Here is a 114,291-nt window from a genome sequence, read left to right on the forward strand (position 1 = left end):
GATCGGGGGACAGTTTGCCGCGATCGATCAGCTCGAACGCCAGATATAACGTCATGACCTTGGTCACGGAGGCGGGGATGAAGCGATGGCGATCGTTGCGCGCGACCAAGGTTTGTCCGCTGTCCATGTCGACCAGCAGGGCAACGGGCGCGTCGGTAGTGACAGCTTTCAGCGGCGATGGACCGTTAGCAGCAGTCGAACCTGTCGCAAAAGTCAGGCCGAGAACAGCAAAGGCGGTTAGAAATCGAATGGCTGCCTGGCTCCTCCGCCGGGCAACCCGGCGACCTATCCCGTGGGGTAAACGCGAGCGTCGCTATAGCCCGCAGCGCGTGCCTTGGCGAGCGCGGCTTCTGCCTGTCCACGACTTGCAAACGGCCCGATGCGGACGCGATAGAGTGATCCGGATTTCTCGACGAAGCCGCCGACCGCATCGGCCGCGCGTCTTGCGTTGGCTTGCTGCGAGAAGGCGGCTGCCTGCACGACGAATGCTCCATCGCGGGAAGCTGGGTTTACTGCCGCGACGCGCGCTGGTGCCTGAGGCGAAACAGTCTCGGGCGCCGCTGCTCTCACAGAGGCGGGCGATTGCACGCGCGACACACCCGAGAGCGGAGGAAGCGGATAGGCCTTCACCGCGCTGCGGCTCTGACTCATGGTCGCATCGAAGCGCTGGGCTGTCGATGGCGCGACGGCAACGCGCGAGGGTGCCGGTTCAATCGCTGCCGGTTGGGCGATGGCTCCAACCGCGACGGCGCCAGCATTCGTTGCCGGGGGTGCAACCGCCAGACTGGTCGAGCCGTTCCCCGGCAGTTTGCGCTTGAGCACGGCAAGCAGCGATGCCGGAGTTTCCATTCGTTCGGGAGCAGCAGCACCAGCCCGAAGCATGGCACGATCGTCCTCGGGAGGGTTTACCCTGCGCACGCGGATCGGAGCACCTTCGGCGATGCCGAGCTGGGCGCTCGCCGCAGGGGACAGCGCCAGCAGGCGGCTGCCGGTCATCGGTCCGCGCCGCTCGACCCGAACAAGGGTGGTACGTCCAGTATCGAGCGCGGTAACCTCGACATAGCTCGGCAGCGGCAGTGTCTTGTGCGAAGCGGTTATACCGTCTGCGCCATTCGCATCGTACGCTGCGTAGCCGACCTCGTCGTAGTTCATCGTATCGAAGGGAGTGAAGACCTGCCCGTCCACGGTATACGGATCGCCCAGCACTACAGGATAATCCGCCGCCGGCCCGAAGGCCTCGCCTGCGACCGAGGTAGAGGCCGAGCCGAGCTCTGCCAGATCATTTCCCCCGCGCCCGCAGGCTACAAGGGCAAGGCTCAGGCCAATGACGGCAAGGCGGCTATACGGGTCACGGGGCAATCTCATCTGCAAGCAATCCCACACTCATCGCGTAGTAGTTCGAGCAGTTATATTCGAGGATAACCCTATAATTTGCGGTTAAGAGCCACGCAGGCTTGCCCGGACCATCGGGCTGGAACAGCGAAGCCATTGTATTTTCGTCCAGCGCTTTCTGCGGCTGTACCCCCAGCGCGCGCCATTCGCTGACGGTTTTCCATTGGCTGTGGCGCTCGTGTACGCGCGGGCAGACGGGTGATTTCGCCTTCGTTGCGACCGCCTGCCAGTCGAACCCGTCCGGCACGCTGGCGCGGACACCCCATGGCTCGCCCTGCCGCCAACCGGCATCTTGGAAATAGCGTGCGATCGACGCGAGTGTATCGGCGCGGTTGCTGAAGATATCGGCCCGGCCGTCGCCGTCGCCGTCGGTAGCGAGGCGGAGGTAGACACTCGGCAGAAACTGCGGATTGCCGAACGCGCCGGCCCAACTGCCGACCAGTTCGCTTCGATCATACCCGCGATCCGCGACCTTGAGCAGCGCGATGAACTCGCCCTCGAACAATTCGCGCCGCCTGCCCTCCCACGCCAGCGTGGCGAGCGAGCGGGCAAGGTCGAAATCGCCCTTGTAGCTCCCGTAATTGGTTTCATGACCCCAGATCGCCATCACGATCGGCATCGGGACACCGTATTTAGCTTCGATGCGGTCGTGTAAGCCTCGCGTCGCCGCGAACATGTTGCGCCCACCGGCAATCCGGGCCGAATCGACATGGGTATTCAGATACGGTGCGAGCATGGGATAGCCCGAGCTGGTGGCAGTGCCTGGCTGGCTCTGGTCGAGCGCGATCACTCGCGGGTTGGGCGAGAGACCGGAGGTCATCCGCCGGATCGTCGGCTCGCTGACCCCTTCGGCGCGCGCCTTGGCAATTACCAGCTGCAGGTAGGCATCGAAGGATGTATCTTGTGCTGCTATCGGCGATGCGGCCAAGAACGCAGCAGCAGCGAGAAAAGCGAGTTTGATTCTGCCCCGATCCATGCGCCTTTTGTGGCACAGCGGCGATGAACGCGGAATGGCAAAGGGCGGAGTTTTCATCGCTTCATCGCGCATTTGGCGCGGAAGGGCGTGACAATCCGCCAAGCGCTGGCTAGCGCGCGATCAGCGGACAGGTGGCAGAGCGGTTGAATGCACCGGTCTTGAAAACCGGCAAGGGTGCAAGCCCTTCGTGGGTTCGAATCCCACCCTGTCCGCCACCGGCCCTCCCCAACAAAATCCAAATCGTACCAGAAATGGCGGAATTCTGCCATTTTTCGGCGTGATCGTGTTCCATTGCGTGCCATCCGAATGCATGGTAACCCACGCCTTGTGTGGTAATTAGTGTGGGAGCAAAAAATGGGGCGATTGTCGGCATCAGCGGTCAAGGCGGCAAAGCTTCCCGGACGCTATGGCGACGGGGATGGACTTTATCTGCTTGTGGGCCGTTCCGGGTCACGATCCTGGGTCTGCCGAGTCCAGAAAGATGGCAGGCGGCGCGACATCGGGCTTGGCAGCGTGAAGAAAGTTTCGCTCGCTCTGGCACGTGAGCGTGCCGCCAAAGTGCGCAGCCAGATCGAGGCCGGGATCGATCCGATTTCGGAACGGCGCAAGGAAGCTGGCATTCCCACCTTCCGTGAAGCTGCGGACATGGTCTTTGCCGAGAACAAGAAGAACTGGCGCAACCTCAAGCACCGCGACCAGTGGCTGAACACCCTCAAGACCTACGCCTATCCCCATTTCGGGGAAGTCGCGGTCAGCAACATCGACGGGCCGATGGTGCGGGACGCTCTGGTGGCCATCTGGCTCCAGAAGCCCGAAACGGCGCGGCGGCTGCGCCAGCGCATTGTGACCGTGATCGATTGGGCGGTGGCGAAGGGCTATCGCGATGTGTCTCTGCCTCTTGCGGCCATGAACCGCTCACTGCCCAAGATCAAAGCCAAGCCCAATCATCGTACCGCCCTGCCCTATGCCGACGTGCCAGCATTCGTTGCCCGCCTGCGCGAGAAGGAAAGTGCCGCCCGCCTTGCCTTTGAAGCTCTGATCCTAACCGCCGCGCGCTCCGGAGAGATACGGCTCGCAACGTGGGATGAAATTGACCTTGAGAAGAAGCTCTGGACCATTCCGGCCGACCGCATGAAGGCCGGGCGCGAACATATCGTCCCGCTGTCCGATGCCGCCGTCAGGGTCTTAGAGAAGGCCAAGGAGTACCGCGAAAAGCGCAGCAATCTGGTGTTCCCCGGCGCGCGGTCAGCCAAGCCGCTTTCCGACATGACCCTGACCAAGATTTGCCGCGACATGGAAATTCCCGCCGTGCCGCACGGGTTCAGGTCGAGCTTTCGCGACTGGGTGGCCGAGGAAACCGACTTCGACGGCACAATTGCCGAAATGGCGCTGGCTCACACCATCGAAAACAAGGTCGAAGCGGCCTATCGCCGTGGCAACCTGCTGGAGAAGCGGCGCGGAATGATGGAGGCATGGGCGCAGCACTGCATGAAGACCCCGGCTGCGACGGCGTAAGGATAGCAAAGGGAAGACCCCACAGCCTAATTGAAACTTGCGCGAAACATGCTAAGTCTTTGCAGTTGTGAGCGATATGGCATCCACTCGCAGGGAAGCTGCACTGGCGCTTTCGCCAGAGGATGTGGCCACGGGTATAACTCTCCTTGAGGCCCTCATCGCTAAAGCTTCCCGAAAGGCCAAGCAGCTCAACAAGTATTTTGCATCGGGGCTGTTTGTGACGACGTTGATGCTGCCGGTGGGTTTTGGATTCGGGTTTGCGGGCTTGGTGACTGAAGGCACCAGGGGCCTGCTGACTGCTATTTCGATGGCCTGCATAGGCCTCTGGGGCACCGGCACCGCAGCCCTGTGGTGGTCATGGACGGCGATCCAGACAAACTCCAGGATGCACCGCTTTGGCAAAATCCCAGACCTCGAGCTTCCATCACCCCTTCAGAACCTGATCGGGTTGTACGCCAGCGGAGCGCGCGAACTCAGGACCGACGCGGGATCAGTCGTCCCCGCAGCAATGTTTGCCAGCCAATGGGCGATCCTGTTGTTCTCCGAAGATCAGGCGGAACGACAGCTTGTCCGTTCACCGACAGGGGTGAAGGAAGTTCGGCCTGTACTTGTGTTACCCGATGTCGCCGTATTGCCATCCGAAGCCGAAAAGGACGACAGCGATGGCGAACGTGAGGCCTATTCCGGCTACCGTGCGGTCCGGGGCGGTGAGGCACCATTGCGGAACCACAATCCGGAAATGGCATGGCTTGTTGCGGGGACCTCGAAGCAATTCAGGGAAGGTCGTGAGAAGTTTGTCGCCACCCTCGATTCCCATAAGGTCGAGCCCTTTCGCCTCATTCTGGATGTGGCGCGGCATGAGCTGCGTCAGGGCGGCCAACAAGAGGAAGTGATTCGAACCATCAATAAGGAACTCCGAAAAAAGCATCTCGCCATCAGGGGGACGGGGCGAACAAAGATCATGGATTTGCTGCATGGCAATTATTGCGGGAAAGACATTCGCGGATTTTTCTCAACCTAACACGGCGGATTTCCGCGCTTCCGGAAGCCAGTTTAAGACAGTTTCAGTCAGCCGGATTCACAGCCGCCTGTTTCCGCAATAGCCATTGATGCAACGCCATTCGGCAGGAGATTGCATCATGGAACCCGCCAGCCCTGACACATTACTGACCGCGCAGGACGTCCTGGCGATGACCGGCTACAAGAGCCGCACCAGTCTTTACCGCCTTATGCAAAAGGGCCGTTGTCCAAATCCTGTGGTCATCGGCGGAAACCGCATCCGCTGGCGCTCCGGCGACATCGAGGACTGGCTCCAGAGCCTGCCGACGCGCCACTACTAGGCCGCCCAATTCCCCATCTCTGGCATCAACAGCGCGCTTCGCGCCACGGAGTTTCTATGCCCTTTTTGGAAAGCTTCCTCTTCGACCAGAAGGTGACTGTTCGCCTCAAACCGAAATACGCCGAGGACACCCGCGAGCTGATCCGAATGCTCGCCGCCGATGACCGCGACGGCAGGACCCGCCGGGCTTCAATCTATGAATGGCTCGACTGCGAGCGCCCGATTCTGGAGATGTTTCACGGGTTCTATCACCGCTTGCGCGTCGAAGGTCCTGCCACCCGCGTCAGTCCCGAGGTGATCTTTCCGATGGGATCGACGCTCTATTCCAGAGGCGTTTGCGCGCGGCTCGACCCTATCCAAACCAAGCGTCTGGAGGAGCGGCTGCGCAGCGCCATGGACGCTGAGTTCAGCCGATGGATCGATGAACACCACCTCAGGCAGGATGAACCCTGCATCGAAATCGCCCTTGATCGGCCCGCCGCGGACCTCGTTGCCGAGGAGCAGATCGACGCATGGCTGGCCGGGCGCAGCCCTGACCAACCGGTAGACTGGACCAAATCCGATGACTGAATTCTGGCGATTTCAGGAACCCGAAAATGGCTGCGATGCTACGCATCGAGCCGCCTCAGGGGGGATACACCTCACGCACGGCTGCATCCAGCGTTTCTGCGGGTTTGACGAGATGCTGATAGCATCTCGCCTTGCGCGGCGGCAGGCGAATGGCGCATTTGTGCCATCGCGCGCGATGGCGAATAGCATCTCGCCGGGTGCGCCGCGATGAGTGCCCGCGCCCAGACCGTGCGGCTCACGCCAGCACAGCAACGGACCCTCGCGGGCTTCGCCAGGACCTATGGCCTGAGCGAATATGCTATGCTCGCCCGGATCGTCGACGATGGCCTTGCCGCGCTTGTCGAGCGGACAGGCGATGCCATCGATGCCCGCGAAATGATCGACGAACTGGCAACGATGAGCACGCGCCTTGTCGATGTCGAGCGGATGATCGACAGGGCATTGTTCACCGCTTGCGCGGCCTATTGTTACGCGCGCACCGGTGCGATGGGAGCGCGCAAATCCGAAGACGTCATCGCTGCCGAAATCAATGCGGCCTATGACCGGCAACGGCGGCTTTCGCAGGAGGGCCGCACATGACCTGGTCCCCTGACCGCCTCACCCATGCCGACGCCTTGCACCGCCGGAACCGCAGCACCCAGAGCGCGCGCTTCATGCGTCAGGCCGGTATCGTGGCTGCATCGATTGCGACGGGGGCCTTTGCAACGCCCTATGTCTTGCTTGATCAGCCAACCAACGAAGCAGCGGCGCTCTATGCTGTTGCACAGTCGAAGCTGTGGTTTTCTGAGGGGACCGTGGTGGAACCTGTCATGACCGTTCGCGACGGCGCGGGTGCCTTCAATGTCCCGGCCCGCGCGCTTGTCGCCCATCCCTATTACGCCGGGGCGGCGCGGCGCACTTCCAACCGCGCCAAGGGAGGCGGCCTTCTCGGCCTGGCCGGATGGCTTATTGTCACGATGATGATGCGCGAAACCGTGGCGCGGCGGCGCAAGGATGCCCTGCGCGACCGGGTGACTGCCGGAACGCGGGTGACCAGCGAGGCGCAGCTTGCGAGAGTTGTCGCGCCTGAAGCGGGGCCCCTGCCCCTGACAGTCGCGACCGTTCCGATTCCCGCACGGCTCGAAACCCGGCACATGGCGATGATCGGCACCACCGGCAGCGGCAAGACCACCGCCTTGCGCCAATTGCTCGATACCATTGAGGCGCGCGGTGATGCTGCGCTCGTCTATGACACCAGCGGCGAGTTTATCGAGCAGTACTACCGGCCTGAGCGCGGCGACGTCATTCTCAATCCGTTCGATGCGCGCTGCGCCTACTGGTCGCCCTTTGCCGAGATAGCCCATCCCGCCGACGCCGAACGCATCGCCCATCACTTCATCCATGAGACCGGCAATCAGGATAATGATGTCTGGCTTGAGACCAGCAGAATCCTTCTGGCCAACATGATCCGGGCGCTCTGGCGCGATGGCCAACGCACCCTGCCTGCCTTGCTGAGTGCGGTGAAAGACCGCACCAAGGAAGACCTCAAGGTCTGGCTGGCCGACAGCTCTTCATCCCGGACCTTTGCCGAGGATGCCGACCGGGCCTCTGGCAGCGTCCTGTTCATGCTGGCGCTGGCCGCAGACCTGATCCAGTTTCTGCGGATCGACGGCACGGGCGGGACGCCCTTTGCCTTCCGGGACTTCATTCACGGGCTCGATGCCCGCACCGGGCCGAAGCCGTGGATCTTCGTGCCGCGCAAGGAGGACTATTTTGACGCCTCCAAGCCCCTGCTTGCCTGCTGGCTGGAATGTGCGGCCAGCGCCGTTCTCGGGCTGCCACCCTCATCCCAGCGCCGCATCTGGTTCGTGCTCGACGAGCTTGCGGACTTGCCGCGCGTCGATAATCTTGCGCGGCTATTGCCGGAAGGGCGCAAGTTCGGCGCATCGGTGATCCTCACCTTCCAGGCTGTGGGGCAGATGCGCCACCGCTACGGCATGCAGATTGCCGAGGCGATGCTGGGTTGCTGCAACACCAAGTTGTTCCTGCAAAGCATCGACAGCGAAACCCGCGTCTGGGCCAGCCAGACCATCGGGGAGTGCGAGGTCGAGATTCACACCATGACCGACGCGCTGGCAGAGGGGGATGACAAGCCCCGCACCACGCTTGGCCTGATCCGCAAGACCCGCCCGGCGATCATGGAAAGCGAGCTGCGCTTGCCCAAGTTCGAAGGCTATCTGCTGTTTCCCGATGGCTTGCCTGTCGCGCGGATCAGGCTGACCGCCGATCACATTGCCCGGCGCGGCCCGCCCCGCCATCCCGGCTTTGTTCCTGGCGATCCTGAGTACACCCTCTGGGGGCAATCAGGGGGGGCTCCCCCGCCCCCGCCGCCCCCGGCAAAGCCAGCGCCGGATACCGAAGAAGGGCCGGTCTGATGGTCGCCTCAGTCGCCGCGCTTACCAGTTCGGGCCAAGCCGCCAGTTATTATGAGGCCGATGACTATTATGCCGGGGACCGCCTCTCGCCCTCCGAATGGCAGGGCAAGGGCGCGGCAGCGCTTGGATTGTCCGGCGAGGTCAACCGCGAGACGTTCCGCGATGTGCTCGACGGTAAGATTGACGGGCAACAGCTTGGCACCATGCGCGACGGCAAGCTGGAGCACCGCCCCGGATGGGATGTCACCCTGAGCGCGCCCAAGTCGGTTTCGATCATGGCCGAGGTTGCCGGTGACAAGCGGCTGTTCGCTGCCCATGGGCAGGCCGTCAAAGCCGCCCTCGCCCATGTCGAGCAGTATATGGCCGCAACCCGTGTGCGGGACGGCGGCACAGTCACCCGCGAGACGACCGGCAATCTGGTAATTGCCAGCTTCCAGCATGGCACGAGCCGCGCACAGGACCCTCAGCTCCACACCCATAATGTCATTCTGAATGCCACACAGGGCGAGGACGGCACCTGGCGCAGCCTTGAGCCGCGCGCGCTCTATCAGCTCCAGAAGCAGATCGGCGCGATTTACCGGCAGGAGCTCGCCCTCAAGGTGCGCGAGCTTGGCTATCAGATCGAGACCGGCAAGGATTCCATGTTCGAGATCAAGGGCGTCTCGCCCGAGGTCCTCGACGCATTCAGCCTGCGCAGCGCCGACATCGAAGCTGCGCTTGGGGAACGGGGCACAACCCGCGAAGCCGCCAGCGCCGCCGAGAAGCAGGTCGCTGCGCTCGCCACCCGGCAGGCCAAGGTTGCCGCCGATCCTGTCGCGCTGGTGGCCGACTGGCGCGAAACTGCCGACAAGGCTGGATTTGACGCGAAGGCACGGTTGGCTCTGTTAAGGGAGGCCGAGGCGCAGGCCTCCAGCGCCGACCATCGAGCTTCGATGGGCTTGCAGGGCGAAGGAGCGGCGAGCCGCGCTGTGGCCTATGCGGCGGAAAAGCTTGGCGAGCGTCAGTCTGTGTTTTCTGCCGCAGCGCTGCACGAGGAAGCGGGCCGCGCCGGGCTTGGCAAGGTCAGCTATGCGCAGATCACCGCTGCCATTGCATCGGCCAGCAAGCAGGGCGCGCTGATCGATCGCGCCCATATTGACCGACGCGGCGCGGAATTTGCCGGGTTCACGACCCCTGCCAATGTCGAAACCGAGGCCCGGCTGCTGCGCATCGAAGCCGAGGGGCGCGGGATCATGCCGGCGATTGCGTCTCCCCTCGCCGCCGCCAAGGCAGTCGCGAGCGCAGCGGCGCAGGCATGGCGCAGCGGCTTTGCCTGGAATGCCGAACAGCGCGAGGCCACGCAGCAGCTCTTGACGAGCCGCAACCGGATTAGCGCAGTTCAGGGCTACGCGGGGACAGCCAAGACCACCACGGTCCTTGCTAAATTTGCCCGCGAAGCCGAGGCGCGCGGCCTTGCCGTTGTCGCGCTCGCACCGACCGCATCGGCAGCGATGGTTCTGGGTGAAGCTGTCGGGGCGCGCAGCGACACTGTCGCGCGGCATTTGCTGTCTCCGGAGCGATCCGGCGACGGCAAGCCAGCGGCATGGATCGTGGACGAGGCTTCGATGTTGTCGGCGCGCGATACTGCCCGCCTGTTCGAGCAGGCCGAAAGGCAGAATGCCCGCGTCATCCTCGTCGGCGATGTGAAACAGCTTGGTTCGGTTGAAGCGGGCGCGGCCTTTGCGCAATTGCAGGGCGCGGGGATGGAGACCGCCAAGCTCAGTGAAATCCTGCGTCAGACCAATGCCAACGCCAAAGAGGCCGTCTTAGCATCTATCGAAGGAGACGCCCGCAAAGCTCTGTCTGCGTTGGATAAAGGTGGTGGCAAAATCGTCGAAAATGCTGATCGGAGCGAGCGTTTTGCTGCCATTGCCGAGGAATATGCGAAGCTGGGCAAGGCAAGCCGCGCCCGGACCCTTGTGATCGAGCCATCACGCGAAGGGCGCGATGCGCTGACCGCCGATATCCGCACGGCGCTTGCCAGGACCGGTGCCCTTACCGGCCCCGCTGTTACCATGCAGAGCCTCGCCAGCAAGGGCCTGACCCGTGCCGAGGCAGGCAATCCGCAGAGCTACGAGCAGGGCGACGTTGTCCGCTTCACCCGCGACTTTGCCGACAAAGGCGTATCACGCGGCGAGGCTTACCGGGTCGAGCGCATCGATCCGGCCAAAGCGGCGATCACGCTCAAATCTGAAAGCGGGCGCGATGTGGACTGGCGCTTGCGGCAATGGGGTGCGGGGCACAGCCAGACCTTTGTCCCGCAGTCGCTGGAGTTGAAGGCCGGTGACAACATTCGTTTCACCCGGAATGATCGTGATGCAAACCGTATCAATGGGTTGCAAGGTGAAGTTCTTGCCGTTGATGAAGCATCGCGTACCGCGACGGTCCAGGTCGCACGCGGCCAGACCCAGACCTTGAACCTTGATAAGGCGCGCGACCAGCATATTGCCCATGCCTATGTCGAAACGGCCTTCGCCGCCCAGGGGCGCACCGCCGACCATGTCATGATCCATGCCGACAGCCGCGCCACCAACCTGATCGACCAGAAGTCCTTCTATGTCGGAGTATCCCGCGCACGGGAGAGCGTAGCGATCTTTACGAATGACCGCGCAAAGCTTGTTTCGGCCATCGGTGAGCGGGCTGGCCTGGTGCAGACGGCGACCGCGCAGGCCGAGGTTTCCCGGCCAGTCGCTGAGAAACGAATGGGCGCTGGCCTAGGATAACCGGAGGGTTTCACCATCCCGGCAGATTGACCCCCGCGAGCAATGCTATAACCAAGGAATTGATTTGGAAGCAATTCAGGGCGAACGATATGCGGAAGTGGCGGCTTCTTGGTGCGCTGGGTGTAGTGGTCGCTGGAGGGGTTTACGGCGGTTCGCCTTACTTTGCTGCGAGCAATCTCAGAGAGACGGCTGCGAAAGGCGATGCCGATGCCCTTGACGAGCTGGTCGATTTTCCGTCGGTCCGGGAAAGCCTCAAGGCCCAGATGAACGCGGCCATGATGGCGAAGATGCAGAGCGATCCCGAAATGGCCAACAACCCGTTTGCAGGCCTCGGAATGATGCTCGCCCCGGCTATCATTGAGCGTGCCGTGGACGCTTACGTAACCCCGGAAGGCATGGCCGCGATAGTGCGCGGCAAGAAGCCTGCGGAGGCCAGCGAGGCAGAGGTAGCCAACAAGGAGCCTGACTACAAAAGCGAGTGGGTTGATCTTGATACCTTCAGGGTAACGCCGGTTGGACAAGAGACCAACGACCCGATGCCGTCGTTCATTTTCAAGCGGCAGGGCTTTGCATCATGGGAGCTTACGAAGATCGAATTCCCGGAGAATTTCCTCGGATCAGGGTGATCGAGTTTCCCCTGATTATCGTGCGGACCGAGCGTACGTCTATGTGGCAGGGGGTGCCCCGCGCAGCCATAAGTTATTGCCTCTCAGTCAGGTGACGCCGACAACAATCTGGCGGCGGCGAGGTCGATGTTGGCTTCGAAACCATGGCGCTCCAGCATATGAAGCAAGTTTGCACCGTTCATCAGCGTGATGGGCTTCCCGTTTGCGAATTTGTATGCGTCCGGGCCGTAATCTGCCGTGGATACAAGAATTCCGCGCGACGCCCCCTCGTTCATGATCGTGCCATACAGATCGCGAACCGCCGATACGCCAACGGTCCTTGTGTAGCGCTTTGCCTGGATGACGATCTTGCCTCCGGTTATCGGGTCAGGATCAAACGCAATTGCGTCAACGCCACCGTCGCTGCTTGACTGGGTAATCTTCACTTCGCCGCCACGTGAGGCAAACTCCTTTTCGAATACTTCCCGGACGAGGTGTTCGAAGTCCTCCCATGAGATCGCTGCGAGGTTGGTACCCTGATCGAGCGCCGCGCCGATTTCCCGCGCTTCAATGAACCTGCGATCCTCTGTGTCGAGGTCCATGACAGGCGCGATAGGCGCAAGGGATGCAAGCGAAGCAGCCGAAACGCCCTTCAACGATTTGAAGCAAGCCTTGGGATCGACGCGCGCCAGGTCGATTGCGCAGAACGTTTCGCGATCAACCAGCAGCGACATGAGGCAACTGCGCTTTTGCTGCCCGGTTGCCGGATCGACGAATTCAACAAAACCGTTGAACAGGATCGCATCGATGTTCCCCGCCACATCGGCTTCGAAGAACTCGTGGACCGTGCGCAGGCAGACCTGATAGGCCACGAACTCGAAGTTAGCCTTCTTATCGCGTTCGGAAATAAAGCTTTCTTTCAGCTCCCCCGTCGCTTTTACGAATTTCACAGCCTTCGTCGAGGGCAGCACGTCAATGGAAGGCAGATCGTAGGCCAGCTTCATCAGCTTGCGAACGCGATCATACTGAAGGAGGTAGGATTTTTCGAAAAGGCCATCGTAGTCCGAGCGTTCCAGCACAAGCGAGGCATGCTCGATGACGGCTTCCTCTTCGCCGCTCGCCACTTCAGCGGCTAGCTGGTCAACAAGAGCGTGGGATGCTGCCTGCTCGCCTTTGAACGCATCTTCCTTTGCCTTGTGGTCATCCCAGAAAGCTTTGCGCCGTTGCTCCCACTGCGCAACGGCATGTGCGAGCGCGACCTTTCGCCGGTCTTCTGCATCTTTCCATTGCTGCATCGCAGCAGCATGGGCACCTTCAGATTCGGCAAGAATGCCAGCCTTTTTGCCGAGGAGGAGCTGGAAAAAGCCAACCTTTGGTTCGACGTATTCAGGCTGCGATGCAGGACTGCTTGACGGCTTTGGTTCCGGGAAGTCCCTCGGATAATCGTACGCCGTCCGATCCTTTAGACTTTCCCAGTCGATTTTGTCATCGACAAGTGTTGTGCGCACCAGAATACGGGCCAGGGATTCAAGCCTCAGCGTCGCTTCCGTCGTCAGTTCATCGGCGGCAGCCTGCCCGGAAAGCTGAGATTGGCGTTTAAGGTACGCCTCATACTTTTCATCCCAGCTGGCGATCAAAGCATCGAGCTTGCTTTGCAGGATGAAAATTTCCGGCGCGCTGACCTCCTTGTGGAGGTTCAGTTTCTTGTGCCGCACATCAACGTAGTATCGCAGTATGCGATCGCCGCGTGCGCTCCATTTCGTTTCCAGCGAACCCACCGCGATGTTTTCGAGATTGTTCGACTGGATGGTGACCCTCGCCATCGTCGCCCCTTCTTGCTTCCGCCTGAACCGATTCCTCTAAAAAGCCCGATGCTTCGCCCAGATCAAGCGTAATGATCTTATATGTTTAGCATTGAGCTGGCTACATCATGCCGGGGGGACGCTGTCCCCGGTTGGTCGATGAGCTACCCTGCCGGGCAACCTGCTCTATCCGCTGGCGCGGACCGGGCCTGTAGTCCCGGCCCATCCGGGTAACGATCAGGAGCAGGTGCAAGCGGAGCGGGAGTTTCTAGAGGACACGCTCTGTCCCGCATGGCCTGTGGCCATGCTCCTGAGGGCGCGGCGTTTCTGAGCTGACCCGCAGGCGCTCTTGCCTCTCTCATTGCCGGACGCCCGCTGGCCCACTTGGCCCGCGCGCAGGGCGTCCGGCGGCTTCGCGCCGTGCAAGGGCGCCGTTGTTTGTGCGGATCGCTGAGCGATCCTTGCGTGGCCCATGAAAGGGCGACCGGGCGTGATGTCAGAGGTCCAACACTTCATGGGCCTTGTAGAGCAGGAGCAGAACGGCGTGAGCTACCCGGAAAGCGCTGCGCCTCTTGCCATCATACCCTTCAACGACGAAAATGCCGCAATTGTGTCGTTGCTATCGATAAGGCTGAGCGCGCCATCGAGAATAGTCATCTTGCCTGTCCGCACATTAAATCCGGGCATGTTCATGCATCACTCGGCTTCAACTTCGCCATGAAAAGCAGTATTGTAAGCCGATGACAGGATGTGATCAATGCGACGGGTTGTCCGATGCCGAAGCGCTTGTTCGCCTTGGCGAAATGATTGATCGCGCTGCGGACACCACGGACGAAAAGCTGAATGATACTGCAATAACCTGCTCGGAGCACTTGCAGTCTCGGGACACTCTAGCTGGCGAGTCACGTGTTCTTTTGCACTATTTTCGAGCGAATGCCTTCGAAAACAGGCTTGGCCTGTCCGGAGAAGCGCAGAGCTGGGCTTGGGATATCCCGCATTTTGAGCATATCCTGCTTGAGCTACGTAAGGCGGTTGCCCATGAGGCCTTCGGGGACCTTAACCCAATCCGACAGTGCCAAATTTTTACGAACCTTGCCAACAGGCTCAATGCAGTTGGTCGTCCTGTCGAAGCACTCGCGCATTGGGATCGAGCGATCGCAATAAACCCAAGATTCGCCATGGCCCTCGCCAACCGCGGCTATGGGCTGGGGCACTATGGAAACTCTTTATACGACGGAGGGCATTTTGCCCTTTTCATGCTGTCCTCACATGATTCCCTATCCGCTGCGTCCAGCAAGGACGCCGAATTCGAATCTCCTGATAACTATGCGCATAAGCAAATGTTTGAGCTGGAGGCCCGACGTGCTGCTGAGCGGGTGAACATCGACGGAGCTCGGGCTAACCTGACACAAGAGTTTTCTTTGGGGCGGTCAAGGGCCGAGCGACAGTATCGTTCATGGTGTCTGGGAAATCGCCTTTTCCTTAATCCCTTGAACGACTTAGGGGACTTTTCCATCGCTGCTCATGATGTGCTGCACTTACCCTCGTTGACCTTGGGGATAGATGAAAGCGGCGCAGAGCCGCCCGTCGCCTTTGGCTTCTACAATCAGTTGAAGCAGGAATTTGTTGCGGCACGTTGGCTTTTTTTCGAAGGGATGACCGAAAAAGGCGGACACTTTAGCGATAAGGGTAATCATCTCTATGACACGCTAAACATTCCTTCCTATTCATTAGGAACTGAAAAAACCAAGTTGGCCTTTCGGATGGCCTATTCTCTGTTCGACAAAATTGCATTTTTCATAAACGATTATTTTAAAGTAGGCCTCGGAGAGAAGGAAGTCAGCTTCAGGAGCATTTGGTCAGAACGCAAGGGACACCCCAAACCACTACGGACCGTATTCGATGGACGACGAAACTGGTCGCTTCGTGGCCTCTACTGGCTTTCAAAAGATTTATACGAGCCGACCTTTCAGGACGTTGCCGAACCTGAAGCGAGGGGTATGGCTCATCTTCGCAATCATTTGGAACACAAGTACTGCCAAGTTCACGAGGATTTGGGCATCGGTTACAGCATTTTTGCCACTGCTCAGAACGGCCGGGGGCTCGGCTTCCGCATCGGTCGTGAGGAGCTCGACTCTAAGACATTGCATATCCTGAAACTTGCGCGGGCCGCCCTTATCTACCTGTCATTAGCCGTTCACCGTGAGGAGCAAGTCGGGCGGGCGCGAGGGGATGGCGCACTAGTGGTGTCAATGCCTTTAATGACTTGGAACGAAAGAGGCCGTCTGTAAGGGGCTAATGCAGAGCGCACGAAGGGCGAAGTGGTGACAGACAAACTAACCAGAAGTTGCATCTACTGTAATCTGGAAAAGACAGATGACGAATTCTCTGACGAACACATTTGGCCAGATGCGCTTGGTGGTGACCATCTGTCCAGTTTTTGGCGTACAGATGAAGTCTGCCGCGCCTGTAACTCAATGTCGGGCGTTTTCGTCGATGGGGCATTCATTCGGGGCTGGGCTGGAAGCATGGAGCGCGGTTGCGGGTCGCGAGAGTACATGTCGCTTTCCGATCCAATGCAAACGGTACTGCCCCTCAATTATCTCGGCAAATTGCCCGACGAAATGACCGAAAGCGGCGAGGTTGCTGACTGGTGGGTCGGGCCATGTGGAGCAACGATTGTCCACATTCGCCCTAAGGAATCAGAGGAATTTTGGACCCCCTATGTCGGTGGCGATCCGAGAGCGAAAAAAGCAAAAGCAGGTCGCGCCTATATAGCTCTGGCGTCCGCTTCTGATTATTGGATCATCGCTGCACTCGCGTCATTTGCCAAACATTTCAGACGAGCACGGTGCTATGTCGTCAATATGGATATTCCGCCCGAATGGAAGGCCTTCGAAAGGGTGGATCGGGGGCATGTTGACCAAGCGGCTGACTTGGTGGTGATTGACACCATCACGGACGCGGCCAAAGCGGGGCGATCCGTCAAGGCCCAAGTGCAAATGCAGATAGACTGTGGTCATCGCTTTTTGGCCAAAATTGCCCTCGCAATAGGCTGCCAGCTTTTCGGTTCTTCTTTCACAGCACACGGGCAAGGCGCTGATCTGCGGCATGCATTTCGCCAAGCAGACCCCGAACGGAGACGAAAAATCCCGATCCGGGGAACTGGCTATTTTGCAGGAGACAGTAATCGTGACTTGAATGTGCTGTCATGGCGTGGAGCATGGGTTCTCGTGCTTCAAGTCGTAGATGAAAACCTCGCGCTTGTTATCATTACACCATCGGGCCGCACGATGGGGATAAAGATTACGGATGATGTTGATTTGATCGCAAACTTGCCTGCCGATCACAAAGACGGGTTGATGTGGATGACAATTCCCACTCTGGGCAAGGCGGTGGGTCCGTTGCCGCTCCCGGACTACATTGCTCACTTAACTCAAGTAATGCCCAACGCGCAGTTGTCCGCCATAGAATCCGCACAGATTGATCCTGGAACATTACCATCGTGCTGATCCCCTTGCTTGGTTCCCCTTCTCATTGGCGGACGCCCTCTGGCCCACTTGGCCCGCGTGCGGGGCGTGCGATGTCAAAGAGCGACGACCTCGTGAGCCTTGTAGAGCAGGGGCAGATCGGCATGAGCCACCCGGAACTGGCTGCGCCTCTTGATGCCTGGCTTTGCTGAGGAAGCATTTTCCACCTTGATTGCCGGATCATAGTAGATCGAACCGGCAGCGAAGGCCTTCAGGAACAGCAGGAAATCCGTCTGTTCGCACAGCAACACGCTGGGGCCATAGCTGTATTCCGGCGGCGGCGTGCGGAACAGCGATGGCACGTAGGCCGCCTGCGCGTGCTTGCGGTTCCAGTGCGCCATCATTCCCTTGAACGACCAGGAGGCCGCAGGTGTGTCGTTGCCATCGATGAGACTGAGCGCGCCGTCGAGGTCAGTGATCTTGCCTGTCTGCGCGTCAAATCCGGTCATGGTCATGCGCAGGCCGGTCAGGCCATGCAGGCCTCTCAGGCAATCATAGCGCCCGCCGAAATTGATGCGGTCAACTTTTCCGGACTGATCTTCGTAACCGAACCGCCGCATGAATTCCGCAACGCCTTCGTCGCGATACATTCCGCCCGTGGGTTCAGGCGTCATCAGGGTGACGGGCGATTTGGGGGCGAACCTGACGAAGTCGCGCACGCCGTATTGCTTCACCTCCCAGCCCATGAAATCCGGTTCTGAATAACCGTTGGGGGTGATGCCCAGTTCGGCTTCGAGGGTGTAACCGCCGCCGTTGCGCGCGGAATACGGCTGTTTTCTGCCGTCGGCAGCGAGTTTCTGGGAGGCGATCCAGTTCAGTCGCCAGATGCGCCGCAGCTCGTTCAGCAGGCGGTCTTTCGGGCTGTCAGCCTGGCCTGCATGGAGCGGCAGCTCCAGAAAGACGCCGATCATCGGCCACTGGTAAGCGCGGACCTCAACAGCGACGGGATGCGCCGCATCGGCGGCATAGCCCAGAACATCCCCTTCGGCTGTGATGCCAAGGATGAGCAGGCGTCCTTCATCACGCACCCGCATGATCGCAGAGGGCGCTTCCCTACAGCCTTTGAGAAAGCCCGACATCCGGACTTCCGGATATTTCGGGTAAAGAATCAGGCCCGCGTCCGGCGCATGGTGCCGTCCGGCTTCATCGACCCAGAAGAACTTCACCCTCGCCTTGGCGCGGTCGCGGACAGCGCCGGCCACGGCAGTGTCGTCGCTGTAGATTTCGCCATGGGGGATGATGTTCAGCGCCGAGAAGTCGCCGCCAAGATAGACCTGATTTTTGGAATTGTCGTTCGGAGCAAGATTCTTGGCGTAGATGCGGGTCGCACCGTGATGCCGCATCAGATCCAGCATTTGGGCAAGTGACGCGACCAATTATTCGCCCCCGATGGTAATCGCCTGTTCGTCCGACCTTATCCAGGCGATCAGGCGCTGCATAGTGTCCTGAAAATCCCGCTTCTTGCTGCCCTTCAGCGCGCATTCCCAGATCACCGCCTGCCGCCAACCCGCCTTTTCCAACGCTTCCGCCGTTTTCATGTCCCGCGCCGCATTGGCATTGAGTTTATCGCGCCAGAACTCTGTCCGGCTTTCAGGCCAGCGGAACAGGTCGCATTCGTGCCGGTGCCAGAAGCAGCCGTGAACGAAGACGACCGCCCGGTGACGTGGCAACACGATGTCCGGCTTCCCCGGAAGGTTGCGGACGTTGAGACGATAGCGCAGGCCTGATGCATGCAGGGCCTTGCGGATCATCAGTTCGGGCTTTGTGTCGCGCGCCCTAACCGCCGCCATGTTGCGGCTGCGCGTTTGCTGATCGTGGACGTCCGTCACGCCTCAGGCAGCTATGCGCTGCCCCACCGGTTGCACCAGAGCCTGAATGTGCGGCTGCATGACCTTCGCCACCGCCTCGAACACCGGCACCGCGACCGAATTGCCGAACTGCTTGTAGGCCTGGGTATCTGACACCGGAATCCGGAAGTCGTCACCATAGCCCATCAGCCGCGCGCATTCGCGCGGGGTCAAACGGCGCGGATTGGAACGCTTGCCCTGACTGATGAGGATCTCTGAGCCGTCCTTGTAGTAGCGCGCCGACAGTGTTCGGGTGACATCGTCAGGCGTCACCAGTCCGAACCCGAAGCCGTTGCCCGCTGCCTTGTGCTTGTCGGCATAGCCCTGAAGATACTGCCAGAGCTTGTCCGTCAGCGTGTACTTGCCGTTGACCTTCCCATCTTGGCCGAGCGTGTAAGGAGGTTCGGCCCGTTCCGAGCCATCGCCCGGATGCAGGATGCTGCCAAGCCGCACGCTGCCCTTCGGCGGCAGCTTCAGATCGTCCCAGCTGAAGGGCACGTTCTCGCGGAAACCGACGATGACGATCCGCTCGCGGTGCTGCGGCACGAAGTGCTGCGCATCGATCACCTTGTGCCAGATCGTATAGCCGAGCTCTTCGGTCAGCGTCTTGAGGATCACCGCGAAGGTGCGGCCCTTGTCATGGCTGGTCAGGTTCTTGACGTTTTCGAGCAGGAAGGCCGCAGGCCGCTTGGCTTTGATGATCCGGGCGACATCGAAAAAGAGGGTGCCCTGCGTTTCATCGAGGAAGCCATGCTGGCGACCGAGGGAATTCTTCTTCGAGACGCCCGCGATTGAGAAGGGCTGACACGGGAAACCAGCCAGAAGCACGTCATGGTCCGGAATCTCGTCCGTGGGTATCTGCGTGATGTCGCCATGCGGGGGGTGATTGTCGCGGAAATTGGCGGTGTAGGTTTCCTGCGCGAACTTGTTCCATTCGGAAGTGAACACGCAATGCCCGCCAATGGCGTCGAAGCCTTTGCGGATACCGCCGATCCCGGCGAACAGGTCGATAAAGTTGAACCGGGTGCCAGCCATCTCAGACGCCGACCCGGCAACCGGTGAAAATGGCCGCAGCATAAGTTTCCTGACCCGTCAAAAGACTGTTTCCCTGCGATGACATGCGACACAATGTCGGAGCGCCGCCCCGATAGCAAGCGCGAAACAGCAGAATGTTCCATATCCGTTCTTGTTTCGTCTGCGTGATCCACAGCGGAATTTCAGAATGGATGGTTTGACGACAATTCGCCGCTTCAGCGTAATAGAACCGTGGATCACAACATTCGACAGGTATGGTCGCAAGCGCATCAGATTTTCGGTGGCGCTGAATTCTATCAGAAACTCAGGCAGGAGCGGGAATGTTCTGTCCTACAGGCGGCAGGTGCGAGTGGAGCTTGAGACAATGCGGAGCCCTAAAAATAGCGGTGCCACCGAGCTGATTTGAGCCGCAACCTTAAGCTTGCTCGACTTGGCGCTTTTGCGCGAGCCGCCCGGAAATCTGGTTGTCGAGCAACTTCTTCAGTACCGCGCTCTTCGCCCGTTGCCGCTCTCCGCGCAACTCGAACAGACGCTTCAATTGCCTGTTAGGGAGCTTGACCCGATCACCATCGACGATGACCCCTGTTATGTCAGCGGGCCTATCGATCAGACTGAGCTCTTTCTCTGCTTTGATCCGCAGGCCGTGTTTGTGAACCGCCCGTTTGATTGTCCAGATCACTTCCTTCCGGACGATTGGGCCTGAAATCGTGATGTCGTCGGCATAAACGCTGTGAACCAAGCCCGCTTGTGTCACCGCTTCCTCAATCTCTTTCCAAAGATCCAGATTGGCAAAGTAGGCGAGTATGGGACTGCAGGGCGAGCCCTGCGGAAGGCACTGCTGCCACGTGGTTAGATGAACCATAATGGCCGTTACGTCTGGCGAGCATTCGAGCTTGCGACGAAAAAAATGTGCAACGCTGTTGGCGGTACAACTGGGGAAATAATCCGCAATGTCGAGTAACCAGAAAGCTCTGTTGCCCCGGTGCCGTGCAGCATTATCGACGTACGATCGGCCCTTCACCGGGCTGAACAGCCACTCTGGCGGTGACACTCTCGCAAGCAAGTCGGCAATTCTTGATTGAAGCGCTTTGAGACCGGCATCCGGGATGTCGATCGGGCGATAATGGGCGGCAACGTCGGGACCCGGTGGTGTCTGTAACCAGCGATCTTTTTCGCGTTTGTGTTTCCAGCAACGAGCGTAAAGGTCGTCTCGCGCACAGATGTTCTCAAGGGCAGTTTCAGAAACATTGAGCAACGCAGCCAGCTTCTTGCGATTGCGCATCCGGAAAAATGGGCTGTCGCGCAGGGTGTATGGCATAGCCCTATCTCGCGGAGGCATCCGCCTTCCTCTCGATGAAGCTTAGCAAATCGAGCACCGACGAAGCGATTTTCGTCCTTGCCTTCTCACCCCGCTTGGCATTCGGAATTTCCTCTGCGAAAAACATGATCGCCGAAACCGGAATCCGAAACTCAGCCGAGTACTTTTCAATCAGCTCTAGCGAAGGTGTCTTAGTGCCACGCTCGATTTCTGAAATATGAGACTTTGAAATATTGAGCCGATCCGCAAGCTCGAATTGCTTCAAATCGTGGAACACACGAATAAGTCTGAGAGCTTCGCTAAGCATATTTATTCCTATCGGCATTTTGCCAGAGATTTTAGATATTAGGTTGGCGGTCTACTCAAAAAGTTCCAAAACTTTCAGAACCCAACGGTAAGCCCGGTGGATCAGGAGGCCCACCATGACGATGAGCCGCAAGGTATTCGGGGACCGGAGTGTCCTCCAGAACCCGCGACGCTGCTCAAGAGGTTCACCTCGCAGCCCACGTCGCCGCCGTCGTCGGTATGTGATCTTCGAAAAAGCCATTGGCTCTTCCTTTCCTGTTCGCCTTGGCGACCACCCACCGTGGATGCTCTGACCAAGGATTCTCGCCGAACAGGCCGGACCCGACAACTTAACCCTTTACCTAGCGACGATAACAATTCTCGTTATCGTCGCTGCTTCGCCCGCCTCGCCCGCGCCGTCCCCGTCGCCGGGGGGCATCGCGCCCTGAGCGGATGAAGTGACAGAGAGCTTTCGCCCCCCACGCTTCGGCAAAAGCCGAAACTGAGTATGAGAACTTCTTCCGTAATTCACACGCTCCCTATCTAGTTCGGCGCGCATCGTCCCGCAAGAACAAAATTCGCTCACAGCGAATTTAATTTTGAGTATATGCGCCAGTCGAATTCAAAGCCTCCCTCGGCCCCCTTGGGTTGGACTGGATTTGCTGGCGCTACTGAACCGGCGTTGCCGTTTGCGCCCATTCGGGATTCCATCCCTGACGCGAATTGAGGGCGTGCGCTTGCGCCCGCCCGCTGATGCGCGCCGCCAGCGGCGCAGGCTTCGTCTGTTTCGAGGAAGAAAGAGGCGCTGCCTCTCTCTCCCTGCAAGGTGCCGGTTTGGGGCCGTGGCTCACTGCGCTGCGCCCGCACCACCCCCGGCACCGGACCTTGCCCCCACTCTCTCCGCCCCTCGCCGGGTCGGCAGGGGTCATGCGCGGCATGACCCGCTGCGCGGATTTGAAGGGAGTAAGCAGCATGACCAGACAGACCACTAGGCAAGACCCCCATAGCCGGATCACTGACCGCATTCTCGCCGAGCTGGAACAGGGCACCCGCCCCTGGACCAAACCATGGAGCGGCGGCGATATGGCCGCAGGAGGCAGGGCCCGGCCCTTGCGCGCCACCGGCCAGCCCTATCGCGGGATCAATGTTCTCCTCTTGTGGATGGAGGCGCAGACATCGGGCTTTGCCAGCCCGTCATGGATGACATACCGGCAGGCGCAGGTTTTGGGCGGTCAGGTGCGCAAGGGCGAAACCGGCGCGGCGATTGTCTATTATGGCGACAGCCAGAAGACTGTGCACGACGAGGCAAGCGGCGAGGACAAGGCGCAGTCGTTCCGTTTCCTGAAGACCTACACAGTTTTTAATGTGGCGCAGATCGACGGCTTGCCCGAGCGGTTTCAGATTGTGCCGGAGCCAGCGCCCGAGGCCGAACGGATCGAGGCCGCCGAGGCGTTCTTCGCCCGGCTTCCCGCCACCGTGCACCATGGCGGCGACAAGGCCTATTACATGCCGTCAGCCGATCGCATCCAGCTTCCGCCGTTCGCAGCCTTCCACGAGCCCGAGGGGTATTACGCCACGCGAGGCCATGAAACCGTGCACTGGACCAGCCACAAGAGCCGCCTTGACCGCAGCTTTGGCCGCGAGAGGTGGGGCGATGAAGGCTATGCCCGCGAGGAACTGGTGGCCGAACTTGGCGCAGCCTTCCTTGCCGCCGATCTTGGCATTGCCCTTGAACCGCGCCCGGATCATGCCAGCTACATCGCAAGCTGGATCAGGGTTTTGCAGAACGATACGCGCGCCATCGTTCAGGCCGCAGCCCATGCCGAGCGCGCGGTTGCCTATCTCCACCAACTGGCCAAGCCCGAAGAGGTGAAGGCGGCGGCATAGCCGCCGGTGATAGAGGCCGCCCCAAACGGGGCGGCCACTTCTTTTGCCCGCCCTGCCCACCCCGGATTTTGGCCGCTCCCTGCGGTCGCGGCTATGAAGCCAAAAATTCGCTTTGTTATACTTCCAAGCTAATCTATTCTGCGGAGATAAGATCGAAATGGGGTGCGCTATGAAGGCAATTGCTTACTTAACGATGGTCTTATTGCCAACGGCGTCGTTAGCTCAAGACATCGATGTAAAAGATGATCTCGAAGCCAAATTGCGCAACAAGCCATCGCTTACTTACGGTAAATTCGAGACGGTGGTACGGCAAAAGTGCCATTGGGTGAACCTCCCTAGTCAACATGAATTTGGCTCTAATATGACCGAATTCTGCGAACCATATTCAACGACAGTTGATAATTCTTACCAAGCTCCCGCAAAGGTCGTTTCAACAGAAATATTAGAAATTCGCGATTTCAAATTTCACACAGAACGAATGACAGCACTACCCGCTGACATTATAATAAAAAAGAGGAATATATTTCAATGTACTGAAGGTGATTATAGTACAACAATTTCAGAACAACTGCAGTCCAGTGAAGGTTGGCAATTCATAAAGTCGCGTTCGGTCACGACTACAAACTCTATCGATGTTTCCGCAACTGCTTCTTACATGCCATCTGGCATCGGCGCTTCAGCAGCTGTCAACGTTAGGCACCAAACAGCGTTAACGGTAGGCCGGCAGCAGATGGACTCCATGTCTAGGACCATTACCCGCAGCGTCAGCGATACCTATAGCTTCACCGGCCCCAAAGCAGTTACGGTGGATGTTTTTGCTTATCGCACAACTGTCGAAATTCCTTATTCAGGGGTCGTTTACGTCGACGCCGTTCTTGAACCCAACAATTCCGGCATAGTCCGTGCTAGTCAGTTGCTGACTCTTGAAGAGCGTACCTTTCCAATCGAAGGCGTATTGCGTGCAAATGACGTGTCAAACGCCGACTTTAGGGCATTCGAACGGAGGGGTGGCTGTATCAATCCAGAAATCGCTGGGTTCGTGGTCGATAGTTTGGATGATCAATATGAAACGGCTGCAAGCCTTAGGCCTGATTTTCGCTCGTTCGGAAGCAACCGCTCTGCTTTACTTCAGGCAGATGACAACGATAAGCTCTTCGCCGGTTCTTCGATCGACGAAAGTGTAAATGCAGGTGCGGCGCCGTTAGCTAGCGATCAGGTCATCGGACCGGCCGATGGAATTAGCTACCGCGTGGTCTTTACCCGTCAGGAAATCCGCTCCGATCCGACATGCGGATATACCGATTTGGGGCTGCCAAAGACTAGGCAATACTCGATCGAGCAGCGTGAGTACCAGCAAGCTCAGAACGGCCGGATTGTCCGCACCTGGATGGAGTCGTTAACAACAATGGGTCAATGCTTGCCTGGTGTATAGCTAGAGATAGCGAGGGTGCACGCTGCAGATTGACAGCTTTTAAAACTTGCATTGGTCCCTCAGAAGATTGCAATCAGCGCTCAATCCGCGTGATAAAGTTCGAACGGTACATTTCCATCTCAGAGGCGTCTTCCGCGCGGTTAGTATTTAGATTGAGCTCACCTCAGGGAGATATCTGACTTGAAGCAAGGTGGGTCGACATGTGCCACTTATCCTTGCCTCTGCCCTTGAAATGTCCTCTCCAACATGTGGCAAAGCGAGCTGGATTTAACCGGTCGAGGAACACATCTAACGGCTACAGTTTGAATTGCGCTCCGCGGAATGTGGGAGCAGATGTGGGAGCAAATTTCAGAATGCAGCTCTAGAAACTCGGAAAACCTGTATTTTTTGACAATGTTCTGCGGACACCCTGTCCGCCAACAAGGCTCGCCTCAAACGATGCGATATTGCCTGAGCGCTTCGTAGTCGGCACGGCATTGGTCGGCGACACCGGCGTATTCGCCATCCAGCGCGGGCAGCGCACCGGGAGGGTCGCCGAAGCCGGTCGACCGGTTGACCTTGTCGTACCAGTGCGCGCCCCAGATACCGTCGTCCTTGTGTGGTCCCTTTTTCCACGCAAGCATCGCTGGGTCCCATTCGATCCCGAGCGCGAGACACAACTCGAACAGAACGCCCGAGGGATCGGCAAGAATATCGTCCGAATCGACCACAGGCGGGATCTTACCGCTGCGCTCTGCCTCGACCTCGAAATACCGCCGCATCTGCGCGAAACCGAGCATCTCCGCACGCCGCAGTTCGTTCTTATTGCGGTAGCTGGCAACGACGCGTTCGGGCGCGCGGATCAGGAAGGCATGGCGGTGGTCGGGCATGTCGGCGATCGATACCGGGCCGGTCATGTGATGCGGCATATGCTTCTGGTACCACAGCGGCATGCCGCCCGGCGCATCGCCAGACTGGGCCGCGAGCACCGAGTGCCAGTCGCAATCCATATCCGCGATGATTTCCGCCGCCATCGGATGCGGCTCGCCCGTGTCCTTCAGGAATGCGCCATAAAAGGGTTCGTCCGACACCACGCAATCCGCCCGGCTGCCGAAGCTGCGCATCATCGCGGTCGAGATATTGCGCGGCCCGCTCCACATGGCGATGCGTATGGTCATGCGACGTCGCGATCCATCAGCGCCTTGTAGAGACCCTGCAGCCGCTCGACCATCGGCCCCCTGCCCTCCGTCAGCTGCCGGCCGTCGACCTCGGTTACCGGCACCACCCCGGCAAAAGTTCCGGTGACGAAGGCCTCGTCCGCACCATAGACATCGGTCAGCGAGAAGTTCTTCTCGAACACCGGGATACCTTCCTCGCGGCACACGCGGATGACGTTCGCCCGGGTGATCCCGCCGAGGCAATAATCGCCGCTGCTGGTCCATACTTCGCCCTTGCGGACGATGAAGAAATGGGTCGAGTTGCAGGTCGCGACGAAGCCGTGCGGGTCGAGCATCAGCGCCTCATCCGCCCCAGCCTGGGTCGCCTGGATGCATGCGGTGATACAGTTGAGCTTGGAATGCGAATTGAGCTTCTGGTCCTGCACCGCCGGATCGCCGCGCCGGACATGGACGGTGAACAGGCGGATACCCCGTTCGATCGTAGCAGGTAACGGAGTCTTGTACTCCGGAATGATGACGATGGTCGCCGGAGAAATCACCACACGCGGGTCTTGGTACGGAGTCGAGCGGATGCCGCGCGTAACCATCAGCCGGATGTGGACCCCGTGCTGGTCGCGCATGCCGTTGCCATTGATGGTCTCGTATAGCCGCCCGGTCAGCTCGTTGCGTGTCAGACCGATGTCCATCGCGATGGCCTTGGCGCCTTCGTAGAGCCGGTCGAGATGGGCATCGAGGAACGCGATCTTGCCCCGGTGGACCCGCAGGCCCTCCCATACCCCATCGCCCAGCATGAAGCCGCTGTCGAACACCGACACGGTCGCCTCGGCGCGCGGGACCAGCGCGCCGTTGACGTTGATCAGGATCGTCTCGTTGCGCGGATCGGCTGTGAATTCATGTGTGCCCTTGGCCATCGTCAGCGTCCTCTCGCCACAATCTCGTCCATTGCCTCGCGCAGTTTCGGATCCCACTCGGCCTTGAGTTCCCTGATCTTGGCGAGCAATTCCTCGTTCTCGTGCGCCGGGATATCGAGGCGATAGACGTCGGCGATGGCGCGCATCGAGCTGCGATCCATCGTTTCCCAAGCATCGGTCATCGCGACTGCCGCCTGCCGATCCGCACCGAGCGCTTCGTAGGCCGAGCGGCCCATGCGGAGCGCGCTGTCGTAGGTTTCGCGGATAACGTCGCGGCAGCCCATCGCCCACAGGTGATAGACATGATCGCGGTCCTTGGCGCGGGCGATCACGTGGAGATCGGGGAAGTTCGCGACGGCGTAGCGCACCAGTTAGTCGATCTGCTCCCGCTCGTCGAGCGCGACGATCAGCAGCTTGGCGCGTGCGATGCCGGCGCTGGCCAGCAGGTCGGGCCGCGTCGCATCGCCGAAATAGCTCTTGGCCCCGAACTTCTTCAAGTTCTCGATATGCTGGCTGTTGTAGTCGATCACCGTGGCGTGATGGCCCGCGGCGTCGAGCATCCGGTCGACGATCCCGCCGACCCGCCCCCGCCCCGCGATGATGATCGGATTCTCCTCCTCGATCACATCGGGTTCGCGATCCTGCTCTCCTCTGCAATAGGCGCGGGCGATGACCTTGTCGTAGAGGATGAACAGCAGCGGGGTGACGAGCATGGTCAACGCTACGATCATCAGCAGCAGGTCGGCCAGCGACTGGTCGAACACCGCATTGGCCACCGCGAAGGCGATCAGGACGAAGGCGAACTCGCCCGCCTGCGGCAGGCTGAGGCTGAACAGCCACAAGGCTTCGCGGCGCAGGCCATAGAGCCGGCCGACGAGGAACAGCACTGCGAATTTGGCGAAGATCGTCACCGCTGCCCAGAACAGGACTTCGCCCAAGCGCGACTGGGCGAGGTCGAAATAGATCCCCGCCCCCACGGTGATGAAGAACAGGCCGAGCAGCAGCCCCTTGAACGGATCGATGTCGCTTTCGAGCTCGTGCCGGTATTCGCTGGTCGCGAGGACAACGCCGGCGACGAATGCGCCAAGCGCGGGCGACAGTCCGACCAGCGACATGAGCAGGGCGATCCCGATCACCACCACCAGCGCGGCGGCGGTGAACAGTTCGCGCAAATGGGCTGCGGCTATGTAGCGGAACAGCGGGCGGATGGCATAGACGCCGATGCCGATCACCGCCCCGACTGCCGCGATGCGAACCAGCGCCGCCGCCCAGCCGGACAGCTGCTGGGTCAGGTCGATCCCGCCATGTGCGCTATCGCCACCATGACCCCCTGCGGCCCCGGCGAGTTCGGGCAGAGCCAACAGCGGGATGAGCGCGAGAATCGGGATAACCGCGATATCCTGCACCAGCAGCACGGAGAAACTCGCTTCGCCGCCTTCGCTCCGCAGCAGGTTCTTCTCATTCAGAGTCTGCACGATGATCGCGGTCGAGGACAGCGCGAGCACCATGCCGATCGCCAGCGCGGTTTGCCACGCATTGCCGCCCATCAGCGCAATGCCGGTGATCGCCAGCGTCGTCAGCAGCACCTGCCCCCCGCCGAGGCCGAGCAGCTTGCCGCGCATGTCCCATAGCCGCTTCGGCTCGAGCTCCAGCCCAACGATGAACAGCATCATCACCACGCCGAACTCGGCAAAGACCTGCAGCGCCTCGACATCGACCCGCAGCGCGCCGAACAGCGGGCTGATCGCCATGCCGGCGAGCAGATAGCCGAGCACCGAACCGAGCCCGAAGCGGCTCGCAAGCGGCACCGCGACGACGCCTGCGACGAGGATCAGGAAGGCGAGTGTCAGGAAACCGGTCAACTCGCCCTCCCCCAGTCAGCGACGCGTATCAGATATGCAGCGCGCGCCCGTATGCGGCAAGCACGCTCTCGTGCATCGATTCGCTGATCGTCGGATGCGGGAACACCGTCTGCATCAGTTCCGCCTCGGTCGTCTCCAGCGTCTTGCCGACCACGAAACCCTGGATCATCTCGGTCACTTCCGCGCCGACCATATGCGCGCCGAGCAGTTCGCCGGTCTTCGCATCGAACACCGTCTTCACGAAGCCGTCCGCCTCGCCCAGCGCGATGGCCTTGCCGTTGCCGATGAAGGGGAAGGTGCCCGCCTTCACCTCGTGGCCCGCTTCCTTCGCCTTGGCTTCGGTCAGGCCGACGCTGGCGATCTGCGGGTGGCAATAGGTGCAGCCTGGGATGTTGCCCCGGTCGAGCGGGTGCGGGTGGACATCCTTGTTGCCGAGCTCCTTGGCAATCGCTTCAGCGGTGGTGACGCCCTCGTGGCTCGCCTTGTGCGCCAGCCACGGGCCGGGGGTGCAGTCGCCGATCGCCCACAGTCCCTTCGATTTGGTGCGGCCGTAGGGATCGATCTGAATGAAGCCGCGGTCCATTTCGGCCAGCTTTTCGATGCCGATGTTCTCGGTGTTAGGCACGATGCCGATGGCGGTGATGCAGTGGGTAAACTCGGACTCGGAAACCTTGCCGTCCTTGGCTTTGATCTTGGCCTTCACACCGTTGCCCGAGACCTTGATGTCCTCCACCCCCGCGCCGATCATGATCGTCATGCCCTGTTTGGTGAGCGACTTTTCGAGGAAGGCGGAGACGTCGGCATCCTCCACCGGCACGATCCGGTCGAGCATTTCGACCACCGTCACCTCGCAGCCCATATCGTTGTAGAAGCTGGCGAACTCGATCCCGATCGCGCCGCTGCCGATCACCAGCAGCTTCTTCGGCATCTCGGGCGGGGTCATCGCGTGGCGATAGGTCCACACCCGCTTGCCGTCAGCCTTGGCGAACGGCAGGTCGCGCGCACGGGCACCGGTGGCGACGATCACGTGTTTGGCGGTTAGCTTTTCTTCGCCCTTCTCGCCCTTCACGGTCAGGCTGGTCGGGCCGGTCAGAGTGCCCTCGCCCATATGGACCGCGATCTTGTTCTTCTTCATCAGGTGGGTGACGCCTTGGTTGAGCTGCTTCGCCACTCCGCGGCTGCGCTTCACCACTGCTTCGAGATCGGCCTCGATGGTCCCGGCGATCTTGAGGCCATAATCCTTGGCGTGCTGCGCATAGTGCAGAATTTCCGCGCTCCGCAGCAGCGCCTTGGTCGGGATGCAGCCCCAGTTGAGGCAGATGCCGCCAAGCAGCTCGCGCTCGACAATCGCAGTCTTGAGCCCCAGCTGCGCGCAGCGAATCGCCGCGACATAGCCGCCGGGTCCGGAGCCGAGAACGATGACGTCGTATTGGGTATCAGCCATGGTTTGCCTGTCTGTCAGGATGGGATTTGGGTTCTAAACTGCACACCGAAGGTGCCACTTTCCGAAACTCGGATTGTGTACATTTGCCCTCGGCAGGGGGGCTCGGATCGGGGACAAATCTGTCACCTTCCGGGCGCGCGGTGCGAAGATGAGCGGACGCGCGAGATTTTGCGGCGGCAGGATCGGAGAACTGGTGGTTCATCCCGCGTACCATGCCACAAGCGGATATCTGTAGGACAGCGCTCATCGCGTGCGCAGCCCTTCGGACTTCACCGCGCGCGGGCGGCCCTCGTCGTCGAGCAGGACGAACTTGAAGGTGCCCGACGCGACCTTGCGGGTCGCCTCGCCATGCCGTTCGCGCGCGATGCCTTCGGCGAGGATGGTGACCGAGGTCTGCCCGGTCCCGGCGATGCTGCAATAGACCGACAGCTCGTCCCCCACCGCCATCGCGCCGGGAAAGGCGAAATCGGTCGCCGAGACGACCACCGCCTTGCCCTCCCCCTCGCGGCTCGCCAGCGCCCCCGCGCCGAGCGCCATCTGGCTCATCAGCCACCCGCCGAACACCCCGCCGTAAGGGTTGAGGTCGGTCGGCATCGCGGTGACGCGGATTTGGGGGGTGCGGTCAGGCAAAGCCGTTCCTCTTGGCGTAGATCGAGCATGTAAGAAGGATTGCAACGGCCGTAATCATTGCGTGGAGGACAATCGCACCATCAATAAAGACTACGATACCCGAAACGGGGATTGCGACCGCAGTTGCCGCGAGTGGCAGATCGACATTCGACGCGGAATTGTTCTCCGTTGACCATCTAAGCAGAGGCTCAAAGCAAAACCTTAGCAACAAGACGAAGCCTACTCCAAACATTGCCAAGGTCGACGGTAACGCCAAGAGGCCGAAAACGAGCGAAGCAGTCCAATCCGGATCATTTTTGTTCGGGTCAACCAAGATCAGCCCGAAGACTAGTGAAATGGAACCAATCAAAGCGGATCGAAACAGCCAAATCCGTCCAGTGCTTCCCGGCTTGATCAGACCGTGCCGTGTCAAACCACCAGCCCCATCGGGTTCTCCACCAGCTGCTGGAACGCCTGCATCAGCGCCGCGCCGTCCGCGCCATCAATCGCGCGGTGGTCGAACGAACCGGTCGCGCTCATCACGGTGGCGACGCCGAGTGCGCCGTCGATCACCCACGGGCGTTGCTCGCCCGCGCCGACCGCGAGGATCATCGCCTGCGGCGGGTTGATCACTGCGTCGAACTGCTTGGTGCCGAACATGCCAAGATTGGAGAGGCTGGCGGTGCCGCCCTGGAATTCATGCGGCTGCAGCTTGCCGTCCTTGGCCTTGCCCGCCAGTTCCTTCATCTCGGTGCTGATCTGCGCCAGCCCCTTGCGTCCCGCGTCGCGGATGATCGGGGTGATCAGGCCCGACGGCGCGGCGACCGCGACCGAGATATCTTCGCGAGTATACTGGAACAGCTCGTCGCCCTGGAAGCTGACATTGCACTTGGGCACGCGCTGGAGCGCGCGGGCGAGCGCCTTGATCAGCAGATCGTTGACCGACAGCTTTACCCCGTCCGGTTCGAGCGATGCGTTGAGCTGGCTGCGCAGCTTGAGCAGCGCATCGAGCCGGACATCCACGGTGAGGTAGATGTGCGGAATGGTCTGCTTCGCCTCGGTCAGGCGGCGGGCGATGACCTTGCGGACGTTGTTGAGCTTCTGCGCTTCGTAAGGCGCGTCGAAATCGCCGCCGAGGGTGGCGGGCTTGGCGGGTGCGGGTGCGGCGGGAGCGGCCGCTTCAGCCTTCGCCGGCGAAGCGCCAGGCGTTGCGCCTTCGACGTCCGCCTTGACAATCCGGCCGTTGGGGCCGCTGCCGGTGAGGGTCGAAAGGTCGATGCCCTTTTGCTCAGCTATGCGTTTGGCGAGGGGAGAAGCGATGATCCGGTCTCCGCCATCCGTTCGTCCTGAGCTTGTCGAAGGACTGCTTGGAGCGCTTGCTGCAGGCGCTGGTGTCGGCCCTTCGACAGGCTCAGGGCGAACGGGTTTGGAAGTTTCTGCCTCGGCAGGAGGTGCTTCCTTTGCTCCAGGCGCAGCCGCCGCCTCGCCCACATCCTCGCCTTCCTCCGCAAGAATGGCGATCACCGTGCCGACCTTCACATTTTCTGTTCCCTCGGCCACTTCGATCCTGACGATCACACCCTCGTCGACCGCTTCGAACTCCATCGTCGCCTTGTCGGTCTCGATCTCGGCCATGATGTCGCCCGAACTGACGGTGTCGCCTTCCTTGACGAGCCAGCGGGCGAGCGTGCCTTCCTCCATGGTCGGCGACAGGGCGGGCATCTTGATCGGTGTGGGCATGGGAGCTCGTGCTATCCTCTCTGACGTAGCGTCATCCTGTGGCGAATTCGGCGCGCGCGGGCAAGGTTCTTGCGCCGAATACGATTTCAGCGGATATCTGCCAAGCGCCGCAGGTTCTTGCCGCGCTGGAAACGGGGTTTGGAATGCGCGTCTATCTGGTGATCATGGACGAGACCGAAGAAGCGCAAAAGGCGCTCCGCTTCGCCTCGCGCCGCGCCATGAAGAGCGAGGGCGCGGTGCATATTCTGGCGCTGGTCGAGAAGCAGAATTTCACCGCCTTCGGCGCGGTGCAGGAGACGATCGAGCAGGAAGCGCGTGACCGGGCCGAGGTGATGGCGAGCAGCGCGGCCGGGAACCTCTTCTCCGAAAGCGGCCGCATGCCGACGATCACCGTCAAGGTCGGCGATCCGCAGGGGGTAATCCGCGATTACCTGGCCGAACATCCCGAGGTTGCCGCGCTGGTGCTGGGCGCAGCGGCGGAAGGATCGCCCGGCCCTCTGATCACACACTTTGCGGCGCATTCGGGCGCGCTGGCCTGCCCGCTCTATATCGTGCCCGGCAGCTTCACCAACGAGGATATCGACCGCTTGGCTTAGCCGACCGCTCCATTTTCGTCATTGCGAGCGACCGCAGGTCGCGCGGCAATCCAGGGTGCGGGTCTGCCTTGAATGGCTGACTAAGTGAGTGGGCATCGTACTTTGGATTGCCGCGTCGCTTCGCTCCTCGCAATGACGGTTGGGATTACCGCTTCCGCTTGCCCTGATGGCGGATATTGGTCGGCCTGCCGCGTTTGCCATCGACGAATTTGCCCTTGCGGCGCGGTACCGGGCGCTCGCCGCGTGGCTCGATCGGGTTGCCGTCGCTATCGAACGGGACGAACTTGAGCGCGCCGGTTAGCGGGTTCGCCTCGCCCAGCTTGAGCTTCAGCTTATCGCCCGTCTTGTAGCGCGTGCCGCTGTGCTCCCCGACCAGCGCCTGCGCTGTTTCCTCGTAGCGGAACCGCTCCGCGCCGAGTGTCGAGACCGGGATCAATCCGTCCCCGCCCAGCCCCACGATAGTGGCGAAGAAGCCGAAGCTCTGCACCCCGGTGATGCGGGTTTCGAAGGTCTCGCCCACCCGGCCCGCAAGCCACGCGGCAACGTAGCGGTCGATCGTCTCGCGTTCCGCCTCCATCGCCCGCCGCTCGGCCTGGCTGATGGCGTCGGACACGCGCGACAGGTCCTCGCGGTCGCGGTCGGACAGGCCGGTGGAGGGCGGCAGCTCTGCCTTCGGCTTGGGCTGCTCCAGCCCGTAGGCATCGACCAGCGCGCGGTGCACCAGCAGATCCGCATAGCGGCGGATCGGCGAGGTGAAGTGCGCATAGGATCCGAGCGAAAGCCCGAAGTGACCTGCATTTTTCGGCCCGTAATAGGCCTGCGTCTGGGTGCGCAGGACGGCTTCCATCACCTGCGCCTTCTCCGCCTCGTCGGTCACATCCTTGAGCATGCGGTTGAACAGCCCCGGGGTGATGACCTGCCCCAGCGCGAAATTGCGGCCGAAGGTGGCGAGGTATTCCTTGAGCGCGACCAGCTTCTCGCGGCTCGGCGGTTCGTGCACGCGGTAGACGACGGGCGATTTCTTGTTCTCCAGCGCCTTCGCTGCCGCCACATTGGCGGCGATCATGAAATCCTCGACCACGCGGTGCGCGTCGAGCCGCTCGCGGATCGCAATCTCTGCGATCTTGCCCTGTTCATCCAGCATGACCCGCCGCTCGGGCAGGTCGAGTTCGAGCGGGTCGCGCTTGTCGCGCGCTGCGGCGAGCACTTTCCAGCAGTCCCACAGGTTCTGGAGGTGAGGCTCGGCCTTGCCGCCATCGATCCGCGCCTGCGCGTCCTCGTAAGCGATGTTCTCCGCGATCCGCACGATCGCGCGGCGGAATTGCTGTTCGAGCACCTTGCCTTCGGCATCGATATGCAAATGGCACACTATCGCCGCGCGGTCTTCGCCCTGCTTGAGCGAGCAGACATCGGCGCTGAGCACTTCGGGCAGCATCGGGACCACGCGGTCGGGGAAATAGACCGAGTTGCCGCGCTTGCGCGCCTCGCGGTCGAGCGCGCCGCCGGGGCGGACGTAGAACGCAACATCGGCAATCGCGATCACCGCCTTGAACCCGCCCTTCCCGTCGGGATCGGCCCAGATCGCATCGTCGTGATCGCGCGCATCGGCCGGGTCGATCGCGACAATCGGCAGGTGCCGCAGGTCTTCGCGCTTGTCTTCGCTCAGCGGGAGCTTCGCCGCGAGCTCCGCTTCCTCCAATGTGGCTTCCGGGAAAACGTTGGGGATGCCGTGCTTCGAGATCGCGATCAGCGAGAAGGCGCGCGGGGCCAGCGGATCGCCCAGCACCTCCACCACCTTGACGCCCGAGCGGGGCGATTTGCCAACCGGTTCGGCGAGCACCAGCTGGCCTTCTTCCGCCCCACCGAGGTCGCTGATCAAAGTCGACTGGCGGATGCGCTTGTCGACCGGGGCGAGCCAGCCCTTCCCGCTGCCGTCGATCTCGACCACGCCCATCAGCCCCTCGGTCCGCGCCGGGAGCTTTTTCATCACATGGGCTTTCCACCCGCAGCCCGCTTCTTCGGTCCGGGCGAGAATCCGGTCGCCCACCTTCAGCGCCGCGTGGCGCACCTTGCCCCGGGTGTTCTCGATCACCCGCAGGCGGGGCGGCGGGGCGGCATCGTCGGGCTGCCAGCTGTCGGGGATCGCGTAGGGTTCGCCATCGTCTATCTCGAGCACGCGCAGCACGGTGACCTTGGGTACCCCGCCCATCCGGTGGTAGGCGGTCTTCTTGCCGTCGATCAGGCCTTCCTCGGCCATGTCCTTGAGCAGCTTCTTGAGCGCGATCTTCTCCTGCCCCTTGAGGCCAAAGGCCTTGGCGATCTCGCGCTTGCCGACGATCCCTTCGGCAGACTGGAGGAATTCGAGAACCTGTTCTTTACGCGGCATGCCCTGCGGGCGGCGATTGTCGGGGCGTTTGGCCATAGGCGGCCCATATGGGGACGGCGCTACTCGCTGTCACCCTGTTCCTTGGCAATCGGGGCGAATGCGCCCGCCGGAACCGCGCTTGAGACGGGCGAACAATTTTCACCATCGCAGGCCGAAACGCCAAATATCCAATCATCGCCCCGAGTACCACCTAGCTCAACGCCAATTCCCTCAGAGCTTTCGAAAGCAACAACCGGCTCATCTTCTGTCACGGTCGCGCTTACCGAAAATTCGTCCAGCGGCTCATCAGCAGGAGTGTACTCATACACCGGCTCGGTCATCCAATAGGATTCATCGGTACGTCGCAGCCAAACCTTGTACAAGTTTGCACCGGGGACATGAGGCCAATCCAGTTCTGAGAAGGTCTTCACTGCCGCATCTATTGAAACTCTGGGCGGCATCGGCGCCCGCGCCAGCCGGTCCAAGGCCCGGACATTGAGCTGGGTGACCTTGGCGAGATAGGCGAAGTCCATCTCGTCCACCGTGTCGCCATAGGTGACGCCGTCCTCGACCCGCAGGTCCTGGTGCTGGTGATCGTAATCCTCGACCGCGACCGAGAAGCGGATCGCCGGATAGCCCTTGTCGAGGAACGGGATCTGATCTCCGCCCCGCCCCATGCGGTCGGTCCGCCAGATTTGCCGCACATCGATCTCGCCTGGATATTCGTCGGCCAGATTGTCCAGCCAGCGCGAGAGGTTGCGCCCCGGGCTGTCGTTCTCGCCCCCGTTTCGGCGCTGGTCGGCGCGCAAGGCATCGGTCAGGTCGGCGCGTGGCCCTTCGGAGAACACCCGTACCGCCTTGTCATCGCAATAGCCGTCCGAACCGCAGCTGCCACCGACGATATCGTTGTTGAGCACGGCCTTGACCGTCCAGCCTTGCGCCTCTGCGTAGTCGGCCAGCAACTGACCGCCGTAGAGCCCCTGTTCCTCGCCCGATAGAAGCGCATAGACAATGGTGGTCGGATATTGCCGCTGCGAGAGCGCGCGGGCCGCTTCGATCACCAGCGCTGTGCCCGATGCATCGTCATTCGCGCCGGGCGCATCGCTGGTGAAGTCCATCACATCGGTAACACGGCTGTCGATATGGCCCTGCACGATGACGACTTCGTTCGGGCGTTCCGTCCCGAGCTGGATCGCGACCGCATTGCGCAGGAGGACCGGGGTTGTGATCCTCCGGCCTTCGACCATGCGTTCGGGCAGCACCACTTCGAGGCAGCCGCCGCACTCGGCAGAGATTGTGCGGAAAGTCTCCGCGCCCCAGTCCACCGCAGCGCCGATACCACGTTCCGGATTGTCCTGTTCGGACAGCGTATGGCGCGTGCCGAAGGCGACGAGCCGCTCGACGTCGGCCTTTAGGCGTTCGGAAGAAACCGCCGCAGCCGGATCATCGTCTTGTGCGGAGAGTGGGTTTGCAGCGATCAGGGCGACAAGAGGGAGGACATAGCGCATCGCCACCTTTTCGAGACTGCGCGCGCCGATGGCAAGACCGGATGTACGCGCGGCTTCACCCCATTGGCGCGGGCTGCTCGCCATAGGCGTTGGGCCCGTCATCGGATTCAAGCACGCCGAATATGATCGTGACCAAATAGCCCGCCCACCCGATGATGCTGTACATATAAAGGCGCGACTGGTCGCCCAAGGCCTTTTCGGGGTCGGTCTGTGTCATCGCGGATTCGGTCATCGCGATCACCTGGTCGATGTTGATGACGTTCATTACCGTGGTGTAAACAAACGGTGCCAGCGCGAGGACCAGCCACCAGCCCGGCTTCCCCGAATCGTGCAGCCGGCGGACGAAGCTGGCCGAGAACAGACCCACGCTGACGAGCGACAATGCCGCGCCGTAGTAGGCGGCATTGCGCATATGATCGCCGAGACCGGATAGCATCGCGGCGTTTAGATCCTGCGGGTCGACCCCGCTTCGCGCCGCCTCGAACGCCGATGTGAACATTTGCGCATACATCGGGATGGAGATCACGAGACCCAGCACGAACTGGATCAGGACGAGGAACAGCATGTACCACCAGAAGGTGGAGCGCGCGTCGCGCCCATTGAAGTTTCCGAGGTTCGCGAGATTGTAGCGGATGGACTGGATCATGGTTTCCTACCCCGTTGGTGTCAGCGCGGGCTAATAGGCGCGCGCGACGAGAATGCGTTCCACTGCCGGTTCCCCGGTGAAAATGCATGTGCCATCCGCCGCATTACCGCCCCGCGGCACATTGCGGATGGTCAGCTTGTGTTCCTTGAGGAACTCGACGACCTTGTCCAGCGCCGCGCCAGTGGGTCTGGCCCATTGCACTTCGACCCAGCCGGGGAAGCGCTCGCCTGAGTTGTAGAAGTTTGCGAGCTGCTCGGTCGTTTCGACCCCGCGTGTGATATTGGCATCGCGCCGCGCGCGCGCCTCGTCCAGCAGCGCGGTCTGGATTTGCTCGAGCATTGCCCCGATGCCCTCGCCCGCAGCCTCGCGAGTGGGCGTCTCGAAAGCGGACTTGCCGGTCGCGGCATCCCACAGCCGGTCGCGGCGGAGCAGGCTGACGACGCCGTTCTCCATATCGCGGCCACCGACTTCGATGATGATCGGAGCGCCCTTGCGCACCCAGTCCCAGCGCTTCGCCGCAGCCTTCCCGGGCTTTGTATCGAGCAGCACCCGGACCGGTTCATTCAGGGCCGACTGCGCCCCGATTGCCGCCTTGAGTTCGGAGCAATAGCCGATCAGCGCCGCATCCTCCGGCTTGTCGCGCAGCATCGGCAGGATAACCACCTGCCACGGTGCGATCGCCGGGGGGACGCGCAGTCCGTCGTCGTCGCCATGGGTCATGACGACCCCGCCGATCATCCGGGTCGAAACGCCCCAGCTGGTGGTGTGGCAGAGCTGCTGGGTGCCTTCACGGTCCTGGTAGCGGATGCCCGAAGCCTGCGCGAAATTGGTCCCGAGATAATGGCTGGTCCCGGCTTGCAGTGCCTTGCCGTCCTGCATCATCGCCTCGATCGACCAGGTCTCGACCGCGCCGGGGAAGCGCTCGTTCTCCGGCTTCTCGCCCGCGATTACCGGCAGCGCGAGGTCCTCCTCGGCGCAGGCGCGGTAGACTTCGAGCATCCGCATGGTGTGCTCCTTGGCGTCTTCGGCGGTTTCGTGCGCGGTATGGCCTTCCTGCCACAGGAATTCGCTGGTCCGCAGGAACATGCGGGTGCGCATTTCCCACCGCACGACATTGGCCCATTGGTTGAGTTTGAGCGGCAGGTCGCGCCAGCTCTGCACCCAGCGCGCCATGGCGTCACCGATAATCGTTTCCGACGTAGGCCGGACGACGAGCGGTTCCTCCAGCTTCGCTTCGGGATCGGGAATCAGCCCGCCGTCCGGTCCGGCAATCAGCCGGTGGTGGGTGACGACCGCCATTTCCTTGGCGAAGCCCTCGACATGCTCGGCCTCGCGCTCGAAGTTCGACAGCGGAATGAACAGCGGGAAATAGGCGTTGTCATGCCCCGTGTCCTTGATCCGCTGGTCGAGCAATCGCTGGATGCGTTCCCATATGCCGTAGCCCCACGGCTTGATGACCATGCAGCCGCGCACCCCCGAATCCTCGGCGAGATCGGCGGCGGAGATGACCTCCTGGTACCATTGCGCAAAATCGTCGGCGCGCTTCACCGAGAGGGCGTGGCGGATGTTTGACACGTGATGTTCCTGCTTGAATTCGGATGGCCGGCTTCGCGCCGATCCTATTTGCCCAACTGGTCGAGCTTCTTCTGCATTTCCGCCATCTGGCGACGCAGCGCGGCGATCTCTTCGCTGTCGGACGGCTTATCGCCACCTCCGGCGGATTTTGCGCCCGGCAACAGCGCGTCGCCCATCGCCTTCATGACGGCAAGGTTGGTCTCCGCAATCTTGGCCAACGGATTGCCGGTGATGCCCTTTTTGAACGCCTCCTGCAGCTTCGTCTGGTTCTTGCGGAAATTTTCCATGCTCGCTTCGAGATAGCTCGGCATCATCGACTGCATCGAATTGCCGTACATCGCGATCAGGTCGCGCAGGAAACTGACCGGCAGCATCTGCGATCCACCCGATTCTTCTTCCATGATGATCTGGGTCAGGATCGAATGGGTAATGTCGTCGCCGGTCTTGGCATCGACCACTTTGAAATCGACCCCTTCGCGCGTCATCTTCGCCAGATCGTCGAGCGTGATGTAGCTCGACGAACCGGTGTTGTAGAGCCGCCGGTTGGCGTATTTCTTGATGATGGTCGCTTCACCATCCTGCGGATCGCGCTTGGCCATCGCCTGCCCTCTCATGTTGCAATGCATGCTGCATTAGCAGGTGCAGCAAGTGCAGTGCAACAAATCGCTGTCAGATAGCTGTGCGTTCGAACCGATGCCCCAAGGTCGTCAGCAGTTCGTATTGCGAAATGCCCGAGCTGGCAGAGATTTCGGGCAGGCTGAACGGAACTTCGAGCCAGTCACCTTCGCGGATTTCGGGCGCTGCGCCCGCATCGACCACGATCATGTCCATCGAAACCTTGCCGAGGATCGGCAAGCGGATGCCTTCCCATTCGAACCAGCCGCCTGGCCCGCGGGGGCGCAGGAACCCGTCGGCGTAGCCGAGCGACACCACTGCCAATTCGGTTTCCCGAGCGGCTGTAAAGGTCGCATTGTAACCCACGCTGTCCCCCGGCGCGATGGTCCGGCGCTGCAGGACAGCGGCTTGCGGGTAAGCGACCTGACGGATTGCACCGTCGAGCTCGCCGCGCGGTATACCGCCATAGAGCGATAGTCCGGGCCGGGTTGCATCGAAATGGTACTGCGATCCCAGCGCTATGCCGGCGCTGTTTGCTAGGCTGCGTCGGCGATGCGCCACTAGTGCAACCACGCCGCGAAACCGCTCGAGCTGGAGGCGGTTGAGGTCGCTGTCCTCGTCGGCCGACGCGAGGTGCGACATCAGCATGTCGATGTCGAGCGATGCAAGAACAGGATCGCCCAGCTCATGCAGCGATAGCCCGAGTCGGTTGATTCCAGTGTCGACCATGAGGTGACATGGCCCGCCCCCGTTTTCGAGCCATATCCTTGCTTGCGCCAGACTGTTGATGACCGGCATCACGCCCAGTATGCGCGCATAGGCGGCTTCGGCCCCCGATCCCGGTCCGTGAAGCACGCTGATCGAACCGGGGGCTACAAACCGGGCGACGGAAACAACTTCCGACCAGTGCGCGACGAAGAATTCGCGCGCGCCGGCGCCCAGCAACGCAGGCACTGCATGCTCGACGCCGAGCCCATAGGCATCGGCCTTTACCGCGGCACCCGCACTCGCACCGCCCGACATGGTATCGAGCGCGGTCCAGTTGTCAGCAAGTGCCGAACGGTCGAGGCGCAGCCTCAGCGCGGCCGGGGGGATGTCAGCCATGCTCTTCGAAATCTCGCGGCGGGCCGTCGGGCAAGCCCCACCATGCCACCACCAGGCCGAACGCCATGACCGCCCAGCAGTACCACAGCCCGGCATATGCATCGCCCGTGGTGGCGACGATATAGGCCGCGATCAGGGGAAGGAACCCGCCGAGATATCCCGCCCCAATATGGTAGGGGATCGACATCGAACTGTAGCGGATGCGCGCCGGGAACATCTCGGCGAGCAAGGCAGCGACCGAACCGTAGGTCAGCGCCGACAGCATCCCGAGTGCGCACAGCAGCGCAACGATCCCGACCAGATTGAGCAGCGGCGGCTGCTGCCGGGAGAAATCGTAACCCTTGGCCTCGAGCGCAGACTGAAGCGCGGCCTTGCGCCCAGCGTCGTCGGCCAGATCGACATTGAGCTGGCCACCGCCAACGGTCAGCCGTGCCTCGCCGTTCGGCTCGCCGATCGAATATCCCACCCCCAACGAAGTGAGGTCCGCCAGCAAGCGCCCGCATTCGGTGGCCTGCTTGCTGGCGAAAGGATCGAAATCACACCCTTGGCCGGCAACCGCGACCGGCATTTCGCGCGCGCTTTTGGCGAGTCCGGGGTTGCTGAGCGCACCCAGCCCCCAGAAGATCGGGAACAGCAGGGCAAGCGTGGCGATCGCACCGATAATGATCGGCTTCTTGCGCCCCACCCTGTCCGACCAGCGGCCGACCATGATGTAGAAGCTCATCGAGATGAGTCCGGCGATGAGAACCACAATCTCGGTCACGCCTTCGTCGACCCGCATCGGATCGCGCAGGAAGGAAAGACCGTAGAAGAAGGCCGTGTACCAGATGACGGTCAGCACACCCGCCACCCCGAACAGCGCCACGAAGATGCGCTTCAAGTTACCGGGGTAGGTGAAGCTCTCGACGAAGGGATTCTTGGCGGTTTCGCCCGCCTCTTTCATCGCCCGGAAAACGGGGCTCTCGGACAGCTTGAGCCGCATCCACAGCGAGATCCCCAGCAGGATGATCGACAGCAGGAACGGGATGCGCCAGCCCCATGCATTGAACGCCTCCTCGGGGATCAGGGCGCGGCACAGCAACACCACGGCGATACTGAGCACGAACCCTCCGACCACGCTCGCCTGAATGAAGCTGGTGTAGTACCCGCGCTTTTCCGGCGGCGCGTGCTCGGCGACATAGATCGCCGCTCCGCCATACTCACCGCCCAAAGCCAGGCCCTGCAAGATGCGAAGTCCGATCACGATCAGCGGTGCCGCGATACCGATCGATGCCGCGCTGGGCACAAGCCCGACCCCGGCGGTGGCGATGCCCATCAGCGTGACGGTCACGAGGAAGGTGTATTTGCGCCCCAGGCGATCCCCGAGGAAGCCGAACAGAACCGCGCCGAGGGGGCGGAACCCGAAACCGACCGCAAACCCGGCCCACACCAGCAACAGCTTCAGGGTTTCGTTGTCAGACGGGAAAAAGGCATCACCGATCAGCTTGGCCAGCGCGCCGTAGATGAAGAAATCGAACCACTCGAACACCGTGCCGGCCGAACTGGCGGCGATCACGAGGCGGATTTCCTTCTCGCTCGGCTGATGTTCCTGCGCCGCGACCGTGGCATTCATGCACACTACTCCCCCGTATGATCTGCGGGCGGTCTAGCGGGGTGCAGGCGGGTTGGAAAGCGCTTCAACTGCGGCCTTCCACGGCAACAGGATGGCCCCGTGCCGACCGGGAAAGGCACGCGCCGGAGACAGGCGGTCGATCTGCGGCCAGCTCGGTGCCAAGGCGCTCCCCTCCAGCCAGAGTTCGAGTTCCACCAGCGCGCGTTGCATGTCGGTCAATGACTTGTCCGCAGCCTCGGCCGCGAAGATCGCTGCAGCCGCCTGCCCGACTGCGCAGGCGGTCACTTCAAGGCCTAGCCGTTCGATCGTATCGTCGGAGCGGAGACTGCATGCGAGGCGCACCCGGCTCCCGCAACTGCGCGAGCGGGCATCTCCGAACCGAGGCAGGGTCGGCAGGATTGGGTAGTCCGCCAACTCGATCGCAAGCGCTAGCAGATCAGGGGTATACAGCCGCGCGGCGCTTCCCGCTTGCGGCATGGTTATTCCTCTTCGATCGATCTGTCGGCTTCGCGCAGTTGCGATCGACGCTCGTGCACCAGGTCGACCAGAGCATCGGTCGAGGCATTGACCACCGGATAGGTCCGCGCGGTTGTGATCCATGCCGGACGTCCGGCGATCCCCCAGACGGTATCGTAACCGAGAACCAGCAAGGAGAAGGCAATGACCACGATCAGTGCGCCCTTGATCGCTCCGAAACCAAAGCCGAGCACCCGATCGATCGGACCGAGGATCGAATTGCGCGCGGTAAGGCCGGCGCGCCCGGCAATCAGCTTCATTGCCGCATAAGGAATGAGCAGCAGCAGGACGAAAGCGAGAATTGCGGTAGCCGGGCTGGCTCCTGTATGAGGCGTCAATGCATCGTACAGCGGGGTATGCAGATACTTGATCGCGAAGATCGCTAGGAACCACGAGGCGAGCGACAGGACTTCCTGCACCAGCCCGCGCAGGAAACCGCCGACGGCCGCGACGCCGACGATGATAAGAACGATGATGTCGAAGCCTGTCATAAGGGCCGCAGAGTTAGGGTGAAGCCATCACCCGGTCAACGAGATTGGCCAATTGCTTGAGGCCCCGGTAGTTAAGATCGGATGAACCGTCGGCATCCTCCGGCCCGACACCGATGCCGAACCCCAGCTTCGCAGCTTCCTTGGTGCGCAATCCCGCATGAGCCACCGGTCGAACCTCGCCGGCGAGCGAGATCTCGCCGAACCAGACACTGTTGGTCGGCAATGGCTTGTCGGCCAGGGCGGAAACCAGAGCTGCCGCCACTGCAACATCGGCTGCCGGGTCGGACAGCCGGTATCCGCCGGCGACGTTGAGATAGACTTCGGCCGAGCTGAAATTCAGCCCGCAGCGCGATTCGAGCACCGCCAGCAGCATCGCCAGCCGCCCCGAATCCCAGCCGACCACCGCGCGGCGCGGGGTTGCACCCGACTGTAAGCGGACGATCAGTGCCTGCACCTCGACCAGCACCGGACGGGTGCCTTCCAGCGCGGGGAAAACAGCGCTGCCCGCAAGGGGTTCGTCCCGACCGGAGAGGAACAGCATCGAGGGGTTCCTGACCTCCTCCAGCCCCTGCCCCGCCATCGCGAACACGCCGATCTCGTCAACTGCGCCGAAGCGGTTCTTGAGCGCGCGCAAGATACGGTACTGGTGGCTGCGCTCCCCCTCGAAGCTCATGACCACGTCGACCATATGCTCGAGCACGCGCGGCCCGGCGATCGACCCGTCCTTGGTGACATGGCCCACAAGCACCAGTGCGGTGCCGCTTTCCTTGGCGTAACGGATCAGCTCGAACGCGCAGCCGCGGACCTGGCTGACGGTGCCGGGCGCGCCCTCGATCGTGTCCGAATGCATCGTCTGGATCGAATCGATCACCAAAAACGCTGGCGGTGTCATGCTGTGGAGCGTAGTCAGGATGTCGCGCACCGAAGTGGCCGAGGCCAGCTTGATCGGCGCATCGGCGAGGCCCAGCCGCGAGGCGCGCAGCCGGACCTGCCCGGCCGCTTCCTCGCCGCTGACATAGACGGTTTCGCCGCCCGCCTTCGCGATCTTCGCCGCCGCCTGGAGCAACAAGGTCGATTTGCCGATGCCCGGATCGCCGCCCATCAGGATCGCCGAGCCGGGTACGAGGCCGCCGCCCAAGGCACGATCGAACTCGGCCAGCCCGGTCGGCCTTCGCTCGAGCGGCGCGCCGGGCATATCGAGCGGCTCGAACGTTACCGGTCGCCCTCCGGCGGAAAGATCGTGTTTGAGCGAAAACACGGTTGCCGGCGCATCCTCGGCCAGAGTGTTCCATTCCGCGCAATCGGGGCATTGGCCTTGCCAGCGGTGCGACACCGACCCGCAAGCCTGACAGATATATCGCCGCTTTGCTTTCGCCATACCCCGGCATTATCAGAACATTTGGGGAACGCAATTGCGCAAGTGCCAATTTGTCGGCACAGTCCCGCCATGCGCCAGAAGGAACTTCGCATTGCGCTGGTGTGCTACGGGGGTGTCAGCCTCGCGGTGTATATGCACGGCGTGACCAAGGAAGTGTGGAAACTGGCGCGTGCGAGCCGTCATTTCCATTCGGGTGAGAAGCGACGCGACGGCGTGCAAGGCGTCTACCGCGACCTGCTAGACCATATCCAGGCCAACAGCGACCTGCGCCTGCGCGTCTTGCCCGACATTATGTCCGGCGCGAGCGCGGGCGGAATCAACGCGGTGTTCCTCGCGCAGGCGGTGCATTCAGGCCAGTCGCTCGAACCACTGACCGACCTGTGGCTGGACAATGCGGATGTCGATAAGCTGCTCGACCCCGATGCGCGCCCGGTGTGGCGGTTCGCCAAATTCTGGGCGCAACCGATCGCCTGGTGGCTGTTCAAGCGACCCGGCAACGCCGTCTCGGAAAGCGTCGCGCCCGAGACCCGCTCCGAGGTCCGGCGCAAGGTCTCGCGCTTCGTCCGTGGCCGGTGGTTCCAGCCGCCATTTTCCGGCAGCGGCTTTTCGCAGCTACTGTACGATGCTTTCGCTGCAATGGCGGCGGCACCGGTCGAGCAACCCTTGTTGCCCGAAGGGCACCCGATCGACCTGTTCGTGACGGCTACCGACTTTCGCGGCCATCTCGAGTATCTGCGCCTCAACAGCCCGCGGATGGTCGAGGAAACCGAGCATCGCATGCCGATTTCCTTCGCTGCGGCCGTCCCTGGCAAGGGCGGCGAACCGCTGGCAGACCCCCTCGAACTGACGCTGGCCGCGCGATCGACCGCAAGTTTTCCCGGCGCGTTCCCGCCGGTCCGGCTCGCCGAGATCGACCGGTTGGCCGAGCAGGGGCAAGACGGCTGGCCTACGCGCAGCGCTTTCCTTCAGCGCATCATGCCGAGCCATGTACGCGATGGACGCGAAAATGATGTCTCGCTGATCGACGGGTCGGTGCTGGTCAACAAACCATTCGATGGCGCGATCAAGGCGCTGCAAGGTCGCCCGGCCCAGCGCGAAGTCGATCGCCGGTTCGTCTATATCGACCCTCGCCCCGACCGGGTTGGCTCGCTGCGCGACAATCACGGCGAGCCCGTCGGTTTTTTCGGCGCGATCTTCGGTTCGCTTTCGACCATCCCGCGCGAGCAGCCGATCCGCGACAACCTCGAAACTCTCGAACGGCAATCGCGCGAGGCGGATCGCCTGCGCCGGATGATCATCGCACTGCGGCCCGAAGTGGATGCCGAGGTCGAGAAGCTGTTCGGGCGCACATTCTTCCTCGACCAACCCACTCCAAGGCGACTCGTCGCGTGGCGGAACAAGGCACAGGAAGCGGCGGCCAAGGCATCGGGGTTCGCTTACCAATCCTATGCGCAGGCCAAGTTTACGGGTATCGTCGAGGAGCTCGCGCAGCTGGTGCATCACGCAGCGCCGGAAATGGGCATGCCCGATTCCGCGCATGTGGCGGAAACCTTCCATAGCCTGCTCGAAGCGCGGGGCCTGTCCAGCCTCGCCGCACCGAAGGGCGGTTCCAACGATGCGGCGATTACCTTTTTCCGCTCGCACGATCTCGGATTTCGTATCCGCAGGCTGCGTTTGCTCGCCCGGAGGCTTTCGCGCGATTGGGAGTCCGATCCGGAACTCGATGACGAAGCGATCGAGAATGCCAGGGAGGTGATCTACCGCATCCTCGCACTGTACTTCGAGCGCGACAATCTGACCGCATTGGGTGACGATTTTCCGCAGATCGCGGCAGGCGTATTCAAGCGCCCCGGTGAGGTACTCGATACCATCGGCCAGCGCAGGCTACTGGTCGATGTGGACGCACGCGCCGAGGCGATGCTGGCCGATGCCTTCGAGGCCATGCCGAAGAACCTCCGGCGCCGCATGCTGCTGACCTATCTCGGCTTCCCCTATTATGACATCGCCACCTTGCCGCTGATGCGACACGAGGGCCTTACCGAGTTCGACCCGATCAAGGTCGACCGGATCAGCCCCGACGATGCCCGTTCGATCCGAGAGGGTGGAACGCGTGCGACCCTGCGCGGGATCGAGTTCTACAATTTCGGGGCATTCTTCAGCCGTTCCTACCGCGAGAACGACTATCTGTGGGGCCGCCTGCACGGGGCGGAGCGGATGATCGACCTCGTGTGTTCGACCGTGGGGCCGCATTTCGACGGATTGATCTGCCGCGACTTCAAGCGGCGCGCGTTTCTGGCGATCCTCGACGAGGAGCAGGATCGGCTGCGCGCAGACCCCGCGCTGATCGGCCGTATTCGCGGTGAGATCGAGCAACGCCTAAGCTAGGCGCCGAACACATCCTTGAGCCGATCGATGAAGCCCTTGCTCTCCGGGCATTCGTCGCCGGTTTCGGTCTCACGGAATTGTTCGAGGATCTCGCGCTGGGCCTTGGACAGTTTAGTCGGAGTTTCGACCATGATCTCGACCACCATGTCACCCCGTCCGCGCCCCTGCAGCACCGGCATCCCGGCCCCGCGCACGCGCAACTGCTTGCCCGACTGGATCCCGGCCGGAATGTCCACGGTGTTGGTCTCGCCCGAGAGGTCGGGAATTTCCACACAGCCGCCAAGAGCTGCCGTCGTGAAACTGATCGGCACGCGCGACAGCAGCGTGGTGCCTTCACGCTGGAAGACCGCATGGTCCTTCACATGGACGAAGATGTAGAGATCGCCCGGCGGTGCGCCGCGCGGCCCCGCCTCACCCTTGCCGGACAGGCGGATGCGGGTACCGGTGTCGACCCCGGCTGGGATGTTGACGTCGAGTGCCACCGGTTTGTCGAGCCGTCCTTCGCCCCGGCAGTCGGTGCAGGGCTTCTCGATCACTTCCCCGCGGCCGTGGCAATTGGGGCAAGGCCGCTCAACCACGAAGAAACCCTGCTTGGCGCGGACCTTGCCGTACCCGCCGCACAAATTGCATCTGCGGGTACCGGTTCCGGGCGTCGCGCCGGTGCCGCTGCACGTGTCGCAGCTTTGTGAGACTTCGATCTCGATTTCGGTCTGCTTGCCGTGGAACGCTTCTTCGAGCGTCACCTGCATATCGTATCGCAGGTCGGCCCCACGCCGGGGGCGCTGTTGCGCACCGCCGCCCCCGAATGCGCTGCCGAAGATCGTCTCGAAGATATCGCCGATATCGCCGAAGTCCTGCTGGCCGAACCCGCCATGGCCACCTGCCCCGCCATTCTGGAACGCAGCATGACCGAACCGGTCATAGGCGGCCCGCTTCTGCGGGTCTTTCAGACAGTCATAGGCGGCGCTTATCGCCTTGAATTTCGCCTCGGATTCGGTGCAGCCGGGGTTGCGGTCCGGGTGGTATTGCATTGCAAGCCGGCGGTACGCGCTCTTCAGCACCTTGTCGTCCGCATCGCGGCTGACTTCGAGCAGTTCGTAGAAATCGATATCGACGGAAGACATGTTCGGATCCCAATCCTAACCGCCGCCGAGGCTCGGGGCATCGGCGGCGGTCGGGTTGTGCATCGGGCTCAGCCCTTGGTGTCTTCGTCGACTTCGGAGAATTCGGCGTCGACCACGTCTTCGTCGGCAGCCGAGGTCTGGGCATCGCCCTCGCCCGCGTCGCCCGGAGCCGCATTCGCCTGCTCCTTCTCGTAGATCTGCTGGCCCATCTTCATGGCCGCTTCGGTCAGCGCCTGCGCGGAAGAGTTGATCGCATCGACATCGTCGCCTTCGAGCGCGGTCTTGGCGGTTGCCAGGGCCGCTTCAACGGAAGCCTTGGTATCGGCATCGACCTTGTCGCCGTTCTCGTCGAGCTGCTTCTGCGTCGCATGAACCAGGCTGTCGGCCTGGTTGCGCGCTTCGGCGCTTTCACGGCGCTTTTTGTCTTCCTCGGCGAATTTCTCGGCGTCCTGCACCATCTGTTCGATATCTGAATCGGACAGGCCGCCCGAGGCCTGGATGCGGATCTGCTGTTCCTTGCCGGTTCCCTTGTCCTTGGCGCTGACGTTGACGATGCCGTTGGCGTCGATGTCGAAAGTGACTTCGATCTGCGGCACGCCGCGCGGGGCCGACGGAATACCGAGCAGATCGAACTGGCCGAGCATCTTGTTGTCCGCCGCCATCTCACGCTCGCCCTGGAACACGCGGATCGTCACCGCCTGCTGGTTGTCCTCGGCGGTGGAGTAGGTCTGCGTCTTCTTGGTCGGGATCGTCGTGTTGCGGTCGATCATCCGGGTGAACACGCCGCCCAGCGTCTCGATGCCAAGCGACAGCGGGGTCACGTCGAGCAGCAGCACGTCCTTGACATCGCCCTGCAGCACGCCCGCCTGGATAGCGGCACCCATGGCGACGACTTCATCCGGATTGACGCCCGTATGCGGCTTCTTGCCGAAGAATTCCTCGACCACTTCGCGCACCTTGGGCATGCGGGTCATCCCGCCGACGAGGACCACCTCGTCCACCCCGCCCTTGTCGATCCCGGCATCGGCGAGCGCCTTCTTGCACGGTTCGAGCGTGCGCTTGATCAGGTCGCCGACCAGCTGCTCGAGCTTCGAGCGGGTGAGCGTTTCGACCAGGTGCAGCGGAGTGGTCGCGCCGCCTTCCATGCGCGCGGTGATGAAAGGCAGGTTGATCTCGGTCTGCGCGCTGGAGCTCAGCTCGATCTTGGCCTTTTCGGCGGCTTCCTTAAGGCGCTGAAGAGCGAGCTTGTCGGTCTTCAGGTCCATGTTTTCCTTCTTCTTGAACTCGTCGGCGAGATACTCGACGATCGCGCCGTCGAAGTCCTCACCGCCAAGGAAGGTGTCGCCATTGGTCGACTTCACTTCGAACACGCCGTCGCCGATCTCGAGGATCGAGACGTCGAAAGTGCCGCCTCCAAGGTCGTAAACGGCGATGGTCTTGCCGTCTTCCTTGTCCATGCCATAGGCAAGCGCGGCGGCTGTCGGCTCGTTGATGATGCGCAAGACTTCAAGGCCTGCGATCTGGCCAGCGTCCTTGGTCGCCTGGCGCTGCGCGTCGTTGAAGTAAGCGGGAACGGTGATCACCGCCTGCGTCACCGTCTCACCGAGATAGCTTTCGGCGGTTTCCTTCATCTTCTGGAGGATGAAGGCGGAAACCTGGCTGGGCGAGTAATCCTCGCCGCCGGCCTTGACCCATGCGTCGCCGGTCTTGCCCTTGACGATGTTGTAGGGGACCATCTCCATGTCCTTCTTGGTCATGGGGTCGTCGAACCGGCGGCCGATCAGGCGCTTGATGGCGAACAGCGTGTTATCGGGATTCGTAACCGCCTGGCGCTTGGCCGGCTGGCCGATAAGGCGCTCGCCGTCCTTGGTGAAGGCGACGATCGAAGGCGTCGTGCGCGCGCCTTCCGAATTTTCGATAACCTTGGGCTTGCCCCCATCCATCACGGCAACGCAGCTGTTGGTGGTGCCGAGGTCGATACCGATAACTTTGGCCATTAGTTTCCCATTCCGTCTGTCAATGTTGGACGCTGCACGTTTCGCTCCCCTAGGTGGCAAAGCGGCTCGGCAACTCGAAGATGCTGGCGATATAGGTGTGGTTTTTGTTGGCACAAGAGACCTGCGCGGCTAGATTTCGCAACGCAACACGGGAGAATTGAGCATTATGAAATCCGGTTTTACGCGCGCAGCGATCGCGGCTGCGCTCACCTTCGGCTTGGCCGCGTGCGGCGACGCTACGAACTCCGAAGGCGAGACGGCGGAAGCAGCAAAGCCGAAAGAGCGCATCGTGGTCGAGAACGCGCGGCTCGTGCTCCCGGCGGTCGCGGGCAATCCGGCTGCGGGCTATTTCGACCTCACCTATATGAGCGGCGGCGGTCCGGTCATCGAATCGATCACTGTGGAGGGCGCCGGAAGCTCCGAGATCCACGCGGTCGACATGATCGACGGGATGATGAAGATGGACAAGGCCGCACCGATCTCGCTGATGGCGCGCACGCCGGTCAAGTTCGAGCCGGGCGGCTATCACGTCATGGCGATGAAGCCGGCGGACACGTTGAAGGCCGGCGGCAAGACCAATATGACCATCAAGCTGTCCAACGGAGAAGAAGCCACCGTGCCGCTCGACATCAAGGCCGCAGGGGACGAACGCTGAGCGCAGCCGCCGCCGATGCAGCGGGTGCCACATGCCCGGTCGGCGGCGAGCGGCCGCTGACTGCGGGCGAGGTCGCACTCGCGCGCTCTGTGTTCGGCGACGCGATCGACTATCGCAAAGTGCTGATCCGGCGGCGCAAATGGTTTCCGTTCCAGCCCAAGCGGATCACCATGGCGCCGCTCGGGCACCTGCATTTCCATCCGCATGGCGACGTCTATTGCGACGATTTTTCTACCGCGCCCATGCACCGCAAGGCGCTGTTCATCCACGAAATGACGCATGTCTGGCAGGTGCAAAAGCACGGTCGCTGGTGGCTCATTTTCAACCGCCTGCCGGGGGAACGTTACGAATATTCGCTCCGCCCCGGCTGGCCGCTCGAACGATACGGTGTCGAGCAGCAGGCGGAGATCGTCAAACACGCCTTCATGCTGCGCAACGGGGCGAAGGTCGCCGGCATAAGCGACAAAGCGTCGTATGATATGCTGGTGCGCTTCCCCGGCGCGACCGGATAGAAGACCCAACGAGGAGGAACAGCGGTGACCAACGAACAACACGACGAATTCCGCCCCTCTCTGGGGCGCTGGCTTTACGGAACCGCGGTCGGACTGGGCACCATCCTGCTCGGGCTTGCAGGTATCGTTGGTTTCGCGATCAAAGGCGACCAGTGGGGATATTGGCCGCTGATGCTAACCCTTGCAGCCCTGCTGCTCGTGGCGTGGAAATGGATCGGGGTGATGAGCGAATCGTTTCGCGTCACCCGCGAGCGCATTGTCGTTCGTCGGGGCATAATCATGAAGAGCGTCGATGAGATCGAGCTCTACCGCGTGAAGGACGTGCGGATGGATTTCAGCCTGCTCAACCAGTTGGCCGGGATTGGTACGATAACCGTCACCTCGAGCGACGAGACCACCCGCAACACTGCGCTCTCGATGCAGCACGTCGCCCATGCGCAAGAACGCCGCGAGGGTATCCGCAAGCTGGTCGATGCGGCCAGACGCGAACGCGGGGTGCGCGAAATCGACATGGCGCTCGACCAGATCTGAGGACGTTTCCGTAGCGTCGCTTGTGCAATCCGGTTTCACTTGATACCGGATTACCGTCCGGGCGGCCCAACCCGCGCCCGGCCAACGAGTCCAACATGGAGATTCAGGATTACGGCATGTCGCGTGCGCGCGGCTACCTTTCGCATTACGAGATCGATGACATCACCCTCCCCTCGCGTTTCGACGGGGTGAAGCAAGCGGCCGGCAACCTCTCGGGCCTGTTGTCGAGCGGCCGGGTGCGCCACTGGCTCAACGATCTCGCCGACCCGGTGCTCGAAGACTGGGCGCGCGAAGCCCCCGAAGAGGAAGTCCGCACCGCGATGGTGCACTACTCATTCCTCGTGCAGGCCTATGTCTGGGGTGAGCCCGAGGCGCCCCAATACCTCCCCGCGAACCTCGCACGCCCGATGGTCGCCGTCGCGGACCGGCTGGGTCAGGCCGCGCTGCTGCCCTACTCGGGCTATGTGCTCGACAACTGGGCCCGGCTCGACAAGTCGGGGCCGATCACCCTCGAAAATATCTATATGGTCCAGAACTTCCTCGGCGGTGACGACGAGAACTGGTTCGTGATGATCCACGTCGCGATCGAGGCCGAGGCGGGCGTCCTGCTCGACAACGCGGCAAAGCTGGTCACCGTGGCGAAGAATGGCGACGATGCGGAGGCGGAGCGCCTGCTGGTCGAGATGGACGCCGCGTGGGAGCGGATTTACGCTCATTTCGCACGCATGCCCGAGCGGTGCGATCCCTACATCTATTTCCACCGCGTGCGCCCCTATATTCATGGCTGGGCCAACAACCCGGCTCTAGACGGCGGACTCATCTACGATGGCGTGGAGAAGTTCGGCGGAAAGCCGCAGGCCTTCCGCGGCCAGACCGGATCGCAGAGCTCGATCGTCCCGGCAATGGATGCGCTGTTCCAGGTCGGCCACTCGGCGGACCCGCTGAAGAGCTTCCTCGACGAACTGCACCACTATCGCCCGGTACCGCACCGGCGCTTTATCGAAGACCTCGCGGCGCAATCGACACTGCGCGATTTCGTCACCGCTGCTGGCAGCCAGAGCCTCAAGGACGCGTTCAACGCCTGCCTCACCCAATCGGCCCGCTTCCGCACGCGGCACCTCGAGTACGCGGCGAGCTATATCAACAAGCAGGCTGGCAGCATTGCGGGCAACGACCCCGATGTGGGCACGGGTGGCACGCCGTTCATGAAATACCTGAAGAAGCACCGCGACGAAAACGCCGCGCAGTTGGTCTGACTGAATATCCTCCCCATCGTCTTGCGATGGGGAGGTGGCGCGATGCCGCAGGCGTCGTGACGGAGGGTCAATGGTGCGCCGGCCCCTCCACCACCAGCCTTGCAGGCTGGCGGTCCCCCTCCCCAAAGCAAGTCTTTGGGGAGGATAGTTTAGTACGCCGCCCCCTCAAGCCCCTGTCCGCCGTCGGCGATGAAGGCGTCGATCCGTTGCTCCAACGCGGGTAGTGGCACCGAACCAAGCGACAGCACTACGTCGTGGAACTTGCGGATGTCGAACTTCTCGCCCAACTCGGCCTCGGCCTTGGCGCGGACGCGGCGCATGGTCATTTCGCCCAGCTTGTAGGCCAGAGCCTGCCCTGGCCAGCTGATGTAGCGATCGACCTCGGTGCCGACCTCGTGCTGCGACAGTGCGGTGCGCGAGGCGAGATAGTCCACAGCTTGCTCGCGGCTCCAGCCATACTGGTGGATGCCGGTGTCGATCACCAGCCGGACCGCGCGCCACATCTCGTAGCTCAGCCGCCCGAACCGCTCGTAGGGGGTGCGGTAGATACCCATCTCTTCGCCGAGATATTCGGTGTAGAGCCCCCACCCCTCGCCGAAGCCGGAGAAATAGACCCCCTGCCGGAACGGCGCGAAGGCAGGCTGCTCCGAACCGACCGCTGCCTGGAAGCTGTGCCCCGGTGCACACTCGTGCAGCGTAAGCGCCGGGATGTTGTACAGCGGGCGCGACGGCAGGTCGTAAGTGTTCATCTGGCACGCGTCGTACCCGCCCCGCCCGGCGGTGTAGAACGGCGCGATCGCCGGATCGACCGGACGGATGGTAAAGCGGTGGCGCGGCAGGAAGCCGAAATATTCGCCGATCACCCCATCCACCCGCTTGGCGACATAGGCTGAAACGCCCATCAGCTCGTCGGGTGTCCTGGCGACGAACTGCGGATCGGTACGCAGGAAGGTGACGAATTCCGGCAAGGTCCCTTCGAACCCGGCCTCGGCCTTAACCTTCTCCATCTCGGCGGTGATCCGGGCGACTTCGGCGAGGCCGATCTGGTGGATTTCGTCCGCCGTCAGGTCGAGCGTGGTGTATTGGCGGATCTGCTGCTTGTAGTAGGCCGCGCCGTCCGGCATGTCTTTCGCCGCGAGGCTGGCACGGGTCTGCGGGACATATTCTTCGCGCATAAAGCGCAGCAGGTCGCGGTATGCGCCGGTGACATCGCTGGCGATGATCTCTCGCGCAGCTTCCTTCAGCCGCGCTGCGTCGTCTGCCGAAAAGCGCGCAGGCATGTCCGCGAAGGGCCGCCAGAACGGGCTCTTCTCGGGATCGTCAACGACATAGGCGGCGATCGAGGCATCGCGTCCCTCCAGCGTCACGCGCGGAACGCTGAACCCGCGCGCCAGCCCGGCGCGGGCGTTGGTAATATGCTCGCCGAAATAGCGCGGCACATCGCGCATCCGCGCAATGTAAGCCTCGTAGTCCTCGACGGTGGTGAAGCCGCGCCCCCGATCGAGATAGCTCCAGAAGTTGCTGTCGCTATCGAACGGCATTTCCCATTCCCGGAACTGCGCATCGCCGATCTGTTCCTCGAGCAGAGTTCGCAGGACCGCCGCATCGATTCGGGCGGCGGGCGACAGATCGGCTTGAGGGACAGCCTCCAGCTTGCCTAGCAGCTCGCTGTAAAACCGCGCCCGCGCAAGATGCAATTCCGGGGTGACCGTCCACAACCGGGCCTGCGGCTTGCGTGCACCGCTTTCGTCCGTCTCAGCGCCGCTTTCGCGCTGGTTGTAGCGGTGGAACTCGCTGGCAAGCTCCACGACGCGGGCGTCGTCGGCTTCCTCAGCGAGCGCGGGGTTTGCAAGAAAGACAAGAATCGTCCCGGCTACAAGTGCGATCCTTGTCATCCCTGCCCCCTCGCCCGTCCTCAGTCCGGCTTCTTTGCCACCGCGACCATTGCGGGGCGCAACAGGCGGTCGCGGATCATGTAACCAGCCTGCATCTCCTGGATCACGGTGCCCGGCTCATGGTCCTTGCTCGGGATCTCCATCATCGCCTGATGCTGGTTCGGATCGAGCGGCAGGCCCATCGCGGCAATCCGGCTGATGCCATGCTGGCCGAACACCTTGTCGATCTCGCGCTGGGTCGCTTCGATCCCGGCGACGAGGCCTTTGAACTTGTCGTCATCGCGCAGGTCTGCCGGCACCGCATCGATCGCGCGCGCCAAGTTGTCGGCCACCGAAAGGATATCGCGCGCGAAGCCGGTGGCGGCATAGGCGCGGGCATCGGCGATGTCCTTCTCCGCCCGGCGGCGGACGTTCTGCGTCTCGGCCTTGGCGTAAAGCGTTTCCTGCTTCGAGGTCTCGAGGTCGTTGCGCAGCTGCGCAAGCGCCTCTTCCAGACCGCCTTCGGCATCGTCATCGCCGCCATCGTCGAGGAACTCCTCGGGCACACCCTTCAGTTCGTTTTCGACAGCCTCGTCATGCGGCTGCTGCTTGTTGTCGCTCATGATTTTCCGTGTCTATCCGATGAGTTTGCCCAGGGATCGGGCCGTGAAATCCACCATGGGGACGACGCGCGCGTAATTCAACCGCGTCGGGCCGATCACCCCCAGCACGCCGACCACCCTTCCCTCGCGGTCGCGATAGGGCGAGGCGATGACGGAAGAGCCGGACAACGCGAACAGCCGGTTCTCGCTGCCGATGAAAATCCGCGCTGCATCCGCCTCTCGCGCGCTTTCGAGCAGCCCGGCGATCGAGTGCTTGTTCTCGATATCGTCGAGCAATTGGCGCACCCGCTCGAGATCCTCAAGCGCGCCTGCATCGAGCAAATTTGCTTGTCCGCGCACGATCAGGACGGGACGCTTCGCCGCATCCTCGCTCCACACTGCGAGCCCCCGTTCGACAAGGTCGCGGCTGGCCTCGTCGAGCTGGCTGCGATTGGCGGCGAGCTCGGCGCGCATCGCAGCGCTCGCTTCGCGCAATGTTCGCCCCGCAAGCCGTGCGCTGATATAGTTGCTCGCCTGCTCGAGCACCGAGGCTGGGACCGGCCCGGCAGTGTCCATCACCCGGTTCTCGATCACCCCGTCTTCGCCAACCAGCACGGCGAGCACCCGGCTTTGGCCCAAGGCGACGAGGCTGATCTGGGCGAGGCGCGGATCGCGTTGCGGGACCAGCACCATTCCCGCTGCACCGGAAATGTCCGACAGGATCGCGCTGGTCTGCTCGAGCGCCTGCTCGATCGGGCCGGGTTCGGCAAGCCGCGCTTCGATTGCCTTGCGTTCTTCGCGCGTGGGTTCCGCCACCTGCATCATCCCGTCGACGAACAGGCGCAGGCCGGAATCGGTCGGCATCCGCCCCGCACTGGTATGCGGTGCAGCGAGAAGGCCAAGGCTCTCCAGATCGGCCAGCACCGACCGGATGGAGGCAGGGGACAGGTTCACCCCGCCCCCGGCCAGCGTCTTCGATCCGACCGGATTTCCGCTGTCGAGATAGCCTTCGACCACGAGCCGGAAGATCTCGCGGGCGCGCTCGCTCAGTTCGGTCAGGGGCGGAGTGGGCATAGTGACCAATCTAGTCGTTGGACTCGTTCGCTCAAGCGCGTAACGCGGCCCCTACGATTCAGCAAAGGACAATCCCATGCGACCTTCCGGCCGCGCGCCCGACGAGATGCGCGCCATCACCATCGAAACCGGCTTCACCAAGCATGCCGAAGGCTCGTGCCTCGTCAGCTTCGGCGATACGCGGGTGCTGTGCACCGCCAGCGTCGAGCGCAACGTACCGCCATGGATGCGCGGCAAGGGCGAAGGCTGGGTGACTGGTGAATACTCGATGCTCCCGCGCGCTACTCATACCCGCGGCCAGCGCGAGGCGGCCAAGGGCAAGCAATCGGGGCGGACGCAGGAGATCCAGCGGCTGATCGGGCGGTCTTTGCGCGCTGTCGTGGACCTGAGAAAGCTCGGCGAGCGGCAGATTACGCTCGATTGCGATGTGATCCAGGCCGACGGGGGCACCCGCACGGCATCGATCTCGGGCGCGTGGGTTGCGTTGCGGCTTGCGGTCAACGGCATGATCGCGAATGGCGAGATCAAGGACGACCCGATCGCGGCGCAGGTCGCGGCGATCAGCTGCGGCATCTTTCAAGGCAATCCGGTGCTCGATCTCGACTACGACGAGGATTCGAACGCCGATGCCGACGCCAATTTCGTGCTGATCTCGGGCGGGCAGATCGCCGAGGTCCAGGCCACGGCCGAAGGCGCAACCTATGACGAAGAGGGCCTGCTGCGCCTTCTCCGCCTCGGCCGGATCGGCTGCGACCGCATCTTTGCGGCCCAGCTGGACGCGGTGAGGTGACCCGAAAGCTCGGCGGCGGTTCGCTGGTCATTGCCACGCATAATGCGGGCAAGCTGAAAGAAATCGGTGCGCTGCTCGATCCTTATGGGGTGAAATGTCTCAGCGCCGGCTCGCTCGGCCTGCCCGAGCCTGCCGAGACCGGCAAGAGCTTTGCCGAGAATGCGCTGATCAAGGCGCGCGCTGCTGCCGAAGCTTCGGGGCTGGCGGCGCTGGCGGACGACAGCGGGCTGTCGGTCGACGCGCTCGATGGCCGCCCTGGCGTCTACACCGCCGACTGGGCCGAACGGCAATGGTTCGAAGGCAACCCGGGCCGGGACTGGTACATGGCGATGGGCAAGGTCGAGGGGATGCTCCAGCAGATCGGCCCTGACGCCGACCGTAGCGCCGCGTTCCACTGCGTGCTCGCGCTGGCGTGGCCGGATGGCGAATATGCGGTGTACGAAGGCAAATGCGCCGGTTCGCTCACCTGGCCGCCGCGCGGGACGCTGGGCTTCGGCTACGATCCGGTGTTCATCCCCGCAGGGCATGATGAAACCTTCGCGGAGATCGGACCCGAAGCGAAGCACGCGATCAGCCACCGGGCCGATGCCTTCGCAAAATTGGTCGCCGACCAGTTCGGTGGTTGACCGCGCATCGGCTTACTGCGGCGCGATCGTCCCGTCATAGATGTTGCCCGCGGGACGATAGCGACAGACGAGGAACTCGTCGCGCGCATTGCTCGCCACCGCGCAGCCGACTTCCTCGGTCGATGGCCAGACGATCTGCGTGTAATGCCCGACATCGACCCAGTTTCCGGTGGTCGAGACATCGGGGAACCTGCCCGGCTTGAACCAGCGCTTTTCCTCGACGAAGCGCCCGATCATGTCGCTTGCGGTGAAGGAACGATCAGTGCCCTGCCACAGGTTCTCTCCGGCACCCCGCCGCGCTATCGCTGGCGCATGCTCAAGCCGACCTTGCCGTGCGAGCGTCTTGGCATAGGCACGGGCATCGTTTGCCAGTTCTTCGTTCCAGCGCAGCGGCTTTGCACCGAAATCGCTGCGGGCTTCGTTGTGGGTGCGCAGCAATTCGGCATCGAACGGGTGCAGCCCGGCTTCAGCCACGGCATTGCCGCCCAGCAAGGCACATATCGCCGCAGCCAGCACAATGGTTTTGAGCACCCATCCCATGCGATGCGGTTTGGGCTTGTCGCGGTTAACGCGGACTGAAACAATAGGATTACCATGGCCCGCGCGCTCTATATCCATTGGCCCTTCTGCCTGAAGAAATGCCCCTATTGCGATTTCAACAGCCACGTCCGCGATGGGATCGATCATGGACTGTGGGAGCGGTCGCTGCTCGCCGACATGCAGCACGAGCATGCGCTCGCCGACAGTGGCCCGCTGACCTCGATCTTCTTCGGCGGGGGTACGCCTTCGCTAATGCCGCCTGCTCTGGTCGGATCGCTGCTGAAAGAAGCCGAACGACTGTGGGGTTTCGATGCGGCAATCGAAATCACGCTGGAAGCCAATCCGTCATCGGTCGAAGCCGGCAAATTCGCCGCATTGTCTGCGGCCGGCGTAAACCGTGTCTCGCTGGGCCTCCAATCGCTCGACGACGAAGCGCTCGGCTTCCTTGGCCGTTTGCATTCAGTCGATGAGAGCCTTGCCGCACTGGATGTTGCACAGTCGTGTTTTCAGCGGGTGAGTTGCGACCTGATCTACGCGCGCCCCGGGCAGAGTGCGGATCAGTGGGAGGCCGAACTCGAACGCGCGATCGGCTTCGGGACCAGCCATCTGTCGCTCTACCAACTGACCATCGAGCCAGGCACGCGCTTCGCCACCGATGTGCGGCGCGGGGTGTTCGAGCCGTTGGCGGATGATCCTGCGGCCGATCTCTTTGCGTTGACGCAGGACATTACGGCGGCTGCCGGCCTGCCCGCTTGCGAAGTGAGCAACCACGCGGCTCCGGGCGAAGAGAGCCGCCACAACCTGACCTATTGGCGATACGAGGACTACATCGGGATCGGTCCGGGGGCGCACGGCCGACGCGGCGGCTTCGCCACGCAACGGCACAAGAAGCCCGAGAACTGGCTGCACGCCATTGCGGAGCAGGGTAACGGCTTGAGTGAAGAGCGGCCGCTGAACGCGAGCGAGGCAGCCTCCGAAGCGCTGATGATGGGCTTGCGGCTGCGCGAAGGGGTGGACCTCGACGCGCTTTCGCGGCGGTTTGGCCTGTCCGTCGATACGATGATCGATCGCGAGCGCACTGAATTCTACCGCAGCCTTGGTTTCCTGTGGAGCGCCGACGAGCGGCTTGGCGTTGCACGGCAAGGCATGGGTGTGCTCGACGCGCTGCTCGGTGAGGTCGTCTCGGGCGAACTCGTAGCATCGTGACGAAAGCCGACTTCCTCGAAGCCTGGGGCAAGCATCTGACCAACCAGCGCCGCCGATCGCCGCATACGGTGCGCGCGTATAGATCGGCCGCTGCGCGATTGCTCGACATCGGGGACTGGTCGAGCTGGGAGCGGATTGCGAGGTTGCAGGCCACGGACCTGCGTCGATACCTTGCTCAGCGGCGCAGCGACGGCCTCGGCAACGCGTCGGTTGCTCGCGAGCTCTCGGCGGTCAAGGCGTTCATCGCTTTTGCAGCTTCGCAAGCGGGATTGTCCGACGCCAAGCCGCCACGCCTGCGCGGCCCACGCTTGAAGAAGGGACTGCCCCGGCCGATCACTCCCGATGAAGCACGAAACGTCGCCGAGATGGTCGCGGAAAATGCGGAAACCGACTGGATAGGCGCGCGCGATCGGGCGGTTCTCCTGCTGCTCTACGGGGCCGGACTCCGCATCGCCGAGGCTCTGTCGCTGACGGGTCGCGAAGCTAGCCTAGGGGCGACACTTTCGGTCACCGGCAAAGGCGGGAAGCAGCGCGTTGTGCCGATCCTGCCAATCGTTCGCGAGGGCGTGGCAGAATATGTTGCGCAATGCCCCTTTTCGATTGCGCCCAATGGTCCGCTCTTCCTCGGGGCAAAAGGCGGCCCACTCAATCAGGGGATGGTTCAAAAGACTATGTCGCAGGCTCGCAAGGCACTCGGGCTGCCAACCACGGCGACACCCCACGCCTTGCGGCACAGTTTCGCGACCCACTTGCTCGGGGCGGGTGCCGACCTCCGGAGCTTGCAGGAACTGCTCGGCCATGCCAGCCTCGGCTCGACGCAGATATACACCAAGGTGGACGCGGCGACCCTGCTCGACACCTACCGCAACGCACATCCGCGCGAACGCAATCAAGGTGACGAGAGCTAGTCGGGTATTGCCCAAACCACAGGTTGCAGCGTGTAGGCCGTGCCAGCGGGCCGTTCGATGCCTTCGGCGAATTCATAGCGGCCCCTGCGCAGCATTTGCGAACAAGCTTCATTGTCCAGGAAAGCGAACCCGGAGGTTTCCAGTGGGCGGCAGGACACGACATTCCCGTTCGCTCCGACGCCCACGATAATCATGACCCGCCCTTCCCACTCACTACGCAGGGCGCGCGCGGGATAGTCATAACGAACAATGAACTCGCCCTTGCTTTCGCCAAGCACTGAGGTCTCGAAGTCGCGCTTTGGTGGGTAGGCAGGCGGGCGGTACGAAGTGCTTTCGCGAATTGTGACATAGACTTCGCGCATAGGTACCGGGTCGAGAGAGCGGGTCACGAACCGGCAGTAATAGGGTTGCTCATCGCCATATGGGGCTTCCTTACGGCATTTGGCCTGTGTCTCTGCATCTGCGGAAAGGAACGCTGCGCATACCGCTTCGAAGCTATCGTCGGTCAGAAAGGGTTCACCGACAATTGCAAAAGTCTCGCAATCGACGGGCGCGTCGATACCTCGTGATGTGCTCGTCACTACTAAAATCTCGACGCCATCCTGCGCGTCCGTGAACATCACCGGTTGCACAATTTCCGTCTCGACGAGCTCAGAAGCGCCGAACTCGACCGTGAGCCGCCCTTGCCAACCCGCCATGTCGTATCCTGCCGGTATGCTGACCGATCCGGAATTTCGGAGTTGCGCACAGGCGAAGGAAACCAACTCATTCGAAGTTGCGGAACCGCCAACCCGACAGCTCTTGATCACTCCGTCACTGCCGACAGCGAGTTCGACGCTGTGACGCTGGTCGTCGTCGAAGTTGCTGCCAAACTTCGCGAAAGCCGCATCGTCGGGGTCGAAATCGAGGCGCGCAGCGCCATGCAGGTCGATCCAGGGTTTGGACCACCAGTCGGGGGTCTGCGTGATTCCAACCTGCGGTTGCGCATTTGCGCCCGTGACTTGCGTTGCAAGGCAGATCATCAGGCACGCGGCGGCGAATGCGTTTACTGGCCTCATTCAGGTTTCCTCTCGATCGCGTCCCAGATCAAGGCTGGTGTGTCGGTCCCGTTAAACCGATCGATCGCGACGATACCCGTGGGCGATGTCACATTGATCTCGGTCAGGTACTTGCCGCCGATCACGTCGATACCGACGAACACCAGACCACGCCGCTTAAGCTCCGGCCCCATCGCGGCGCAAATCTCTTCCTCGCGAGCGGTCAGAGTGGTTGCCTCCGCATGGCCGCCCTGGGCAAGGTTGGAACGGAACTCGCCCTCGCCCGGAAAACGGTTGATGGCGCCGGCGAATTCGCCATCAATCAGAACGATCCGTTTGTCGCCCTCAGCCACTTCGGGGAGGAAAGGCTGGACCATATGCGGCTCGGGCCACGTCTGGTTGAACACCTCGGACAACGCCGAGAGGTTGGTCCCATCGGCCTCGATGCGGAAGATTGCCTTGCCGCCATTGCCATGCAGCGGCTTCACCACCACCGCACCGTGCTTGCGCTGGAAGGCGCGGATATCCTCCAACTGGCGCGCGACGAGCGTCGGCGGCATGAACTGCGCATAATCGAGCACGAACATTTTTTCCGGCGCGTTGATCACCTCGCGCGGGTCGTTGACCACCAGCGTCTCGCCCTTGAGCCGGTCGAGCAGCATCGCGGCGCTGATATAGCCGAGGTGGAACGGCGGATCCTGCCGCATCAGGACGACATCGATATCCTTGGCAAGGTCGATCTTCGATGCCTCGCCCTGCCATTCGAAATGCGCTCCGGCGACGCGCTGGACTGTCAAAAGCCGCGCCCAGGCGGTGATCCTGCCATCCTCGTAAGCGAGGGTGGAGACATCGTAATGCCACACACGGTGCCCCCTAGCCTGCGCGGAAAGCATCAGCGCGAAGCTCGAATCCCCGTCGATGTTAACCGTCTCGATCGGGTCCATCTGGACAGCTACGCGAAGGGTCATTGCAGTTCCTGTGGCTGGCTTAGGGCTGATAGGCGTTGGCGATGTGGCGCGGGAAACTGCCCGGCGCAAGCAGCATGACGTCGATCCGCAAGTCCTCTCCCTCCAGCGCATACTTGTGAGCGACCGCCTCGGCCGCTGCGGCAACCCGCTGCAGGCGATACTCGTCGATCGCGTAGTCCAGTTCCTCGCGCTTCTTGCGCCATTTGACTTCGACAAAGGCGATGAGAGAACCGCGCTTGGCGACAAGATCGATCTCGCCCGCAGGAGTCTTGACCCGGCTGTCGAGTATCGTCCATCCTTTGAGCCTCAGCCAGGCTGCAGCGCGCTTCTCCCCGTCACGACCGCTGCGCTCGGCGAGCTGCCGCTTCATTTGCCACGCAGTTCCATCGCACGGGCATAGAGCGCCTTGCGGTCGAGCCCGGTCAGACGAGCGACTTCTGCGACCGCCTGCGATGTCTTTTGCGTTGCGAGCGCGGCCACCAACAATGCCTCGGCGTCTGCTGCCGGAACCTTGGCCTCCAACGGAGGCCCTACAAGAAGCACGATCTCGCCCTTCGGCGGATGCGCCTCGTAATGCGCGACCAGCTCGAAAGGATCGCCTCTGCGGCATTCCTCGTGAATCTTGGTCAGTTCGCGTGCAACAGCGACGGTCCGGCCCGGCAAGGTCGTCGCGATGGCGGCGAGCGATTTGGTCAGGCGCGGACCCGTGTCATAGAACACCAGTGTCGCTGGAACGGGACCCAATTCGGCGAGCACATCGCAGCGCGCCTTGTCCTTGGTCGGCAGGAAACCGGCGAACAGGAACCGATCGTTGGGCAGTCCCGACACCGTTAGGCCGGCGATCGCTGCGCACGGACCGGGGACGGCTACTACTGCGATCCCTGCATTGTGGGCTTCCACCACGAGGCGGTAGCCCGGATCGCTGACCAGAGGCGTCCCGGCATCGCTTATCAGAGCAACGGCACCGTTCCGCATGGCGGCGACCAGTTCTTCGCGGGCTCGGCCGGCGCTATGGTCGTCGTAGCGCCGAAGCGGCTTCGATGCGCCGATGTGTTTCAGCAGCTTGCCAGCGACACGCGTATCCTCGCATGCCACCAGGTCGCAGCGCTTCAACACATCGACAGCCCGGAACGTGATGTCGCCAAGATTGCCAATTGGCGTCGCCACGATATAGAGGCCGGGTTCCAGAGATTGGTCTTCGGTGTCGCGGTTCACAGCGGATGCCTATGGACCGGAATGCGAGGGGTCGGCAAGAAATGATGCGGTTTATGAAGGATCGACGCGGCTTTGCAGTGATTGCTGCAACGCTGTTTTTGGCGGGCTGCAAGATCATACCGTCGACTCCGACAGAACCTGTGTCCGGCCCGACCCCCGAACCGACAACTGCGCCGAGCGAAAATGCCTTGCCGAGCGGTGACGATACGCGGCACCGGATCGCTCTGCTTGTCCCGATGAGCGGCGAGAATGGCCCTGTCGGCAACGCCATTGCCAATGCTGCGACCATGGCAATTCTTGACACCAGTGCCACGAACCTTCGCATTACCACTTACGATACCGCTTCCGGTGCTCGCGAGGCGGCGCGCAAGGCGGTGGCCGACGGCAACAAGCTGATCCTTGGTCCGCTGGTGGCCGAGAACGTGCCGCAAGTGCTGGCCGAAGCCCGTCCTGCCGATGTCGCCGTGATTACCTTTTCGAACGATGCGAGCCTCTCGGGAGCGGACGTTTTCGTGATGGGACAGATTCCGGCCCAATCGGTCGAGCGTACGGTGGACTATGCGCGCCTCAATGGATCGAGCAATTTCGCAGCGATCGTGCCCGATGGCGAATATGGCAAACAGGTCGAAGCCGCCTTCTCGACGGCCGTAGTCAACGCTGGTGGCAAGATGGTCGCGACCGAGCGCTACGACCGCGGCAACACCTCCATCGTCAGCGCGTCGCAGCGTCTGCGTCAGCGTGGCGGTTTCGACACCGTGCTGATCGCCGACGGTTCGCGCCTCACCGCCATGGCGGCGAACGAGCTGAAACCGGGCGGCAGGGGTTCGGCGTTGTTGCTGGGCACCGAGTTGCTCAGCGGTGAAGCCGGCGTCACCCGGACTCCGTCGATGCGCGGAATGCTGTTCTCGGCCATCTCCGACACCCGTTTCAGGCGCTTCTCGGACAGCTACAAGGAACGTTTCGGCGAGCAACCGTTCAGGATTGCCACGCTTGGCTACGACGGCATCCTGCTGACCCTGCGGGTGGCGCGCAACTGGACGGTCGGGCGCGATTTCCCCGTCAACCAACTGCGCGAGGACGGCGGCTTTCTCGGCCTCGACGGGCCGTTCCGGTTCAAGCGGAACGGGGTGATCGAGCGGGCGATGGAAGTGCGCGAGATTCGCGACGGGCAGGTGGTCATCGTATCCCCTGCCCCGACTACATTCGGCGACTGACGATAACGCCAACGCCGCGCTTGTAGGCCCGCAAATGCGAAGCCTATAGCCCTGTCATGTCCGATGACCTGTTTGATGGAACGCCCGCGTCGAGCGGCGACTACGATTCCTCCGCGATCGAGGTGCTGGAGGGGCTCGAGCCCGTGCGGCGCCGCCCCGGCATGTATATCGGCGGAACCGATGACCGCGCGCTGCATCACCTCGCGGCCGAAGTGCTCGACAACGCGATGGACGAGGCCGTCGCTGGGCACGCGACGCGGATCGAGGTCAGTCTGGAAGAAGGCAACCGCCTTTCGATCACCGACAACGGGCGCGGCATCCCGGTCGACGAGCACCCCAAGTTTCCGGGCAAGTCGACGCTGGAGGTGATCCTGTCGACGCTCCATTCGGGCGGCAAGTTCTCGGGCAAGGCCTACGCAACTTCCGGCGGCTTGCACGGCGTCGGAGTCAGCGTCGTCAACGCGCTGTCCTCGCACACGAGGGTCGAGGTCGCGCGCGACCGCCAGCTCTACTCGCAGGAGTTTGCAAGAGGGCAAACCCTCGGCCCGATCCAGCAGCTCGGCCCGACGCCCAACCGGCGCGGCACGACCGTCAGCTTCACGCCCGACAGCGAAATTTTCGGCGACCGCCAGTTCACCCCCAAGCGGCTGTTCAAGCTCGCGCGGTCCAAAGCCTATCTCTTTGCCGGGGTGGAAATCCGCTGGAAATGCGCCCCCACTCTCGCATCGGACGATGCGCCGGCCGAAGCGGTGTTCAAGTTCCCCGGCGGACTCGCAGACCATTTGGCGGAGCAGGTCGGCAACCGCGAATGCGTCACCGCGCAGCCCTTCACCGGGCGGCAGGATTTTCCTGACGAGCAGGGGCGGGTTGAATGGGCGGTGGCATGGCCGCTGTGGTCGGACGGGTCGACCAGCTGGTATTGCAATACGGTGCCCACCCCCGATGGCGGAACGCACGAACAAGGCATGCGTGCCACCCTCACCAAGGGACTGCGTGCATTCGGTGAATTGACCGGAGCCAAGAAGGCCAAGGACATCTCCGCCGACGACGTGATGACCGGGTGCGAAGTGATGCTCAGCGTCTTTATCCGCGATCCGCAGTTCCAGAGCCAGACCAAGGACCGGCTGACCTCGCCCGAAGCAGCACGGCTGGTCGAGAACGCGGTGCGCGACCATTTCGACCATTTCCTGACCGACAACATGGAGCGCGGCAAGGCGCTGCTCGGCCAGGTGATGGAGCGGATGGACGAGCGCTTGCGCCGCAAGCAGGAGCGCGAGATCAAGCGCAAGACCGCGACCAACGCCAAGAAGCTGCGCCTGCCCGGCAAGCTGACCGATTGCAGCGGCGACGGCCAGGGCGAGACCGAGCTGTTTATCGTCGAAGGCGATTCCGCAGGTGGCAGCGCCAAGCAGGCGCGCAACCGCAAGACGCAGGCGATCCTGCCGATCCGCGGCAAGATCCTCAACGTCGCCAGCGCCAGCGCCGACAAGATCCGCGCCAACCAGGAAATCGCCGACCTCGCGCTCGCGCTGGGTTGCGGCACGCGAAAGGATTGCGACGCGGAGAACCTGCGCTACGACCGGGTAATCATCATGACCGACGCCGATGTCGACGGCGCGCATATCGCCACCCTGCTGATGACCTTCTTCTTCCAGGAGATGAGCGACATCGTGCGCAAGGGGCACCTGTTCCTCGCCCAGCCCCCGCTCTATCGCCTGACTGCCGGCAAGGAGAGCCGCTACGCCCGCGACGATGCGCATCGCGCCGAGCTGGAAGCGACGGTGTTCAAGGGCAAGAAGGTTGAAGTAGGACGCTTCAAGGGCCTTGGCGAAATGAATCCTTCGCAATTGCGTGAGACAACAATGGACCCCGGGACGCGCAGCCTCGTCCGCATCACCCTCCCCCCCGAGTTCGAGCAGCGCGCGGCGGTGACCCGGCTGGTCGACGAACTGATGGGCCGGAACCCGGAGCACCGGTTCAACTTCATCCAGAACCGCGCGGGCGAGGTCGACCGCGACCTGATCGATGCCTGAGCGGCAGGAGGACGACGACGGCGAAGTGTGGGGCGGCGACCGGCGGCTTTCGCGGCCCGATACGTCGCTCCCTGACTGGGAAATGCCCGACGGTGCCTATCGTCCGGTGCCAATCGTCTGGTTCTCGGGTGCATTGTTCTTGCAAATCCTCGTGCAGCCGCTGATCGCCCTGATCGTGATCGGCATTCTGGGTCTTCCGGGGCGGACGAACCTCGCCATCGCTTTCTTCGCCACCGGGATGATCGCGCAGATGACCTGGAACCGCGGCATGGCGCAGGCGCCGGCGGTGTGGCAGGTACTTACCGGGGCAATGCTGGCAGGATCCCTTGCGCTGATCGCGCTGGCGCACATCCCCGAACTTTGACTGCGGCTTGCATTCGACCGCCTGTGCTGCATGCTGGCCCCAAGGGAGTCCGTCCATGCTTCGCCACATGATTGCAATTTTCCTCGTCATCGCCCTTCCTCCTGCGGCTGCATTCGCACAGGAGACCGCTGCAACTGCCGATGCCGCCTTGGATAGCCGCGCAGCCGATGTCGTCGCCGCGATCAATGGCGAGAAGGACCCCGAAGAGATTTTTGGGCCGGCCTTTCTTGCCGCAGTTCCACCAGCGCAGTTCGAAGCTTTTACCCGGCAGATAACCGGTCAGTTCGGGGCTGCAAAGGCGGTCCAGCTGGTCGACCCTACCGGGCAGAACAGCGCGCAGATAGCAATCCGGTTCGAGAGGGCGATCGCAGGCGGTACCATCACCCTGGACCCAGCCTCCCCGCACCTCATCGTCGGGTTGCTCCTGTCGAAGTTCGATCCAGTCGATGACAGCGCTGACAAGATCGAGGCCGACCTCATGGCTCTGCCCGGCGAGGTTACCGCCTACTTCGGCCCGCTCGATGGCAGCTCGCCGATGCTGTCGATCGGATCCGACCGGAGACTCGCCCTCGGCTCGACTTTCAAGCTCTTCGCTCTTTCGGCTCTGGCCCATTCTGTCGAGCGAGGCGAAATACGCTGGAGCGATGTCCACTCGCTCGAACGCCGGTCCTTCCCCAGCGGCCAGATGCAGAACTGGCCGCAGGGAGCGCCGGTTACGCTCCACACACTGGCATCGATGATGATCTCGATCAGCGACAACACCGCGACCGACCAGCTGATGGCGTTGCTCCCCGAGAGCGCGATAGGGGCCGAGCTCGCGCGTTCCGGGGCAGACAACGATCCGCGCAACACGCCGTGGCTCGACACATTGAGCCTGTTCGCCCTGAAAGGTAACGGAGATCTTGCCTCCGCATTCGAGGCTGGCAGCGAAGCGGAACAGCACGCACTCGTCGCACGGATCCGGGCTCAATCGGGCGGCGATCCGGAAAAGGTCGAGCCGCCCAGGTTCACCTCGCCGACTGCGATCGATACGATCGAGTGGTTCGCCAGCCCTGCCGAACTGCGACGACTGCTCGCACGTCTCGCGGAGCTCTCCGATCCCACTGCTCGCGAGATCATGTCGATCAATCCCTCGCTGCCCGCAGCCGAGCAAGGCAACTGGAACTACATCGGCTTCAAGGGCGGATCGGAGCCTGGGGTCATCAACTTGACCTGGCTGTTGCAAGATTTTGACGGACGTTGGTACATACTTACCATGGGTTGGAATGATCCCGCTTCGCCGGTGGACGAGACCGCGTTCGAACTGTTGGCCCAACGGGTGATCGCGCTGTCTCGCTAGGCACGTTCGTGGTGCGCAATTCCGCCACGCGGCAATTCTCACGACCGCATTTCCATCTTTGCAATAGAAGGGCATAACGCGCTCATCTCTGGCACAGGGGTGACCATGCGCGAACACGTACTCAGGCGACAGGTAGTTGAGGAAATGCACCTGCGGCGCTGGCCGCACCTGCCGCCCGAAGGCGAGATCGTTCAGATCGCGTGGGTTGTCGCCCCTGAAGAGCGCGAGAAGGAACTGCGGCTGCTCAAAACGGGTCTCGCTGACGGTGCTGCGCCACCGAGCCCGAAGGACCGCCACTATTCCGGTCAACTCTACAACGGTACGGCGTTTGCCTGGGAGCGTCATACAGAGGGCACGAGCGTCACGGTCTTTTTCACTGGCGCACACAGCGACAAGGAGTTTGCCAAAGTCCGCGAATGGATGGAGCGGTTCCCCGGTCAGGTCGTGCGCGCAACGCATATCAACATCGTGCCAGATGAAGCGGCGGCAGAGGCGATGCTCGAACGCATGCCGTTCCGGAGCGGAGAAATGGTTTCGTCCCGGCTAGCAGGCGGAAACCGGTTCTGGTCGGACTTCCGGATCCACGAAGGCAATTACGGCCGGGTCTTGATCGCTGCGAACGGCTGCGATCCGGTCGCGCTATCGCGATCGGTCCAGCAGCTGCAAGAGCTGGGCAACTACCGCAACATGGCGTTGTTGGCCTTGCCCGAAGTGCGCGAGCAATGGGTCGAACTGGACGTGGTCGAGCAGCGACTCAGGCAATTCGCGGCCGAGGTTTCCGATCCGAATTCGCGCGACGATATGCTGCTGGAGCAGGTTTCGGGTCTCTCGCTGGAATTGACCAACCTGTCGAACCGGATCGGTTACCGCCTCGATGCGACCAAGGCCTATGCCGAACTGGTCAGCGAAAGGCTCGAAGACCTCCAGCCGGAGCCCATCAGCGGGTTTCATTCGCTGAAGGACTTTGCCCGGCGTCGGTTTCTGCCAGCGGTGCGCACCTGCGCCGCCTACCGCGAGCGGCTCGACAAGCTGACCGCGCGGAGCGCCGACCTGACCGCCCTGCTTCGGGCACGGGTTGAGACACGGATCGAAAACCAGAACGCGAAGCTGCTCGAATCAATGGAACGCAGGGCAGCACAGCAATTGCGCTTGCAACAACTGGTCGAAGGACTGTCGATAGTGGCAATCTCCTACTACGGCGTCAATCTGCTGGCATATGTGCTGAAGGGCGCAGCGCATGCTGTGCCGTTGGGCGACGTCGATCTCGTCCTGGCTCTCTCGGTGCCGGTCACCATGGCGTTGATCTGGCTGTTCATGCGGTTGGCCAAACGCAGGCTGCTTAACGATCCCGATCCCTGAACAACGCCCCTTGCCCAACTTCGCCGCGGCGGTTAACGCTAACGTAAAGTTGCAAGGGAAAACCCATGGCCGAAAACACTTCCGCACCGTCCCGCTTCGAGGGCACCAGCTCGTACATTGCGACCGAAGACCTGAAGGTCGCGGTCAACGCGGCGGTAACCTTGCGCCGCCCGCTGCTGGTCAAGGGTGAGCCGGGTACGGGCAAAACGGTCCTGGCACATGAAATCGCGAAAGCGATCAACGCCCCGCTGATCGAATGGAACGTCAAATCGACCACCAAGGCGCAGCAAGGCCTCTATGAGTACGATGCCGTCGCTCGTCTGCGTGACGGCCAGCTGGGTGACGAGCGGGTCCACGACATTGCGAATTACATCAAGAAGGGCAAGCTGTGGGAGGCCTTCACCTGCCCCGAACTGCCCGTGCTGCTGATCGACGAGATCGACAAGGCCGACATCGAGTTCCCCAACGACCTGCTGCAGGAACTCGATCGCATGAGCTTCGACGTCTACGAGACCCATGAGACGATTACTGCTGCGGAGCGGCCCGTCGTTGTCATCACGTCGAACAATGAGAAGGAATTGCCCGACGCGTTCCTGCGCCGCTGCTTCTTCCACTACATCAAGTTTCCCGATCGCGAGACGATGCAGGACATCATCGATGTCCATTATCCGGGCATTCAAAAGACGCTGGTCAAAAAGGCGATGGATATATTTTACGAGCTGCGCGAAGTTCCCGGCCTGAAGAAAAAGCCGAGCACCAGCGAGCTGCTCGACTGGCTAAAGCTGCTGCTGAACGAGGATATGCCGCTGGAAGTCCTGCAGGATTCGAACCCCAACAACGCGATCCCGCCTTTGCACGGGGCTCTGCTCAAGAACGAGCAGGATGTGATGCTGTTCGAACGGCTGGCCTTCATGGCGCGCAGAAACCCGAATTGACCAAGCGGCGCCGAAATCAATAGTCGCGTCGCATTTCGACAATATTCGCGAGTATCTTTGAAGTCTGATTGTCCTGCCTGATCACAGGAGGGATTTATGGGTTTTCAATTCTCGCTGCCGAAGAATTTCCGCTCGACCGCGGTACTTCTGTCGGCATCCGCGCTTGCACTTGCAGCCTGTGAACAGGTTGGAACCGGTGACAATCCGGCAAACGCGCTCGTCGAGTTCTGCAGTTCGCCCGCCGCAATGCCGACCGGGTTCGACTATCCGCAGAGCGCGGAAATCCTCGCGGACTGGACCGCCGAGCGCAACGAGGCGAAGGCGCGCGAACACGGCTGGAACCTGTTCGCGGGGCTTCAGCAGGATGCGGGCGGGCAATGGACCTGGCGCAGCTGGTGCACAGCGCGCCAGGCGTTCGACGGACAGGTTGCTGCGGCCGATCCGGCAGCAGGTTCCGAACCTGCGAAACTGGCAGCGACAGCGTCGGTCCACGGCAATCTGCCGATGCGGGCGTTCAAGCTCGACAATGGCCCGACCACCGGAGACGAGCCGATCAACTTCGATCCGGCGCCGCAATACGCCATTCCGCAGCCGGTGCTCGACTGGCTGGCGGAAGAAGGCAAGACCGAGGCCTGCGTCATTCCGGCATCGGGCAACAATTCGGCCTCGCTCGCGCATGGACCGCAGTTCCAGAACAATGGTGATGTGATGGTCGCCGGGGTGATCTACAATCAGGATGCCTACGACTGGATCCGCAAGGAACAGCTCTACCAGCCTGCCACCCTCGAATCGCTGCTTCCAGCGAGCGACAAGACGGCACAGATTGCCGCGTTGCCTTCCGGCTCGATCGTGCTGAAACCGATGATGTGGCCTGTGCCGAAGGACGGCGTCAGCGCGCTTCCGTTGTGGGACGATTACTACAAGCCCGACGGCGGGCAGTATGCGGGCTTCGAGATCCAGCGCCAATGGAACCGAGCGGTCGCGGTCTCGCTTGGCGAGGCCGAAGTTCCGGAGCGCCTGACCTTCCTCGAGAAGGCTGGCGTGACCCTTGGTGGTGCGCGGCTTGGCCCGAATGTCTACGACGAGTTCGAGACGGTAGGCATCGACCAGTTCTATCATTTCGAACCCGATGTCGGCAGCATGGATGCTTGCGATCGCGCGATCCTCGACCAGTCGGCCTACTACGCTTACGGACGGACTTTCCAGCAGGGGGATGCTCTGGCGCTGGTGGCGATGCACATCATGACCAAGGAACAGCCGAGCTGGACGTTCCAGAGCGTGTGGTGGAGCGACAGGCCCGACGAGGGTATGCATGCCGCCAACCGCCCCGACCTGCCCGATGCAAAAGGCCCTTGGCGGCATTACCTGATGACCTCGACCTACGGCTGGCCCGAGGAGAAGGGCGGCTCGACATGGCCGATTGCCTACAATCCCTATATCGAGCTCGCCGCAGCGCATCCGGTGGCGACCAATTGCCAGAACTGCCACGCGCGCGCCGCTTGGCCCAACGCCAACAACCAGGGCTATCTTGCTCCGGACGGGCCCGGCGCGCTCGACGTGTTTTCCTACGACGGCAACGCGATATTCAACGGCCTGATCGGGGTCGATTCGCTGTGGTCGTTGTCGGACAGAGTGCCGGTGCCCAAGGATAAGCCGACAGCGGCGCCTTCTCCGGCACCATGAAGCCGATGCCGATGCGTCCTAGAGCGAGTACGCCACCTCGAAATCGCCCCAGCGGCGGCCGTTGATGATCAGCGGGATGTAGACGTTGCGCACGACCACATGGTTTTTGCCGTCGCCTTCCTGGCGATAGACCGCCATCATGTAGGGTGCATTGCTGCGCTTGGCCTTCTGGTCGATCGCATCGAACAGGATGCGGCCGTTGCGGCAATACATGGTGTCGTGCTGGATGTCGCCGGTGGGTTGGCGCGACCGATCGGAGATATGGGTCGGCAGGAAGCCGTTCATGTCGGCCTGCGAGCACATGCGGATCGCGCCGCCATCGGCAACCACCCGGTCGAGTACAGGCCGCCAATTGGCATCGGTCCAGTCGCTTGCCCGGGTTCGGAAGCGCGGCGGGTTCGAACCGGGCACCTGACGGTAATCCTGATCGAACAATGCGTCGGTCGATAGCTCGCCTTTGGCGACTGCCTCTTCCGCGATCCGGGCGATCTCGGCAGCGTAGCTGGTCGCCTTCTCCACCATCATGCTGTCGTTGGGGGAAAGCCCGGCCTTTACGATCCCGTCGAACATCTCGCTCGCGGTCAGTTCCAGCGCCTCCATGTTCGTATGCGCCGCCAGAAGCTTGGCTTCATTGTCGAGCGCCGCTTTGTCGAAGCTTTCGAGGACGTCCTGCACCCGGTGCACGTGGTCGCTGATCGTGCTGGTCGAGCGGGCGATCTGATCGTTCTGCCGGTCGACTTCCTCGACCAGTTCGGCCACCCCGCCGATCGTAGCCTCGATCTGGGCGACCGAACTCTTCGCATTCTTGGAGGCTTCGGCACCGTTCTCGATCTGAACGATGACGGTGTTCGCCTCCTCGTCCAGTGTGTCGATAGTGCGGGCAATCTCCTCGGTCGCACGGCGGGTTTCTCCGGCGAGGATCTTTACCTCGTTGGCAACTACCGCGAACGTCCGCCCTGCATCACCCGCGCGCATCGCTTCGATCGTGGCGTTGAGCGCGAGGATATTGGTGGTCTCGGCGATCTGCTCGATATCCTGCGAGCTTTTGCGCACTTGCTCCATCGCGGCGGCGAAACCGGTCACGTGCTGGGTGAGCGTTTCGACCAGCTCGAGCAGGTCGGAAATCTGGCCGAGCGAGGACTGGATCAGTTCGGTGCCCTGCCCCAACCGCTCGATCGCGCGCTCGGACAAAAGCCGCGCCTCGTCGCTTGCCTCGGCGACCTTGCGCTGGTCTTCCTCCAGTTCAGCAACGGTACCGCGCAGCGCGGAATGCTCGGTGCGAAGACGCTCGGACGTATCGATCACCGCCTTGACGATACCCGCCGCTTCGGAGCAACCGACGGTGACCTTGCCGCAGCTTTCGGGAATGCGATCGATGGCGTCCTGGTTGCCCGCAGCGATGACTTCATGCTTCATGTGTTGTGTTCCGCCCCGAATTTCTCGCGGACCGGGTTACGTCGGCGTGGTTACCATCGCGTTAAGTCGATCCGGGCTGGCGCGGCGGAAAATGTCGTTGTAGGCAGCCGTCATGTTCTTCAATTTCGTCGACGAGCTGCGCGAGGCCGGCATCGGTGCCTCCTTCAAGGAACACCTCACCTTGCTGGAGGCGCTCGACAAGGATGTGATCGAGCAGACGCCCGAGGCATTCTACTACCTCTCGCGCGCCACCTTCGTGAAGGACGAAGGCATGCTCGACCGCTTCGACCAGGTGTTCCACAAGGTCTTCAAGGGAATCATGACCGATTACGGCCAGAACCCGGTCGACATTCCGGAAGACTGGCTGAAAGCGGTGGCGGAGAAGTTCCTGACCGAAGAGGAAATGGCCGCGATCAAGTCGCTGAGCGACTGGGACGAAATCATGGAGACGCTGAAGAAGCGGCTCGAGGAACAGGAAAAGCGCCACCAGGGCGGCAACAAGTGGATCGGAACCGGAGGCACATCGCCGTTCGGCAATTCGGGCTACAACCCCGAAGGCGTGCGGATCGGCGGCGAAAGCAAGCACAAGCGCGCGCTCAAGGTGTGGGAAAAGCGCGAGTTCAAGAACCTCGACAACACCAAGGAACTGGGCACCCGCAACATCAAGATGGCGCTCCGCCGTCTGCGCAAGTTCGCGCGCGAAGGCGCGGCGGACGAGCTCGACATTCCCGGCACCATCGACGGGACGGCGCGGCAGGGCTGGCTCGACATCAGGATGCGGCCCGAACGGCGCAATGCGGTCAAGCTGCTGCTGTTCCTCGATGTCGGCGGATCGATGGACCCGTTCATCAAGCTGTGCGAGGAGCTGTTCAGCGCGGCCACCAGCGAGTTCAAGAACCTCGAATTCTTCTACTTCCACAACTGCCTCTACGAAGGCGTGTGGAAGGACAACAAGCGCCGCTGGCAGGAACGCACCAAGACCTGGGACGTGCTCCACAAATACGGGCACGATTACAAGGTAATCTTCGTCGGCGATGCTGCGATGAGCCCCTACGAGATCACCCACCCCGGCGGCAGCGTCGAGCATATGAACGAGGAAGCCGGCGCGACCTGGATGCAGCGGGTCACCAACACCTACCCCGCGACGGTGTGGCTGAACCCGGTGCCCGAAAAGCAGTGGAGCTATTCGCAGTCGACCAAGGTGATGAAGCACCTGGTGAACGACCGGATGTATGCTCTCACGCTTGACGGGCTGGATGATGCGATGCGGGAGCTGAGCCGGAAGCACGGAGCTTGAGCGACGACGGGATCGAATTGCCCGCGGGGATTGCCCTAGACGACCCTCGCCTGATCGCGGCAGCGGCGCCGTACACTTACGATCTGCCTTGGCCTGATGAGATCGCCGCGCTGGCGCCAGGAGACGGGGTGCAGGCAATCTTTCGCGAAATCGGCGGCGGACGGAAATACTCGGCCGAGCGGATGTGGGTGACCATTGAGCAAATCGCCGACGGCTTTGTCGCAGGTTACCTTGATAACGATCCGTTTGACATGCCATCGATCAAGCACCGCGATCGGGTGCGAATTCCGCTCACTCACGTGATCTCCTGCACCTATGTCGATGGAAAGGAACGCCCCGTCGTACCGGAGCGTCGCAGGTACTGGGACCGCTGCTTCGTTGATGCCTGCGTGGTCGAAGGCCGCAGCCACGCGGACTACCTGTACCGCGAAGAACCGGACATGACCCGGGAAGGCGATGAGAACCCGGACAGCGGCTGGCGAATCCGGGGCACAGACGAAACCATCGCCGAGGACGAGCGACTTGGCGAGAAGCCGATGTACATCGCGCTCGGCAAAGTCCTCAACTCCGACGATCGCTGGCTCCACCTGATCGACCGCGAGATCGGGTGTGCGTTCCAGTGGGACGCTGACCGCGACAAATATATCGAACTGCAATGAATTCACCCCGCCACTCACGTTTCGAGGCCATCCGGCTCCGGTTCGAAGCCTTCGATCCCAGCACCGGCTGGCGGCTCTGGCTCTATGAATTCCTGCTGTTCGGCTTCAAGCAGGGTTGGGCCTGCCTGTTCGGCGGCCTGTTGCTGTTCCTGCTGCTGGCGACGCACTTTCTCTACCCTGAGAACGCGCCGCTGCACCGCTACGATTTCCTCACCCTCGCAGCCGTCGCTATCCAGGCAGGAATGCTGTTGTTCCGGCTTGAAACCTGGGACGAGGCCAAGGTCATCCTGATTTTCCACGTGGTCGGCACGGTGATGGAGCTGTTCAAGACCGCCGCCGGATCGTGGATCTATCCCGAGGAAAGCCTGCTGCACATCGGCGCGGTGCCGCTGTTCTCCGGCTTTATGTACGCGGCCGTCGGCAGCTATATCGCGCGGGTATGGCGGATCTTCGATTTCCGCTTCAGCCATTATCCACCCAAGTGGGCGACCTGGCTGCTGGCGGCGGCGATTTACGTCAACTTCTTCGCCCACCACTGGACGGTCGATATCCGCCTCGGCCTGTTCGCGGTGACCGCACTGCTGTTCTGGCGGACCAGAGTCCATTTCCGCAACTGGCGTGAGCACCGCTGGATGCCGCTGCTGGTCGGCTTCGGCCTTGTCGCGCTGTTTATCTGGTTCGCAGAAAACATCGGCACATTCGCCAATGCATGGAGCTATCCGGGGCAAGAGGATGGGTGGGAGATGGTCCACATCTCCAAGCTAGGCAGCTGGTACCTGCTGATGTTGATCAGCTTTGTGCTGGTGAGCCTGGTGCAGCCGGTGCGGGCGCCGGAGCGCTGACCGCGTTCTTACGGTCAAGTTCCGCGTTCAACCTCAGGCTGGCCCGCCAGAAGAAGAACGCCGGGATGAAGCCGAGCCACGCCGCACCGAACAGCACCCAGCGCACGCTTTCGGTGCCCGCCATCGGCTCCAGCCAGTCCGACAGCGCACCGAACACGAACGGCCCGAGGCCCAGACCGATGAGGTTCTGCCCGAACAACATGACCGACGCTGCAACCGCGCGAAGCTCCTTGCGCACCAGCCCTTGCACACAGGCATAGGCGGGGCCGTAATAGGCGGCGTTGAGGATGGTCGGAACGAGGATCAGCAGCCCCGCAACCCACCATAGCGGCGCGCCGTAGCCGAGGAACTGGATCGGCGCGGCAACCGCCATGCCAACCGCAGGCAGCGTAAGGATATGGCGCCGGTTTATCTGACCGAACCGGTCGGCGGCCCACCCGCCGAGCCAGGTGCCGAACACGCCGGCGATCCCCAGTGTAACCGAACCGATCAGGCCCACCTCGGTGGTGGTCAGTCCGTGGCTGCGGATGAACAACGAAAGCGTCCATAGCCCCTTGCCGTAGGCGAGGAACGCGGCAAACGATGCGGCAACCAGCAGAAGCACATAGGCACGCGAATTGAAGATTTCCGCAATCGCCTTGCCGACCGGAACTTGTGGCGGAGCAACCGGAGCGGCCTCGGTCTTGGCGAGCCCCAGCCTGCGCGGTTCGCGCAGCAGAAAGGGCAGCAGGAGCGCCAGAATGATGCCCGGCGCACCGACCAGCATGAGCGCGGCGCGCCAGCCCCAGATATCGTTGACCGTGCCGCCGATCACCAGCCCCAGCAGGGTTCCGATCGGCACCCCCATCCCGTAAAAAGCAATCGCCGAAGCGCGTTTCTCCGGCGGAACAGCATCGCTGATGAGGCTGTGCGCCGCCGGCGTGCACCCCGCCTCGCCCACCCCGACGCCCACCCGCGCCAGTGCCATTTGCCAGAAGTTCTGCGCAAATCCGCACACCGCCGTCATGCCCGACCAGATGATCAGCGATACCGAAATGAGCGACACGCGGTTGGTACTGCCGCGATCGGCGTAGCGGGCGATCGGGATGCCCAGCACGGCGTAAAACACCGCGAAGGCCGGTCCGGCGAGCAGCCCCAGTTGGGTGTCACTGAGCCCCAGTTCGCCCTTGATCGGCTCGGCAAGGATATTGAGAATCTGGCGATCGAGGAAGTTCAGGATGTAGACGAGCAGGAGGATCCACATCGTCGCGCGTATCGATCGCTGCGAAGCATCGGTACCGGTTACTGCGGTCATTCGGGGGCTCTCCTCACACGCGGGCTTACCCCCTCGCCGGGACCGAACCTTGCCGACAGCGCCAGTCAGGTCAAGCGCCGATCAGTACAAAAGATGTTCGCGCACAGTGGCGATCCAGCTCGCTTCGTCGTTCGCAGCCTCCGCATCCAGATTATGCGGCGATGCCGCCGCGTCATCGACCCATTCGCGCAAACCCGGGCCGCCGTTGATCACGTCGATCGCCACCATGTCTTCAGTGTATTCGTATTTGAAATCCTTGCCGCGCCAGATCGGATAGTCCGGATAGAGCCGCCGGATCGCCTTGAACGCCAATGCCTGGAGCCTCCACGGGCGGAACACATCGTGCGCGTAAAATGGGCCTTCCGCATGGACCATCAGCGCATTGCACAGCTGGCCTTGATGCTTGTGAAAGGTCGGCTCGAACCAGCATTCGCGCAGGCCGCATCCGGCAAGCCATTCGGGAGCCAGCCGATGCATCTCCGCCAGCACCGCCTTGGCATCGACATCGGGCGCACCGAACAAGACCTCGAGCGGGCGGGTCGTCCCCCTACCCTCGCTCAGCGTCGCGCCCTCAATCATCACCGTTCCGGCATAAGCGCGCGCCATGTTGAGATTTGCCGCATTGGGCGACGGGTTGATCCACACGCGATCAGTGGGCCAGCCATATCCGGGGCCGGCTTCGGGCAGCCAGTCGTGCATATCGATGACGCGATAGGCCACGTCGAGCCCGAAGTGGGCGATGAACCAGTGCCCCATCTCGCCCATGGTCAGCCCGTGCCGCATAGGCATCGGCGCGGCGCCGACGAAGCTCTCGTGGCCGGGGACCAGCAGCGTGCCTTCGACCGGGCGGCCCGCGGGATTGGGCCGGTCGAGCACCCACACTTCCTTGCCGTGTTTCGCCGCTTCTTCCAGCAGGTAGAGCAGCGTGGTGACGAAGGTGTAGATCCGGCAGCCGAGGTCCTGCAGGTCAAACAGGAACACATCCGCGCTCGACATCATCTGGCCGGTGGGGCGGCGAACCTCCCCATAAAGGCTGAAGACGGGGATGCCGTAGACCGGATCGGTCTCGTCCGCCGTCTCGACCATATTGTCCTGCTTGTCGCCCTTGAGGCCGTGCTGCGGGCCGAAGGCACTGGTGACGTTGATCCCGGCTGCAATCAGCGCATCGAGGCTGTGGGTCAGATCCCGCGTCACCGAAGCCGGGTGCGCGACGAGCGCCACCCGTTTGCCCTGCAGCGCTTCCTGCAGTGCAGCTTCGGCGAGAAGGCGGTCGATCCCGAACTTCATGCTCACAGGGCGCCCGCCATATGCAGCTTGCGACAGGTCACGCTGTGGAACTCCGCCTTGCCGGGCTGGAAAGCCAGCGCCCAGAACTGGATGTTGCCGTCCCGGTCCTCGACGATGGCGTTGAGCGCGACATCGGCCGGGACCGGAAGTTCGGAGGCGATTTCCGCCTCGAGCACCAACTCGCCCGCATCGTGACGGCAGGCGATTGCGATCGTCTCCACCGGCGCATCGCGGCCGTTCAGGCGAAAATCGTCGAAGTCGTAGCAGGCCCACTGGCTCGACGGGCTGAGATTGAATTCGCGGTAGTAGCTGTCACCGCGCGGTTGCCAGAAGATCTCGAAACAGGTCGTCTTCCACAGGTTGTCGCGACGGATGCTTTCGGCGTCGGCAGGGATTTTGATCGCGGAGATATCACCTTCAAGCCGGAAGCGGGCACGGCAGCCGGCGTGCGTGGGTTCGCAATGCGCGCTGACCGCCGTGATCGGACCGGGAGCGCAATCGGGGTGGAGGATGAGCGTATGCATTGCCGAGCTATTGCCAATCATGCCGCGCCTCGCAAGCCACTTGGAGCCGCTGCCCCCCGCTGCTAGAGGCCGCGCGCTATGAGCCAGTTCGAATCCGATCTCCTGCGCCTGCTCGACGAGCGGGGCTACATCCACCAGCAGACCGACGCGGCGGGGCTCGATGCCCTGGCGCAGAAGCAGGTGATCCCCGGCTATATCGGCTTCGATGCGACCGCGCCCTCGCTCCATATCGGGTCGCTGGTGCAGATCATGATGCTGCGCCGCCTGCAGCAGACGGGGCACAAGCCTATCGTTGTGATGGGCGGCGGAACCACGCGGATCGGCGATCCCACCGGTCGCGACGAAAGCCGCAAGATGCTCACCGACGAGGCAATCGAGGCCAATATCGCCGGCATCCGCACCGTGTTCGAAAAGCTTCTGGTGTTCGGCGACGGCCCGACCGATGCCGTCATGGTCAACAACCACGACTGGCTGGGCCGGCTCGGTTACATCGAGATGCTGCAGAAGGTCGGCACGCATTTCACCGTGAACCGCATGCTTTCATTCGATTCGGTCAAGCTGCGGCTCGAGCGCGAGCAGCCGATGACCTTCCTCGAATTCAATTACATGATCCTGCAAGGGTACGACTTCAGGCATCTGTCGCAGGAAATGGGCGCGCGGCTGCAGATGGGCGGGAGCGACCAGTGGGGCAATATCGTCAACGGGGTCGAGCTCGGCCGCCGGATGGACGGGACCGAATTGTTCGGCCTTACGACGCCGCTGCTCACCACCGCCGACGGGGCCAAGATGGGCAAGACCGCCGCAGGTGCGGTATGGCTCAACGAAGCACAATTGCCGGGCTACGACTTCTGGCAATACTGGCGCAATGTGGACGACCGCGACGTTGGGCGATTCCTCCGCCTGTTCACCGATTTGCCGCTCGATGAAATCACCCGGCTCGAAGCGCTCGAAGGGGCGGAGATCAACGCTGCGAAGATCGTGCTCGCGAACGAAGTGACGGGCCTTGTCAGGAGTGAAGACGCTGCGAAGTCTGCCGAGGCCACTGCGCAGCAGACTTTCTCCGGCGGCGGTGCGGGGGAAGATCTTCCCACGCTGTCGGTGGGCGACCAGGGCATGCGGGTCGGCACGATCCTCACCGATCTCGGCTTCACCGCTTCCAACGGCGAAGCCAAGCGCAAGATCGCCGAGGGTGCAGTCAGGCTCGATGGCGAGACGGTTGACGACGCCGGTTTGCTGATCGAGGTCGAGGCTGGGTGCGAAAGGAAGTTGAGCCTGGGTAAGAAAAAACACGCGGTATTGACCCGATAGGCCCTCAAAACCGCCGTTTTGTCCCGTTCTGAAACAGAAAATTTTACAGAATATCAGGCTTTTTGACGCATTAACGATCCCTGGGTTGAAACAAACAAGGGGTCATGGATAGTGTCAGTCCGTGCACAGCTATCGGTAACCGACCAGCGCCGCGCAGCGCGCCATCCGGTCGATTATCCGGTCATCGCCGAACACCATGATCGCGGCGATGTGAAGCTCCACATCTCCAATATTTCCGCACACGGTTTCATGATCGACGATGCGGGAGACCTCAACCGAGGCGACCGTGTGATCATCCGCCTGCCGGTCGTCGGCCGGATCGAGGCCTATGTGATCTGGGTGCGCGAGGAGCGTGCAGGCTTCCAGTTCGAGCGGATCATCCGGCTCGACGATTTTGATCTGATGATCGACACCATCCAGCCCAACCCGAAACTGCGCCGCCGTCGCTAGCAGCGCGTGCAGAAGGCATGCCTTAGGCATGTGACAATCGAAGTTTCTTTTCTCGCCCCCACACGCCTGCCATGGCCCGCAGGTGAGCGAAGCATTAGAGCCAGCGACGCACCCGTTCCGGGTCCATAACTTCCGCGCCTATTGGCTGGCGCGGATCACGATGACACTTGGCCAATATGCGATGATGCTGGTCATCGGCTGGCAAACCTACGACATGGCGCGCACCGGCGGCATGAGCGTTCAAGGTGCGGCGGGTCAACTGGCGCTGATCGGCCTGCTCCAGTTCGTACCCCTGTTCCTCCTCACCCCATTTTCGGGGCTGGCCGCCGACCGGTTCGACCGCCGCAAACTGGCGCAGGCGACCATCGTGCTTCAGCTGGCCTGCGCGGCGGGGCTGTGCTGGCTGACATGGACCGGCATGTTGTCGATCCCTTGGCTGTTCGGCATCGCGGTGGTCCTCGGTGTCGTCCGTGCTTTCAACGGGCCTGCACTGACCGCGCTGTCGCCCAATCTCGTGCCCAAAGCGATCTTGCCGACCGCCATCGCGCTCAGTTCGATCTCGTGGCAGATCGGCATGATCGCCGGACCGGCCATCGGGGGCTACACCCACGCAATCGAGCCTGCGCTGCCCTATGCGGTCGCGACCGGACTGTTCGCTCTGGCAATCATTTCGCTCTCGACGATCGGCAGAGTGCCTCAGCCCGACATTCGCGGGACCGCCAAACCGATCGCCCAGCTTGTCGACGGGCTGCGCTACGTCTTGCACAACAAGATGGTGCTCGGGTCGATCACGCTCGACCTGTTCGCGGTGTTCCTCGCCGGTGCGACCGCGCTGTTCCCGGTCTACGCCCGCGATATCCTGCAAGTCGGCGAGCAAGGTCTGGCGCAACTGGCCATGGCCCCGGCGATCGGGGCGACGCTGACCGGGATCTTCTTTTCCTTCCGTCCTCTCGCCCGCAATGTCGGCCCGGCGATGCTCATCGCGGTGGCAGTGTTCGGTCTTGCGACGATCCTGTTCGGTGTTTCGACCTCCATGCCGCTCAGCCTCGCCGCGCTGTTCGTGATCGGCGCAGCGGACATGTTCAGCGTCTATATCCGCCAGTCGCTGGTCCAGCTGCACACGCCAGACGACAAGCGCGGGCGCGTCTCGTCGGTCAGCCACCTCACGATCAGCGCATCGAACGAGTTCGGGGACTTCTTTTCGGGGACCATGGCGTATCTGATCGGTCCGGTCGCAGCGGTGGTTGTCGGAGGGGCTGGAGCCATCGTTACCGTCGGTCTATGGGCCCGCATCTTCCCGGTCCTGCGCACCACGCGGACCTTTGACCCGCCCGCGGAGTTGGTGGATAGTCCCACCGAAGCAAAGACTGCCGGAGAGAAAGCATGAAAGCCGATTCCATCCTCGCCACCATCGGCAACACGCCGCATGTGCGGCTTGCCCGCCTGTTCCCCGATCACGAGGTGTGGGTGAAGAACGAGCGTGCGAATCCGGGCGGGTCGATCAAGGACCGGATCGGCCTTGCAATGATCGAGGATGCGGAGAAGTCGGGCGCGCTGAAGCCCGGCGGGACGATCATCGAGCCGACCAGCGGCAACACCGGAATCGGCCTCGCCATGGTCGCCGCCGTGAAGGGCTACAGGTTGGTGCTCGTCATGCCCGAAAGCATGAGCATCGAACGCCGCCGCCTGATGCTTGCCTATGGTGCCACTTTCGACCTGACCCCGAAGGAAAAGGGAATGAAGGGTGCGATCGAACGGGCGACCGAACTGGTCGAGCAGACCGAAGGCGCTTGGATGCCGAGCCAGTTCGACAACGAGGCCAACTGGAAGGTCCATGTCGCCACCACAGCGAAGGAAATCCTCGCCGATTTCGCCGATAGTCCCATCGACCTGATGATCACCGGGGTCGGCACCGGAGGCCATCTGACCGGCTGTGCTGAGGAGCTGAAACGGCACTGGCCCGCGATGAAGGCCTATGCCGTCGAGCCGACCCTCTCGCCGGTCATCAGCGGCGGCCAGCCCGGACCGCATCCGATCCAGGGCATCGGCGCAGGCTTCTTGCCCGGCAACCTCCATACCCAGGCGATCGACGGTGCGATCCAGGTCGATCCGGACGATGCAAAGGAAATGGCCCGCCGCTGCGCGCGCGAAGAGGGCATCCTTGTGGGCATTTCGAGCGGCGCGACGCTGGCGGCGATTGCGAGCAGGCTGCCGCATCTCGATACCGGTACGCGGGTGCTCGGCTTCAATTACGACACGGGTGAACGCTATCTTTCGGTGCCCGACTTCCTGCCGGAGTAACGACGCGCTAGGCCTAAACCATCGGAGGGTGGATGAGACTCGAGCGTCGCGAATTCGTTGTCGGGGGTGCTGCGAGCCTGCTCGCGGCTTGCAGCAACATGGCCCCGGGTTCCGGTGTCCAGCCCCCCGATCGGCTTGCAGCTTCCCCGTCTCCGCTTCGATCCCGCACGGATCATGAAGATATCGGTCTGTTCGCGCCCGTTCCGCCCCGCTGGCCCCCGGCTTGAGCTGGAGCGCTTTGGCGAGAAGACCGTCATCCACAATTACGGTCATGGCGGCTCGGGATGGTCGCTGAGCTGGGGCTGCGCGCAGGAGACGGCCATCCTCGCCCGCCAGACCGGGGCGGCACGCTTCGCAGTGCTGGGTGCGGGTTGCATCGGGATGACCACGGCGCTCGCACTCCTCGATACCGGGGCGGAGGTGACGCTTTACGCCGAAGATTTCCTGCCCGACTCGCGGTCCGCCCGAGCGACCGGGGTGTGGTCGCCCAGCAGCCGGATCGCGATGGAAGATGCCATCGCGCCCGATTTCCTCGCCCGATGGGAAGGCTGGACGCGCCGCTCGCATGCCGTGCACCAGCAGATGATCGGTCTGTCGGGCGATCCGGTAGAGTATGTCCCGCAATACAACCTTGCTGGTGGCGAAGCCCCGAATGTCGAGGAGACCCGCCCGTTTCTGCATGTCCACCGTCTGGTGCGCGATCTCTCGCCGTCATGGGGCGCGGTCGAGGGGGTTGAGAACCCCTTCCCCGGCCGTTTCGTGCGCGGCGGACCGAACCTGATCTTCAACGTCTCCGAATATGCCGACCGGTTGATGCGCCTGTTCCTGCACAAGGGCGGGACGATGGAGAAGCGCACATTCCCCGATCGTGCAGCGGCGCTGGCGCTGGACTAACCAGTGATCGTCAATTGCATGGGCTACGGTGCCAAGGCAATCTGGGGCGATGACAGCCTTGTTCCGGTGCGCGGGCAGATCGCATGGCTCGTGCCGCAGCCGGAGGCGCGCTATGCCCTGTGGTTCGATCAGGTGCAGGCGATCTCGCGCCGCGACGGGCTGATCGTCCAGTATCTCGGGCCGAACGACGACTGGGGCTATGACAATGCCGACGAAAGCCCCGATCGCGCCGAGTCCGAGCGCGCACTCGCCACCTTGCGCGAGTTGTACAGCTGACAAGTATTTCGATTGCGCAGCGCCAAGCCTGTGATATTTCTCCGCTATAAGGTTGCAGGGAGAGACGGGGATGCGCGGGATAGTGACGATTGCGGCACTGGCGATGCCGGCGACGGTGTGGGCGCAAAGCAGCCAGGGCGATGTCTCGGTCACCATCTACAGCGAACAGGCGCTGGTCGACGATACCCGCGTGCTCACCTTGCCCACCGGCGAAGTCCGCCATGAATTCCGCGACGTATCTGCCGCGATCCGTCCCGAAACGGTGACCCTGCAAGGCGACGGGATCGAGATCGCCGAGCAGAATTTCGATTTCGACCTGCTTTCCCCCGCCGCGTTGATGCAGAAGTCCGAAGGGCAGACAATCACCCTCATCCGCCGCAATCCCGCCACCGGTGCGGAAACGACCGAGCAAGCCGAGGTGCTCGCGGTCAACGGCGGGGTGGTGATGCGGGTCAACGGCAAGGTCGAGGTGCTGCGCGACGACGGGCAGCCAGTGCGCGTGGTGTTCGACGACATCCCGCCCAACCTGCGCGCTCGCCCCACCCTCTCGGTTACGTTCGATTCGACCACCAGCGGCACCCGCCCGTTGCGGCTGAGCTATCTCACCACCGGTCTCGGGTGGAATGCGGACTATGTCGGCGTGTTCGACGAGAAGAAGCAGACGATGGACCTGCAAGGCTGGGTCACGCTGACCAACACCACCGGCACCCCCTTCCCCGATGCCGAGATCACGCTGGCGGCGGGCGATGTGGTCAAGCTCAACCAGCAGGCGGCGCAGCGCCGCAACACCAACAATTACAACAACTACAACGCCGGATATGAGCGCAGCGAAGAGGACGAGGCGGTCGGCGACCTCTACCTCTACCCGATCGACGGACGCTCGACGATAGCCACCAACCAGAAGAAGCAGATCGGTTTCCTCGACGCGACCGGGGTCGCGGCCAAGCGGACCTATCGCTTCACCTGCGACTGGCTGTGCAGCAGCGACGAGCCGCAGAGCGCCGAGAGCATCATCGACTTCAACACCGGCAAGAGTGGCGGACTCGGCCGTGCGCTCCCCGCCGGGGTGGTGCGTGTCTATATGCGCGATGCGAACGATAATGCGCGCTTCGTGGGCGAGAGCCGCATCGCCCATACCCCCGCCGGGTCGGACATGAAGATCGTCACCGGCTATGCCTTCGACGTGAAGGTGAAGCGCGTGACCGAAAAGCGCGAGCAGGTGACGGCGGACGAATGGAGCAAGACGGCGGAATACCGCATCGTCTCGGATGCCGGGGTCGAAACGGTCACCGTCAACCAGCAACGCACCTACCAGCGGACCGAGATGCGCTATGTCGTCACCAATGCGCGGGATGTGCCGGTAACGGTGGAGGTGGTGCAGGACGGGCTCAATGGCTATGCCCGGGGCACACGGGTGACGAAGGAAAGCATCGAGGGCAAACAGCGAGGTGCCTGGACCCGCGTGTGGCAGGTGCCCGTCCCCGCCGGCGGAAAAACCGAACTGACCGTGACCTTCCTGACCGACTTCTGAGCCATGGGCCGCAGGCTCCCCTCGCTGGCAGGCGGGCTGTTGCTGGTCACCGCACCGGCTGCGGCGGATACGCCGGTCGTCGTGTCGCCTGCGCCCGACGATGTCGCAGTCACCTTCTATCGCGACGGATCGCGCTATCCCGGCGACGCGATGGCGTTCGATATCGAGGATAGCGAGGAGATCCTCGGCGGCTATGCGATGGTCGCCGAAACGCGAACTATCACCATTCCGCCGGGCGAGGTCACGGTGCGGTTCGAAGGGGTCGCCAGCGGGATCCAGCCGGAGAGCGCTATCCTGCTCGGCGGCGACCTAAAGGAGAAGAACTTCGACAGCCGCCTGCTCTCCCAGCGCGGGTTGATCGATGCGTTTTACGGGCAGGTCGTGACGGTGCGCTACACCGACGAGACGACCGGCGAGGTGGTGACCGAACCCGGCACGATCAAGACCTTCCCCGACAATGCGCTCGTCATCAAAACCGCGCGGGGCTATGTCAGCACGGCATGCGAGGGCACGGCGGATACGCTGCTGTTCCCCGGCGTGCCCAAGGACCTGACCGCGAAGCCCACGCTCTCGATGCTCACCCGGCCGGACAACCCCGGCGGGACGATGACCGTCACCCTCGCCTATCTGGCGATGAATTTCGACTGGCAGGCGAACTATGTCGGCACCTTCTCGCCCGACGGGCAGAAGCTCAGCCTGACCGGGTGGATGACGCTGGCGAGCAAGGACAAAACGAGCTTCGGCGGGGCGGAGGTGAGCGCGGTTGCCGGCCAGGTCTCGCGCGCAACGATGACCGATGAAGAGGAAGAGGCGTTCTTCGAGGCGATCGAGAACGATCCCTATGGCGAGGAAAACATCGAGCTGAGCTATGCGTGCTGGCCGCAGGGCCGCACTGCTTCAGGCCAGTCGTGGCCGGTGCTGTTCGGCCCGGGGGACCTGCCGGTCAAGGAGTCGCCGATCTTCGTGCAGTATGGCGGCGGATACGGGTTGGGCTACCTCCCGTATGATGGCGAATACGACACCATCGTCGTCACCGGCAGCCGCATCGCCAATCGCGACGATCTCGGCGATCTCAAGCTCTACACGCTGCCTTTCCGCGCCAGTGTCCCGGCGCAGAGCCTCAAGCAAGTGCGCTTCCTGCGCGACAGCGAGATCGACGGCGAGACGCTCTATCGCGCCAGCCTGACGGCCGACGATAGCCATGCGAACGATCCGGAACTCGTCTTCCGCTTTCGCAACCGCAAGCGCGACGGCTTGGGCGAACCTTTGCCACAGGGGCAAGTGGCGCTTTTCCAGCACACAAATGCGGGCAGGCACCTGGTCGGCGAAACCTTTATCAAGGACAAGGCGGTCGACGAGGATGTGCTGATCACCATCCCCGATGACGATATCGATGTGGACTTAGACATCGATTACACCGACCGCGCAGGCGACGACTGGGAGGAGAAGGAGCTGACGGTCGAGAATTACTACGAATGGCCGGTAGCGGTCGAGGTCGAGCTGAGTGACGAGCTCGACTACGACACCGAATACCGCCTCTCGCGCTTTTCGGGCAAGGTTACGCGCAAGGATGGCAATTACCTCTGGCGGGTCATCGTCCCCGCCGAAGGCGAAGCGAAGATCCGCTACCGCGTGACCGAGATCGAGCGCGACGTCATCGACCTAGAGGAATAACACCACGACGGGAGACCCGAATGTTCGAGGACATCGCCTATTCGGATGGCGACACCGCACTGCTCGGCAAGCTGGTACGCCCCGCCGGACCTCCACGCGCCGCCGTTGCGGTCTATCCGACGTTCATGAACTCGACCCCCGGTGTCGAAGCCAAGGCGCTGGCTTTGGCTGATGCCGGATATGTCGCGCTGATTGGAGATTTCTACGGCCCCGACACACCGGGCGATTTCCAGCAGGCGTTTGCCGCCATGACCCGCCTCCGCTCCGACCCCGCAGCGTGCCGCGCCCGCCTGCGCGCAACGCTCGCTAGACTTCGCGAACTCGAACCCGAATTGCCGCAACTGGCGATCGGATTCTGCCTCGGCGGGTTTGCGGTGCTCGAGTTGGCGCGCGACGGGCAGGATCTTGCCGCAATCGCGAGCTTCCATGGGTTGCTCGATACCCCCTTGCCCGCAGACAACCCGATAAAGTCACGCATCCTCGTCTGCCACGGCGATGCCGATACGCTTGTTCCGCGCAGCCAGGTGCTGGGCTTCTGGGAAGAGATGGACCGCGCAGGTGCCCACTGGCACTTCCACAGCTATGCCGGGGTCGAGCACGGTTTCACCATGCCACAGACCTTCGATCGCAAGCCCAACCCCGCCTATGATGCAAGCGCCGACCGCCACAGCTGGTCGGCCATGCACGGGTTTTTTGACGAAGTTCTGGGCTGACGCATTATTCCCGATCACCACCGTCGATGAACCGCAGCTCCAACACACGCTGGACCGACCAACGGCTGGTGTAAGTGCCGTCTTCGCTGGCACGAAGTTCATAGAGGCCGAAAGGCGTCACCATGCCTGCGCGGGACAGGCCTCCCGCGGGATCGAGCCCGACGACCCGGATAGTCGGTGCAGTCGGCTGCGGCCCCCGGTCGAAATAGGCATGCAAACTGCCGGCGAGCTCGATCTCTCCTTGGCACAATCCGTCCATCACACGAAATCGGGCCCATCCGGAAACCTGCTCGCCAGCCAGGGTGCCTTCGAAACTGGCCGCGCCAATCGGACACGCTGCAGCTACCAGACCCTCAGGTTCGCTCCGGAAAGGAGCGGCGAGCATTTGGCTTGTCGCATCGATCGAGGATGTCCAGCTAGCATTGGAGAGGATAGCAGCCGCAGTCTTCTCCTCGTGCCATAAGACCAGCGAGGATCGTGCGCCGATCGTAACGCCGTTGTGAAAGACGATTGGGCTTCCGTCTCCGCCCTTTGCCGATCTCCAGCCAAACCCGACACTGTACCCATCCTCCCCGGCCACTTCACCTGAGGAGAGAAAGGCCGGGCGCAGCATGTCGTCGAAGGTAGCTTTGGTGACGACCCGGTGATCCATCATCGCACCTCCGAAACGGACAAGGCTCTCCGCCGTCCCCATCATCCCGCCACCGCCCCACGTATAGCTATAGTCGTGCGGCGCCGCTCGGCGGGCGCTGCCTTCGAGGAATTCATAGGCGATCGATACATGCGGATCGCCGCTATCGGTCGCGTCCGGTCCGAGGTCGAGGCCGGGTGCAATCTCGCGCGCAAGATAGGCCGTGAACGGCTCTCCGGTGACTTCCTCGACCATCGCGCCAAGCAAGGTGTAGCCCCAGGCCGAATAGCTGTACCGGTCACCCGGGGCCGAGAGCAGCGGGCGGCCGGCGAAAACTTCGACCGCTGTCTTTCCGTCCGGATAGTGGACTTTCCCCCGGTCCGCGTCGATCTCCTGATAATGCGGCAATCCCGATGTATGTGCGGCCAGCTGGCGCGCGGAGATCGGCGGCCAGTCGTTGTCCAGCCATGGCAGGATGGAAGCGATCGGTGCGTCGAGGTCGATGCGGCCTTCTTCGGCCAGCCTGGCCACTGCCGTAACGGTCAAGAGCTTGGAAACCGAGGCGAGGCGGAAGCGGGTATCGCGCGTGACCGGCACGCCGCCCTCAACATCCTGCCGCCCGGCTGCCCCCGTCCACACCACCGCGCCATCTTGCCAGACGGCAGCGGACAATCCCGGAACACCGCTGACCTCCTGCAAGGCTTCGAGCAGGGTTTGCGACACCTTCGAGGGCGGAACCGGTCCATCGGTTCGCGCGTGGGCTGTGTTCGCAGCGAGACATCCCAGCAAGCCAACTGTGGTCCATTTTGCCAGCATAAATCTTCTCACCCCAACGAACGAAAGCGTCCCCCCGACTATGCGGGAGGACGCTCTCGATCCAGTATCGCTTGGTACCGGACTGTCGCTGTCGGTGTCAGGCTGCGGTCTGAAAAGCCTCTTCGCCCAGCGCCATCATGCTGTCAGACCCTGCCTCCAGCTTGCGGCGTAGCGCGCCGGCGTCGGGCAGGTAGCGGTCCATGTAATAACGCGCGGTCGCCAGCTTGGCTTGATAGAACGCCGGGTCGTCCGGCGAACCCGCCAGCGCAGTCTTGGCGACCTTTGCCATCCTGAGCCACATGTAGCCGAGCGTCACTATGCCCATGATGTGCATGTAATTATGTGCGCCTGCGCCAAGGTTGTTCGGATTGGCCATCGCGTTCTGCATGAACCACATGGTTGCCGCCTGGTGCTGGGCGAGCGCCTTTTCGAGCGCTTCGGCAAGCGGGGCGAGTGTCTCATCGCCCTTGGCTGCCGCAATCTCCTCGCCCACCAGCTTGAAGAACGCCTGGATCCCCGCGCCGCCATTCTGCGCCAGCTTGCGGCCGCACAGGTCCATCGCCTGCACGCCGTTGGTGCCTTCGTAGATCTGGGTGATGCGGGCGTCGCGCACGAACTGGCTCATGCCCCATTCCTCGACATAGCCGTGGCCGCCGAAGACCTGCTGCATGTTGGTCGCGACTTCGTATCCCTTGTCGGTGCCGTAACCCTTGATGACCGGGGTCAGCAGGCCAAGGATCAGGTCGCTCTCGGCGCGCTCTTCCTCGGTTGGCGCCTTGTGTGTCAGGTCGACCAGTAGCGCTGCCCACAGGCAGAGCGCGCGCTGCCCTTCGGTGAATGCCTTGGCATCCATCAGCATGCGGCGGACGTCGGGGTGGACGAAGATCGGGTCCGCCTTGGCCTCGGGCTCGGCAGGTCCGGTGAGCGCCCTGCCCTGACGGCGATCGAGCGCATAGGCCACCGCGTTCTGATACGCGACCTCGGCCTGCCCCAGCCCTTGAATACCGACGCCGAGCCGCGCGGCGTTCATCATGATGAACATCGCGGCGAGACCCTTGTTCTCCTCGCCGACCATCCAGCCCTTCGCCCCGTCGTAGTTGAGCACGCAGGTCGAGTTGGCGTGGATGCCCATCTTGTGTTCGATCGAGCCGCAGGAAACCGCGTTGCGATCCCCCAGCGAACCATCGTCGTTGACCAGGAACTTGGGCACCACGAACAGCGAGATGCCCTTGGTTGAATCCGGCGCGCCCGGGGTCTTGGCCAGCACCAGGTGGATGATGTTCTCGGTCAGGTCGTGCTCACCGGCCGAGATGAAGATCTTGGTCCCGGTGATCGCATAACTGCCGTCGCCATTCGGCTCGGCCTTGGTCCGGATCATGCCGAGATCGGTGCCGCAATGCGGTTCGGTCAGGTTCATCGTCCCGAGCCACTCGGCGGCGATCATCTTCGGGAGATAGGTCGCCTTCTGCTCATCCGAACCCTTCGCGATCAGCGCGGAAATCGCGCCGGTCGTCAGGCCGGGATACATCGCAAAGGCCTGGTTCGAGGTCGCCATGAACTCCTCGACCACGAAGCCGAGGACATGCGGCATGCCCTGCCCGCCGAATTCCTCGGGGCTGGAGATCGTGCCCCACCCGCTCTCGCGGTATTGCTCGAACGCCTCCTTGAAGCCCTTGGGGGTGGTGACGCTGCCGTCTTCGTGGCGGGTGCAGCCTTCCTCGTCGCCCGACTTGTTGAGCGGCGCGAGCACCTCGGCGCAAAACTTGCCCGCCTCGTTGATCACCGTGTCGATCATGTCGGGCGTCGCATGTTCGAAGCCCGGCAGATTGCCGTAGCTGGCGAGGTCGAGCATTTCGTTGACCACGAAGCGGGTGTCGCGGGTGGGGGCGGTGTAGATGGGCATGTGTCGGTCCTTGGGAGCGCGGAAAAGGGCGGACTATCGGGAGCGGTCGATGGCTTCGACCAGCTTGATGAATTCGGCGAGGTCCTTGATCGACGAATCGATATCGGTGCGCTGGCGCTTGAGCTTCGCGATATGGTCGCGGCATTTCTCGACCGTGACGCGGCGCTGCTCGACCCGGCCGTCCCCCAGATCATAGAGATCGATCATCTCGCGAATCTCGGTCAGGCTGAAGCCGACGTTTTTTGCCCGCATGATCCACGCAAGCCGCGCGCGGTCGCGCTTCGAATAGACGCGGGTCAAACCGATCCGGGCGGGAGCGATAAGGCCCTCGTCTTCGTAAAAGCGAAGCGCGCGCGCCGTGCAGTCGAACTCCTCGGTCAGGTCGGAGATCGTATACTGTTCGCGCTCGTGCTTGTCGGGACGTTCGAGATGCGCCCCGCCGTGTCCGTTCGAGTCCTGCTGTCGTGCCGTTGCCATGCCCGACTGATAGATACCCTTTACGTAAGCGTCAATCTTGCACCCTACGTAATGCGCCGCTTTCAAGCACACGATAGAAGCAGCTGCGCGCACCGGTATGGCAAGCGGGGCCGGTCGGCTCGACCAGCAGGATCAGCGCGTCCTGATCGCAATCCACCCTGACTTCGCACACTGCCAAGGTGTTCCCCGACGTCTCGCCCTTTTTCCAGAGCGACGCGCGCGATCGCGAGTAGAAATGGGCTGTGCCGCTCGCCAGCGTCAGATCGAGCGCCTCTCGGTTCATCCAGGCGACCATCACGATCTCGCCGGTTGCGGCATCCTGCACCACTGCGCAGATCAGACCGGCGGCATCGAACCTGGGTTCGAACACCGTTCCCTGCTCTCGTTCCTCGGCTGTAAGATCGGACCCACTCATGGAATTTGACCCTTGGTTTCAGCGGCATTTTGGCCGCATGGTTTGTTGCACGATAACCACAACCAGAAGCGAAAATCCATGGCAGTTGGGTTTCACACTTTGCGCTTCGCCCGCCAGGTGGAAGAACGCGGTCGTGGCTCGCAAGGGCCAGTCGCCTAAACGAGGCACCGCAAGGGCCAAGTTCAGGGGGTAAAGGGCAGCAGCGCCGGTCACCGGTAGCGCGCCCGAACGATGAGGGATAGGACTTCGGCTGCCAAAAGGGGGTGGTTGCCGAAACCGCAAGGGGTCCGATGTTATTCGTCACGTGGCGCCCGGGTTCGCAAGAACCCGGGCGTTTCGTTTATCCGGTGACCGCTTCGGTCAGCACGCGTGCGAAACAGGCGATGGTCACCGACCGAACGCCCGCACGTTTGAGCACCTTCACGCAGGCATGGCTGGTGGCGCCGCTGGTCAATACGTCATCTACCAGGACCACATGGGCGTCACGAATCGCGTCCCTTCGATCACCTCGGACCCGGATCGCCCCGGCGAGGGTTCGCTCGCGCTCCCTACGCCCCAGCCCGCCGAGCGACGGTGTGCGCCTGACCCTTTCGAGTCCGTCGACCAGCACTTCGCCGCCTGCCAGCTTTGCCAGCTCGCCAGCCAGCAAGGCCGACTGGTTGAAACCGCGCTGCCACAAGCGGGTCCAGTGCAATGGAACAGGGATGAAGATTCGCACATTCTCCGACGGGGGCAAGCGCCCCGCGATCAACCGGGCGAGCATGGGTGCCATAGCGATCTTGCGCCCGTGCTTGAATTTGAGGACCAGTTGCCGCGAGGCCTCGTTGTAGAGCGTGCCGGCCGCGATGCCCGCATGGAGCGGCGGTGCCTGCAGACATGCGGCGCATTGGGCTCCGCCCGATGGCATGCCGCCGGGTAGCGGCCGCTGGCAGCTCGCGCAGAAAGGCTCCCCCGGAATGACGAGCTCGCCCCAGCACGGCGCACAAAGCCCGGTCTGTTCGGCGATCGCTTCGCCGCACAGCGGGCAGCGTGGCGGGAACAGCAGATCGACCAGCGGCGCGAAGCTCTCTGCGATGATCGGTGCGACCGCCATATGAACAGACTGCACCGCTTGCATGCCCGGAGCAAGAGCGGCACAGGCGCGGCATGCAGGATCGCGCGCTTCCGTCGATATTCTCCCGCAGCAGGAAGTTGGCGGGTGCCATCCGGTCACGCAGCCTGCGGGAATCGGCAGGCGAGACCGGATATCTATTCGAGCACATGTCGGACGAACTCGTCGAGCGTTTGTCGTTCGTCCGCCACAACCCTGCGACGGCGCTGCTTCTCGGGCATCCCGCACCACACCTGATCGAGTATCTCAGGGCGCAGCGTGCCGCGGTGACTTCGGGCTCGGGGATCGACGAGGAAGCGCCCTACTCCGTCGGCCCGTTCGACCTCATCGCGAGCGTGGGTTCGCTCGACACGGTCAACGACCTGCCCGGCGCGCTGATCCACATGCACCGTGCGCTCGCGCCGGGCGGGATGGCGATCGCGACGCTGGTCGGCGCGCCGAGCCTGCTGAACCTGCGCCGCGCGATGCTGGCGGCGGACGGCGAGCGACCGGCGGCGCGGATGCATCCGCTGGTCGATGTCCGCGCCGCGGCGGAGCTGATCCAGCGGGCCGGGTGGCACAGCCCGGTGGTGGACAGCCACACGCTGCGGGTCTCCTACCCGTCGCTCGACCGGCTTGTCGTGGACCTGCGGCTGCACGGGATGGCCTCGCGCCTCGCTTCGACTGCACCGCCAGTTACCCGGCAGGGACTCGAGCGGGCGCAGCAAGCTTTTCTCGAGGCAGCGGACAGCGACGGCAAGGTGATCGAGACGTTCGAGATCCTCACCTTGAGTGGCTGGCGCAGGTAACGCCTTCAAGCTTTTACAAAAGCACGATTATCTTAACGCCGCCTGCGCCGCCGCGAGCCGCGCGATCGGCACGCGGTAGGGCGAGGCGCTGACGTAATCGAGCCCGACTTCTTCGCAAAAGGCAATGCTCGCCGGGTCGCCGCCATGCTCGCCGCAAATGCCCAGCTTGATGTCGGGGCGGGTTGCCCGGCCCCGCTCTGCAGCCATCCGCACCAGCTGGCCGACCCCGTCGATATCGAGGCTGACGAAGGGATCGCGCGCGAAGATGCCCTTCTCGACATAGGGCGCAAGGAAGCGCGCGCTGTCGTCGCGGCTTACCCCGAGCGTGGTCTGGGTCAGGTCGTTGGTGCCGAAGCTGAAGAACGCGCCCTCCTCGGCAATCTCGCCCGCCATCAGCGCGGCGCGCGGCAGCTCGATCATCGTCCCGACGAGGTAATCGACCGGGCATCCGCATTCCTCGAACACCTGCTTGGCCACGCGGTCGACCAGCGCCTTGAGCAGCTCCAGCTCGCGCTTCGTCGCAACCAGCGGGATCATGATTTCGGGCACGGGCGTGTCCGCCCCGCCCTGCGCCACCGCGCAGGCGGCTTCGAAGATCGCGCGCGCCTGCATCTCGTAAATCTCGGGATAGGTGATCCCGAGGCGGCACCCGCGATGACCGAGCATCGGGTTGAACTCGTGCAACTCGTTCGCCCGCCGCTTGAGGTGGTCGACCCCGTACCCGGTGGCTTCGGCCAAATCTGCGAATTCGGCGTCGCCATGGGGCAGGAATTCGTGCAGCGGCGGGTCGAGCAGGCGGATGGTGCACGGCAACCCCGCCATGACCTCGAATATCTGCCGGAAGTCGGCGCGCTGTTCGGGCAGCAGCTTGGCCAGCGCCACGCGGCGGCCTTTCTCGTCTTCGGCCAGGATCATCTGGCGCACCGCGCTGATCCGGTCCGCGTCGAAAAACATATGCTCGGTCCGGCACAGGCCGATACCCTCCGCACCGAACTGGCGCGCCATGCGGCAGTCGGCGGGGGTTTCGGCATTGGTCCGCACCTTCATCCGCCGGTGGCGGTCGGCCCATTCCATCAGTATGCCGAAGTCGCCCGCCAGCTCGGGCTCGATGGTGCGGACTTCACCCGCCATCACCTGCCCGTTGGCCCCGTCGAGGGTCAGCGTATCGCCTTCCTTCAGCTCGCGACCGGCGATCCGCAGCGTGCGCGTGGGCAGGTCGATCGACACCGCCGAGGCTCCCGAAACGCAGGGCCGCCCCATGCCGCGCGCCACCACTGCCGCGTGCGACGTCATGCCGCCGCGCGCGGTGAGGATGCCGGTCGCGGCGTGCATCCCGTGAATATCCTCGGGACTGGTTTCCACGCGCACGAGGATCACCTTCTCACCCCGTCCCGACAACTGCTCGGCAGTGTCCGAATCGAGCACGATCTTGCCGGAGGCCGCACCGGGCGACGCGGGCAGGCCGGTGGTCAGCACATCGCGCGGCGCAGCGGGATCGAGCGTCGGGTGAAGCAACTGGTCGAGCGCCATCGGGTCGACCCGCAGGATTGCGGTGGTTTCGTCGATCAATCCCTCGCCGACCATCTCGACCGCCATCTTGAGCGCGGCCTTGGCGGTGCGCTTGCCCGAGCGGGTCTGGAGCATCCACAGCTTCCCGCGCTCGACGGTGAACTCAATGTCCTGCATGTCGCGATAGTGCTTCTCGAGCAGGTCGAACACCTGCGCCAGCTCGGCATAGGCTTCGGGCATCGCCTCCTCCATGCTGAGCGGCCTGGCTCCCGCCGCCTCGCGCGCGGCCCTGGTCAGATACTGCGGGGTACGGATCCCGGCGACCACATCCTCGCCCTGTGCGTTGATCAGATACTCCCCGTAATAGGCCTTATCGCCGGTGGCCGGATCGCGGGTGAAGGCGACTCCGGTGGCGCTGGTGTCACCCATATTGCCGAACACCATCGCCTGCACGTTGACCGCCGTGCCCCAGTCGCCCGGAATGTCGTTCAGACGGCGGTAGACCTTGGCCCGGTCGCTGTCCCAGCTGTCGAACACAGCCGCGATTGCACCCCATAGCTGGAGATGCACATCCTGTGGAAAGGGCTCGCCGCGTTCGGCCTCGACGATTCCCTTGTATTCCCCGACGAGCGCCTGCCAGTCTTCAGACTCCATCTCGGTATCGCTGTAGAAACCCTTGTCTTCCTTGGCGATTTCGAGCGCCTCCTCGAACAATCCGTGGTCCAGCCCGAGGACGACATCGGAATACATCTGGATGAACCGACGATAGCTGTCCCACGCGAACCGCTCGTCCCCCGAAATGGCGGCGAGGCCGACGACCGTCTCGTCGTTGAGGCCAAGGTTGAGCACCGTGTCCATCATCCCCGGCATGGAGACCCGCGCGCCCGAGCGGACCGAGACCAGCAGCGGGTCCGAAGCATCGCCGAACCGCTTGCCGACCGTTTCCTCGATATGGCGCAGCGCCGCTGCGACGTCATTGCGCAATGCGTCCGAGAAGTCCGATCCGCCCGCCAGATAGCTGACGCATTCCTCGGTCGTGATGGTAAAGCCCGGCGGGACCGGCAAGCCGATCTGCGCCATCTCGGCGAGGTTCGCGCCCTTGCCGCCGGTGACGGTCTTGTCCTTCTGGCGCGGGTCCGAATGGTCCGCAGCGCCACCGAAAGTGTAGACCGTCTTGTTCATCAGAAGTCCTGTTTTTCTGTCTAAAGCGACACCAAAACCCTAAGCTACGGCTTTAGCCCTCGATCTTCGAGAAATCGGCCACGTTGTGCACTGCAGCACGGAAGCGTGCAAGCAGGTCGAGCCGGGCGCGCCGCTTGATTTCTTCATCCGCATTAACCGTCACTTCCTCGAAGAAGGCATCGATCGGCATGCGCAGCGAGGCGAGAGCGGACATGGCGGCGGCGAAGTCCTCTGCTTCAATCGCCGAGGCAGCCGTGGGTTCCGCCGCGTCGAGCGCCTCGATCAGCACCTTTTCCGCCGGTTCGGGCGTGTAAGAAAGCCCGTTATGCGCTTCCCGCGCGGAGGCATCCCGCGCCGCAGCGGCATAGACCGCGCGCATATCGGGATCGTCGACGTTTTCGAGCGGGTCCTCGTCGCCGGTGTGCGGCAAGAGCCCCTCCCCTTCAGGGGAGGGGTTGGGGTGGGGACTGTCATCAAGAGTGGCATGGCTTACATCCCCCACACCCTCCGCGACTTCGTCGCTCCTCCCGCTCCCCTGAAGGGGAGAGGGCTGGTTGGCCCAATCTTCCTTCTTGAGGATATTCGCCGCCCGCTTGTACCCGGCGAGGAGGTTGGCCCCGTCCTCGGTCGTGACGAAGGCCTGGAGCGCATGAACGCGGGCGAGCAGGCGGACGAGATCGTCCTCGCCCCCAAGCGCGAACACCGCATCGATCAGGTCGTGGCGGACCCCGGCTTCGCGCTGCTGGACCTTGAGGCGGTCGATCAAGAAATCTGCAAGTGGCACTTGCGCCGCCGAAATGCCTTTGCTGATCCGTTCGGCTTCGAACGACCAATCTAAGATTTGCTCGGGTCCACGACCATATTCTTCATCCTGGTCCGGACGGTCTGGATAACGATAAACTTCTAAACCCGAAAGGATGGGACCATACCGTTCAAGCTTGGCTGCTAAAGCAGTCTCGTAATGGCCCTCAGATGCCTCGGCGTGCATAGCATTCCAGCCTGCTCTCAGTCTGTTTGCTGTCATAATCCGAATTATGCCGAGCTCTGCGCGCCGCAATGCAAATGGATCTTTTGAACCAGACGGCTTGTCTCCAATCACGAAGAATCCAGCCAAAGTATCCAGCTTATCCGCCAGCGACACCGCCACCGTCACCGGCGCGGTGGGCACGTCGTCGCCCTGCCCGACCGGCTTGTAGTGGTCGCGGATCGCGTCGGCGACTTCGTCGGGCCAGCGCCGCAGGCCATTCTCATCGACCTCGGCGCGGGCGTAGTAGCCGCCCATCACGCCCTGCAGTTCGGGGAACTCGCCGACCATCTCGGTAACGAGGTCAGCCTTGCACAGGCGTGCCGCTTGCTCCGCGAGGTCGGCGAGGCGCGCACGATCCTCCCCAAGCCCGCTTGGGGAGGGGGACCACGAAGTGGTGGAGGGGTCTGATTCGGTTGGAGAGGCCACCCCTCCACCAGCTCCGCTGGTCCCCCTCGCCATCGGTGATGGGGAGGATTGCACGATCCTCTCCTCGACCAGCCACCGCGCCAGCTTTGCCACCCGTTCGACCTTGTCGGCCACAGTACCCAGCTTCTCGTGGAAGGTGATCCGCGCCAGCTTTTTGGCGTGTTCGGCGAGCGGGGTCTTGCGGTCCTGTTCCCAGAAGAAGCGCGCATCGGCCAGCCTTGCGGCCAGCACCTTGCGGTTGCCGTCGACGATTGCCGCGCCGCAATCGCTGCTTTCGATATTGGCGGTGCAGACGAAGGCGTTGGCTAACTCCCCCTCCCCTTCAGGGGACGGGGTCGGGGGGTGGGGGCTGTCAGTAACAGGCCCCACACCCTCCGCGCCTGCGGCGCTCCTCCCTCTCCCCTGAAGGGGAGAAGGCTTTTTGCACACAAAATACTTCTGGTTAACCCGCGCAGTCAGCTGGATGACCTCGGGCGGGACGTCGAGGAATTCGCGGTCGAACCGGCCGAGCAGCGGCACCGGCCATTCGGTAAGGCCCGCATTTTCGACCACCAGCCCCTCGTCCTCCACCAGCGCAAACCCGGCGGTGCGCGCCGCTTCGCCGGCAAGCTGGCGGATCATGTCCTGCCGCTCCTCGTGGTCGACGATCACGTGCGCGGCGCGCAGCTTCCCGACATAGTCGGAAGCGCCGCTGATGGTAATCTCGCCCGAGTGGTGGAACCTGTGCCCCAGCGTCACCGCGCCGCTGGTGACACCATGGACCTCGCATTCGACGATCTCGTCACCCAGTAGCGCGACGATGCCCGAGAGCGGGCGCACCCAGCGCAAGGACTCAGTACTGATCGACGCCGCACCCCAGCGCATCGATTTGGGCCAGCTGAAATCGCGGATGATCGCGGGGATGGCGTCGGCGAGGACGTCTTTCACCGCCCTTCCCGGCTTTTCGATCACCGCGAACCAGGTGTTGCGGCCCTTCACGTCGCGCAGCTCGAGCTGGTCGCGCGTCACGCCGCTCTTGCGGCAGAATCCGTCGATGGCGGCATCGGGCGCGCCTTCGGGCGGGCCCTTGGCTTCCTCGCTGACGGCCTCGGTTGCCTGCGGCAAGTCGCGCGCGATCAGCGCGAGGCGGCGCGGCGTGGACCAGACGGTGAGTTCACTGACCGTGAGACCCACTGCCTCCATCTCGCGGCGGAACAGGCGGGCAAGCTCGCCACGCGCCCCGGCCTGCATCCGGGCAGGGATTTCTTCGGAGCGGAGTTCGAGGAGGAAGTCGCTCATGCCGACCACTCCGGAAATTTCTCTGCCCAGCCCGCCGCTTCCTTGGCCATATGCGCTTCGCAACTGCCACGCGCGAGGTCGCGGACGCGGCCCATATAGCTGGCGCGTTCCTGCACGCTGATCACGCCGCGCGCTTGCAGCAGGTTGAAGATGTGGCTCGCCTCGACCGCCTGCTCGTAGGCGGCGATGGGGACATTGGCTTCGAGCGCGTTGCGGCACTCGGCCTCGGCCTTGTTGAACAGGTCGAACAGCGCATCGGTGTCGGCAACCTCGAAGTTCCACTTCGACATCTGGCGCTCGTTTTCGAGGAACACCTGCCCGTAAGTGACTCCTCGCCCGTTGAAATCCAGATCGTAAACATTGTCGACCCCCTGGATATACATCGCCAGCCGCTCCAGCCCATAGGTCAGTTCGCCGGCCACCGGCTTGCAGTCGAACCCGCCCATCTGCTGGAAATAGGTGAACTGGGTAACCTCCATCCCGTCGCACCAGACCTCCCAGCCCAGCCCCCACGCGCCCAGCGTCGGGCTTTCCCAGTCGTCCTCGACGAAGCGGATATCGTGTTTGAGCGGATCGATCCCGATCACCCGCAGGCTCTCGAGATAGAGCTCCTGGATATCGGGCGGACTCGGCTTCAGGATCACTTGGTACTGGTAATAATGCTGCAGCCGGTTGGGATTTTCGCCATAGCGGCCGTCGGTCGGGCGGCGGCACGGCTGCACGAAGGCCGCGTTCCACGGCTCCGGCCCCAGCGCGCGCAGGGTGGTGGCGGTGTGGAACGTCCCCGCCCCCATGCGCATGTCGTAGGGCTGGAGGATCAGGCAGCCCTGCGCGCTCCAGAAATCGTGGAGAGCGAGGATCATGTCCTGAAACGACTTCGATGGGTCGCGCGTCATGCTGCGGGCCAATGGCGGAAGGGCGGAAATGCGTCAATGTCGCAGCGCAGCACGGGTGCGGATTGCGCGCTTGACAAGGACCGGGTGCACCATGCGACAAACCGGGCGATGGTTCGCACATTCATCTCTCGCCTCCCCGATTTCATAGGCGTCGTTTGCGCGTCGTTACTGGCCGCTACCGCCGTACCCGCGCCCGCATCCGAACCGGTGGTTGAGACCCTCGTCGAGGAGGCTTCGCCCGCAGCAGCACTAACCACGCCGCCCGGGGCAGAACAGGATTACGCGCCCAACCCGGCGATCTGGCGGCTGGCCGACGAGGACACGACGATCTACCTGTTCGGCACGATCCACGTCCTCCCGCCCGGCTTCGCATGGCGCAGCGCCGAGTTCGACCGGATCGTCGGCGAGGTCGACCAGCTGGTGCTCGAAACATCGGACGAGGATGGCACCGCCCAGCTCGAGGCGATGCTGCCGCAGATGATCGAGGCCATGCTCTCGCGCGAGCCTACCTCCGACCGGATGGCGCCCGAGAATGGCAAGAAGTTTCTCAAGCTGGGCCGGATGGCCGGAATCGATCCGGTCGAATTCGACACCATGCCGCTGATCCTCGCCCTGATGGGCGTCGGGCTGAACGCCAGTGCGCTCGACGGTTCGATGAGCGAGTTCGGGGTCGAGACCGTCCTGACGGCGGAATTCGCCGAACTTGGCAAGCCGGTCGGTTCGATCGAAAACTCCGCCGACGTGATGGTCGCTTTGCTGGGTATCGACGAGGGGACCATCATAGCCGCCGTCGAACATGACCTCGCGGAATGGGACGGCGGCGACCTCGATTCGCTGATGCTCGAAACCGGCGATGCGGATACCGGTCCGGTCTACGGCGATGCGGATAACCCCCTTGCCCCCTTCGCGATGGAGCACGCCTGGGCCAAGGGTATCATCAGCGAGCAGGCAATGTTCGACGACAGCCCGCTTGGTCTGGCGATGTCGAAAGTCCTGCTGGAAGACCGCAACCGCGCTTGGGCGGAATGGCTCGACCGCCGGCTCGACACGCCCGGAACGATCCTCCTCGCGGTCGGGGCCGGGCACTTCGAAGGCGAGGTGTCGGTCTTGCGAATGCTCGAGGCGCGGGGACTCGAGGTCAGTCGAATCAATTGATTGCGTCGGTCCGCTGGCCGGTCGGGACGGCTGACGGGACGGCTGACGGGACGGCTGCATGTCAGGAACTCATGCCAATATGTCAGGTAGTGTTGACAATGTCGCCGAATCGCGACATATAGTCATGCATACCTTACATATTGGAAGGATGTCATGACCAAACGAGTGCGAAAGGACCCGATGCCCGACCAGCGGTTGGCGGCTCGGTGCGGTTCGGCATGAACAACCGCCTCAAGGTCCTGCGCGCCGAGCGCAACTGGAGCCAGGCCGAACTGGCCGGTCGGCTCGATGTCTCGCGGCAAGCGGTCAATGCGATCGAGACGGGCAAACATGACCCGTCCTTGCCACTCGCATTCCGTATCGCCCGCCTCTTCAACATGCCCATCGAGGAGATTTTCCATGACGGACAGTGATATTCTGTCTTCCGGCGAGGAGCGCCTGCGCAAACGCCGCCGTGCCTGGTGGCGCTATCTCGCCCTCGCCTTCGCCGGTTCGGTCATGGCCGGACTGGTAAGCGGCTATCTGGCCGGAGCCTATGAAAACGGCACGATCCCGGTCTGGCTGCCAGTCGTTGGCTGCATCGTGGTGCTGGTTCTGCTGGGCTGGATGACCCGTGACTACTTCAGCCGGATCGACGAGCTCGACCTGATGGACAATCTCTGGGCGCATCTGTTCGGGCTTTATGGCGGGTGCTTCCTTTTCGGCGGCTGGTTCTTCTTCGCTGACCTGGGACTGACCGGTTATCCCACTGCACCTGCCATCGTGCTCGCCATGCTGCTGTTCACTTTCGCCGCCTACGGCCTGCGCAAGCTTGGCCTGCGCTGATCGCATTCATTCTCCCGCAATCTCTCTCCTGTGAAAGGTCCACCGTGATGAAAAGCCTCAAGACGACGCTTGCTGCTGCCGCCTCTGGCCTCATGCTGCTGCTCGCCGCGCCAGCCTTGGCCAAAACGCCTGCGGCTCCCGCCGGCCCCGCCATGTGGCAAGTGTCGGACGAAGATACGACGATCTACCTGTTCGGTACCGTCCACGCCTTGCCCGAGGGCATCGAGTGGTACACCGGCCCGGTCCGCAGCGCGCTCGAAGGGTCGGACATGCTGGTGACCGAAATCCCGATGGGGGCGGACGCCGATGCGAAGATGCAGCAATACACCCTGTCGGCCGGCCTGCTGCCCGAGGGCACGACTCTGCGTTCGCTGCTCGACGAGCAGCAATTGGGCAAATACGATGCTGCGATGACCGGCCTGGGCCTGCCGGTCGAGAGGTTCGACCAGTTCGAACCATGGATGGCCGGGCTGACGCTGACACTGCTGCCGCTGCTGCAGCAGGGTTACTCGCCGGATGCCGGGGTCGAGAAGCAGCTCCTCGCCCATGCCGGAGCAGACAAAGAGTTGGGCGCGCTGGAGACGATCGAGTTCCAAATCGGCATTTTCGACTCCATGCCGATGGAGGATCAGATCGACTTCCTTATCGCGAGCGCGGATCAGATCGGCGGTGCCAAGGCGATGCTCGACGCAATGGTCGCAGAGTGGGTCGCGGGCGACCCCGATGGCCTCGCCGAAGTGATGAACGAGGGCCTCGAGAGCGATCCCGATCTGGCCGATGCGCTGCTGTACAAGCGTAACGCCAATTGGGCCGAATGGATCGACACCCGTCTCGACACGCCCGGTTCGGTGTTCATCGCGGTCGGCGCCGGTCACCTGGCGGGCGACAAAAGCGTGCAGGACCTGCTCGAAGAACGCGGAATCGAAAGCGTGCGCGTGCAATGACCCGCTTTTTCGCCGCCATCGTTGCTGCCGCATTGCTGGCGGCATGCGACGGTGGCGGCGGCGCAGCTTCCGGCGCGCGCCCTCCCTCCCCCGCATTGTACGAAATTGCAGGGCCGACCGGAGCGACCGAGGGCTGGCTGTTCGGCACGATCCATTCGCTGCCCGACGAGATACAGTGGCGCACCGACGCGCTCGACGGGGTGATACAAGAGGCCCGTGTGCTGGTGGTCGAGGTCGCCAATCTGGGTTCCGGGGACGAGATCGGCGCCAGTTTCAATCGGTTGGCACAGGGTTCGCAAAGCTCGCATCTACGCGAACGGATCGAGCCCGCCGACCGCGCCGCCCTGGCGCGACTGATCGAGCAGTCGGACACGGACGAACGGCAGTTCTATCACCTCGATACATGGGCTGCCGCTCTGGCACTCGCCCGCAGCTACGGCGTCGGCGATCCGGAGAATGGAGTCGATCGGGCGATGCTCGAGGAATTTTCGGACCGCCCGGTGATCGAGCTGGAAGGAGCTGTCCACCAGTTTACCCTGTTCGATCGCCTGCCCGAAGCCGAGCAACGCGATTTGCTGGCGGCAGTGGTCGCAGACAGCCGGACGGGCAAGACGCAGGCGCTCGCGCGCTTGGAGGCGTGGCGCGCAGGAGACATGGCGGCGATGGAGCGCGAAACCCGGCAGGGGCTTCTGGCCGACGAGGAACTGCGCAAGGTGCTGCTGGTCGACCGCAATCTTGCGTGGGCAAACAGGATCGACGAGTTGGTCCCCTCGCAGCCTCCGATGTTGGTTGCGGTCGGCGCAGCGCATCTGCCCGGTGAGGACGGACTTGTCGCACTTCTCGAACGGCGGGGCTACACGGTCACCCGCATCCAGTAACGCCCTGCGCGACACCGCGCTTGCCAAACGCGGTGATTGCCCCTAGAGGCGCGCCCTTCCCGGCCGTGGTCATCCCTGGAGGCGTGGCGGGAAGAACGATCCAACCAAGTATTCGAAAGGTAAGCGATTATGAGCGACGCTCTGACCCTGCCGGCCGAGACGCGCGAACGGGCGGGCAAGGGAGCCTCCCGTGCACTGCGTCGCGAAGGCCGCATCCCCGCCGTGATCTACGGCGGCAAGGAAGAACCTATCACCATCCACGTCGAGGAAAAGGCGCTCGTCAAGCTGTTGATGACCGGCCACTTCATGAATTCGATCGTCCAGATCGAACTCGGCAAGGACTCGGTTCGCACCCTGCCCAAGGACGTTGCGCTCCACCCGGTTACCGACCGCCCGACCCATGTCGATTTCCTGCGCCTGTCGAAGGGCAGCAAGATCGACGTGAGCGTGCCGGTGGTCTTCATCAACGAAGAAGCCTCGCCCGGCCTTAAGCGCGGCGGCGTGCTCAACATCGTTCGTCACGAGCTCGAGCTGGTGTGCGACAACGACAAGATCCCCGGCGAGATCGAGATCGACGTCACCGGCAAGGAAGTCGGCGATTCGATCCATATCAGCGATGTCACCCTGCCCGCAGGTTCCGAAAGCGCGATCACCGACCGCGATTTCACTATCGCGACGCTGGTTGCCCCGTCGGCCCTCAAGAAGGCCGACGGTGACACTTCGAGCGCCGATGCCGATGCTGAAGGAGAAGCGGGCGGCGAGTAACTCGCAACCCCTGCCGAGAAATCACCAAGACGCCGGTCCAGCAATGGGCCGGCGTTTTGGATTCATGGGGTGGGCTGTTTGTCGGAGGTTCGAAATGCAGCGGGTACTGGTGATCGGCTCTCCGGGTGCGGGGAAATCGACCTTCGCCCGCGCGCTGGCAGCGAAGACAGGTCTTCCGCTCGTCCATCTCGATGCCGAATACCACCTGCCCGGCTGGGCCGAGCCGGAACCCGAACTGTGGGACGCAAAGCTGGACCAGATCCTTGCGGGCGAGACGTGGATTATCGATGGCAACTACGGCGGCAGTATGGACCGGCGGCTGGCGCGGGCCGACACCGCGATCCTGCTCGACTATCCCGGCACGCTGTGCCTGTGGCGGGTGCTCAAGCGCGTCACCACCCTTCGCGGAACGGTCCGGCCCGACGCCGCACCCGGCTGCCCGGAGCGGCTCGACCTCGCCTTCCTCGCCTATGTCGCTGCCTTTCGCATGAACAAGACTCCCGCGCTCGAGCGCCGGCTGGCGGCGTTCGGCGGAACCGTGGTTCGGTTCAGGCGCCCCGCGGAAGCACAGGTCTTCCTCGACCGGCTGGCTTAAGCTAGGGGCCGCGCATGCAGATTTGGGCTGGCCTCGGAAATCCCGGACCGCAGTATGCGATGCACCGGCACAACGTCGGCTTCATGGCGTGCGATGTTATCGCCGACATGCACCAATTCGGTCCGGTGCAGAAGAAGTTCAGCGGCTGGGCGCAGGAAGGCCGCATCGGCGGCGAAAAAGTGGTGTTGCTCAAGCCGGCGACCTTCATGAACGAAAGCGGCCGCAGCGTGGGCGAGGCCTTGCGCTTCTACAAGCTGGAGCCCGACGCGCTGACCGTGTTCCACGACGAGCTCGACTTGGCCCCGTTCAAGGTCAAGGTCCGCGTCGGCGGAGGGCTTGCGGGGCACAACGGCCTGCGTTCGATCAACCAGCATCTCGGGCCGGACTTCCGCCGGGTGCGGATCGGGATCGGCCACCCCGGCCACAAGGACCGAGTCACCGGCCATGTGCTGGGCAATTACGCCAAGGCCGAGATGGACGATCTGGCCCATATGCTCGGCGCTGTCGGGGCTGAAGCCGGCTGGCTGGCGGAGGGCAACGACGCCCGTTTCATGAGCGAATACGCGCTTCGCATGCAGGACTGATCTGCTAGGCTCTCGCCAACCGAGGAGAGACGCCATGCCCGCCATCGACCGCCGCACCCTGCTCGCCGGAGCCGCCGCCACCACCGCTCTTGCTGCTACCGCTAGCCGCGCGCAGTCAGACCAGATCGAAGCAGAGCCCGACCTGGCGGGCAAGGCGATCCTGATCACCGGCTGCTCCTCCGGCTTCGGGCGGTTCGGCGCGGAGCATTATGCCCGCCTCGGCGCGAAGGTCTTCGCGACCATGCGCGGCCTCCCCCGTCCCGAGGCAGAGGAATTGCGCCAGCTCGCCAGCGATGCGAAGCTCGACATCCATGTGCTCGAACTCGATGTGCTCGACGAGGCGCAGTGCAATGCCGCCGTGGCGGAGGCGGAGCGGATCAACGGCGGGCCGCTCGATGTGCTGGTCAACAATGCCGGCATCGGGATCACCTCGCCGGTCGAGGTGCAGGACATGGCGGCGACGCAGCTGATCTTCGACACCAATGTCTTCGGCTGCCACCGCATGGCGCGCGCGGTGCTGCCCGGGATGCGGGGGCAGAAATCGGGGATGATCTTCCAGATCTCGAGCCAGCTCGGCCGGGTGATCGTGCCCTATTCGGGGCATTATTCGGCAACCAAGTTCGCGCTGGAGGCGATGGGAGAACAGCTCGCTTATGAACTGGTCCCGCACGGGATCGAGGTGACGATCATCGAGCCCGGCGGCTATCCGACCGAGGTATGGGTCAACCGCAATGCTTACACCGCCGCGCTCAAGGACCGGGCCGACGAGAAGCACACCGACGGCTATCCGCAGCAGATGGCCAGCATGGGCAGCGAGGACGGCTCGGGCCGCACCGCCGACCCGATGGACGTCCCGCGTGCGATCGCCCGGACCATCGCCATGCCCGCCGGTACCCGCCCGCTGCGTCTTCCGGTCAGCGGTGGTCCGGTCCCGCAAATGGCGATCAACAAGGTTACTGCCGAAACGCAGGTCGGGTGGCTGGGCAGCACCGGCTACGGCCCGCTGATCAAGGCGGTGCACAACGTCTGACGGCCCTGTTCATTGGCGCGTTAACGACTCCAGCCCGACTGTCCGACAATGGAACACGCAATTTCCTTCGCTCGACGCAATCCGATGTTCGCGGCAGGGATTGGTCACCAGATCAACAGGGGTGACTAACCGTGTTCAAGAAATCGATCCTTCTCGCCGCCGGGGCTCTCGCCTTCACCGCAGCTTCGCCCGCAAGCGCAACCGACTGGTCGAAATGGGGCAACTGGTTCGGTAGCCACAAGCACTTTCCGGGCTGCGGGCACACCTCGTCCAGCTCGGGCGGAAGCACGACCTCGGGCGGCACCACGACTTCGGGCGGTACGACCACTTCGGGCGGTACGACCACTTCGGGCGGTACGACCACTTCGGGCGGCACCTCCACCTCGGGCGGCACGCAGGTGCCCGAGCCCGGCATGATGGGTCTGTTCGGCCTCGGCCTCGCTGCGGTCGCCCTGCGCAGCCGTCGCCGCAAATCGGCCTGATCAGCCGGCGTCAACCCGGACAATCAATTCGCGCGCTGGCGGGGGAAGCTCCGCCAGTTCGCGCAATGGCGCGATGATCGATCGCGCCTTTTCCTTTTGGCCTGTTGCCAGCAGGAATTCCGCCAGCTGCGCGCGCGCAGCATGGTATTCGGGGTAGCGATCGACCACCCGTTCGAGGATGGCTTCGGCCATCGTGGCGAGACCCAGTTCCTGCAGGGCGGTGGCATACAGCAGCTGCGCTTCCGGCACATCGCGCATCTCGCGCTCGCGCGCCTGCATGACCGAACGCACGTCTTCCCATTTCCCCTTGCGCGCCGCGACCTTCGCTTCGAGCAGGGTGAGTTCGGGCGTGTCGATTCCCGCTTCCCGCAAGCTCTTCACGATGCTCGTGGCATCGTCGATCTTGCCCGCGGCGAGCAACACCCGCCCGCGTGCGAGGGTGACGGTCTTGCTGTCCGGATAGGTTTGCCCGAGTTTTTCCAGCCGTCCCTGCGCAGCGCCAAGATTCCCCATCGCTTCGTCGAGCCGCGCCTTCGCCAGCCCGGCGTCGAGCGACGAAGCATCGCTTTTCAGCGCGCGGTCGACGAGTGCACCTGCGGCGGCAAAATTCCCGTCGGCGGTGAGCCGGAGCGCCTTGTCAGAATTCAGCCGGACATCCGCCGGAAACTGCTCCAGTGCGGCGTCGAGCTCCGCGTCGGCCTCATCGTGCCGGCCCAGTTGGGCCAGGGCAAGCGCCCGCACGCGTGCTGCGTCGGCACCCGCGATGCCTTCGAGCGAGGCGAGCGCGGCGCGCTCCTGCTCGCGCAGCATGTCCGCTTCGGCGGCGAAGACGATCCATTCGGGCGAGCGGGACAAGTCGGGTTGCACTTCGAGCATGCGGTCGATCGCCGCCGCCGCTCCCTCGCCGTCGCCCAGCAGCAACAGGGTACGGACATACGCGCGCGCAAGCCCGGCATCGCCGGGTTTCTCCCGCACCGCCGCTGCCAGCGCGGCTGCGCCATCGTGCCAGCGGTTCTCTGCAAGGGCCGCGCGGTAATCGGTATCCGGCCCCTGCCCGAGCATATCACAGCCGCCTAGCGACGACGCGGACAGCGCAAAGGCGAGGAGCGGAACGAGGGAACGGCGGCGAGACATCGTTACCGCCGATACCCGGCGCAGGTGAATTTATCGTAACCCGCAGCGGACGCTCAAGGAGACAGTGACTGGTCAAACCGGACCGGCGCGCCTATCGGGCCGGTTTCGAAACCAGAGCTTACCGGAGTATTTCATGGGTTTCCGTTGCGGAATTGTCGGGCTGCCCAATGTCGGCAAGTCCACCCTGTTCAACGCCCTGACCGAGACGCAGAAGGCCGAGGCGGCCAATTACCCCTTCTGCACGATCGAACCCAATGTCGGCCAGGTTGCCGTGCCGGACGAGCGGCTCGACACCATCGCCGCGATTGCCGGCTCGGCCAAGATCATCCCGACCCAGCTTGCCTTCGTCGATATCGCGGGCCTGGTGAAAGGCGCGAGCAAGGGCGAAGGTCTCGGCAACCAGTTCCTCGGCAACATCCGCGAGGTCGACGCCATCGTCCACGTGCTGCGCTGCTTCGAGGATGACGATATCCAGCACGTCAACAACGTTGTCGATCCGCTGGCCGATGCCGAAGTGGTCGAGACCGAGCTGATGCTGTCCGACATCGAGAGCCTCGAAAAGCGGGTCGAGAACGCCAAGCGCCGCGCTACGGCGGGGGACAAGGAAGCCAAGGCGCTTGCCAGCGTGCTCGGGCAGGCGCTCGACCTGCTGAAGGAAGGCAAGCCCGCGCGGCTGACCGAACCGAAAGACGATGTCGAGGCGAAGCTGTTCGAACAGGCGCAGCTGCTCACCGCCAAGCCGGTGCTCTATGTCTGCAATGTATCCGAAGCCGATGCTGCCGAAGGCAACGCCATGTCAGAGCAGGTCTTCGCCAAGGCCAAGGCGGAAGGCGCGCAGGCGGTGGTGGTTTCCGCCGCGATCGAGGCCGATCTGATCACCATGCCGGTGGACGATCGCGCCGAGTTTCTCGCCGACCTCGGCCTCAGCGAAAGCGGCCTCGCGCGGGTGATCCGGGCGGGCTACGCGCTGCTCGGCCTCAAGACCTTCTTCACGGCCGGTCCCAAGGAAGCCCGCGCCTGGACCTTCCCCGACGGTGCCAAGGCCCCGCAGGCGGCGGGTGAGATCCACACCGACTTCGAACGCGGCTTTATCCGGGCGGAGACGATCGCCTACGACGATTATGTCGCGCTTGGAGGCGAATCCGGCGCGCGCGATGCAGGCAAACTGCGCCAGGAAGGCAAGGAATATCTGGTGCAGGACGGCGACGTGCTGCTGTTCAAGTTCAACGTTTGAAGCCAATCAGGCGCCACAATCGAAATATCCCTTGGCAGAATAAACCGGGCGATCGCGGTCGTCGGTGATGGTCAGCGCGCCCGGATAGGAAACCGTCTCCATCCCGCTCTGCGCGCCGCTGGTCTCGTCCAGTTCGAGCCGGATGGAGTTGGCCATGCCGTCGTACTTCGCGCGCGCCGCATAGGACAGCTCGTCAGAGCCCATGTCGGGCGAGGCTTTGACCACCTCTCCATCGAGCAGGAACGCCGCATACTCGCCCTGCGCGATCAGCAACAGGTCGCCGCCTTGGGTCTCGCTGAAATTGCACCCCGCACCGAACAGGCCATCCCCCTCGATCCGCGCGAAGGTGATCGGTTCGAGCGTGATCGGCACCGGCGGACCGAGCGCGTCCTTATTCATCTGCTCGATATCGACGGGTTCTGACTTGGGTTCAACCGCGCAGGATGCGAGCGCGACTGCGAGCAGGATCATCGTCGTCGTGCGCATCAGTGCCTTCCAAACAGCCTGTCGGCCGCCGTTCATTTCCAGCTTGATCAAGCTTGCTAACCCTAACGCAAGCCATAGTCTGACGGTTCCAGCGGCTCGCCCATTTCCAGATTCAACCCGTGAAAAAGGCACCAACCGATCGATAATCGAGGCGCAAATCGGACTTGCTCGAAACGCTCTTGCCAGTGTGCTTTCGCGAAATTCGTGGTAACTAGCTACAATGGCTTGTCGTCTATGCAATTGGCTCTGCGAGCGTTTTTGCCCACCCGAGTTGAATGGCAACGCCTTTTGGAATTCCATTTACAAATGGGAGGAAGATTTTTCCCGCGAATGGGAGCCTTGGGATGAAAGCGAGGAATTGCGGAACCGCGCAAGTGAAGCTGGAAGGCTGGTGAAAACTGATCCAGCCCTAGCCTTGCAGAAATTCAGCGAGTTGGCAGACGAGGGCTCCGCTTTCGCAATGAGATGGGCAGGAACCCTCCACCTGGGCAACTATGGTGTCGAAGAGAATCTAGAACTTGCCGAGGATTTTTTCCGGCGCGGACTTTGTGCGGGTTCATGGATTTCGACCATAAGCTATGCCAGCTTGCTATTTAAGCGCGGCGCTCATGACCTCTGGCCAAGCACATTAGCAGATGGGATCGAGAACGAGTACATTCCGGCCTTCTTCTGGCATGGCTGGAACTCATATCGCCTTCACCCTAGCAAACGTACGGCCGTCGAAGGACGCGAATCAATGCTGAGAGCGGCAGATGCTGGACACCCCGGTGCCAAGGCAATGCTGGCACGTTGGACAGCAAGAGGGCGCTTTGGGCTGCGAAAGATTCCTGAGGGAATTAGAATGCTCCGTGCAGCATTTGACGATACCATTTCCAGCAATACGACCGGCTAATCAATTGCCGCGGAAATAGCTAGAACCGACGGTTACCGACAATGGCTATGTCTATCAGTGCCTTCCGAACAGCTTCTCGACGTCTTCCATCGACAGCTTGACCCAGGTCGGCCTTCCGTGGTTGCACTGGCCCGAGCGGGGGGTGCGTTCCATTTCGCGCAGCAGGGCGTTCATTTCGGCGACCGAGAGTGTGCGCCCTGCCCGCACCGATCCGTGGCATGCCATCGTAGCCAGCACGAGATCGAGCTTTTCGCCCAGCAGGATCGCCTCGCCGTGTTTCGCGATATCGTCTGCCAGATCGCGCAGCAGGGCATGCGGATCGGATTTCGCGAGCGCCGACGGAACCGCGCGCACCAGCATGGCGTCGGGGCCAAAACGCTCGATAACGAGGCCCAACTCGCCCAATTGCCCGATCGCGGCCTCGAGCCGGTCGCAGTCGGGCTCGCCCAGCTCCACTACTTCGGGCAGCAGCAGCGCCTGGCTGCGTTTCACCGCCTCCCCTGCCCCCGCCGCGCGCAGGCGTTCGAGCACGAGCCTCTCGTGCGCGGCGTGCTGGTCGACGATCACCAGACCATCTATCGCCTCGGCGACGACATAGGTGTTGGCGACCTGCCCGCGCGCGATGCCGAGCGGATAGCTCTGCGTTGCCTCCTCGGCGACCTCCGCCCTGCCCTGCGGCTCGGCAATGACTTCGCCGGTATCGTGGCGATAGGGCATCGCCGGCGCGGCCACACGCTGCTGCGGCGCGCCCCAGTCCCGCCCGTCGAAGATCGAGCGCAGCGCGGCTGCGGGCTCTTCTCTGGCAGGCTCGGATTGCCAGCGCCCCATGGCTGCCGCGTCGGGCGTTTGCGCGCTGCGCCGGTCGCCCGTGGAGAGCGCCTGGCGCAGGCCCGATACGATGAAACCGCGCACCCCTGCGGCATCGCGGAAACGCACTTCGGTCTTCGCCGGATGGACGTTCACGTCGACCTCTTCGGGCGGCAGATCGAGGAACAGCGCGAGCACCGCGTGCCGGTCGCGTGCGAGCATGTCGGCGTAGGCCCCGCGCACCGCGCCGGTCAGCAGCCGGTCCTTCACCGGGCGCCCGTTGACGAACAGATACTGGTGGTCGGCCACCCCGCGATTATAGGTCGGCAGCCCTGCGATACCGCTCAGGCGCATGCCGCCGCGCTCGAGCTCGATCGGCACCGCATTGTCCGCCAGTTCGCGCGCGACCAGCTCGGATACGCGGGTCGCGATTGCCTCGCCGCCCTGCACGTTGATCGATCTGCGGCCTGCATGTTCGAGGGTGAAAGCG

Annotated in this window: 106 protein-coding genes and 1 tRNA gene (2 of these 107 only partly in view); 56 read left to right on the forward strand and 51 right to left on the reverse strand. The window is 62.8% G+C overall.

Annotation, left to right across the window (positions count from 1 at the left end):
- The 3 genes in view from NSO95_RS07635 to NSO95_RS07645 are tightly spaced (each overlapping or abutting the next) and all read right to left on the reverse strand, a layout consistent with a single transcriptional unit that may run on beyond the window.
- A protein-coding gene (locus NSO95_RS07635) for a D-alanyl-D-alanine carboxypeptidase family protein (protein WP_366519004.1) crosses the window boundary here: on the reverse strand, positions 1 to 289 show its start. 905 nt of this gene lie to the left of the window's left edge; only the first 289 of its 1,194 coding nucleotides appear in the window; the start codon lies at positions 287 to 289; its stop codon lies beyond the left edge, outside the window.
- Complete coding sequence (locus NSO95_RS07640) at positions 286 to 1,365, reverse strand: SPOR domain-containing protein (RefSeq protein ID WP_257595595.1); 1,080 nt, start codon at positions 1,363 to 1,365, stop codon at positions 286 to 288. The genes NSO95_RS07635 and NSO95_RS07640 overlap by 4 nt, the downstream gene beginning before the upstream one ends.
- A complete protein-coding gene (locus tag NSO95_RS07645) occupies positions 1,349 to 2,368 on the reverse strand; it encodes a lytic murein transglycosylase (protein ID WP_257595596.1) in 1,020 nt (339 codons plus the stop codon). Before NSO95_RS07645 ends, NSO95_RS07640 begins: the two co-directional genes overlap by 17 nt.
- Before the next feature lie 125 nt (positions 2,369 to 2,493).
- Here NSO95_RS07645 and NSO95_RS07650 point away from each other — a divergent pair.
- The 9 genes from NSO95_RS07650 (at position 2,494) to NSO95_RS07690 (ending at position 11,594) form a co-directional block, all read left to right on the forward strand.
- Positions 2,494 to 2,583 (forward strand) — tRNA-Ser (locus tag NSO95_RS07650).
- A 139-nt stretch (positions 2,584 to 2,722) separates the two neighbouring features.
- A complete protein-coding gene (locus NSO95_RS07655; RefSeq protein WP_257595597.1) occupies positions 2,723 to 3,883 on the forward strand; it encodes a tyrosine-type recombinase/integrase in 1,161 nt (386 codons plus the stop codon).
- Between the two features lie 67 nt (positions 3,884 to 3,950).
- Positions 3,951 to 4,904 (forward strand): hypothetical protein, encoded by a 954-nt coding sequence (locus tag NSO95_RS07660; RefSeq protein ID WP_257595598.1) that lies wholly within the window; start codon positions 3,951 to 3,953, stop codon positions 4,902 to 4,904.
- 118 nt (positions 4,905 to 5,022) lie between these two features.
- A complete protein-coding gene (locus tag NSO95_RS07665) occupies positions 5,023 to 5,223 on the forward strand; it encodes a helix-turn-helix transcriptional regulator (RefSeq protein WP_257595599.1) in 201 nt (66 codons plus the stop codon).
- A 65-nt stretch (positions 5,224 to 5,288) separates the two neighbouring features.
- Positions 5,289 to 5,792 (forward strand): hypothetical protein, encoded by a 504-nt coding sequence (locus NSO95_RS07670; protein ID WP_257595600.1) that lies wholly within the window; start codon positions 5,289 to 5,291, stop codon positions 5,790 to 5,792.
- A gap of 207 nt (positions 5,793 to 5,999) precedes the next feature.
- Positions 6,000 to 6,371, forward strand: a complete 372-nt coding sequence (locus NSO95_RS07675) for a hypothetical protein (protein WP_257595601.1) — start codon at positions 6,000 to 6,002, stop codon at positions 6,369 to 6,371.
- Positions 6,368 to 8,206, forward strand: a complete 1,839-nt coding sequence (locus NSO95_RS07680) for a type IV secretion system DNA-binding domain-containing protein (protein ID WP_257595602.1) — start codon at positions 6,368 to 6,370, stop codon at positions 8,204 to 8,206. Before NSO95_RS07675 ends, NSO95_RS07680 begins: the two co-directional genes overlap by 4 nt.
- Positions 8,206 to 10,968 (forward strand): MobF family relaxase, encoded by a 2,763-nt coding sequence (gene mobF / locus NSO95_RS07685; protein WP_257595603.1) that lies wholly within the window; start codon positions 8,206 to 8,208, stop codon positions 10,966 to 10,968. Before NSO95_RS07680 ends, mobF begins: the two co-directional genes overlap by 1 nt.
- Before the next feature lie 89 nt (positions 10,969 to 11,057).
- Positions 11,058 to 11,594, forward strand: coding sequence for a DUF2939 domain-containing protein (locus NSO95_RS07690; RefSeq protein ID WP_257595604.1), 537 nt, complete (start codon positions 11,058 to 11,060; stop codon positions 11,592 to 11,594).
- An 83-nt stretch (positions 11,595 to 11,677) separates the two neighbouring features.
- On the opposite strand, the gene NSO95_RS07695 is transcribed toward NSO95_RS07690, so the two are convergent.
- Positions 11,678 to 13,396 (reverse strand): restriction endonuclease, encoded by a 1,719-nt coding sequence (locus tag NSO95_RS07695; protein ID WP_257595605.1) that lies wholly within the window; start codon positions 13,394 to 13,396, stop codon positions 11,678 to 11,680.
- 472 nt (positions 13,397 to 13,868) lie between these two features.
- Here NSO95_RS07695 and NSO95_RS07700 point away from each other — a divergent pair, with 472 nt between their 5' ends.
- The 3 genes from NSO95_RS07700 to NSO95_RS07710 are packed head-to-tail and all read left to right on the forward strand — an operon-like array spanning position 13,869 to position 16,887.
- Positions 13,869 to 14,096 carry a hypothetical protein gene (locus NSO95_RS07700; RefSeq protein WP_257595606.1) on the forward strand — a complete coding sequence of 76 codons (228 nt, stop codon included), beginning with the start codon at positions 13,869 to 13,871 and terminating at the stop codon, positions 14,094 to 14,096.
- A 46-nt stretch (positions 14,097 to 14,142) separates the two neighbouring features.
- A complete protein-coding gene (locus tag NSO95_RS07705) occupies positions 14,143 to 15,666 on the forward strand; it encodes an LA2681 family HEPN domain-containing protein (protein WP_257595607.1) in 1,524 nt (507 codons plus the stop codon).
- Between the two features lie 33 nt (positions 15,667 to 15,699).
- Positions 15,700 to 16,887 carry an HNH endonuclease gene (locus NSO95_RS07710; RefSeq protein ID WP_257595608.1) on the forward strand — a complete coding sequence of 396 codons (1,188 nt, stop codon included), beginning with the start codon at positions 15,700 to 15,702 and terminating at the stop codon, positions 16,885 to 16,887.
- A 74-nt stretch (positions 16,888 to 16,961) separates the two neighbouring features.
- Here NSO95_RS07710 and NSO95_RS07715 read toward each other — a convergent pair whose 3' ends face one another.
- From NSO95_RS07715 to NSO95_RS07735, 5 genes are all read right to left on the reverse strand, one after another.
- Positions 16,962 to 18,260, reverse strand: coding sequence for an MvaI/BcnI restriction endonuclease family protein (locus NSO95_RS07715; protein WP_257595609.1), 1,299 nt, complete (start codon positions 18,258 to 18,260; stop codon positions 16,962 to 16,964).
- Between the two features lie 21 nt (positions 18,261 to 18,281).
- The gene (locus NSO95_RS07720; protein ID WP_257595610.1) at positions 18,282 to 18,734 is read right to left on the reverse strand and encodes a very short patch repair endonuclease; all 453 of its coding nucleotides are present in this window, start codon (positions 18,732 to 18,734) and stop codon (positions 18,282 to 18,284) included.
- Between the two features lie 3 nt (positions 18,735 to 18,737).
- Positions 18,738 to 19,787, reverse strand: a complete 1,050-nt coding sequence (dcm, locus tag NSO95_RS07725) for a DNA (cytosine-5-)-methyltransferase (protein WP_366518999.1) — start codon at positions 19,785 to 19,787, stop codon at positions 18,738 to 18,740.
- Between the two features lie 415 nt (positions 19,788 to 20,202).
- Positions 20,203 to 21,105: a reverse transcriptase family protein gene (locus NSO95_RS07730; protein ID WP_257595612.1), complete on the reverse strand. Its 903-nt coding sequence runs from the start codon at positions 21,103 to 21,105 to the stop codon at positions 20,203 to 20,205.
- Between the two features lie 4 nt (positions 21,106 to 21,109).
- Complete coding sequence (locus tag NSO95_RS07735; protein WP_257595613.1) at positions 21,110 to 21,412, reverse strand: helix-turn-helix transcriptional regulator; 303 nt, start codon at positions 21,410 to 21,412, stop codon at positions 21,110 to 21,112.
- 950 nt (positions 21,413 to 22,362) lie between these two features.
- Here NSO95_RS07735 and NSO95_RS07740 point away from each other — a divergent pair.
- Both NSO95_RS07740 and NSO95_RS07745 read left to right on the forward strand, forming a co-directional pair.
- Positions 22,363 to 23,277: an ArdC family protein gene (locus NSO95_RS07740; protein ID WP_257595614.1), complete on the forward strand. Its 915-nt coding sequence runs from the start codon at positions 22,363 to 22,365 to the stop codon at positions 23,275 to 23,277.
- Between the two features lie 169 nt (positions 23,278 to 23,446).
- On the forward strand, positions 23,447 to 24,709 hold the full coding sequence (locus NSO95_RS07745) for a hypothetical protein (RefSeq protein ID WP_257595615.1): 1,263 nt from the start codon (positions 23,447 to 23,449) through the stop codon (positions 24,707 to 24,709).
- 431 nt (positions 24,710 to 25,140) lie between these two features.
- Here the strand turns inward: NSO95_RS07745 and NSO95_RS07750 are convergent, their stop codons facing one another.
- The 7 genes from NSO95_RS07750 to NSO95_RS07780 all read right to left on the reverse strand — a co-directional run bounded on the left by NSO95_RS07750 (position 25,141) and on the right by NSO95_RS07780 (position 32,432).
- A complete protein-coding gene (locus tag NSO95_RS07750) occupies positions 25,141 to 25,866 on the reverse strand; it encodes a sulfotransferase (protein WP_257595616.1) in 726 nt (241 codons plus the stop codon).
- Positions 25,863 to 26,777: an aminotransferase class IV gene (locus NSO95_RS07755; protein ID WP_257595617.1), complete on the reverse strand. Its 915-nt coding sequence runs from the start codon at positions 26,775 to 26,777 to the stop codon at positions 25,863 to 25,865. The genes NSO95_RS07750 and NSO95_RS07755 overlap by 4 nt, the downstream gene beginning before the upstream one ends.
- A 2-nt stretch (positions 26,778 to 26,779) precedes the next feature.
- Entirely contained in the window at positions 26,780 to 27,145 is a 366-nt protein-coding gene (locus NSO95_RS07760) for a hypothetical protein (RefSeq protein ID WP_257595618.1), read from the reverse strand.
- Between the two features lie 3 nt (positions 27,146 to 27,148).
- Positions 27,149 to 28,639: a cation:proton antiporter domain-containing protein gene (locus NSO95_RS07765; protein ID WP_257595619.1), complete on the reverse strand. Its 1,491-nt coding sequence runs from the start codon at positions 28,637 to 28,639 to the stop codon at positions 27,149 to 27,151.
- A 28-nt stretch (positions 28,640 to 28,667) separates the two neighbouring features.
- On the reverse strand, positions 28,668 to 30,083 hold the full coding sequence (lpdA, locus tag NSO95_RS07770) for a dihydrolipoyl dehydrogenase (protein ID WP_257595620.1): 1,416 nt from the start codon (positions 30,081 to 30,083) through the stop codon (positions 28,668 to 28,670).
- 243 nt (positions 30,084 to 30,326) lie between these two features.
- Complete coding sequence (locus NSO95_RS07775; RefSeq protein ID WP_257595621.1) at positions 30,327 to 30,677, reverse strand: acyl-CoA thioesterase; 351 nt, start codon at positions 30,675 to 30,677, stop codon at positions 30,327 to 30,329.
- 444 nt (positions 30,678 to 31,121) lie between these two features.
- Complete coding sequence (locus NSO95_RS07780; protein WP_257595622.1) at positions 31,122 to 32,432, reverse strand: pyruvate dehydrogenase complex dihydrolipoamide acetyltransferase; 1,311 nt, start codon at positions 32,430 to 32,432, stop codon at positions 31,122 to 31,124.
- Positions 32,433 to 32,575: 143 nt separating this feature from the next.
- Between NSO95_RS07780 and NSO95_RS07785 the strand changes: the two genes are divergently transcribed.
- Positions 32,576 to 33,028 (forward strand): universal stress protein, encoded by a 453-nt coding sequence (locus tag NSO95_RS07785; protein ID WP_257595623.1) that lies wholly within the window; start codon positions 32,576 to 32,578, stop codon positions 33,026 to 33,028.
- 145 nt (positions 33,029 to 33,173) lie between these two features.
- On the opposite strand, the gene rnr is transcribed toward NSO95_RS07785, so the two are convergent.
- The 10 genes from rnr to radA form a co-directional block, all read right to left on the reverse strand.
- Positions 33,174 to 35,450, reverse strand: coding sequence for a ribonuclease R (gene rnr / locus NSO95_RS07790; protein ID WP_257595624.1), 2,277 nt, complete (start codon positions 35,448 to 35,450; stop codon positions 33,174 to 33,176).
- A 23-nt stretch (positions 35,451 to 35,473) separates the two neighbouring features.
- Positions 35,474 to 36,901 carry a M28 family peptidase gene (locus NSO95_RS07795; RefSeq protein ID WP_257595909.1) on the reverse strand — a complete coding sequence of 476 codons (1,428 nt, stop codon included), beginning with the start codon at positions 36,899 to 36,901 and terminating at the stop codon, positions 35,474 to 35,476.
- 55 nt (positions 36,902 to 36,956) lie between these two features.
- Complete coding sequence (locus NSO95_RS07800) at positions 36,957 to 37,547, reverse strand: DUF805 domain-containing protein (RefSeq protein WP_257595625.1); 591 nt, start codon at positions 37,545 to 37,547, stop codon at positions 36,957 to 36,959.
- 30 nt (positions 37,548 to 37,577) lie between these two features.
- A complete protein-coding gene (gene proS, locus NSO95_RS07805) occupies positions 37,578 to 39,122 on the reverse strand; it encodes a proline--tRNA ligase (RefSeq protein ID WP_257595626.1) in 1,545 nt (514 codons plus the stop codon).
- A gap of 44 nt (positions 39,123 to 39,166) precedes the next feature.
- A complete protein-coding gene (gene phaR, locus NSO95_RS07810; RefSeq protein ID WP_436278028.1) occupies positions 39,167 to 39,721 on the reverse strand; it encodes a polyhydroxyalkanoate synthesis repressor PhaR in 555 nt (184 codons plus the stop codon).
- Positions 39,722 to 39,791: 70 nt separating this feature from the next.
- Positions 39,792 to 40,841 (reverse strand): alanine racemase, encoded by a 1,050-nt coding sequence (gene alr / locus NSO95_RS07815; RefSeq protein WP_257595628.1) that lies wholly within the window; start codon positions 40,839 to 40,841, stop codon positions 39,792 to 39,794.
- Complete coding sequence (locus tag NSO95_RS07820) at positions 40,834 to 42,453, reverse strand: MFS transporter (protein WP_257595629.1); 1,620 nt, start codon at positions 42,451 to 42,453, stop codon at positions 40,834 to 40,836. Before NSO95_RS07820 ends, alr begins: the two co-directional genes overlap by 8 nt.
- A gap of 33 nt (positions 42,454 to 42,486) precedes the next feature.
- Positions 42,487 to 42,930: an iron-sulfur cluster assembly scaffold protein gene (locus NSO95_RS07825; protein ID WP_257595630.1), complete on the reverse strand. Its 444-nt coding sequence runs from the start codon at positions 42,928 to 42,930 to the stop codon at positions 42,487 to 42,489.
- A gap of 2 nt (positions 42,931 to 42,932) precedes the next feature.
- A complete protein-coding gene (locus NSO95_RS07830) occupies positions 42,933 to 43,460 on the reverse strand; it encodes a CvpA family protein (RefSeq protein ID WP_257595631.1) in 528 nt (175 codons plus the stop codon).
- Positions 43,461 to 43,473: 13 nt separating this feature from the next.
- A complete protein-coding gene (gene radA / locus NSO95_RS07835; RefSeq protein WP_257595632.1) occupies positions 43,474 to 44,838 on the reverse strand; it encodes a DNA repair protein RadA in 1,365 nt (454 codons plus the stop codon).
- A gap of 69 nt (positions 44,839 to 44,907) precedes the next feature.
- Here radA and NSO95_RS07840 point away from each other — a divergent pair, with 69 nt between their 5' ends.
- Entirely contained in the window at positions 44,908 to 47,223 is a 2,316-nt protein-coding gene (locus NSO95_RS07840; RefSeq protein WP_257595633.1) for a patatin-like protein, read from the forward strand.
- On the opposite strand, the gene dnaJ is transcribed toward NSO95_RS07840, so the two are convergent.
- A complete protein-coding gene (gene dnaJ, locus NSO95_RS07845; RefSeq protein WP_257595634.1) occupies positions 47,220 to 48,347 on the reverse strand; it encodes a molecular chaperone DnaJ in 1,128 nt (375 codons plus the stop codon). The two genes, NSO95_RS07840 and dnaJ, sit on opposite strands and share 4 nt — an antisense overlap.
- Positions 48,348 to 48,415: 68 nt before the next feature.
- A complete protein-coding gene (gene dnaK, locus NSO95_RS07850; RefSeq protein ID WP_257595635.1) occupies positions 48,416 to 50,344 on the reverse strand; it encodes a molecular chaperone DnaK in 1,929 nt (642 codons plus the stop codon).
- Between the two features lie 166 nt (positions 50,345 to 50,510).
- Here dnaK and NSO95_RS07855 point away from each other — a divergent pair, with 166 nt between their 5' ends.
- The 4 genes from NSO95_RS07855 to NSO95_RS07870 all read left to right on the forward strand — a co-directional run bounded on the left by NSO95_RS07855 (position 50,511) and on the right by NSO95_RS07870 (position 53,298).
- A complete protein-coding gene (locus tag NSO95_RS07855; protein ID WP_257595636.1) occupies positions 50,511 to 50,999 on the forward strand; it encodes a copper chaperone PCu(A)C in 489 nt (162 codons plus the stop codon).
- Positions 51,000 to 51,088: 89 nt separating this feature from the next.
- A complete protein-coding gene (locus tag NSO95_RS07860) occupies positions 51,089 to 51,511 on the forward strand; it encodes a vgr related protein (protein WP_257595637.1) in 423 nt (140 codons plus the stop codon).
- A gap of 24 nt (positions 51,512 to 51,535) precedes the next feature.
- On the forward strand, positions 51,536 to 52,042 hold the full coding sequence (locus NSO95_RS07865; protein WP_257595638.1) for a PH domain-containing protein: 507 nt from the start codon (positions 51,536 to 51,538) through the stop codon (positions 52,040 to 52,042).
- 95 nt (positions 52,043 to 52,137) lie between these two features.
- Positions 52,138 to 53,298, forward strand: coding sequence for a PrnB family protein (locus tag NSO95_RS07870; RefSeq protein WP_257595639.1), 1,161 nt, complete (start codon positions 52,138 to 52,140; stop codon positions 53,296 to 53,298).
- A 149-nt stretch (positions 53,299 to 53,447) separates the two neighbouring features.
- Here the strand turns inward: NSO95_RS07870 and NSO95_RS07875 are convergent, their stop codons facing one another.
- From NSO95_RS07875 to hrcA, 3 genes are read right to left on the reverse strand one after another with little or no spacing between them, the layout of a single operon-like run.
- Positions 53,448 to 55,193 (reverse strand): DUF885 domain-containing protein, encoded by a 1,746-nt coding sequence (locus NSO95_RS07875; RefSeq protein WP_257595640.1) that lies wholly within the window; start codon positions 55,191 to 55,193, stop codon positions 53,448 to 53,450.
- Positions 55,194 to 55,213: 20 nt separating this feature from the next.
- Positions 55,214 to 55,795, reverse strand: coding sequence for a nucleotide exchange factor GrpE (gene grpE / locus NSO95_RS07880; RefSeq protein WP_257595641.1), 582 nt, complete (start codon positions 55,793 to 55,795; stop codon positions 55,214 to 55,216).
- Between the two features lie 12 nt (positions 55,796 to 55,807).
- A complete protein-coding gene (gene hrcA, locus NSO95_RS07885) occupies positions 55,808 to 56,848 on the reverse strand; it encodes a heat-inducible transcriptional repressor HrcA (RefSeq protein ID WP_257595642.1) in 1,041 nt (346 codons plus the stop codon).
- A 76-nt stretch (positions 56,849 to 56,924) separates the two neighbouring features.
- Here hrcA and rph point away from each other — a divergent pair, with 76 nt between their 5' ends.
- Together rph and rdgB are read left to right on the forward strand one after the other, a co-directional pair.
- Complete coding sequence (rph, locus tag NSO95_RS07890) at positions 56,925 to 57,638, forward strand: ribonuclease PH (protein WP_257595643.1); 714 nt, start codon at positions 56,925 to 56,927, stop codon at positions 57,636 to 57,638.
- A complete protein-coding gene (rdgB, locus tag NSO95_RS07895; protein ID WP_257595644.1) occupies positions 57,635 to 58,264 on the forward strand; it encodes an RdgB/HAM1 family non-canonical purine NTP pyrophosphatase in 630 nt (209 codons plus the stop codon). The genes rph and rdgB overlap by 4 nt, the downstream gene beginning before the upstream one ends.
- A gap of 12 nt (positions 58,265 to 58,276) precedes the next feature.
- On the opposite strand, the gene NSO95_RS07900 is transcribed toward rdgB, so the two are convergent.
- Complete coding sequence (locus tag NSO95_RS07900; protein ID WP_257595645.1) at positions 58,277 to 58,795, reverse strand: CAP family protein; 519 nt, start codon at positions 58,793 to 58,795, stop codon at positions 58,277 to 58,279.
- A 63-nt stretch (positions 58,796 to 58,858) separates the two neighbouring features.
- On the opposite strand from NSO95_RS07900, the gene hemW reads away from it, so the two are divergent.
- Both hemW and NSO95_RS07910 read left to right on the forward strand, forming a co-directional pair.
- Positions 58,859 to 60,010, forward strand: a complete 1,152-nt coding sequence (hemW, locus tag NSO95_RS07905) for a radical SAM family heme chaperone HemW (RefSeq protein ID WP_257595646.1) — start codon at positions 58,859 to 58,861, stop codon at positions 60,008 to 60,010.
- Complete coding sequence (locus NSO95_RS07910; protein WP_257595647.1) at positions 60,007 to 60,918, forward strand: tyrosine recombinase XerC; 912 nt, start codon at positions 60,007 to 60,009, stop codon at positions 60,916 to 60,918. Before hemW ends, NSO95_RS07910 begins: the two co-directional genes overlap by 4 nt.
- On the opposite strand, the gene NSO95_RS07915 is transcribed toward NSO95_RS07910, so the two are convergent.
- From NSO95_RS07915 to rsmI, 4 genes are read right to left on the reverse strand one after another with little or no spacing between them, the layout of a single operon-like run.
- Positions 60,915 to 61,976 carry an energy transducer TonB gene (locus NSO95_RS07915; RefSeq protein ID WP_257595648.1) on the reverse strand — a complete coding sequence of 354 codons (1,062 nt, stop codon included), beginning with the start codon at positions 61,974 to 61,976 and terminating at the stop codon, positions 60,915 to 60,917. The two genes, NSO95_RS07910 and NSO95_RS07915, sit on opposite strands and share 4 nt — an antisense overlap.
- On the reverse strand, positions 61,973 to 62,923 hold the full coding sequence (gene gshB, locus NSO95_RS07920; RefSeq protein WP_257595649.1) for a glutathione synthase: 951 nt from the start codon (positions 62,921 to 62,923) through the stop codon (positions 61,973 to 61,975). Before gshB ends, NSO95_RS07915 begins: the two co-directional genes overlap by 4 nt.
- 19 nt (positions 62,924 to 62,942) lie before the next feature.
- On the reverse strand, positions 62,943 to 63,293 hold the full coding sequence (locus NSO95_RS07925; protein WP_257595650.1) for a YraN family protein: 351 nt from the start codon (positions 63,291 to 63,293) through the stop codon (positions 62,943 to 62,945).
- Positions 63,290 to 64,138 (reverse strand): 16S rRNA (cytidine(1402)-2'-O)-methyltransferase, encoded by an 849-nt coding sequence (rsmI, locus tag NSO95_RS07930; RefSeq protein ID WP_257595651.1) that lies wholly within the window; start codon positions 64,136 to 64,138, stop codon positions 63,290 to 63,292. The genes NSO95_RS07925 and rsmI overlap by 4 nt, the downstream gene beginning before the upstream one ends.
- A 53-nt stretch (positions 64,139 to 64,191) precedes the next feature.
- Between rsmI and NSO95_RS07935 the strand changes: the two genes are divergently transcribed.
- From NSO95_RS07935 to NSO95_RS07965, 7 genes are all read left to right on the forward strand, one after another.
- Positions 64,192 to 65,352: a penicillin-binding protein activator gene (locus tag NSO95_RS07935; protein ID WP_257595652.1), complete on the forward strand. Its 1,161-nt coding sequence runs from the start codon at positions 64,192 to 64,194 to the stop codon at positions 65,350 to 65,352.
- A gap of 56 nt (positions 65,353 to 65,408) precedes the next feature.
- Positions 65,409 to 67,385: a DNA topoisomerase IV subunit B gene (gene parE, locus NSO95_RS07940; RefSeq protein ID WP_257595653.1), complete on the forward strand. Its 1,977-nt coding sequence runs from the start codon at positions 65,409 to 65,411 to the stop codon at positions 67,383 to 67,385.
- Positions 67,378 to 67,749 carry a hypothetical protein gene (locus NSO95_RS07945; RefSeq protein WP_257595654.1) on the forward strand — a complete coding sequence of 124 codons (372 nt, stop codon included), beginning with the start codon at positions 67,378 to 67,380 and terminating at the stop codon, positions 67,747 to 67,749. The genes parE and NSO95_RS07945 overlap by 8 nt, the downstream gene beginning before the upstream one ends.
- Before the next feature lie 67 nt (positions 67,750 to 67,816).
- A complete protein-coding gene (locus NSO95_RS07950; RefSeq protein ID WP_257595655.1) occupies positions 67,817 to 69,088 on the forward strand; it encodes a serine hydrolase in 1,272 nt (423 codons plus the stop codon).
- A 105-nt stretch (positions 69,089 to 69,193) separates the two neighbouring features.
- Complete coding sequence (locus NSO95_RS07955; protein ID WP_257595656.1) at positions 69,194 to 70,447, forward strand: DUF3422 domain-containing protein; 1,254 nt, start codon at positions 69,194 to 69,196, stop codon at positions 70,445 to 70,447.
- A gap of 65 nt (positions 70,448 to 70,512) precedes the next feature.
- Entirely contained in the window at positions 70,513 to 71,382 is an 870-nt protein-coding gene (locus NSO95_RS07960) for an AAA family ATPase (RefSeq protein WP_257595657.1), read from the forward strand.
- Between the two features lie 96 nt (positions 71,383 to 71,478).
- Positions 71,479 to 73,065 carry a hypothetical protein gene (locus tag NSO95_RS07965; RefSeq protein WP_257595658.1) on the forward strand — a complete coding sequence of 529 codons (1,587 nt, stop codon included), beginning with the start codon at positions 71,479 to 71,481 and terminating at the stop codon, positions 73,063 to 73,065.
- 18 nt (positions 73,066 to 73,083) lie between these two features.
- Here the strand turns inward: NSO95_RS07965 and NSO95_RS07970 are convergent, their stop codons facing one another.
- The gene (locus NSO95_RS07970) at positions 73,084 to 74,481 is read right to left on the reverse strand and encodes a methyl-accepting chemotaxis protein (RefSeq protein ID WP_257595659.1); all 1,398 of its coding nucleotides are present in this window, start codon (positions 74,479 to 74,481) and stop codon (positions 73,084 to 73,086) included.
- Positions 74,482 to 74,593: 112 nt separating this feature from the next.
- On the opposite strand from NSO95_RS07970, the gene NSO95_RS07975 reads away from it, so the two are divergent.
- From NSO95_RS07975 to NSO95_RS07985, 3 genes are read left to right on the forward strand one after another with little or no spacing between them, the layout of a single operon-like run.
- Positions 74,594 to 75,778 carry a vWA domain-containing protein gene (locus NSO95_RS07975; RefSeq protein ID WP_257595660.1) on the forward strand — a complete coding sequence of 395 codons (1,185 nt, stop codon included), beginning with the start codon at positions 74,594 to 74,596 and terminating at the stop codon, positions 75,776 to 75,778.
- Positions 75,775 to 76,437: an immunity protein Imm33 domain-containing protein gene (locus tag NSO95_RS07980; RefSeq protein WP_257595661.1), complete on the forward strand. Its 663-nt coding sequence runs from the start codon at positions 75,775 to 75,777 to the stop codon at positions 76,435 to 76,437. Before NSO95_RS07975 ends, NSO95_RS07980 begins: the two co-directional genes overlap by 4 nt.
- Positions 76,434 to 77,279, forward strand: coding sequence for a DUF817 domain-containing protein (locus tag NSO95_RS07985; RefSeq protein WP_257595662.1), 846 nt, complete (start codon positions 76,434 to 76,436; stop codon positions 77,277 to 77,279). Before NSO95_RS07980 ends, NSO95_RS07985 begins: the two co-directional genes overlap by 4 nt.
- Here NSO95_RS07985 and NSO95_RS07990 read toward each other — a convergent pair.
- From NSO95_RS07990 to NSO95_RS08000, 3 genes are all read right to left on the reverse strand, one after another.
- On the reverse strand, positions 77,227 to 78,573 hold the full coding sequence (locus NSO95_RS07990; RefSeq protein WP_257595663.1) for a spinster family MFS transporter: 1,347 nt from the start codon (positions 78,571 to 78,573) through the stop codon (positions 77,227 to 77,229). The two genes, NSO95_RS07985 and NSO95_RS07990, sit on opposite strands and share 53 nt — an antisense overlap.
- 81 nt (positions 78,574 to 78,654) lie before the next feature.
- Entirely contained in the window at positions 78,655 to 79,860 is a 1,206-nt protein-coding gene (locus tag NSO95_RS07995) for an exo-beta-N-acetylmuramidase NamZ family protein (protein WP_257595910.1), read from the reverse strand.
- 2 nt (positions 79,861 to 79,862) lie between these two features.
- Positions 79,863 to 80,384, reverse strand: coding sequence for a DOMON domain-containing protein (locus tag NSO95_RS08000; protein WP_257595664.1), 522 nt, complete (start codon positions 80,382 to 80,384; stop codon positions 79,863 to 79,865).
- Positions 80,385 to 80,462: 78 nt separating this feature from the next.
- Between NSO95_RS08000 and tyrS the strand changes: the two genes are divergently transcribed.
- The 9 genes from tyrS (at position 80,463) to NSO95_RS08045 (ending at position 89,531) form a co-directional block, all read left to right on the forward strand.
- Positions 80,463 to 81,692, forward strand: a complete 1,230-nt coding sequence (gene tyrS, locus NSO95_RS08005) for a tyrosine--tRNA ligase (RefSeq protein WP_257595665.1) — start codon at positions 80,463 to 80,465, stop codon at positions 81,690 to 81,692.
- Between the two features lie 111 nt (positions 81,693 to 81,803).
- On the forward strand, positions 81,804 to 82,142 hold the full coding sequence (locus NSO95_RS08010; protein ID WP_257595666.1) for a PilZ domain-containing protein: 339 nt from the start codon (positions 81,804 to 81,806) through the stop codon (positions 82,140 to 82,142).
- Between the two features lie 82 nt (positions 82,143 to 82,224).
- Positions 82,225 to 83,529: an MFS transporter gene (locus NSO95_RS08015; protein ID WP_257595667.1), complete on the forward strand. Its 1,305-nt coding sequence runs from the start codon at positions 82,225 to 82,227 to the stop codon at positions 83,527 to 83,529.
- A complete protein-coding gene (gene cysK, locus NSO95_RS08020) occupies positions 83,526 to 84,443 on the forward strand; it encodes a cysteine synthase A (RefSeq protein WP_257595668.1) in 918 nt (305 codons plus the stop codon). The genes NSO95_RS08015 and cysK overlap by 4 nt, the downstream gene beginning before the upstream one ends.
- Before the next feature lie 174 nt (positions 84,444 to 84,617).
- Positions 84,618 to 85,337 (forward strand): FAD-dependent oxidoreductase, encoded by a 720-nt coding sequence (locus NSO95_RS08025; protein ID WP_257595669.1) that lies wholly within the window; start codon positions 84,618 to 84,620, stop codon positions 85,335 to 85,337.
- 3 nt (positions 85,338 to 85,340) lie between these two features.
- Positions 85,341 to 85,613: an FAD-binding oxidoreductase/lyase gene (locus tag NSO95_RS08030; protein ID WP_257595670.1), complete on the forward strand. Its 273-nt coding sequence runs from the start codon at positions 85,341 to 85,343 to the stop codon at positions 85,611 to 85,613.
- A gap of 70 nt (positions 85,614 to 85,683) precedes the next feature.
- A complete protein-coding gene (locus tag NSO95_RS08035) occupies positions 85,684 to 87,144 on the forward strand; it encodes a DUF4139 domain-containing protein (RefSeq protein ID WP_257595672.1) in 1,461 nt (486 codons plus the stop codon).
- A 3-nt stretch (positions 87,145 to 87,147) separates the two neighbouring features.
- Positions 87,148 to 88,818: a DUF4139 domain-containing protein gene (locus NSO95_RS08040; RefSeq protein ID WP_257595673.1), complete on the forward strand. Its 1,671-nt coding sequence runs from the start codon at positions 87,148 to 87,150 to the stop codon at positions 88,816 to 88,818.
- Between the two features lie 20 nt (positions 88,819 to 88,838).
- Entirely contained in the window at positions 88,839 to 89,531 is a 693-nt protein-coding gene (locus tag NSO95_RS08045; protein ID WP_257595674.1) for a dienelactone hydrolase family protein, read from the forward strand.
- Positions 89,532 to 89,535: 4 nt separating this feature from the next.
- Here the strand turns inward: NSO95_RS08045 and NSO95_RS08050 are convergent, their stop codons facing one another.
- The 5 genes from NSO95_RS08050 to NSO95_RS08070 all read right to left on the reverse strand — a co-directional run bounded on the left by NSO95_RS08050 (position 89,536) and on the right by NSO95_RS08070 (position 94,866).
- A complete protein-coding gene (locus NSO95_RS08050) occupies positions 89,536 to 90,885 on the reverse strand; it encodes a serine hydrolase domain-containing protein (RefSeq protein WP_257595675.1) in 1,350 nt (449 codons plus the stop codon).
- A 190-nt stretch (positions 90,886 to 91,075) separates the two neighbouring features.
- The gene (locus NSO95_RS08055) at positions 91,076 to 92,881 is read right to left on the reverse strand and encodes an acyl-CoA dehydrogenase C-terminal domain-containing protein (protein ID WP_257595676.1); all 1,806 of its coding nucleotides are present in this window, start codon (positions 92,879 to 92,881) and stop codon (positions 91,076 to 91,078) included.
- Positions 92,882 to 92,914: 33 nt separating this feature from the next.
- Positions 92,915 to 93,358 (reverse strand): MerR family transcriptional regulator, encoded by a 444-nt coding sequence (locus NSO95_RS08060; RefSeq protein ID WP_257595677.1) that lies wholly within the window; start codon positions 93,356 to 93,358, stop codon positions 92,915 to 92,917.
- A 31-nt stretch (positions 93,359 to 93,389) separates the two neighbouring features.
- The gene (hisI, locus tag NSO95_RS08065) at positions 93,390 to 93,773 is read right to left on the reverse strand and encodes a phosphoribosyl-AMP cyclohydrolase (protein ID WP_257595678.1); all 384 of its coding nucleotides are present in this window, start codon (positions 93,771 to 93,773) and stop codon (positions 93,390 to 93,392) included.
- Positions 93,774 to 94,113: 340 nt separating this feature from the next.
- A complete protein-coding gene (locus NSO95_RS08070; protein ID WP_257595679.1) occupies positions 94,114 to 94,866 on the reverse strand; it encodes a ComF family protein in 753 nt (250 codons plus the stop codon).
- 53 nt (positions 94,867 to 94,919) lie between these two features.
- Here NSO95_RS08070 and NSO95_RS08075 point away from each other — a divergent pair, with 53 nt between their 5' ends.
- Positions 94,920 to 95,672 carry a class I SAM-dependent methyltransferase gene (locus NSO95_RS08075; RefSeq protein ID WP_257595680.1) on the forward strand — a complete coding sequence of 251 codons (753 nt, stop codon included), beginning with the start codon at positions 94,920 to 94,922 and terminating at the stop codon, positions 95,670 to 95,672.
- 27 nt (positions 95,673 to 95,699) lie between these two features.
- On the opposite strand, the gene ppdK is transcribed toward NSO95_RS08075, so the two are convergent.
- Genes ppdK through NSO95_RS08090 form a run of 3 tightly spaced genes read right to left on the reverse strand, consistent with a single transcriptional unit; the run spans position 95,700 to position 101,990 of the window.
- Positions 95,700 to 98,363, reverse strand: coding sequence for a pyruvate, phosphate dikinase (gene ppdK / locus NSO95_RS08080; protein WP_257595681.1), 2,664 nt, complete (start codon positions 98,361 to 98,363; stop codon positions 95,700 to 95,702).
- Between the two features lie 52 nt (positions 98,364 to 98,415).
- On the reverse strand, positions 98,416 to 101,094 hold the full coding sequence (gene glyS / locus NSO95_RS08085) for a glycine--tRNA ligase subunit beta (RefSeq protein ID WP_257595682.1): 2,679 nt from the start codon (positions 101,092 to 101,094) through the stop codon (positions 98,416 to 98,418).
- Positions 101,091 to 101,990: a glycine--tRNA ligase subunit alpha gene (locus NSO95_RS08090; protein ID WP_257595683.1), complete on the reverse strand. Its 900-nt coding sequence runs from the start codon at positions 101,988 to 101,990 to the stop codon at positions 101,091 to 101,093. Before NSO95_RS08090 ends, glyS begins: the two co-directional genes overlap by 4 nt.
- A gap of 207 nt (positions 101,991 to 102,197) precedes the next feature.
- Here NSO95_RS08090 and NSO95_RS08095 point away from each other — a divergent pair, with 207 nt between their 5' ends.
- The 10 genes from NSO95_RS08095 to NSO95_RS15345 all read left to right on the forward strand — a co-directional run bounded on the left by NSO95_RS08095 (position 102,198) and on the right by NSO95_RS15345 (position 109,248).
- A complete protein-coding gene (locus NSO95_RS08095) occupies positions 102,198 to 103,145 on the forward strand; it encodes a TraB/GumN family protein (protein WP_257595684.1) in 948 nt (315 codons plus the stop codon).
- A 218-nt stretch (positions 103,146 to 103,363) separates the two neighbouring features.
- The gene (locus NSO95_RS08100) at positions 103,364 to 103,558 is read left to right on the forward strand and encodes a helix-turn-helix transcriptional regulator (protein WP_257595685.1); all 195 of its coding nucleotides are present in this window, start codon (positions 103,364 to 103,366) and stop codon (positions 103,556 to 103,558) included.
- Positions 103,545 to 103,970: a hypothetical protein gene (locus NSO95_RS08105; protein ID WP_257595686.1), complete on the forward strand. Its 426-nt coding sequence runs from the start codon at positions 103,545 to 103,547 to the stop codon at positions 103,968 to 103,970. Before NSO95_RS08100 ends, NSO95_RS08105 begins: the two co-directional genes overlap by 14 nt.
- Positions 103,971 to 104,017: 47 nt before the next feature.
- Positions 104,018 to 104,914, forward strand: coding sequence for a TraB/GumN family protein (locus tag NSO95_RS08110; protein WP_257595687.1), 897 nt, complete (start codon positions 104,018 to 104,020; stop codon positions 104,912 to 104,914).
- Entirely contained in the window at positions 104,911 to 105,792 is an 882-nt protein-coding gene (locus NSO95_RS08115) for a TraB/GumN family protein (RefSeq protein WP_257595688.1), read from the forward strand. The genes NSO95_RS08110 and NSO95_RS08115 overlap by 4 nt, the downstream gene beginning before the upstream one ends.
- 129 nt (positions 105,793 to 105,921) lie before the next feature.
- Entirely contained in the window at positions 105,922 to 106,557 is a 636-nt protein-coding gene (locus tag NSO95_RS08120) for a 50S ribosomal protein L25/general stress protein Ctc (protein WP_257595689.1), read from the forward strand.
- A 94-nt stretch (positions 106,558 to 106,651) separates the two neighbouring features.
- Positions 106,652 to 107,152 (forward strand): AAA family ATPase, encoded by a 501-nt coding sequence (locus tag NSO95_RS08125; protein WP_257595690.1) that lies wholly within the window; start codon positions 106,652 to 106,654, stop codon positions 107,150 to 107,152.
- A gap of 14 nt (positions 107,153 to 107,166) precedes the next feature.
- Positions 107,167 to 107,736 (forward strand): aminoacyl-tRNA hydrolase, encoded by a 570-nt coding sequence (pth, locus tag NSO95_RS08130; protein WP_257595691.1) that lies wholly within the window; start codon positions 107,167 to 107,169, stop codon positions 107,734 to 107,736.
- A 34-nt stretch (positions 107,737 to 107,770) separates the two neighbouring features.
- On the forward strand, positions 107,771 to 108,766 hold the full coding sequence (locus NSO95_RS08135; protein WP_257595692.1) for an SDR family oxidoreductase: 996 nt from the start codon (positions 107,771 to 107,773) through the stop codon (positions 108,764 to 108,766).
- Positions 108,767 to 108,897: 131 nt separating this feature from the next.
- Positions 108,898 to 109,248: a PEP-CTERM sorting domain-containing protein gene (locus tag NSO95_RS15345; protein ID WP_257595693.1), complete on the forward strand. Its 351-nt coding sequence runs from the start codon at positions 108,898 to 108,900 to the stop codon at positions 109,246 to 109,248.
- Here the strand turns inward: NSO95_RS15345 and NSO95_RS08145 are convergent, their stop codons facing one another.
- Positions 109,249 to 110,310 carry a tetratricopeptide repeat protein gene (locus NSO95_RS08145; protein ID WP_257595694.1) on the reverse strand — a complete coding sequence of 354 codons (1,062 nt, stop codon included), beginning with the start codon at positions 110,308 to 110,310 and terminating at the stop codon, positions 109,249 to 109,251.
- A 205-nt stretch (positions 110,311 to 110,515) separates the two neighbouring features.
- On the opposite strand from NSO95_RS08145, the gene ychF reads away from it, so the two are divergent.
- Positions 110,516 to 111,616, forward strand: a complete 1,101-nt coding sequence (gene ychF / locus NSO95_RS08150) for a redox-regulated ATPase YchF (protein WP_257595695.1) — start codon at positions 110,516 to 110,518, stop codon at positions 111,614 to 111,616.
- 6 nt (positions 111,617 to 111,622) lie between these two features.
- Here the strand turns inward: ychF and NSO95_RS08155 are convergent, their stop codons facing one another.
- A complete protein-coding gene (locus tag NSO95_RS08155) occupies positions 111,623 to 112,138 on the reverse strand; it encodes a hypothetical protein (RefSeq protein ID WP_257595696.1) in 516 nt (171 codons plus the stop codon).
- A gap of 235 nt (positions 112,139 to 112,373) precedes the next feature.
- Between NSO95_RS08155 and NSO95_RS08160 the strand changes: the two genes are divergently transcribed.
- Positions 112,374 to 112,994: an SEL1-like repeat protein gene (locus tag NSO95_RS08160; RefSeq protein WP_257595697.1), complete on the forward strand. Its 621-nt coding sequence runs from the start codon at positions 112,374 to 112,376 to the stop codon at positions 112,992 to 112,994.
- A gap of 54 nt (positions 112,995 to 113,048) precedes the next feature.
- On the opposite strand, the gene mutL is transcribed toward NSO95_RS08160, so the two are convergent.
- A protein-coding gene (gene mutL, locus NSO95_RS08165) for a DNA mismatch repair endonuclease MutL (protein WP_257595698.1) crosses the window boundary here: on the reverse strand, positions 113,049 to 114,291 show its 3' portion. The gene runs 551 nt beyond the window's last position; only the last 1,243 of its 1,794 coding nucleotides appear in the window; its start codon lies beyond the right edge, outside the window; the stop codon is at positions 113,049 to 113,051.

The organism is Parerythrobacter lacustris, assembly GCF_024626475.1.
Classification (GTDB): Bacteria; Pseudomonadota; Alphaproteobacteria; order Sphingomonadales; family Sphingomonadaceae; genus Parerythrobacter_A; species Parerythrobacter_A lacustris.

Excerpts from the sequence above, each read along its gene's own strand:
- NSO95_RS08075 (WP_257595680.1), top strand. The coding sequence starts at position 94,920 with ATGCAGGATCGCGCGCTTCCGTCGATATTCTCCCGCAGCAGGAAGTTG.
- rnr (WP_257595624.1), bottom strand. The coding sequence starts at position 35,450 with ATGGCCAAACGCCCCGACAATCGCCGCCCGCAGGGCATGCCGCGTAAA.
- NSO95_RS07735 (WP_257595613.1), bottom strand. The coding sequence starts at position 21,412 with ATGCTTAGCGAAGCTCTCAGACTTATTCGTGTGTTCCACGATTTGAAG.
- NSO95_RS07665 (WP_257595599.1), top strand. The coding sequence starts at position 5,023 with ATGGAACCCGCCAGCCCTGACACATTACTGACCGCGCAGGACGTCCTG.
- NSO95_RS08090 (WP_257595683.1), bottom strand. The coding sequence starts at position 101,990 with ATGACGCGCGACCCATCGAAGTCGTTTCAGGACATGATCCTCGCTCTC.
- radA (WP_257595632.1), bottom strand. The coding sequence starts at position 44,838 with ATGGCGAAAGCAAAGCGGCGATATATCTGTCAGGCTTGCGGGTCGGTG.
- NSO95_RS08100 (WP_257595685.1), top strand. The coding sequence starts at position 103,364 with ATGAACAACCGCCTCAAGGTCCTGCGCGCCGAGCGCAACTGGAGCCAG.
- NSO95_RS07960 (WP_257595657.1), top strand. The coding sequence starts at position 70,513 with ATGGCCGAAAACACTTCCGCACCGTCCCGCTTCGAGGGCACCAGCTCG.
- NSO95_RS07840 (WP_257595633.1), top strand. The coding sequence starts at position 44,908 with ATGCGCCAGAAGGAACTTCGCATTGCGCTGGTGTGCTACGGGGGTGTC.
- NSO95_RS07820 (WP_257595629.1), bottom strand. The coding sequence starts at position 42,453 with ATGAATGCCACGGTCGCGGCGCAGGAACATCAGCCGAGCGAGAAGGAA.
- mobF (WP_257595603.1), top strand. The coding sequence starts at position 8,206 with ATGGTCGCCTCAGTCGCCGCGCTTACCAGTTCGGGCCAAGCCGCCAGT.
- NSO95_RS07750 (WP_257595616.1), bottom strand. The coding sequence starts at position 25,866 with ATGACCATACGCATCGCCATGTGGAGCGGGCCGCGCAATATCTCGACC.
- tyrS (WP_257595665.1), top strand. The coding sequence starts at position 80,463 with ATGAGCCAGTTCGAATCCGATCTCCTGCGCCTGCTCGACGAGCGGGGC.
- NSO95_RS08110 (WP_257595687.1), top strand. The coding sequence starts at position 104,018 with ATGAAAAGCCTCAAGACGACGCTTGCTGCTGCCGCCTCTGGCCTCATG.
- NSO95_RS07645 (WP_257595596.1), bottom strand. The coding sequence starts at position 2,368 with ATGGATCGGGGCAGAATCAAACTCGCTTTTCTCGCTGCTGCTGCGTTC.
- NSO95_RS07950 (WP_257595655.1), top strand. The coding sequence starts at position 67,817 with ATGATTGCAATTTTCCTCGTCATCGCCCTTCCTCCTGCGGCTGCATTC.
- NSO95_RS07870 (WP_257595639.1), top strand. The coding sequence starts at position 52,138 with ATGGAGATTCAGGATTACGGCATGTCGCGTGCGCGCGGCTACCTTTCG.
- ychF (WP_257595695.1), top strand. The coding sequence starts at position 110,516 with ATGGGTTTCCGTTGCGGAATTGTCGGGCTGCCCAATGTCGGCAAGTCC.
- NSO95_RS08120 (WP_257595689.1), top strand. The coding sequence starts at position 105,922 with ATGAGCGACGCTCTGACCCTGCCGGCCGAGACGCGCGAACGGGCGGGC.
- NSO95_RS08135 (WP_257595692.1), top strand. The coding sequence starts at position 107,771 with ATGCCCGCCATCGACCGCCGCACCCTGCTCGCCGGAGCCGCCGCCACC.
- NSO95_RS07945 (WP_257595654.1), top strand. The coding sequence starts at position 67,378 with ATGCCTGAGCGGCAGGAGGACGACGACGGCGAAGTGTGGGGCGGCGAC.
- NSO95_RS08155 (WP_257595696.1), bottom strand. The coding sequence starts at position 112,138 with ATGAACGGCGGCCGACAGGCTGTTTGGAAGGCACTGATGCGCACGACG.
- pth (WP_257595691.1), top strand. The coding sequence starts at position 107,167 with ATGCAGATTTGGGCTGGCCTCGGAAATCCCGGACCGCAGTATGCGATG.
- NSO95_RS07675 (WP_257595601.1), top strand. The coding sequence starts at position 6,000 with ATGAGTGCCCGCGCCCAGACCGTGCGGCTCACGCCAGCACAGCAACGG.
- hrcA (WP_257595642.1), bottom strand. The coding sequence starts at position 56,848 with ATGCCCACTCCGCCCCTGACCGAACTGAGCGAGCGCGCCCGCGAGATC.
- NSO95_RS07925 (WP_257595650.1), bottom strand. The coding sequence starts at position 63,293 with ATGAAGCGGCAGCTCGCCGAGCGCAGCGGTCGTGACGGGGAGAAGCGC.
- NSO95_RS07875 (WP_257595640.1), bottom strand. The coding sequence starts at position 55,193 with ATGACAAGGATCGCACTTGTAGCCGGGACGATTCTTGTCTTTCTTGCA.
- lpdA (WP_257595620.1), bottom strand. The coding sequence starts at position 30,083 with ATGGCTGATACCCAATACGACGTCATCGTTCTCGGCTCCGGACCCGGC.
- NSO95_RS07990 (WP_257595663.1), bottom strand. The coding sequence starts at position 78,573 with ATGACCGCAGTAACCGGTACCGATGCTTCGCAGCGATCGATACGCGCG.
- NSO95_RS07825 (WP_257595630.1), bottom strand. The coding sequence starts at position 42,930 with ATGCCGCAAGCGGGAAGCGCCGCGCGGCTGTATACCCCTGATCTGCTA.
- NSO95_RS08045 (WP_257595674.1), top strand. The coding sequence starts at position 88,839 with ATGTTCGAGGACATCGCCTATTCGGATGGCGACACCGCACTGCTCGGC.
- NSO95_RS07985 (WP_257595662.1), top strand. The coding sequence starts at position 76,434 with ATGAATTCACCCCGCCACTCACGTTTCGAGGCCATCCGGCTCCGGTTC.
- NSO95_RS08070 (WP_257595679.1), bottom strand. The coding sequence starts at position 94,866 with ATGGCGGTCGCACCGATCATCGCAGAGAGCTTCGCGCCGCTGGTCGAT.
- NSO95_RS07830 (WP_257595631.1), bottom strand. The coding sequence starts at position 43,460 with ATGACAGGCTTCGACATCATCGTTCTTATCATCGTCGGCGTCGCGGCC.
- NSO95_RS07915 (WP_257595648.1), bottom strand. The coding sequence starts at position 61,976 with ATGAGGCCAGTAAACGCATTCGCCGCCGCGTGCCTGATGATCTGCCTT.
- NSO95_RS07975 (WP_257595660.1), top strand. The coding sequence starts at position 74,594 with ATGTTCTTCAATTTCGTCGACGAGCTGCGCGAGGCCGGCATCGGTGCC.
- NSO95_RS07775 (WP_257595621.1), bottom strand. The coding sequence starts at position 30,677 with ATGCCGACCGACCTCAACCCTTACGGCGGGGTGTTCGGCGGGTGGCTG.
- NSO95_RS08125 (WP_257595690.1), top strand. The coding sequence starts at position 106,652 with ATGCAGCGGGTACTGGTGATCGGCTCTCCGGGTGCGGGGAAATCGACC.
- NSO95_RS07855 (WP_257595636.1), top strand. The coding sequence starts at position 50,511 with ATGAAATCCGGTTTTACGCGCGCAGCGATCGCGGCTGCGCTCACCTTC.
- NSO95_RS08025 (WP_257595669.1), top strand. The coding sequence starts at position 84,618 with ATGAAGATATCGGTCTGTTCGCGCCCGTTCCGCCCCGCTGGCCCCCGG.
- NSO95_RS07780 (WP_257595622.1), bottom strand. The coding sequence starts at position 32,432 with ATGCCCACACCGATCAAGATGCCCGCCCTGTCGCCGACCATGGAGGAA.
- dnaK (WP_257595635.1), bottom strand. The coding sequence starts at position 50,344 with ATGGCCAAAGTTATCGGTATCGACCTCGGCACCACCAACAGCTGCGTT.
- NSO95_RS07680 (WP_257595602.1), top strand. The coding sequence starts at position 6,368 with ATGACCTGGTCCCCTGACCGCCTCACCCATGCCGACGCCTTGCACCGC.
- gshB (WP_257595649.1), bottom strand. The coding sequence starts at position 62,923 with ATGACCCTTCGCGTAGCTGTCCAGATGGACCCGATCGAGACGGTTAAC.
- NSO95_RS07695 (WP_257595605.1), bottom strand. The coding sequence starts at position 13,396 with ATGGCGAGGGTCACCATCCAGTCGAACAATCTCGAAAACATCGCGGTG.
- dcm (WP_366518999.1), bottom strand. The coding sequence starts at position 19,787 with ATGGCTGGCACCCGGTTCAACTTTATCGACCTGTTCGCCGGGATCGGC.
- NSO95_RS08040 (WP_257595673.1), top strand. The coding sequence starts at position 87,148 with ATGGGCCGCAGGCTCCCCTCGCTGGCAGGCGGGCTGTTGCTGGTCACC.
- NSO95_RS08055 (WP_257595676.1), bottom strand. The coding sequence starts at position 92,881 with ATGCCCATCTACACCGCCCCCACCCGCGACACCCGCTTCGTGGTCAAC.
- phaR (WP_436278028.1), bottom strand. The coding sequence starts at position 39,721 with ATGGCCAAGCGCGATCCGCAGGATGGTGAAGCGACCATCATCAAGAAA.
- glyS (WP_257595682.1), bottom strand. The coding sequence starts at position 101,094 with ATGAGCGACTTCCTCCTCGAACTCCGCTCCGAAGAAATCCCTGCCCGG.
- NSO95_RS08105 (WP_257595686.1), top strand. The coding sequence starts at position 103,545 with ATGACGGACAGTGATATTCTGTCTTCCGGCGAGGAGCGCCTGCGCAAA.
- NSO95_RS07795 (WP_257595909.1), bottom strand. The coding sequence starts at position 36,901 with ATGCGCTATGTCCTCCCTCTTGTCGCCCTGATCGCTGCAAACCCACTC.
- NSO95_RS07745 (WP_257595615.1), top strand. The coding sequence starts at position 23,447 with ATGAAGGCAATTGCTTACTTAACGATGGTCTTATTGCCAACGGCGTCG.
- NSO95_RS07655 (WP_257595597.1), top strand. The coding sequence starts at position 2,723 with ATGGGGCGATTGTCGGCATCAGCGGTCAAGGCGGCAAAGCTTCCCGGA.
- NSO95_RS07800 (WP_257595625.1), bottom strand. The coding sequence starts at position 37,547 with ATGATCCAGTCCATCCGCTACAATCTCGCGAACCTCGGAAACTTCAAT.
- NSO95_RS07995 (WP_257595910.1), bottom strand. The coding sequence starts at position 79,860 with ATGAAGTTCGGGATCGACCGCCTTCTCGCCGAAGCTGCACTGCAGGAA.
- NSO95_RS08000 (WP_257595664.1), bottom strand. The coding sequence starts at position 80,384 with ATGCATACGCTCATCCTCCACCCCGATTGCGCTCCCGGTCCGATCACG.
- NSO95_RS07955 (WP_257595656.1), top strand. The coding sequence starts at position 69,194 with ATGCGCGAACACGTACTCAGGCGACAGGTAGTTGAGGAAATGCACCTG.
- grpE (WP_257595641.1), bottom strand. The coding sequence starts at position 55,795 with ATGAGCGACAACAAGCAGCAGCCGCATGACGAGGCTGTCGAAAACGAA.
- NSO95_RS07700 (WP_257595606.1), top strand. The coding sequence starts at position 13,869 with ATGTCAGAGGTCCAACACTTCATGGGCCTTGTAGAGCAGGAGCAGAAC.
- NSO95_RS08035 (WP_257595672.1), top strand. The coding sequence starts at position 85,684 with ATGCGCGGGATAGTGACGATTGCGGCACTGGCGATGCCGGCGACGGTG.
- NSO95_RS07785 (WP_257595623.1), top strand. The coding sequence starts at position 32,576 with ATGCGCGTCTATCTGGTGATCATGGACGAGACCGAAGAAGCGCAAAAG.
- NSO95_RS08115 (WP_257595688.1), top strand. The coding sequence starts at position 104,911 with ATGACCCGCTTTTTCGCCGCCATCGTTGCTGCCGCATTGCTGGCGGCA.
- NSO95_RS07755 (WP_257595617.1), bottom strand. The coding sequence starts at position 26,777 with ATGGCCAAGGGCACACATGAATTCACAGCCGATCCGCGCAACGAGACG.
- dnaJ (WP_257595634.1), bottom strand. The coding sequence starts at position 48,347 with ATGTCTTCCGTCGATATCGATTTCTACGAACTGCTCGAAGTCAGCCGC.
- NSO95_RS08060 (WP_257595677.1), bottom strand. The coding sequence starts at position 93,358 with ATGGCAACGGCACGACAGCAGGACTCGAACGGACACGGCGGGGCGCAT.
- NSO95_RS07740 (WP_257595614.1), top strand. The coding sequence starts at position 22,363 with ATGACCAGACAGACCACTAGGCAAGACCCCCATAGCCGGATCACTGAC.
- NSO95_RS07640 (WP_257595595.1), bottom strand. The coding sequence starts at position 1,365 with ATGAGATTGCCCCGTGACCCGTATAGCCGCCTTGCCGTCATTGGCCTG.
- ppdK (WP_257595681.1), bottom strand. The coding sequence starts at position 98,363 with ATGAACAAGACGGTCTACACTTTCGGTGGCGCTGCGGACCATTCGGAC.
- NSO95_RS07970 (WP_257595659.1), bottom strand. The coding sequence starts at position 74,481 with ATGAAGCATGAAGTCATCGCTGCGGGCAACCAGGACGCCATCGATCGC.
- alr (WP_257595628.1), bottom strand. The coding sequence starts at position 40,841 with ATGGCTGACATCCCCCCGGCCGCGCTGAGGCTGCGCCTCGACCGTTCG.
- NSO95_RS08145 (WP_257595694.1), bottom strand. The coding sequence starts at position 110,310 with ATGCTCGGGCAGGGGCCGGATACCGATTACCGCGCGGCCCTTGCAGAG.
- cysK (WP_257595668.1), top strand. The coding sequence starts at position 83,526 with ATGAAAGCCGATTCCATCCTCGCCACCATCGGCAACACGCCGCATGTG.
- parE (WP_257595653.1), top strand. The coding sequence starts at position 65,409 with ATGTCCGATGACCTGTTTGATGGAACGCCCGCGTCGAGCGGCGACTAC.
- hemW (WP_257595646.1), top strand. The coding sequence starts at position 58,859 with ATGGCCCGCGCGCTCTATATCCATTGGCCCTTCTGCCTGAAGAAATGC.
- NSO95_RS07730 (WP_257595612.1), bottom strand. The coding sequence starts at position 21,105 with ATGCCATACACCCTGCGCGACAGCCCATTTTTCCGGATGCGCAATCGC.
- hisI (WP_257595678.1), bottom strand. The coding sequence starts at position 93,773 with ATGAGTGGGTCCGATCTTACAGCCGAGGAACGAGAGCAGGGAACGGTG.
- NSO95_RS07715 (WP_257595609.1), bottom strand. The coding sequence starts at position 18,260 with ATGCTGGATCTGATGCGGCATCACGGTGCGACCCGCATCTACGCCAAG.
- rph (WP_257595643.1), top strand. The coding sequence starts at position 56,925 with ATGCGACCTTCCGGCCGCGCGCCCGACGAGATGCGCGCCATCACCATC.
- NSO95_RS07965 (WP_257595658.1), top strand. The coding sequence starts at position 71,479 with ATGGGTTTTCAATTCTCGCTGCCGAAGAATTTCCGCTCGACCGCGGTA.
- NSO95_RS07935 (WP_257595652.1), top strand. The coding sequence starts at position 64,192 with ATGAAGGATCGACGCGGCTTTGCAGTGATTGCTGCAACGCTGTTTTTG.
- NSO95_RS07690 (WP_257595604.1), top strand. The coding sequence starts at position 11,058 with ATGCGGAAGTGGCGGCTTCTTGGTGCGCTGGGTGTAGTGGTCGCTGGA.